Source organism: Robertmurraya kyonggiensis (assembly GCF_005116465.1).
In the GTDB taxonomy this organism is placed as follows: Bacteria; Bacillota; Bacilli; order Bacillales; family Cytobacillaceae; genus Robertmurraya; species Robertmurraya kyonggiensis.
Window position 1 is genome coordinate 1 of record NZ_SWBM01000007.1, and the last position, 115,343, is coordinate 115,343.

Below are 115,343 nucleotides of genomic sequence, written 5' to 3' on the forward strand. Positions count from 1 at the left end.
TAGCGGTAAATTTAAAGAGGATAGCAGGCATACTATCCTCTAAAGCAGCTATATAATCTCTCATTTTCGATTTCCGATCAAAGTATCTAAAAAAATACCCCACTTTTTCAGTGGTCTCGAACGCTCCATGAAGACAACTATTGGAGGAATCCTGTGGATAGTGTCCCCATGAACGCTCCATAAAGACAACTATTGCGAGAATCCTGCGGATAGTGTCCGCATGAACGCTCCATAAAGACAACTATTGGGGGAATCCTGTGGATAGTGTCCCCATGAACGCTCCATAAAGACAACTATTGCGAGAATCCTGCGGATAGTGTCCGCATGAACATTTCATGAAGACACTATCTCCAGAAACAACATAAACATTGTGCGCATGAGCTCGCCACAAAAAAAGACCGCACCCGAAGGTACAGCCTTTCTTATATAAAAACTTATTTCGCAGAATTTGTTCTTGGTTTACCACTGTTGTTGTAGCGTTTTCCGCCTTCGCTACCACCACGGCTTTGACCTTGTCTTGGCTTGTAAGAACCTCTCTTACGGTCACGAGAATCAAACTTACCGCCGCCTCGACGGTCGCCTCCTCCGCCAGAGCGTCTTTCTCTCTTGTTCGGAAGTGGCTTTTCTTCAGTTAATTTAACTGGAGTTGTATCTGGCTCTTTTGTAAGCATTTTTAGGACAGCAGCAACTACAGTTGTTGCATCTTGTTGTTCTAACAATTCTTCAGCTGCTTGCTTGTAAAATTGTAGATTGTTTGAATCGATAGATTGAAGAATTTTTTCAAGTACAGCTTTTTGCTGACCTTCTAATGCCTCATCTAAAGTTGGTGGCTTCATCTTCTCCATTTTTCTCTTCGTTGTTCTTTCAACAACACCCAAGTATGACTTTTCTCGTGGTGTAATGAATGTCATCGCTACGCCTTCTTTACCCGCACGACCTGTACGTCCAATACGGTGAACATAACTTTCAGGGTCTTGAGGAATATCAAAGTTATAGACATGTGTTACACCAGAAATGTCCAATCCACGTGCTGCAACATCAGTAGCAACAAGGACATCAATTGAACCTTCTTTAAACTTACGTAAAACAGACAGACGTTTTGCTTGGCTTAAATCTCCGTGAATTCCTTCAGCCATATAACCACGTAGGTTTAGTGCCTCAGCAAGCTCATCTACTCTTCGCTTAGTACGACCAAATACGATAGCAAGCTCAGGGGTTTGGATATCAAGAAGTCTTGTAAGAACGTCAAACTTGCTCTTTTCTTGAACTTCTACATAATACTGTTCGATTAAAGGAACTGTCATTTCTTTCGTTTTTACACGAACGATTTGAGGATCCTTCATGAACTTTTCAGCCATTCTTTGAATTGGAGCTGGCATCGTTGCAGAGAATAGCAACGTTTGGCGCTCAGTTGGTGTTTTCGCTAAGATTGACTCGATATCTTCAATAAAGCCCATGTTTAACATTTCATCCGCTTCATCTAGAACAACTGTATGGATATTTTCTAATTTAATCGTTTTACGGTTAATATGATCCAAAATACGACCAGGAGTTCCGACAATGATTTGCGGATTATTTTTTAATGCGCGGATTTGACGGTTAATGTCTTGTCCTCCGTAGATTGCAAGGACTCTTGCTCTTTTACCATAACCGATTTTATATAGTTCTTCTGAAACCTGTACTGCTAACTCACGAGTTGGGGCGATAACTATCCCTTGAATAACATTGGATTCATTATCGATTTTATCGATCAAAGGGATACCAAATGCAGCTGTTTTACCTGTACCTGTTTGTGCTTGCCCGATCAAGTCCTTGTTTTGTAAGCTTAATGGAATTGTTTCAGTCTGAACTGGAGTTGCCTCCTCAAATCCCATTTTCTTTAAAGATTTCATCGTAGCTGAGCTAATGCCTAAGTCTTCAAACTTTGTCAATGTTTTTCATTCTCCTTCTTGTTTAGAAAACTGCTCCTGTGCCTTTACGAACAATGATTGTTCAAGCTATCTAACCGCTGCAACATACGATCAGAAAAAGCAATCGTTGACCAAGGTCATCGTGTAAGTGAGAGAAAGAAGAGGTTCGCGAACGGAATGACAAACAAAAGATTCCTTAAGTGTATCGTCTTAAGTTATCTTCAACTATCCTAGAGGTTAAAGAAACCTCGAGTAAAACTTCCTAGCGCTCCTCAAAAAATCTATCGAATATTCCATCATGTCAATCTAATTAGCAAATTAGATACAAATGTGGAGCAAACAGTTTTCTTTATTTAAATTTATTTTTTAAAAATAACATCCCGATCTTATCTTTCACCAATAGAAAAAATCTTATTTCAGCAAATAAGCCATTTGAGTATGAATGCTGTAACTGAGGTTTTAATAATTGATTCAGTTAGAATCTCTCTAATGTGGGGGTTAGAAATGGTTCCATCTATAAAGTGAAAAAGACATTCCCCTCACAGGAGTATGTCCGAAATGAAATTCTTCGTTGACACTTTGAACCAATTTTAACACTTTAAAGAACTGAATGCAATTATCTGGAACGCTAGACCTGCAATATTTTTGCTTCCAATTTTTCTCTTATATTATTTTTGTAGAAAATCAACGACTTCTTGAAACAGCTTTTCTCTTTCATTACAATGACAGATCAAATGCTTTGATTCCTTTAAATAGATAAGTTTCTTATCAGGTGTACTAATATGCTCATATAAATATTGAGCACTTCTTGGCGGAACCACTCCATCACTCTCACCTTGTGCAATCAATGTTGGAATTGTCACCTTTGGAAGCAGTGGCTTAATGCTATTAACAAGCTTCCGAAATTGCACAGTTGCCGCGATCGGAGTTTCTTTAATTTTTCGCGAATACCTTATAAATAATTCGTTTTCTTTCAAAGTTCCCTTAAAGGTATCTTTCATCATGCCTACAACGTCAACCGCCAGTTGCCTTGGATTCACATAATAAGCCGCCGCACTTAGTAAAATAAGTTTTTTAATCGGGTAATGAACGGCCAAATAGCTAGCAATTAGCCCACCCATGGAAAATCCCACAACATAAACCGTATCACAGGTTTTCAGAAGCTCCTGAAGCTCTTTTTCAGCATGTTCAATCCACTGATTATAGCTAATCCCTTTTAAAGCACGTGATTCACCATGACCAGGAAGTGTCGGTACAGCAAATTGCCAGTCAGTGGTTGTTCTTAAATGTTCAACTAAAGGCTCTACCTCAGTAGGATCGCCTGTAAATCCGTGTATACATAAACATCCGATCAAAGCCAAACACCACCTGTCCAAGTAAATCCATTTTTAGAATGACCCATTTATCTAGACATATACCTATTTTACACCGTATTCAAACCTCGATTCCAATGATACATACTGAAAAAATTGGAAAAACGACTGATAATAAGCACTATCAATCGTCTCAAAAATTTAATCATGAAATTTCTCGGTCAGTTCATTATTTAAATTGCTTAATTGCTCTGCCATCGAGGCAATTTGATAGGAGGCATGGGAGATTTCATCAAATGTCTTTTTAAATTCCTGTATGAATCCGTTAAAATGACGAACTCTTCCATCATTGGCTCGCACATTTTCAAGTGAGCCCTCTAATATTTCGATAATATGTCGATTTGTTTCTCGAAAAAGGCTCGTTTCTTCAACGATTTGTTTAAAACTACTTTCGAATTTGACTATCGTCTCCTGCACGGTACTGATCTGACCTTGAATATGATCAAGTGCTTGTTCTGTTTGATTGGCAAGCTTTCGTACTTCTTGTGCGACAACGGAAAAACCTTTCCCATGTTCGCCTGCACGAGCCGCTTCAATCGCTGCATTCAAGGATAAGATATTCGTTTGGTTCGATATTCCGCGAATGGCCTTAACCACTTGCCCAATCTTTGCAGAACTGTCACTTAATTCATGTATTAAGGCTTTCGTTGACTCGATCAAGTCTACAACATTATTGACTTTTATTAATGCTGACGACACATCCTGCTTGCCAAGGTCCACTGAAGCGATCATTTCCATTGAGGATTCTGACATCTTCTCTACCTCTACAAGCATTTCTCGTACTAGCCCTTCTTTATCTGCGATAGACGATGTCGTTTCCTCTGCACTTGCCGCTAATGTCGTCGCAGAATCATTGAGGCGACGTTGTACCTCTTCAATTTCATTCAGTTTCATCATCGAAGAGGTGTATGACTCAATATAGGTTGAAATGCCAATTTGCATATCAAAGGAACATAATTTTTGGAAGGATAAATAATACTTCAATCCTTCTTCCCCAGTCGTAAATTCCTTTGTTAAAAGCTTAAGCATTTCATTTTGAATGAGGGCATAAGCCCCGATATACCATTCTGGAAATAAGCCGATACGATTATGTACATTTCCAATCACTCTTCTTCGCGTCACATATTCATCATCAATTTTCCCAGTAACCATATCCATTAAATATTGGGTAAAAGTTTTCTTTAGCTTAACAATGGTCGAATGCTTATTGATAATCTCCATTAAATTTGGCATCACTTCGAGCTTTTTGTAGAAAGCATCAACGATTGTAGGAGCATTTTTCTCCATAAACGGTCGCATGTCTGCTAGATTTCTTAAGTCTTCTTCTGACAGCCCAACAAACATCAATTGTCTTCCGAAATCTTTCTTTTTGAGTTCATGAAAATCATGAGTATGTATGCCAGTCCCCACTCCAGCATCTTTTGAATCATTTCTCCGAAACGCTCTCTCTATAATCTTCAATAAATCGCCCTCCATCTCTAATGCTTTAGAACTATACGTATTAGTATAATGGAGTAAGCTGAGCGGTTTTTATAAACAATCTAACAAAATTATGAATTCTTCCACAAATAAAAAAAAAGAAACCTTACTAGTTAGCAAGATTTCTTCTTTGTTTTATCCCTGTAGTCCTTGAACAACTTCTTCAAGCTTCATACCACGAGAGCCTTTGACTAAAATCAGCGTCTTTGGATTTGTGTATTTCTTTAATTCCTCGAGCAACAAAGTTTTATCTTGGAAAGCAAAGATACGTTCTTCCGGAAAAACTTCCTTCGCCCCATTCGCGATAAACTCTCCTAATTGACCATATGTAAAGACATAATTTATTTGATTACTGTCAATTTCTTTTCCTACTTCAAAATGGAAAGACTGTTCCTCAGGTCCCAATTCGAGCATATCTCCTAGAACTAGAATTTTCTTTTCGTATCCACTTAAGCTGGTCACTAATTCAATTGCAGCTTTCATCGAAGTGGGGCTGGCATTATAAGCATCATTAATGATCTTTTCTCCATTGCTTCCTTCAACAAGCTCCATGCGCATATTCGTGACCTTTAATGTGGAAAAACCGCTGTTCATCTGTTCAAACGATACACCAAAGTGATCAGCAACTAGCATGGCAGCTAATGCATTTAAAATATTGTGGGTTCCCAAAACAGGAAGTTCAAATTCTTTCTCAAACCCATTTACCTTAAAATAGCTTCCATTATCTGTTGGCTGGATCGATGTCGGATGCATTGTGTTAAATTCAAAGCGACCAAAGGTTTTCAGTTGCGCTACGCTTTCGAATTGTGCCATACGTTCTCGAAGAAGTGGTTCATCCCCATGATAAACTATCAGGCCATTCTCACATAAACCTTTAACGATTTCCGACTTTGCATCTGCAATTCGCTCGCGTGAGCCTAAATCCTGGAGATGAGCCTCTCCAACATTCGTAATAATGACGGCATCCGGACAAGCGATTAATGTTAATAATTCAATTTCTCCGATACTACTCATGCCCATTTCTAAGACAGCAATTTCCGTATCCGTTTCTAAGCCCAAAATCGTTAATGGTAATCCGATGTGATTATTAAAGTTGCCTTCTGTTTTCTGAACCTTATATTTCAGGTTTAGGAGATTGGCAGTCATGTCCTTGGTCGTTGTTTTGCCATTACTTCCTGTGATGCCGACAACCTTAATGTCTAACTCCGAACGATAGCTTCTAGCCAATTCCTGCAAGGCAATGAGCGTGTCCTCGACCACGATAATCGGAAGGCCCTCTGGAGGATTCGGTACATCTTTTTGCCAAAGAGCTGCCGCAGCACCCTTATTCAATGCGTCCTCGACATAACGATGTCCATCTACCTGTTCCCCTTTAAAAGGGACAAACAAATTTCCTTGATTAATTTTTCTTGAATCAATTGTTACACCACGAATCTCTACATGTCCAAAGGAGTCGATGTTGTTTTCCACTTGAATCATGCTTTTGATTTGCTCTAAAGTTTTCTTAATCACCAGAGTAACCCCCAATGTAATATGAAGAGACACGGCCTTTGCCGTGCCCTTTTATGAAAATTTTTCTTAAGCTCTAATCCTAAAATTTAGATTGTGTACTTAATCTTTTGCTTTTCCTCATAGCGTTCCATCCCAAGCTTCACTAGACGCTCAATTAATTGTGGATATTCCACACCAGTGTGCTTCCACAATAACGGGAACATACTAAATGGGGTAAACCCAGGCATCGTGTTCACTTCATTAATGTACGCTTTGCCGTCCTTTGTTAAGAAAAAGTCCGCTCTAACCAAACCAGAACAATCTAAGGACTTGAATGCTTTAATCGCCAAGCCGTAAAGAAGCTCGTATTCATCCTTCGTAATTTCCGCTGGGATCACCAATGCTGTATCCCCATCTTCATACTTCGCCTTGTAGTCATAGAATTCTACTTTCGGAATGATTTCTCCTGTTACTGAGCATTCTGGATTGTCATTTCCAAGCACGCCAAGCTCTACTTCTCTAGCGATGACACCTTCTTCAATGATAATTTTGCGGTCAAATTGGAAGGCTTCTTTAAATGCTTCTACTAGTTCTTCACGATTAGAGCATTTGCTAATCCCTACGCTTGAACCAAGGTTCGCTGGTTTCACAAAGCAAGGATAGCCGATTTCCGCTTCCACTTTTTCATACGCACTATTATTATCTTGCTCCCATTCGCTACGGATAAACCATACATAGTTCACCTGTGGTAGTCCTGCTTGAGCAAAAATATTTTTCATAATTACTTTGTCCATTCCTGCTGATGAAGCTAGGACGCCATTTCCTACATAAGGAAGGTTCAATAGTTCTAATAGACCCTGTACCGTTCCGTCTTCACCATTTGGTCCATGAAGAAGTGGGAAAATGATATCAAAGGATTCGTTCTTGTTTTCTGCTTGGAATAGAGTAGGTGCTAATGCTGTTGGTGGCAGTGCTTCCCCACGCGAAAATTGCAAAGCAGCAACCGTTTCAACTGGGCCATCTAAAAGAGGTCCTTTGATCCATTCGCCCGTTTCCATAATAAAGATTGGATGAATCTCGAATTTTTCATGGTCTAATGCATTTATAACAGCGAGTGCCGTCTGCAATGAAACTTTATGTTCAGCAGATTTTCCCCCGTACAATAAGCCTAATTTTGTTTTCATATAACGTACCTCCATTTTTTAGGGCAGTTTTCCATTACGTAAGTATTATAAATCCTCCAAAAACACTTCTTTATTTTATCACTTTATTAAAAAAGGACGAGGATAAGATAAACATTTTTTAAGATTTTTGCGTCAGTAAAATATTTATGATTTATTGTTGGCGCGAAAAATAGGCTTTTCTCCTAAACGAAAATCTCTTTCCTAATATGTTTATGAAAATTACCACTTGATTAACACCTTACAAACCTGCCTATAATTTGTCAATATCCCTTAAACATTTGTTGTATTTGTAATGATAAGGATAAGTATTTGAATAATTTTAATTGTTCTACAAAAAAGAAAATCCCTTAGAATTTCTAAGGGATAGATTCAAACAAGTTTACTCTCCTTATGAGAAATATCTCCCTCAAGGAGCAATTCTCTTTTTCCGTCCTCCATTTTGACTATCGTCAAGCTCGTTCCTTCAATATATGGAGGTTCCCAAACAAGATCTAACGAACGGTTCTTAAAAATGGTCTGCAACACCTTAATGACAACGCCATGAGTAACAATTAATAGATTACCAGATGGATGGGCTCCCACTAATTCAGCTAACACAGCCTCTACGCGGTTTTTCACATCCTGAAAGTTTTCACCTGTTCCTTTAAACTGACTCGGGCTTTCTTGATAAAGATAGTACAGTTCGGGCTCTGACTGTTGAATTTCACCCACAGTTCGCCCTTCCCATTCACCTAAATCAATTTCCATCAACCGTTCATCCGTTTTAAAAGGAAGTGTGCGTTCACCCATAATCAGCTTTGCTGTCTCAACTGTACGCTTACTTGGGCTTGCATAGACTGCGTCAAAATCTGTCGTGGCAAGCCGTACTCCTAAAAGTTCAGCATCCCGAACACCATTCTCCGTTAACTCCGAATTCCTGCGTCCTTGTAATCTTTTTTCTATATTCCATTCGGTCTCTCCATGTCTGACGAAAAAAAATTGTAGCATCCACTTTGCTCCTCACTGTAAAGAATGAAAGTATGTTCCGGCTATTTCAGCTATTTCTTTTTCACGTTCCTTCGGATACATGATTAAGAAGCTCGTCGCAGGACCTCCAGATTTCTTAAAATTAATTTCATAAGAATCTATCATCAGATCAAGTCTTTGAAGCTCGTGCTCAACTCCTTTAGAGCCGACTGGCCAGAGCAATACATCCTCGCGCAAACTCAATTGATAAAAAAGAGATAACGGGGCAACCTTTTCTGCTTGTTCCAACACCTCATGTCCCACTAACGGCAGACCGATTAAGGCGACTGCCGAAGAATCTATCACTTTGGTACTATTTGATTTTAGCCCAATGACATTCAATCCCACTGCTGATTGAACAAACGGAAAATTACTTTCCGTGCTTCCAGTGATCTGAATATTTTCTATGCCAAGCTCAAGCACGCCCTTTTGAACACCAGCAACAAGCTCTTTCCATTCCGATTCTCCGCAAAAATTTTGAATGACTACCGCAAGTGGCCTTGCTCCTGCCGCTAAGCACTCCATCATCGCGACCCGAAAAGAGAAATAACCAACCGTGTCATAAGGAACTTGCACTAGGTCCTGTTCCTTCATGCCAATTCCACCGCTATTATCAGTTGTGATGACAAGAGATTCCCGCACACTAATCGGAATTAACAAAGCATCTCTCATCCTTTTACGACTCCCCTAGTAAAGATATGTTGAATTCTCGAGATCAATAAAAGGGCAACTGCCGTATTCACAATCGAACCGATTAGTAGAGATGGCACAAGCGCTACATAAAAAGCCCAATCATATATATAAATAAACGGAATCGGTGCAAGGATTGCATTCCCGAAAATAAATAGGACACTCGCCAGCCATTTTCTTTTCCAAGTATAAGCGAACAGTAAGGCAAGCAGGGCCATTTCAACCGCTACGACAAAATGAAGTGGCCCCATCGGCATTCCACCCAAAAGAGCGGAAATCATGTGGCCAACGCCAGCGACAATTGCGCCTGCTCCTCCACCGAAAAAAGTAGCTGCCAGCAATGCTGGAAAGGCATCTAACGCCACACTTCCAATAATCGCAGGAATTTTCAAGCTCGCCCCAACAACGGAAATGCCAATAAACAAAGCTAAGAGGCTAATCTTCTTTCCGTTCATCTTTTCGTTTTCCTCCTCGGAATACATTGGCGCTCCTAATGTATTCGACGTCCTTCACATTGAGACGGAAATTGATGACTCTCGCTAAGGCAAAAAAGTAGTCTGATAGTCGATTCAAATACTGAAGACAAACGACTGGAGTGGTATCATCTGCTTTCATCAGACTTACGACAAGGCGCTCTGCTCTTCTTGTTACGGTGCGCGCAATATGGATGGAAGCGGAAGCCTTTGCCCCACCTGGCAAAATAAATCGCTCTAGCTCTGGAGCCTCGACAATTAGCTCATCAATTTTACTTTCCAAATAAGTGATCGCTTCCTCTGTTAGCTTTGGTTCCCGTTTTTTCGTCACATTCGCTAAGTCTCCGCCACAATCAAACAGCTCATGCTGAATTTTTTCCAAATCAGAAAGAACATCTTTAAACAAGCTTTCGTCCAATTCCGTAACCGCCTGCCCGACAAAACAGTTTACCTCATCAACAGTTCCATATGCTTCAACACGAATATCGTCCTTATCCACTCTTCCACCAATAATACTTGTTTGTCCCTTATCACCAGTTCTTGTGTACAATCTCATTCCTCGTCACCCCTTAATTGTTTGATTTACTCCATACCAAATTAGATCAACCCGCTTACTAACAGCTGCCACATCTTGATAAACCCAGCCCGTCAGATCACGCCATCCACGATGTTCCTTCTCCATCGGCACAATCCCTTTGGATATATCTGTACCAATAAGAACGACCCGTTGAAAACTGGACTCGTTCTCCCAATTTAGCCATTTTTCTATCTGCCTTTTCCACTCTTCTCGCGTGTAAGAATTTTCTCTCACCCACTTCTCCAAACCTTCAAGGACCACAACCGGGGCATCTAATTCTGCTAAAATGGGCGACCCATTATATGCAGAGATCCATTTAGCCTCTGGATACCTATCTCTTACCCATTGGCGTTTTCCGTTATAGGCACCTCCCGTAACGAAATGCAAGGTTCATTCCTCCTTAGTTGCTCCAAATCAAAAACAAGCTCATAGCCGTTTCCATGAACGACTTTCCAATCCCAGAATTCCTTTTTCTCAGGACCATACTGACTTAACAAATATTTTATTACGCCTCCATGAGTCACAATGAGTGGTCTACGGATGCCTTTTTCAAACACATATTGCTGGACTTGCTTCCAACCTTTATCAACTCGATTAGCAAATTGCTCGTACGTTTCACCTTCAGGAGGAGCGTAGGCAATTGGGTCCTCAAGCCACTTTTGATAGCTCTCTTCTTCCTGCAATTCCTCATAGGTCTTCCCTTGAAATGTTCCAAAGTGCATCTCTCTAAATTCTCCAACCATTTCTGGTACAACAACTGGAAACAAAAGCTTCATCGTGTGTAAACAACGATTTAAATCACTGCTTATGAACAAATCATAGGATTTAGGCTTTAATTGGTAGCTAGAAATCTTCGTAACTGCCTCTTCACATAAAGGGGAATCATTCCACCCCATATACGCCTTTCTTTTATTTCCTTCTGTTAAACCATGACGAAATAGTGTAATAACCACAGTGTTAGCCATAAAATGATTTCAGTCCCTTCTACTGATGCTCCTACTACGTCTCCTGTAATGCCATTAAACCATTTTATAGATTTTACACGAATGAAGCTATAGCAAGCGAGTGCCACCACTAATAAAATGAAATAAGGAATAATCAAACCTATCCATTGTGCAAAAAAAGCGACGATCGCTAGATAAATTGGATATACGACTATTGAGCTGCGATCTCCTGCTTCTTGATACATAGCGGCCAAGCCTTCTTTTTTCGCTGCCGGAATCGATACCAGCACTTCGCCCATCACACTTTTTCCCAAAAAGGGAATGAACACCATCATAATGTAACTGACGAAGGTCATCGAACCCACAATCTCATAAATAAATAAAAAGCGGCTGCCCAATAAAACAATGACCGACAGAACACCGAAAGCTCCAATTCTAGGATCCTTCATAATTTCTAATCTTTTTTCCCTGTCCTGATAAGAGAAGTAAGCATCGCTCACATCCATCCAACCATCTAAATGAATTCCACCCGTAATGATGATGGTCGCTAGCCATAATAGAAAAGCGATCGCCACAGATGAAAAAGGAGTCCATTCGATTAGAACATAGGCCAATCCGCTATACAGAATACCTTGCAGCAAACCAACTAATGGAAATGACTTTATACTGCTCTGTAGATGCTTTTTATCCATCGGGAGTGCCGATCGAATAGGAATCGATGTGAAAAATTGTAGATTTAATAGAAATCCTTTTAAAAATTTCATGATCCCTGACCCCAACTATCTATAATTTCCTTTATTCTTTCCCAGTCCATATGCTTTTTCATAGTGAGACTAAGTTCATCGAATTTCTGCTCTTTCAAGTCCTGGCGATATACGGCTTCTCGCAAAGGAAGTTGCTTGTTTTGACGAATCTGATTTAACCAATGATTTCTCCATTCATCATTATGAAAAAGGTGATGGACATATGTGCCGATAATCTTTCCATCGAATCCGTAGTACCCCTCTGACGACCCATCCTCTAAAGATAAAAAGGACTTTTCTTTTTCAAGTAATTCTGTCACACCAAGATGAATTTCATAGCCTTCAATCAAGTTCTTCCCTGTAAGTCCAGTTGCATGCGAATAGTGCCCCTTGAAGCGGACTGTCTTCTTTTCCTTAACAAAAATGGTCACTCCGGGAATTATATTTAATCCCTTCAGTCGAGTTCCAACTACTCCTGAATCAGACCCTGTTGCATCGATAATGTCTTGCCCGAGCATTTGATAGCCACCGCATAGACCAACGACACGGCCACCTTTTTTCACATAATCAACGATCGCATCTGCAAGCCCAGTTTCCTTCAAGGATGTTAAATCATTAATTGTACTCTTTGTACCAGGAATGATCACTGCATCAGGCTGACCAAATTGTGATGGATTTTTAACAAAACGGATGCTGACATCTTCCTCATCATAAAACGGTTCAATGTCACTATAATTTGATATAAATGGTAAATGAATAACAGCAATATCGATCTCTCCATTTCCTGTACGGTTTGGCTGTATCGATAAGGAATCTTCACCATCAATCATATGGTTCTCCACGAATGGTAAAACACCTAAAACCGGTATTCCCGTTTTCTCTTCTAGCCACTTGATTCCATTTTCGAAAAGAGTGACGTCTCCTCGAAATTTATTGATGAGAATCCCTTTTACTCTTTTTCTTTCATCTGGCTCAAGCAGTTCTAAAGTTCCTACTACACTAGCAAAAACACCACCGCGGTCAATATCAGCAACGAGCACAACTGGAACATCAGCGATTTCCGCAACCTTCATATTGACAAGCTCACGGTCCCTTAGATTAATTTCTACAGGGCTTCCCGCTCCTTCAATAACGACAATCTCATAGCTTTCTTGTAAATGTTGAAGTGATTCTTCAATCACTTTTAATCCTTTTTCGTAAAAATGTTCCCGATAGCCTCGGCCTGATAAGGTTTCAATTGCCTTGCCAAATAATACAACCTCCGACTGCATGTCAGATCGCGGCTTTAACAAAATCGGATTCATCCACACAGTCGCTTCTGTCTTAGCAGCCTCTGCTTGAATCCCTTGGGCTCGACCAATTTCTTTCCCATCCATGGTCACATAAGAATTATTGGACATATTTTGAGATTTAAAAGGTGTAACTTTTTTTCCTTCAAGGGCAAAAAGACGACAAAGAGCCGTGACAATCAGGCTTTTCCCGACATCGGATGCTGTACCTTGAATCATGACTCCTTTCATTGCCTCTCCCCCTTCATTAATATTGGGATTCCCGACTCTACTAAATAAGCGTGATCAGACCTGGCTACAAGTGCTTGATGAAGATGGCCTAGAATTCGACTATATTGAAGTACAAGCTCATTTCCACTAATTCCTTCCCAAAGCACCTCATTACTAACTAGAATTAACTCAGCACAATTTTCTTGAATTGTTTCAAACCCACGAACCAATCTCCCTAAAATTTCTGTGTCCCATTCTTTTTGAGAAAACAGTTCATTGTTTAATAGAGTCGTCACACAGTCTAGAAGAACAACATCCTTTTTCGAAAAAGAAGAAGCAATGGTTTCAATTTTTGTTGATTGCTCCCATGTCGTCCAATTCAAATGACTAACTTGCCTCTCCTGCTGATGCCTTTCTATTCGCTTTTCCATTTCCTCATCACTCGGTACTCCAGTAGCAAGATAATGAAGATCACCCTCGAGTTCTATCGCTTTTTGAGTGGCCAGTTTTTCCGCAAAAGTGCTTTTTCCACTTCTGACTCCACCAGTAATAAAAATCATTTTTTCCATTCCTTTAACGCTTCGAGTAATTGATTATTCTCATTCGAACTCTTTATCGCAAAACGGAGCCATTGTCCCTCTATACCTGGAAAATTCATCGTATGTCTAGGTACGATTCCACGACGTAGGAGAAATTCGAATAATGGCAACTGATCTTTTATATTTGGATCCTTAAGTAAATAGAAATCCGTTTTCGAAGGCGATACGATAAACCCTTCTAGGTTAAAAAATGCAAAGAGTTTTTCTCGTTCCTTCTTTATGTATGTTCGTGTTTCTTGGACAAAATCCACTTCCCGTAAGCATAGTTCTCCAGCAAGCATCGCTACAGCATTGACACTCCAATGGGACTGAAAGTTTGCCAGTTTCTGAATCACTTTTTCGTCTGCTAACAAATACCCCAGCCTTAATCCAGGAATGGCAAACATTTTCGTCATCGAGCGGATCATAATGACATTCGCGAAATTTCCCACGATCGGAATAAGAGATTGATAGTCTTCGCAAAAATCATAGAAAGCCTCATCAATAATTAGATAAATATCTCGTTCCTTACATAATTCAGAGAGGGCTAGCATTTGTTCATACGGAGAAGACATACCAGTCGGGTTATTGGGGTTGCATAAGAAGATGGCATCAATGTCTTCAATCGGCAAGTGCTCAATCCTGAGTTGCCAATTTTCATCGAGTGAATGATGTATTACTTCACAACCGTTTATCTGACAGGCTTTTTCATACTCGGAAAAGGTTGGTTGGATAATCAGAACCTTCTTCTCAGCGAACATTCTTCCTAATAGTGAGATAAGCTCTGCCCCGCCATTTCCGATCATGATCATTTCTTTATCGAGATCTTCTTTTTTCGCAACCGTCTCCCTCAACCTATTTGCAGCAGGATCTGGATACTCTACGATAGAGTCATAAAACGATGGCCAATTTTCTTTTAAAATCTTCGGTGGACCTAACGGGTTAATATTGGCGCTTAAGTCAATGATTTCATCCGGCATGAGAATATTCATAGTTTCATAGATGTATTGAGGATTCGCTCCATGTGACGGCCAATTCAATTAGCATTCCTCCAATCCAAAGTAGAAGGATAAAAAGTAGTGTGGTATTTGTTAAAATTTGATTTGTCATGAGGATGTGATGTTTTTCTAAGTTTGTGATAGGCTCTCCCATTTTTGCACGATTGGAGACAATTCCTTTGTAGTAGTTCACTCCACCTAGTTGAACACCTAATAGGACAGCAACTGCCGCCTCGAGCCAACCGCTATTCGGACTTGGATGTTTTTTAGAATCACGGAAGAAGATCTTCCAAGCTTTCTTGCGCTTCACAAAAGGTGGCTTATGAGTGAGTAACATCAACATTCCGGTGATGCGGCTTGGGAACCAATTCGCAATGTCATCCAGTCGTGCCGAAGCCCAACCAAATGACTTATAGCGATCATTTTTGTACCCGACCATCGAATCGCATGTGTTGATCGCCCTATACACCATAGCCAGTGGAGCACCACCAATCAACGCCCAAAATAACGGTGCTGTTACGCCATCACTCGTATTCTCAGCTACTGTCTCAACAGTCCCTCTGACGATTTCACTTTCATCAAGCCGTTCCGTGTCCCTTCCGACGATATAGGAAAGCTTTAAACGAGCTTGAGGTAAATCTTCATTTTCTAACGGTGCATAAACTTCAAGAGCCGCTTCTTCCAGACTTTTGCGAGCAATGGTCGTAGCAATTATGATGCTCTCTATTAGGATTCCTACAATGACATGAATCTCATAACTCAGCCACACAATTGCGGTTGTCACAGCAAATGCCATTACTACAATTACAAGGACCATTCCAACCCCTTTTACTCGACGAAAATGGTTCGTATTTAATCGTTTCTCGAAATATGAAATCGTAGAACCAATCCATTTTACTGGGTGCGGCCAACGAGGAGGGTCCCCAATTATAGAGTCGATGATAACTGCTATCGTGATCGCAAATAAATGGTAGATCATTTCGCTTTCAACCTTTTACGACTTTTTCGTATAGCTTCAGTTGTGCACTCAAAGACACCTTGACTGATTAGCTTTCCGAGTGGTGTAATCGTACCGGCGAATTCTAATTTTTTGCCCATTTGCGTAGCAGCAATAAGAATGCTATCGGTTGATGTTCCAGTAGCCGTCGTTCCGGTTACCAAATCCAATACTTTCTCTGAATCCATTACCTTCACCTTTGCCTCTGTTGCAGTCATGATGCTTTGAATAAAAGCCTCCTCCGTCAGCTGCCCATTGACAAAAATCCAAGTATTGATGGTACCTGGTACCATTTCAAAGGAATGTTGATCACTTTTCGAAGCATCGACCGCATTACTAACTCCCGCTGTGACGATGACGAATATGGAAAAATTGTCCCCTTTTATCAGCTTGTAAGAAACATCATCGAGCCAAACAGCCGTCATCATTCCAATCGTTGGCGAAGGTTCAAAGCCATGTTCTTTTAGATAATGATGCATCTCGTTTCGATGGTCAGAACAATCATACGTTTTATCTACATGACGATTAACAAATGTTTGATGCCAGCCAACACCAGACCCGATAACCCCAGATGACATGGTTCGAAGTGGAAGTGGTGCATGAAGCGAGATATGTTCCTTCGAAAAGCGCATGAACTCCGGTCCGATTTCTACTATGTTTTCCTCGCCATTAAAATTAGGTAAAAGAACCATTTGCGGAACTGGAATAGACGGATGCGGATGCTTTTCCACATCGGTATCGTACACCTCTTTAATTTTATCCACCTTCACCACTTCGTTTGGTACAGCATTCGTATGAACCGAGCCATTTTCAAGAAGCAAAAGCCGGTCACAATAGAGACTCGCTAAGTTTAGATCATGAAAAATCGAGATGACCGTCAATCCTTTTTCTCGAGTCCACTGCTTTAATAAATCAAGCAATTCCTTTTGATAGGAAAGGTCGAGATGGTTCGTCGGTTCATCTAATAAAAGGATTTCAGGCTCCTGAACTAATGATTGCGCCAAAAAGACACGCTGTCTTTCTCCCCCTGAAAGCTCTTGAATACTCTTGTTTTGAAACGCGTGAATTCCTGTTTGCTCCATCGCCTCTTGCACGATTCGTTCATCTTCTTCACTCCATGAACGAAACCATCCGGTTTGATGTGCATAGCGTCCTAGGGATACCGTTTCCTTAACCGTATATGAAAAAGCTTGGGAGGAATGTTGTGATAAAACCGCCATCATTTTAGCTAACTCTTTCATCGAAAAGCTTTTAATCGATTGCCCTTTGATCGAAATCGTTCCAGACTGAAAAGGCAAAATCCCACTGATCATTTTTAGTAAAGTTGTTTTGCCACTTCCGTTCGGGCCTAAAATGCCAAAAAGCTCCCCTTTCTGAACTTGAAAGGAGACATTCTTGACGATCGGCTCATTTGAATATCCGCCTGAAAGCTGTTCTACCTTAAGCATCTGTTCCACTTCTTTCTATACTTCTTCTCTTCATTAAACTCTTTTCTCAAACTTAGTTGCTTTTGAGACTAAAATTGAATGCACTACAAGTTATTTCAACGGGATGAACTATTCAATCAATGAGAAAAGAGCTTGCAAAAACTTGACAATTAGCACAAACTAACTTTTACTACGTTAAAATCGGGTTTAAGATTTTAACATTAAACTTTACGAGAGCGACCCTTCATCAATATGAGGCCGAATGCTGGTGCACCAATTAATGCAGTAATAACACCGATCGGAAGCTCAATTGGAGAAATTATTGTTCGCGACACTAAGTCCGCCAATATTAAAAATCCACTTCCTGTTAGGATCGACAATGGGAGTAAATGTCGATGGTCTGGTCCCCATAGAAGTCTTGTTAAATGAGGAATCACTAAACCGACAAAGCCAATTGTACCTGAGACTGCAACAGCCGCTCCTGTTAAAATGGACCCGGCAATTAGAATCACCATTTTTCTTCTCTGGACATTAACCCCTAAGTGCTGAGCACGTTCCTCGCCGAAAGACATTGCATTCAGCTCTTTGCTATTAGCCAAAATAATGATGGAGCCAATCAAAAAGAATGGCAGAATGATATTAATATAGGTCCATCCACGCATCGAAACACTACCAAGAAGCCAACCAATAATCTGTCTTAATTCCTCTCCCGTTAAAGCAATGACAAGGGATATAAACGCTCCTAAGAATGAACTAAATATAATTCCAGTTAAAATAATCGTTTCAACTTTCATTCCTTTATCAATTTTACGCGCAAATCCTAAAACGAGAAAAATAGTTAAAAAAGCAGATAAAATACTTAATAATGGTAAAGTAAAAGCGCCCACAAATGGGATTGAAAGCTGGAAAAACAACGTCATGACCGCTCCGACCGAAGCACCAGACGATACCCCTAATGTGTAAGGGTCAGCTAATGGATTTCGCAAAAGACCTTGGAAAGCCGCACCCGCAATCGCGAGTGCCGCTCCAACTAGTCCTGCCAAAAGAACCCTAGGCAAACGAATGTTTAAAACAATATTCGTTTGCATCGGATCGATTTGGTCGATAGACATAAAACGGAAAATTTCAGCCCCGATAATTTGAAGGATATTGAAGATTGGAACATGAACCGTCCCGATTGAAATACCCAACAACATCGCAACAACTAAAAACACTGCCGAGATCACATAAGCAAAAGCTTTATTCTTCATAGGTTTCTCTCCAAACCAATTTTACTTGAATAATTCAGGATAGACGGCCTTTGCCAGTTCCTCTAGCCCCTCAGCAAGTCTAGGACCAGATCGAGTAACCAGATCAGAGTGAACATCAATGACTTGTTTATTTTTCACTGCTGAAACATCCTGCCAGCCTTCTCTTGCTAACACAGAATCGACAGCTCCCTCTGTATAGTATCCATAAGTCGTGATAATTACTTCCGGATTTCGTTCAATATAGGATTCCTGGTCAAGATTCAACCAACCCTCTTGATCCCCTACACCATTTTTCGCATGAATAAGCGTCAGCATTTCATCCATAAAAGTATTTTTTCCGACTACGTAAAGATCTGGTGCCGGACTAACCTCGACAATTACAGATTTTGGTTCTGTAATCTCAGCTGTTTTCTCTTCGATTTCAGCTATCTTTGTTTTCATATCAGCGATAATTTTTTCTGCATTCTCTGCTTCGCCTGTTGCTTTACCAATCATTTCGATCGAACTGTAAACGTCGTTAAAGCTAGCTGCATCATTGACAACGACTACAGCAATGCCAGAGTCTTTTAATTGTTGTAGCCCTTCTGAAGAATTATGCGCACTAGAAGCATGAGCAAGCACTAAATCTGGAGCGAGAGAAATAATCTTCTCCACATTCATCTCCATGCCACCGATTTTTTCTTTTTCATTTACTTCTTCAGGATAATTATCATGATCGGATACTCCGACAATTTCGTCACCAAGGCCTAGAGCAAAAGCGATTTCCGTGTTACTTGGGATCAGCGAAACGATCTTTTCCGGTTTTTCTTCAATAACCACTTCGTTATCGCTTGCATCTGTAATGGTTACTGGAAATGACTGCTCCTCTTTCTGTTCAACCTGTTCACCTGCTTGATTTGTTTTTTCAGGTGCTTGTTCCTCTCCACAACCTGCTAGAATTCCTACTGACATAAGTAGCAGTAATAAAAATGAGTACCATTTCTTCATCTGTTTCTCCTCCAAATGTTATGAATGAAGCGGAGCTATGGCTTTTTTTTTTCAAAAAAGCCCAATAAAAAACATCTCCACTTGAAGAAATGGAGATGTTGGAATGATCAATATGTAAAAAGGTCTTCCAAACACCTCCCTATCCTCGTAGGTTTGTTGGTGTAGCTGAAATAGGCAGGTCTCCTGGCTCATGGTCATAGCAATCCTGCGCCTTCCCATACTTTCGTACAGTGACATTTTGCAGCATGCTCCCATTTACAGTGGCGGGACCGCGTTGGAATTACACCAACTTCCCTTTTAAGTCTTGATAGAAAAGCGGAAGCGCCTTGTTTAGCTCCGACAAGCATAAGACGAGCTGGCAAGAAGGTTGTTCTTTAACCTTCTGGACAGTTTGGCTTATGACCTCGAGGGGCTAGGCGCTGAAGCTAGACAGTCATCTAACTTCAAAAATATACTTTTCTCATAAAGACACCTAAATCTATAAATTCCATATGAAATTTTCCGTTACCGATAATTATACACCATGATCTGGCAAAAAAAGCAATAAATTTTACTTAGCTAGGTCGACTGAGATGGAATCTACTACTCGAATTTCTTCGACAGTCATTTGGCATCTTCGAGCAAAAAGCCTTACTCCCGCAGCTTCAGCCTCTCTTAACGCTTGGTCAAAAGCAGGATCGATATGAGAAGCCGTTGTTATGTATTGGACATCCTCTCGCTGGGCAACAAAAAGTATCGCCGTTTCAAAGTCAGAATTTCTTGCGAGCTCTGTTAGTTCCTTTACATGCTTTGTTCCTCGTGCAGTGACTGCATCGGGAAACATACCTTTTTCACCATCCGCCAATGTTACACTTTTAACCTCAAGCAGCAGTTGATTTCCGTCCTCTTTTTCTAATAAAAAATCCCAACGAGAATTTCCATGCTTGTATTCGGATTTCTTGTACTTCCAGTCATTGAATTCTTCGAAAAATCCAGCCTTCAACCCTTTTTCCACAAGCATATTCGGATAAGTCGTATTAATTGAAACAAGACAAGTCTGGTCAGGATTCTCACAAAGGACAGCCGTCCATTTTGTATTGCGGTTTGGATTATCGTTATCCATCAACCAGACCCTTCTGCCAGGAATCAAAAGTTCAATCAGTCTACCAGGATCAGGTAAGTGCGCTATGACAACTTCATCTGAATCAAGCAGTCGACAATGAATGATAAAGCGATTTGGTCTTTCAAGAAAAATAGCTTCCGTTAACTGACGTGGGAATGCCATCCGTAATTCTGTGGTCATTCTTTAATGAGCCTCCTCAAGTTAGTTGGAATACATCTTCCACTCTCTCGTTTTTTTATCAAAAAGAAGCTTCGCGTCATACTTCCCTCTTGCCACGTTCTCATATTCTTCATACATGTCGTCCATATTATCAAAATCACCGAGAACCCAGATTGGAATCTCAATGCTTGTCCGAGTTTGTACCGTATCGTGGAAGGAGATAAGAATACCTTCCTTCATCATCTGTTTCATATTAAGTAAAAGTTCCATACTTATCGATGGAAATTCACGCTTCTTTTTCAAGCCTAAAAGGTTTTTCTCTAATCCCGCTTCCTTCATCTTCCCCGCTAAAACATCACCGAGCATGCGGTAGAAGTCTCGGATGTTTCGATAATACACTTTGTTCCACCAGCCATCATCATGAGCCAAATAGACGAAGCGATTTCGTAAACGGTGGTAAAACGGTGGCTTTAAATGGTCTTTCATATGACCTAAATAGAGCAGCTCTGCTAGTTCCTGACCAGTAAGCTCGTTTAACCCCTCTTCTTCTTCAAAATCAATCCAGCAAAAATCACCGTAACCATACACATCATCCTTTGCTAGATTGTTCAATCGTTCATTTGGAACGATTTCTAGTAATGTGTGCATATTAAAGTCGCCATCATCAAAATGATGCTTCAGTAGAAGTACATTGTTCATGAGGTCTGAGAGTGACCCGGCAAATTCCGCGTATTCAATCCCATAAGAAAGAACATATTGTTTGGTTTCGTTTAAGTGTACGTATACAAGGTCACGCTGATTGCTATTGTTTTTTTTCAAGAGAATAACCTCCGACCCTTTTGATAAGACTTATGAAGACGTAACAAACCTTCAGTCACAATGTCATCTTTTTTATCATCTTTTTATATGATATTCTAACAAATTTTTATCGTAAAATCTTAGTCTGAACTTTTTTGTCAAGAGATTTTAATAAACACCATCGAGACTATATTAAGACAAGCCATTGTTGGTATTACAAACACAATTGATTGCCCACTAAAATCGAGTTCCTAGAGCAACATTTTTAAAATTAGAAATATATTAACAAGTTAAAAATATTGCCGTTTCTTATTTATTCATATCAATTCTGCCTTTCTTTACTTATAATAATCACGTGAAGAAATTTCAATTATTATTTTTCCGGTAAAGGAGCGTGAGCGCATGATTCATAACATGACAGAAGATCAAATCACCCTTTATGTCATCAAAGCGTTAAAAGAAAATAAGCGAAAAGAATTTGAAGCGATCATCGATGAGCTACAACCATACGATATTGCCCAAATTTATGCGGACTTGCCGGAAAAACACCGAACACGCTTTTTATTTTTCCTTAATATAGACGCTCTTGCAGATTTAATTCAAGAGTTAGACAGTGAAGAGCAAATTGATGTGTTGAACCGGCTCGGAATTGAAAAATCAGGGAAAGTCTTAGACATGATGGACAACGATGACCTTGCCTCCTTGCTTGAGGATTTATCTCCTGAAAAAATAGCTTCCTTACTATCAGGAATGAAAAAGGGAGAGGCAAAAATTGTTCAGGACATCATGAACTATCCTGCAGAAACTGCAGGACGTTTGATGACCAACCGTTTCGTGTGGATCCGCGATTACTACACGGTTAGAGAAGCCGTTGATAAGTTAAAATCATTTGCTGAACTAGCAGAGACGATTAACTACTTATATGTTGTCGACCAACATAGACGTCTTGTGGGGGTAGTATCTTATCGGGATTTATTAATTGCCGATACACAAGAGAAAATACGAGATATTATGTACGAACGGGTTATCTCTGTATTAGAAGACACGGACCAAGAAGAAGTAGCAAGATTAATTGAACGGTATGACTTCCTCGCGATTCCTGTTGTGAATGCGGAACATGTTCTAATCGGAATTATCACGGTCGATGATATCATCGACGTCGTCATTCGTGAGGCTAACGAGGATATCGAAAAACTTTCTGCTTCCGGTAAATCGATCGACTTCGATACTAAGTCCTTTGTTGCTGCTTATCGTCGACTACCATGGTTGGTTTTACTCCTTTTTATCGGGTTGATTTCAGGTAGTATTATTGATACCTATTCGACTACATTAAAACAAGTCGTTGCCCTCGCATTCTTTATGCCGATGATCTCTGGGATGACTGGTAACACTGGAACTCAATCACTCGCAGTTGTCGTTCGCGGTCTTGCTTCCAATGATATTGATAAAAGAGTCATCACGAAGCTAATTTTCAGAGAGCTCTTTGTTGGAGTCATTATAGGTGTCACTTGTGGCGTACTCATTTCCGTCATTGCTCTCGTTTGGCAAGGAAACTTTATCCTTGGACTTGTCGTTGGTAGCTCGTTGTTATTAACTTTAATTATCGGAACGTTAGCAGGTACAGTCATTCCACTGATCTTATATCGTTTAAATATTGACCCTGCCATCGCATCTGGTCCACTAATCACAACCCTAAACGACATTTTTTCGCTCGTAACCTATTTTGGGATTGCTACGATGTTTATCGAATATTTACTGTAGAAACTCACGATAGAGCCCCTTCGTGGGTTTTTCTTTTGAAACTATCTAATTCTATATTACGTCTTAATACATGTGGCTATTTTAATTGGTAATTTGTTAAGATAGAGGAAGATTATAGGAGACTAGGTGTTGCAGGATGGAGAAAAAGACTAGGGTTGCCGAAAAGTTCGACTGGACATTATGCTTTATACTATTTGTGTTCTTTCTAACTAGCTGCGCTACGATCTATAGCGCTCAAACAACTGGACAATATGGAGACACGAATTATTTTATACGACAAGCTCTAAATTATGCGATCGGGGTTGTAATTGTTGCAGTTGTCATGCTCTTTGATAATGAGCAATATCGAAAATTAAGTTGGTATTTATATGGATTTGGGATCTTTCTTTTGGTTTTCCTTATTTTTGCACCAGAATCCATCGCACCGGAAACCAAAGGGGCAAAAGCCTGGTTCGTTATCCCAGGACTTGGCTCAGTACAGCCTTCTGAATTTATGAAGATTTTTTTAATTCTGACCCTCAGCAAATTAATTGCAGATCATCATGAAAAAATTGATTATAAAACATTAAAGACAGATTTTTACTTATTAATGAAGCTAGGACTAGCAACGATCGTCCCTCTCGGTTTAATAGCACCGGAAGACATGGGAACAGGATTAGTTATTATCGCTATTTTAGTCGGCATGATTCTTGTATCCGGCATCTCTTGGAAAATTATCACGCCGATTTTTCTCATAGGAGCATCCTTTGCAGCTGCGATTCTTTATGTGGTCATAAAAGTACCAGAACTATTGAAAAGGTTCTTTAATATTGATGAGTACAAGCTAAACCGCATTTATTCCTGGCTTGATCCGGAGAGCTTTCAAAGCGGGATCGGCTATCAGCTTTATAAGTCGCTCCAAGCGATTGGTTCTGGACTCATTACTGGAAAGGGCTTTGGTGAAAGAGTTGTTTATATCCCTGATAACCATACCGACTTTGTCTTTAGCGTTATCGGTGAGGAATACGGATTTATTGGCGCAAGTATGGTCATTGGTATGTTTTTTATTTTAATCTATCATTTAACAAAAACCGCCCTTGATACAACCGATCCGTTTAATACTTATATTTGTGTCGGTATCATTAGCATGATTACCTTCCATGTTTTTCAAAACATCGGGATGACAATTCAGTTATTGCCGATTACAGGGATTCCTCTTCCTTTTATCAGTTATGGAGGAAGTGCTATGATGGGAAATATGTTCGCAATGGGACTCATCTTTAGTATTCGATATCATCATAAAACTTATATGTTCAGTTCAAACGCATAAAAACCCTTAAGTTTTCACTTAAGGGTTTTTATTTATAATTATTATTAATTAATATTTATTTTAAATAAGTATTGATTTTAATTTAATATTTGTTATAATAAATATATAAATTGTTTGAGGAGGAATTTAAATGAATCTACAAACTGCATTAAACGTACAAATTTCTAACTGGAGTATTCTATACACGAAACTACATCGTTTTCACTGGTATGTAAAAGGACCACTTTTCTTCACCCTTCATGAAAAATTTGAAGAATTATATAATGAAGCAGCCGAGACTGTTGACGAAATTGCTGAGCGCCTACTTGCAATCGGTGGACAACCAGTTGCTACAATGAAAGAATACTTAGAAACTGCTACTCTAGCAGAAACAAATAACGAAACAAAGGCAAGCGAAATGGTTGCTGCTCTAGTTTCTGATTACAAAGCAATTAAAGAACAACTTGTTGAACTTGCAAAATTAGCAGAAGAGCAAGATGACGTGATTACAAACGATTTAGCTACTGGCTTAATCGAGAAAATTGACACCCATGTATGGATGTTAACTGCTTATCTAGGTGAATAATAACGTAAATGGTAAAAAGAGTCAGTGAACTAAATCACTGACTCTTTTTTTACACAGCTAATATAATTTGTGTTCCTGACGGGTCCTTAACATGCAAACCTTTTTTCACAACCTCTACAGAAATATTCAATTTTTCTAGCCGTTCCACTGCTTTCTGTCTTTCATCATCACTTGGGAACACCAATGTATAATGCTCTAACCCTGCACTTTTTTCAGATGGTGCTGGAGCTCCTAACCCATTCCACGTATTTAACCCAATATGATGATGATATCGGCCGGTTGAAATAAAGAGAGCCTGCCCGCCATACCGAGTCACAATTTCAAAACCGAGACCTTCACAGTAAAATTGTTCAGCCTCATGCAAATTAGCAACATGCAGATGAATATGCCCCATGATTGTTCCTGCAGGCAACCCTTGCCACTTTTCGCCATTCCACTGCGAGAATAAATCTTCTACATCCAAAGCAACTGTACCCATCTCGATTGAATCATTCATCCATTCCCATTTTTCAGCCGGACGATCAGCATAAATTTCAATCCCGTTTCCGTCAGGGTCTCCTAAATAAATCGCCTCACTCACGAGATGATCGGAAGCCCCTTGAAGAGGATAACCACTTTCAACAAGATGCTTTAAACAAGCTGCCAAATCTGCTCGACTTGGAAGAAGTAAAGCAAAATGATACAAACCCGTGCGACGTGGCTCTTTAGGTGTGACATTGTCTGGTTCAATAATGGTCACCAACGGCGTTTTTCCATCTGCTGTTAGAATCGCCGATTCTTCCGTCTGAGACAAAACCTTCAGTCCAATAATTTCTTTGTAAAAAGTTAATGAACGCTCCAATTCAGTTACCTTTAGCTGCACTTGATTGACATATACATTTGGCTCGTTATGAAAAGTCATGTATAAGTCCCCCCTTTTCCTGTTTCCATTCTTTATTATATTCTGTTCCAAAAATCATTTTAATTAAGTATACTAAATATAACCTAAATACAAGGAGTGATTTGTTTTGGCTAAGTCTCGAGCAAGAAAACACCGTGAAAAATTAGCACGTGAAGGTAGACGAAATCCTGAATGCAACCGTAGCCCCTTTGCCGCAATGGATATGACAACAAGGAAAACAAAAACGAAAAAAGATTATATGTATCAATACAAACACAAGAACCATTCATTCGATCGCGGATATGATGGTTCTTTTTATTTGTTCTCTCCTCTATCTGCATAAGAGAAGTTTTCAAAATGCTCACATGAGACTACTTTTTTGACCACAACCACCCTTGTATATATGCTAAAATAAAGTTAGACAGAAAATCTCATTTGTACTGGAGGAAACATCGACAACGATGGAAAATATAAATAACTTCTTAAACAAGAATGGCTTAAAAAGATTTATAATTTTCGCAATTATCATGATTGCATTATTTGCTGTAAGAAGCATGCTAAATGTAATCCTGTTAACATTTATTTTTTCATTTCTGATGGACCGGCTTGTAGAACTGGTCACAAAAAAAACGAACATCAATCGAAAATTTACGGTTCTGTTTTCATACTTAACCATCATTGGGTTATTAACCTACGGGCTTGTAAAGTACCTCCCAGTCATAACAATTGAAATTACGCAATTATTTAAGCAGCTCCAGGCTTTCTATCTTCAGCCTCGGGATAATGTTCTATTTAATTACATTGTAGAGATCATTGAAAAGAACGGCATTAATAACTATCTTGAACAAGGTGTGAATTTCATCCTGAAATCCTTTACGGATATAAGCGCAATTGGTGTTCAAGTGTTTATTTCGCTTATTTTGAGTTTATTCTTCTTGTTAGAAAAACAAAAACTCATTGAATTTACTACTAAATTTAAATATAGCAAGGTTGCTCCATTTTATAAGGAGATTGAATTTTTCGCTAGAAAATTTGTCCTCACATTCGGAAAAGTAATCGAAGCACAATTTGTGATTGCCATCGTGAACTGCGCGATTACGACGATCGCCTTATGGATCATGGACTTCCCGCAAATCTTAGGGTTATCGATCATGGTATTCGCACTTGGACTCATCCCTGTTGCTGGTGTCATGATTTCTCTAGTTCCATTATGTACAATTGCTTATACAATCGGCGGATACATGTATGTGGTCTACATCTTAATCGTAATCATGATTATCCATGCGATTGAGGCTTACATTTTGAATCCAAAATTGATGTCTTCTAAAACTCACTTACCTGTATTCTATACATTTATCGTCCTTATTTTCGGCGAGCACTACTTTGGTGTATGGGGACTTATTGTGGGGATTCCAGTATTTGTTTTCATCCTTGATATTTTAGGCGTAAAAAGCGTTGGTCAAGAGAATAAAGACGAACTAATCGACACAGCAACTACGGATAAACCAATAGACTAATGCCTCAGGACTAATTGTGAGATATTCTCGGAAGATTTTGTTAATATAATTGTGTATCTCACAAAAAAGGAGGCCGTTACATATGTATGATGTAGTTATTATTGGAGCTGGTCCAGCTGGAGCAAGTGCAGGTATTTTTACATCCAAGGCTGGGAAGAAAACGTTAATTTTAGATAACGACAAAAGCGTGACAAAGCGTGCATGGTTAGATAACCATTACGGCGCACCTGCTATTTCTGGTCCTGATCTAGTTGAGACAGGTAAAAATCAAGCGAAAAAGTTTGGTGCTGAAATCGTTCAAGCAGACGCAACTGCGATTATCAAAACTGAAGATCACTTAGTGGTTGTGACTGAAAGTGGCGAATACGAAGCAAAGCATGTCATCCTTGCGACAGGAATGGGTGTTGACCTTGGAGAAAAATCCGGAGTGAACACAAAGCCTGGTACGGAACCTCGTATTAAAACAATCTTTGACGTTGACCAAGCTGGAAAAACAAATGTAGAAGGCATTTGGGCTGCAGGTACTTGCGCAGGCGTGAGCATGCATACCATTATCACTGCTGGAGATGGCGCTAAGGTTGCGATTAACATCGTGAGTGAATTAAACGGCGAGCGTTATGTTGACCACGATATAATAAAATAATTCAATTCAAAAAGGAGAGGCTCAAGGCAACCTCTCCTTTTGTTATTTAAAGTTTACTAGATTGATTATTTCACGGCTGTTTTTACTGTCTTCACTTCATATTTGCTTCCTTCTACATTGACAATGTAATCAGGCTTTGGTTGCCCAAGTTTAGCTTTATGGCCTGCAATATGCTCCGGACTCTTCTCCCAATTTTTCCAATCCTCTTCCGATTCCCAGCGAATAAGTACAACCACTTCTTCATCGCCTTTACGCACTTGCTTAACCATCACTGTTAAATCAACAAATCCAGGCTGCTTCTCAATAATCCCTTCACCACTAAACCGCGCCACTACCTTCTCAGAACTTCCCTCTGTAACAACCGTCTTTCTCATTTGAACGAACATATTTCCACTCCTATCCCGTATAAGAAGTTTTCTTCAGCTAAACTCATTATAAATGATAATCATTTTCAATTACAAATTTTAATCTCGTATTCCTCTGATCTAGTCGCTGAATTTAGGTCCGATAATCTATCTCACAAAAATAATCCAAAAATATAACTTTCAGGTTGAGAGTGCCAGCCCTTACGTGACGTGGCATTTTTGAACAATCGTTTGATTGGGAGATACTCTTTTGCTTTTTTAAAATAACAAGGTTTCCACAACACAGACTAAATTGTGATCACAGCTTCTGATTAACAAATTCGGAACCCCCACTAATCTTGTCTCCCCCATTTACGAGGAAAACTCGTGTTTGAACCTATTTCCCTATGTAAAACGACCTAAAGTCTATTTTGCAAAAACAACTCGAAAAATTAACTTTGGACTTGAACACACCAGCCCATATGCGGCGTGGCATTTTTGATCAATCGTTTGATTGACAGGTTTCTTTTTACTTTCTTACGATAATGTGATGTCTGTAATGATATTTCCCATTCAAATCAGGCATTTTTCCTATCTCACAAAAACAACTCTAAAAATTAACTTTCGACTTGAACTCACCAGCCCATATACGGCGTGGCGTTTTTGATCAATCGTTTGATTGACAGGTCCATTTTTGCTTTTTCACGATAAGGAGACAGCAAAAATCGCTATTTTTGCTCAATTTTACGCCTGTTCCTATCTCACAAAAACAACTTAATAAATTAACTTTCAACTCGTACGCACGAGCTCATATGCGGCGTGGTGTTTTTGATCAATCGTTTGATTGACAGATCCCTTTTTGCTTTCTCACGATACTATGAGGGTTGAAACAATCTTTTCGACCTAGTCCTTATCTCACAAAAATAATCCAAAAAATTAACTTTCAACTTGAACTCACCAGCCTATATATGACGTGGCGTTTTTGATCAATCGTTTGATTGAGGGTAAGATTTTTGCTTTCCTAAAATAAAGTGGTTCCGAATAAGGATTCTGAATGCGTTCCGAACGAAAAAGAGTGCCCCTAAGGACACCCTCTCCAAAATCTTATTCTCCTTTTTCCGAAAATCGCTTAATTCGCTCACCAATTTCATCTCTTACTCGGGTAAAGAACGCCCATTTCTCTTCATCCGTTCCTTCTGCCTTTGCTGGATCGTCAAATCCCCAATGCACGCGTTTTATATGTGGTGGAGTTACAGGACAATGATCAGCTGCATGTCCACATAATGTAACAACCAAGTCAGCGTTGTTTAAAATCTCCGGATCAATCACATCAGAAGTTTGGTTAGATATATCTATTCCAGCTTCCTTCATCGCTTTTACAGCATTGGGATTTAATCCATGAGCCTCTAGACCCGCACTTTTCACGTCCCATTCTTCACTTAAATATTCTTTCCCCCACCCTTCAGCCATTTGGCTGCGGCAAGAATTCCCTGTGCATAAGAAATAGATTGTTTTTTTATCCATGATGTAAACTCGCTCCTTTTAAATAATGACTAACCATAAATATAAGCCTAAAAGTGTAATAAATAGCGTTGGGATTGTTAAGATAATACCTGTCTTAAAATAGGTACCCCATGATATCTTTACCCCCTTTAGGGATAATACATGCAACCATAGCAACGTCGCTAGTGAACCAATCGGTGTAATTTTTGGCCCTAAATCAGAACCAATTACATTGGCATAAATAAGTGCTTCACGAATAGCACCTGACGTATTGGTCTCTGCGATTGCCAACGCATCCACCATTACCGTTGGCATATTGTTCATGACGGATGAAAGAATCGCTGCAATAAAGCCCATTGCCATTGTAGCTACAAAAAGTCCCTGATCAGCTGCCTGTTGAATCAAATCAGCCAGAAGGCTCGTTAATCCCACATTTCGTAGACCGTACACAACCACATACATCCCTATCGAAAAGAAAACAATACTCCAAGGGGCACCTTTTATCACCATTTTCGTGTGAACTGCAGGACTACTCTTCGCCATCATTAAAAAGAAAATGGCAATGATACCAGCAATAAATGAAACTGGAATCCCTACGAATTCACTAATGAAATAGCCAATCAATAAGATCGCCAAGACGAACCAAGATAAACGGAACATTCTTAAATCCTTAATCGCTTCTTCAGGTTTTTTCAAATTGTCGAGATCATACTTTTTGGGAATGCTTTTTCGAAAATATAAAAATAAGACAAGTATACTTGCTCCTAAGGAGAAAAAGTTTGGAATAACCATGCGTGATGCATATTCAGCAAACCCCACTCCAAAAAAGTCAGCCGATACAATATTAACAAGATTACTTACGACAAGAGGCAAGGACGTTGTATCGGCAATAAAACCACTCGCCATGATGAATGGAAAGACCATTTTTTCGTTGAACTGTAAATTACGTACCATCGCTAATACAATCGGTGTTAAAATAAGCGCCGCTCCATCATTGGCAAAGAGCGCAGCCACTCCAGCACCAAGCAAGGTAACGAAAATAAACATTTTCACCCCGTTGCCACCTGCCGCACGAGCCATATGTAACGCGGACCATTCAAAAAATCCGATTTCATCTAAGATAAGAGAAATAATAATAATGGCAATAAACGCTAACGTTGCATTCCATACGATACCTGTTACATCAATAACATCTTCAAAGGAAACAACTGAAAATAATAATGCTAAAATAGCTCCCCCACATGCCGTCCAGCCAATTCCTAAGCCTTTCGGCTGCCAAATAACAAGGGTCAGTGTTACAAGAAAAATGATAATAGCCATCACGATTGCTAAAGACAAAACATATACCTCCATACATTGTTAATCACAAGAAATTCTTTTTCCTAGTTTCTCTGCCTGACTTGGCAGTTCTTTCAAAAGAAGGTGAACATAATCTGCGTACTCGTACTGTTGATTAAATGAATAGAACATCCATTGCCCTCTACGATTTTCTTTCACAAGGCCAGCATCTCTTAATTTACGTAAATGCTGACTGATGGCCGGTTGGCTTGCCTCAAACATTTCAACAAATTCGCATACACAACAGCAATCCTGCTCAATTAATATCCGTAGCATGGTTAATCGCGTCTTATCACCTAACAACTTCAATAAGCCCGCTGCCTGTTCTATCTCTATACTTTGACCCATCCGAATCACCTCCATGTATCAATATATAACAATATGCTTATATACGCAATCCTTTACTTTTTTCCATGGAGATTCTATAATAATCATGAAATTTAAAGGAGGAATATTAAAAAATGACACATTACATGAGACTTCGATTCCCAGCTTTGAACCAGTAATTTCATACGTTCAAAGGCTCTGTTTGTGAAGACAGAGTAAATGGGATCAGTCTGTCCTTTTTTAATAGTCAATTGCTCATATGACATTTGTGGAAAGGCGGCTCGATCTGCCTTTCTTTATTTATGCATTCTTTTACCTTCTACAAAAACGAAGGTTTATTTGGCGTAGTGTCTTTCCTAAATAAAGTAGGGCTCCTTCCCTTTACTCTGAAATCACAGGCAGATCCCTGTGATTTTTTTATTGCGAAAGGAAGAGACCTCATGAACAAAAAGGAACAAAGAGTAAATCAATTTCAAAAGTACGTGGAGGCTTTCAGATGCCCCTTATGTAAAAATACAATGGCGATCGTAGGTCAACAAAGTCTTGTCTGTTCAAAAAATCATACCTTCGATTTTTCAAAAAATGGCTATGTGAACTTATTAAGCAATGGCTCTAACAGTCACTATAATAAAACATTATTTGAATCAAGGCATCAGATTATTTCTGATAGTCAGTTATATCAACCCTTGCATGATATCCTTGCGAAGATCATCAGGGAGAATATGAACAGCTCTATCCATCAGTATTTGGTTTTAGATGCAGGCTGCGGGGAAGGCTCGCACTTACTGAAAATAATGGAGAAACAAGTATTTATCGGTGTCGGTCTTGATATTTCAAAGGAAGGCATTCAAATGGCAGCAAAACGATATAGGCACCCCCTGTGGATTGTTGGCGACTTAGCAAATCTACCCATTGAGGATAGCAAGTTTCATACCATTCTCAACGTCTTATCACCATCCAATTACAAGGAGTTCAAGCGAATTTTGTTCCCAGGTGGCCTCCTTATTAAAGTGGTACCTCGTTCAAATTATTTACGTGAGCTACGAGAGTTACTTTTTGAACGTACAGAAAAAGAAAGATATAAAAATGATGCAACGGTGACATTGTTTGCAAAGCATTTTCAACTCCTAGATATTCAGCGTTTGAGCTATACAACAAAGCTGACAGCTTATGAAATGAGAAATTTGATTCAAATGACTCCACTTGCTTGGTCAGCTAAGGAATCTAGAATAAATACATTTCTAAACCAGGAGTCTACCGAAATTACCATAGATTTTGATATTTTAATCGGAAAAAATTGATCAGTTAAGAGCAGAGAATAATGTCTCTGCTCTTTTTGATTGTCTAGCATATTTCACACGGACGAGCATATGCATTTTCTTAGGACTAGCAATGATAAAGAATAGCGAGGTAAACCAACATGACTGGATTAATCTTTATTTTACTCTTAGTTTTATTTCTACCTTTTTCCGTAAAAATCGTCGAACGACATCTTGAAGTATTTCTTTTTATCATGGGGATTTGCGCTGCCTATGTAGGAGGGATGCTGGATTACAACTTAATCATGAAGGCTCTCAAGGATCCGATCAAAATCACGTTGGCTGTCTTAGTTGCAGGTGTTCTCTTTAAATGGTTAAAGGTTCCACTGGAAAAATTGATCCGACGGATAAGTGAAGCTGTGCCTTATCCAGTATTTTTCGCACTCGTAGTCATCATCCTTGGTCTACTCTCAAGCATCATCACAGCCATTATCGCTGCACTCGTTCTCGTCATTATTGTTTCCGTTCTGCGACTAGAAAGGGCCTCAGAAGTCAAGCTCGTCATTCTTGCTTGTTTTTCAATCGGCTTAGGGGCAGCTTTGACTCCCATCGGTGAGCCACTGTCGACCATTATCACAAGCAAACTAAACGAGGATACCTTTTTTCTTTTTAATCTAATCGGGCGTGAAGTCACTCTTGGCATTTTAATGATGGGAATTGTCGCAGCGCTATTTGTCCAACCTCGCTTTAAAAGAACAAAATTATCATTGGTAAACGAAAGAGAGCCTTATTCAGAAATCATCCTTCGCACTGGAAAAATCTATTTATTTGTCATGGGACTTACACTATTAGGCGCAGGATTTGAACCGCTTATCAATGCTTATATTCTTGGATTAGACGCAAATCTTCTCTATTGGATCAATATGATTTCTGCTGTATTAGATAACGCGACATTAGCCGCTGCAGAAATCAGCCCATCCATGACGAACGAAACAATTAAAGCCATTTTACTGGGGCTCATCATTAGTGGTGGTATGCTTGTTCCAGGGAACATCCCAAATATTATTTCTTCTGGGAAGCTGAACATCACAAGCTCTGAATGGGCAAAGTTCGGTGTACCTTTCGGACTGATTACCATGATCATTTATTTTTTTGCCATGTACGGAGACAAGTTCTTTTAAGTCAAGTGCCAGGTATCTTTCCTGAGATAGACTTGTTCTCCATTCGGATCACCCATTTAAAATATCCAAGTAGGCTTAAAAATAAAAACGGGTCGATCATAGCCGAATGATACAGCTTCCACCAGCCGGTATGAAAATATCCCCATGGTGCTGGTAGAAGTGAGATGGCTTCATAGATCAAAATAGCGATTGTCCAAACGAGAATATAGAAAATTTGCTTTACTTTCTCTTTCTGAAAAGGGAAAAAGCTTAGAAACAAGATGTTTACTGGTGGTAGCAAAAAAATATGCGCCACCATTCCCTTCCAATCAATATCCTTTGAGAAGTACCAATAACCATGAAACTTAAATTCAATGACGATATCAAAAAGAGCTTGAAAGGCGATTGTAAACATCCAAATATGTAGCGTTTGATTCGGTGTTAATTGATTTTTCCGTAAAGCAACTACATTAAAGATGATTAATGCAAAGAGTAGTCCGATCAAGATATACAACCTCGACTTTTTTGTTTTTAGATTACCCTTACGTCAACAAAATATTAGTTAGAACGAAAAAGCGGAAGTGTACAGCAACGAAAGGATCCGCCAAATTTCAAAATCTCGGTCAAATCGACTTCAATGACCTCATAACCACGGCTACCCAACTCAAGATTCAGCGATTTGTTGTTCGGAATACTAATCACTCTTTTATCACCAATGGATAATACATTCGTTGCCAAACAAGCTTGCTCTTCCTTCGTGACTTCAATAAAATCGTATCTTTTTTTCAAGGCTTGAACCCTTTCACCGTGAATTTCCTCTGAATAAATGATCGCTTCTGTCGGAGAAAGAATATTAAATACACAGTCGAGATGAAGAAAGTGATCGGTAAAGGGAACCTCCATAACGTCCATGTGAGGAAGCAATTTTTGAATGGCTTGTGCTGCCTCTCGATTCGTACGATTACTTAACCCTACATAGACCGTGTCTCCATCAATTAGGACATCCCCGCCTTCCACAGTTCCTTCCATAACTGGAAAAAACGGAATCCCTTCTTTTTGAAGCCAAGATTTAAATTCGTCCTCTTCTCCTTGTCTTCGGTAATTCGACACTTTCGATACAAGTACTTCCCTTCCAAGTACAAAACCAATATCACGCGTAAACACTTGCTCCGGAAATTGAGGAACAGCAGAAATCTCAAGAACCTCTACTCCATAATCTTTTAGAGTCGATACCAAATGGTGATGCTGTTTGATCGCTGTATCAATACTTACTTGAAGGGATTCCTCCTTCATCAAATGACAAGGCTCACAAACAAGGACTGTTTTTAACGGATCATATTCATTAAAGCATTGGACTGATCGCAAAAGAAAAACTCCTTTTTCTGTTAGTGATACTAATTTAACCTAACAAAAAAGGAGTTATGAGTTTAGCTTAAACCTTCGTGTGAAACTTCGCTAAAATTTTTATCGAAATAAAGAACTCTACTTGGAATCGCCATTTTCACATTTTCTTGTTCAAGAATATCGAGAATTGCAAAATTGATTTCTTCTTTTACTTTTAGAAATTCAGCCCATACTGTTGTTTTCGTGAAAAAGTAGAGGAAAACGCCGAATCCATTATCGGTGAACTGATCGAAGCGAACATGAATCGTTTCCTGATGAATCTCTGGGTGATTCCGCAAGACCTCCTCAATTTTCTGGACCACATTTTTCAATTGCCCCTTAGGCGTATCATGCGCCACTCGTAGTTGAAAAGTGATTTGCCTTTTTCCCATCCAGCTCCAATTGGTAATCGATTCATTTGCCAGCGTCGCATTTGGAACCGTAACGACCGCTTGGGCGAATGTGCGAATTCTTGTGCTACGAAATGTAATATCCTCAACTGTTCCTTCTACACTCGGCGTCAAAATCCAGTCCCCAATCGAAAAAGGTTTCTCCGTAATAATAACTATGCCACCAAATAGATTAGCAATGGCATCTTTGGCTGCAAGAGAGATAGCTAATCCTCCTATCCCTAATCCAGCAACTAATCCACTTATTTCATAGCCAAATACCTGAGCAATAACACTTACACTAATAACTACAACTAATACCCGTAACGCTTTGGATAGGAACGGGATAAGAATCTCATCAATCTCAAAATTAAATTTATGATTTAATTTTGTCAGCAGTAAAGATGAAGTCGATGATAGATTATATAATCCCCAGCTGATTACAAAAACAATGGATGCTCGTATAAGGTTTTGAAAGAGCTTCCCCTGTTCATTAAAATAAGGAAAATAATCAGCCGCAATATAGATTCCAATGATGAAAAAAAGCAATTGGATCGGTTTTTCATAAGAAAGAAACACATTCGATAAAAATGAAGTCGGTGCTTTTTTGCTCATCTTCAGCAATAGGGCAAACACATACTTCGAGAAAATTTTTCTAAATATAAGGAAAATCAGAATGATCCCCAGTGATATCCCAAGATTTTTGAGAAACTCAAGTTGTAAAAACACTTCCCAATTCATAAACAGACCAACTTTCCTAGCCAACTTATACATTTATTAGCTTATCCTAAAAAGGATATGCTTAAAGAATTGGGATGTTTTCATTCGAACTTCATTATTTCCCTACTTCTTGCAATGAAAGTTCTGAACCTGCCTTTACTTCTAAACTTTGTGGGATTCGAAGATACACGATGGGCCCATCAATCGTGACCCCATTAACCATTTTATCCCCGGTAATTTGATTAACGGCAAAGACATTTTTCATGAGAGCTAACTTGATTACCTGACTTCCAGGATAGATGATCGACATGTATTGTTCACTAATTTTCACTCTCGGCGGGACAATTTTCTCAGAAAAGTCCATCCCGTTCATATGCGAGAAACTCCCATAGATATGTGCTTCAATCATATTGTCATCTACGGATTTTCTTTCAATAAAAATAGTAGTACCCACTTCTGCATTGGCGGAAGTAATGGACAAGCTCTCTCCCGAGTAGTCAAAACTATTTTTATCTAACAAGTAAGGCGTGTCGATTTTACTAATCTCGCCACTATAAATTGCCTCATATAAATCCGTTTTCTGCTTTTCCTCGACCATCTCTGCCGGTTCTTCACTCTTCATAAAAAAGCTAATACATAAAGAGAGGAGGAGTACACCTACATAGACAATAAGTAACCAGTGCGTTATTTTTACATTCATTTTCAACCTGAATTTTAGAGATAAAATAAGGACTGCAATCATGATGACTATTGGAATAACGGAAACAAGCAATGTTGTCATCGCCTTACCTCCATTCGATTTAGAATACTGATGGAAGCAAGAAAAAACAGGGCTGTCGTGATGAGTATTTTTATCAAAAAGAATACGAAATTCGGCTCCATCACATAAAACTGAAACAATTGCACGAGGATGGATTCACCCAAAAATATTGAACCAATAATCAAAACAGGAACAAGCAGGACAAAGGATTTATTCACTTGCACAAGAGCTCCTATTAAGTATCCAATAGAGCAAACACAGAAAATGTAGAGTGCGCTCATAACAATCCCAAGAATAAACACTGGAAAATCAAATGGACCTGAATACACTTGTTGGTCACGAAATAAAAAAGCAATTAACTGTAACAAGTATCTTGAAAGATTTGCTGTAACCGCCCCAAGCAAGCTTCCAGTCAGTAAAAAGAGTATGTTTGATAGACTGCTACTAAGTCGATTCGTAACAAAAGTGAAATCATGATTCCGATACGGCTTTGTCGTAATCGTGATGGCCGTTACGAGCGCCCAAAACATTGTAAAGACAAGAACCACATCTGCCGAGTAATAATTGAAGTTAATTTGAAGACCTTCCGATGATGACAAAGATCCGCCAATTCCACCTAAAGAAAAAAGGATGGCGACAAGTTGTATTCCCACAAGTGAACTAATAGCATCAATATTTGCTTTTAGCTTAAATGAATATTGCTTCTTTACCGTTTCCATTAAGTTAGCGGTTGATAAAGACATCATCAATGCCTCCTTTCGTGTCACTCGTTAAGTAGATACATAGATCGCTGGCATGAACAGGGGTGATTTTCACACCATTTAGTCTAGCCTGTGCTAGCTCGGCTTCGGACAAATCATTTTTAATCACCACATATGTTGCGTTTAGTCCAATCTGATTCTGGTAAAGGACTTCTTTTCCTTCCGTCCATGGCAAAACAGACGATGCCTGGCCTTGTAATCCGATCGCCCATTCCTTAAGGTCTGAAATTGGGATATGAAGATGTACTTTTCCGTTTTTTAAAAGAAGTACGTCTTCAAGTAAATCCTCCATTTCCTCTAGGTGATGACTAGAAATCAAAATTGTTCTTGGGTGGTCTATATAATCTTTCAAAAGCGCACGGTAAAAGTCTTTTCTGACTGCTTCATCCATCCCCGTGGTCGGTTCATCAAAAATGGTAATCGGACATCTAGCTGCTATTCCCACAATCGCATTAAATGTACTCGTTCTTCCTTTCGAAAGAGTGTTATGGTAGTGTTTCGGATCAAAGTTGAAGTACTTAAACAAGCGCTGAGCAAAATCCATATCCCAATTTGGATAAAAGGTTTGTGCTGCTTCTAAGAGCTCTTGTAATTGAAGGGCTGGTGGAAAACTCATTTGGTCATCCACAAAAATAGAGTTTACAGAGGTGTATAGATTATTAAATGGTCGCTGTTCGAGTACTCTGATCTCTCCAGACGTTTCTTTAGTAAATCCAGCCATTATTTTAAGAAGCGTTGTTTTTCCAACACCGTTTCGACCGATGACTCCCGTAATTTTGTTCTCTTCTATCGTAAAAGAAATTTGATTTAACACCTTTTTCCGCAAATAAGCTTTAGATAATTCCCTACATTCGATCACACTCATTTTCTCCCCTCCTTATAAAGTGCGGCTTTAATCATGTCCATTAACTCTTGTTCCGTTATTTGCAATCGCTCGGACTCTAAAACAAGCTCTTGCACGAGTTGCTTTAAAGTACCGCTCTTTCGTTTGTTCGCAATATTTTCCTTGGCATCTTCCGCTACGAACATTCCTAATCCTCGCTTTTTATAAAGAATGCCTTCATCCGCTAATATATTGAGTCCTTTTGCTGCTGTCGCTGGATTGATCGTGAACATTTCTGCCAACTGATATTGAGAATAAACTTTTTGGTTGCTTTCAAAATTCCCATTCAATATTTCTGTTTCAATCCATTCGGCAATCTGTACATATATCGGCTTCGTACCATCTTGATTTAATATTTTCGCCGCCTCCTTTCTTTGTTAGTTAGTGCATTACTGATGTAATGTACTATATAACATATTGGAAACTTTTTCAAGTGGTGTTTTGTAAATTTTCTCCTTTTCTATTTTAGTAACAAATAGAACTTCCCATTTCTTTACCGCCTTTGATGTATTATTCTAGATTTATATATTTTCAACTTGTGAGGTAAAAACATGAACTCAGGTAATTTAGCAGTCTCATATTCAAGAACAAAGGGCTTTATTTTTGTTATACTAGCTGCACTATTATGGGGTGTTTCCGGTACGGTAGCCCAATATTTATTCCACCAGCAAGGTTTTAGTCCTGAATGGTTAGTCGTTGTACGATTACTCGTTTCTGGGTTGCTCTTATTAGGGATCGCTTATCGAAAAGAAAAACAAAAGGTATGGGCCGTTTGGAAAAATAAAAAGGATTCTTTGAGTCTTATCCTTTTTGGCATTTTTGGAATGCTGGCTGTTCAGTATACTTATTTTGCTGCCATTTCTTATGGGAACGCGGCAACAGCAACGGTCTTGCAATACATAGCCCCCATTCTGGTCACTTGCTTTTTAGCATTTCGAGCAAAGAGACTGCCAACGATGAAGGAGTTTGCGGCAGTTATTTTAGCCGTGTTAGGAACATTTTTTCTTGTGACGAAAGGGAATGTTAGCAGTCTCTCGATTTCGGGCTGGGCTCTTTTTTGGGGACTAAGCTCTGCTTTTGCACTTGCCTTTTATACGCTACAGCCAGGAAAACTCCTAGCTAGCTGGGGCTCATTGATTGTTGTTGGGTGGGGCATGTTCATTGGTGGCATTGGCTTCACTTTCGTTCATCCACCGTGGAGATTTGAAGGAGACTGGTCTCTTTATGCCTATCTGGCGCTTATTTTTGTCATTATTCTTGGCACAATCGTTCCGTTTTATCTTTATTTAGAAAGTTTAAAATATATTGGCGCATCCGAAACAAGTCTACTTGCCTGCGTCGAACCGCTGGCTGCTGTTATTTGCTCCGTACTTTGGCTTGGTGTCACGTTTGGATTGACCGAATGGCTTGGGACCCTTTGTATTTTAAGCACGGTGGCCATTTTATCTGTGTTAAAGAAGAGTTGACATCTGCGCGTAGATCTTTTATCGTTAAATTACAAATATCGGAAAGGGTGAGTCTATTACAATGAAGTTCTAATCCTATTTTTTTCGAAAACATCAAATTGAACACACATTTTTTACAGCGGCATTGACTGCTTATTTTGTGTTGCAATTTGGTTTTCAGAATAGGATTGGACTTTGTTGTTGGCTCTTTACACCCGCCAGCTTATTTGCTGTATGATCAGCGCCTCCTATTCTGAATGTAGAACTGGAGGCATTTTTTTGTCTCCAAAAACAGAGGAGATGATGTCATGTTGTTATTAGAAGCAAATGAACTTAAGCTTTATATAAAAGACAGATTATTGCTGGATGTAGATAAATTAGAAATTCATAAAGGAGAACGAATCGGTCTCGTCGGAAAAAACGGGACTGGGAAGACCACACTATTAGAGGTCTTAGCTGAAAAAAGAGCAAGTGATAGCGGACGCGTTCATGCGTATGGAACGTATGAACTTTTACCACAGCTCAAACGTACAGATACGACAAAAAGCGGTGGTGAGGTTACACAAGAATATATCACGGGGGCTTTGAACAGAAATCCAGAAATTTTACTAGCCGATGAACCGACCACCCACTTAGACACAGACCATATTGAATGGCTTGAAAAGAAACTGAGCCATTGGCAAGGTGCACTTCTTATTGTTTCCCATGACCGTGCCTTTTTGGATGCACTTTGCACTACCATTTGGGAACTAGCCGATGGCCATATCCGCATATACAAAGGCAATTATTCTGATTATGTGGCGCAAAAAGAGTTGGAACATAAAACGCATGAGGTCGCCTATGAAAAATATGAGAAAAAGAAACGGCAATTGGAAGAGGCGATTATTTTAAAAGAAAAGAAGGCAGCCAGGGCAACGAAAAAGCCTAAGAATGTAAGCACTTCTGAAGCAAGCATTACTGGGGCAAAACCATATTTCGCAAAGAAACAGAAGAAACTTCAAACCGTCGCAAAAGCTCTAGAAACTAGACTTGAAAAGCTTGAAAAGGTGGAAAAAATCAGAGAGACACCTGCCATTCAGATGGATTTGCCCAATGAAGAAGCATTTAGAGGGCGTATTGTGCTTCGTATTGAGAAAGTCTCCGGAGGATTCGATGGACGGTCACTTTGGAATACAGCTAGTTTCGAGGTACGCGGAGGCGATAAACTTGCGATTATTGGCGCAAATGGGAGCGGGAAAACAACGCTTTTAAAGAAAATGATTAATAAGGCTGACGGCATTTCTCTCTCCCCTGCGATGAAATTTGGCTATTTCAGTCAAACGATTGATTTATTGGATACGGAGAAAACGATTTTGGAAAACGTTCAGTCGACCTCTAAACAGACAGAGACTTTTATTCGCATTGTTTTAGCGCGACTGCATTTTTTCCGTGATGATGTGTATAAAAAGGTTTCTGTACTAAGCGGTGGTGAACGAGTTAAAGTGGCTCTAGCGAAATTATTTGTGAGCGACATTAACACATTAATTCTTGATGAGCCTACGAATTTTCTCGATATCGAAGCAGTTGAGGCATTGGAGTCACTTTTACAGGAATACACAGGTACGATTATTTTTGTTTCCCATGACCGACGCTTTGTTAGTAAAATCGCGACGCGAATTTTAGTTATTGAGGATAAGCGATTGCGAGTTTTTGAAGGAACTTATGAGGAATTTCGTAATTTTGTGCCTCAGGTCGAGCGTGATTCTAGAGAAGATCATAGGCTTTTACTAGAGACGAAGATTACAGAAGTGCTGAGTCGACTAAGTATTGATCCGACTCCAGAATTGGAGAAAGAATTTCAGTTACTTCTTGCAGAGAAAAGAAAATTGAATTAGAACGGCAGGGGTTGTCCCCCTGCTGTTTTTATATACTTAGGCAGTCTCTTCTTCTTGCAGCTCTTCTTCCCATTCCTTACACACATCAATCCAATTCTTAGCATAAGAGTATTCCTCTAGTTCTTCACATGTAAGCTCAATCGCCGAATTGGTACTGCCACAGGCTGGGAACAGCGTTTCAAATCGTTTCATCGACACATCAAGATAGACATCTAAGTCGTTCGCGAGCCCAAACGGACAAACGCCACCAATCACATGTCCAGTCTGTTCGACTACCTCCTCCGCTGTCAGCATCCGTGCTTTGTATCCGAAGGTATGACGAAACTTTTTATTATCGATTTTCGCATCCCCTGCTGCCACAACGAGGATCGCCTTGTCATCTTCCCCTCTAAAGGATAAAGTCTTTGCAATACGAGCAGGAATAACGCCAATGGTTTCAGCCGCCATATCCACGGTTGCACTGGATTGTTCAAACACCTGTACATCATTCTCACGATTCCATTTTTTAAAATGAGCCTTCACGCTTTCTAATGACATGTAGAACCCTCCTTTTTGGAAAATAGTAACATCTTTTGCGAAAATGTCAAAAAATTGTTTCTTGTTAAAGCGAGGGTGGTTTCCTAAGATAGAGATATATAGAAAGGAAGTTTGCCTATGAAACCTCGTTTGGAATCGACGGAATTAAAGGTTTACCGAAGTGTAAATGCTCGCATGGAATTAGAAGGAAAGGAGAAACTGCATTATTCATTTTTAGAAAAATGGTTGGAGGGTGAGTTAAAGTTCGATAGTTTACTAGAAAGGCTAGAAGGTGAATACCTTATTTTGAAGGATATCTTACTGGACTATCAGGGCAATTTGTTCCAGATTGACACCTTGATTATTTCAAAGAATACGATTCATATGTTTGAAGTGAAAAATTACGAGGGAGATTATTATGTGGACGCTGACAACTGGTTCTCCACTTCTGGCACCGAAATCAAAAATCCGTTGAGTCAGTTAAAACGTACCGAATCCCTCTTCCGCCGGTATCTTCAATTTTTTCGTTCCCCTTTAAAACTCGAATGCTACCTCGTATTTGTTAATCCAGAATTTACTCTTTTACAGGCGCCACTTAATGAACTGATTATTCTTCCCACCCAGCTAAATCGCTTTTTACGAAATCTCGAATTCCCACGAGCCCCCTTAACCAATACCCCCATTAATCTCGCTAAAAAAATCCTAGCCGACCCTATCGTTGATTCTCCATACAAACGTCTTCCTACCTATGAATATAAGCAATTGGAAAAAGGAATCTGGTGCTGCAGGTGTCGGTCTTTGCGGACGCATGTGGAAGGAAGAAAACTTCTCATTTGTGAATCCTGTGGGGTACAAGAAGAACTTGAGTCTGCTATTTTACGTAGTGTCGAGGAATTCCAGGTTTTGTTCCTAAACAGGAAAATTACAACGAATGCGGTGCAGGATTGGTGTCTTGTGGTGGAATCGCGAAAGGGAATTAGAAGAGTGCTAGATAAGCACTATACTAAGATCGGAAGTAAAAAACATACCTATTTTATTGCGAAGTAAGTCTAATCTACCCGGTCGAGTTTCTATAATATGAAACTCGGCTATTTTTAATTACCTTTTTTGGGTTCTCTAGTACTCTACGGGACATTAGCACCTCTTTTATTTACCTCTTTATTTTTTCTACTGCATTAAGGGCTTTTAGAACCTCTCTTATTTACCTTTTTTAGTCTTTCCACTTCACTAAGGTCCTTTAGAACCTTTTTTATTTACCTTTTTCAGTCTTTCCTCTTCACTAAGGTCCTTTAAAACCTCTCTTATTTACCTTTTTTAGTCTTTCCTCTTCACTAAGGTCCTTTAGTACTTCTCTTATTTACCTTTTATAGTCTTTCCACTGCAATAAGGGCTATTAGATCAATTTGAGAATAAGATTATTTATCAATGTTGTGTATAAAACAAAAAACGCCCTAAATCCACTCTCGGATTCACGACGCTCATCAAATATCCTACATCCAACTCTCCGGTCTCAAAAACACTTCTGTGACAACTGCGATAAAGACGATTACCAGAACAACCGACAATCTTAAGATACCTTTTTTGGATAACCCCTTGTTTGCGGCTGTATCCTTTCTAGTAATAATCGCTGCAGCGATAAATCCCACAATAACTACCGCTAAAGAAAAATAGCCTTCCATCTTCTATTCCCCCCTAAAATATATCTACTGTGATAATAGTTAAAACATCATATAGAACACCATGATTGCAAATTCAAATAGAGCAGACACAACCACTCCCAAATTAACTATCTTTATTATAAACTCCTGCATGCTAAAAAAGAGTGAACTCTATGTGAACAATGAAACATGTCGATTGAGCGAAAGCCCTACCTGTGTGCTATAATTTTCCTCATTAACATCCATACTAAATCTCGAGGTGAAATTGATGTATAAACTGTTGTCCCATAATGATTTGGATGGAGTTGGATGCGGGATTCTAGCGAAGCTAGCTTTCGGTAAAGACGTCCATGTGCGCTACAATTCCATCGCAGGACTAAATCGGGAAGTGGAAAACTTTTTCGAACAAGAAGAGCAAGAAACTTTCCTGTTCATTACGGATCTTTCTGTAAACGAAGAAAATGAAAAAAGAATCGAGGAGTTCCATCGAGCTGGCGGTAAGGTTCAGCTGATTGATCACCATAAGACTTCACTCGCATACAACAATTACGACTGGGGCCATGTTGTTGTCGAGGATACAGCAGGAAAACTGACTTCGGCGACATCTTTGCTCTACGAATATTTGATCGCGCAAGGATTGCTTCATCAGTCTGAAGCAGTAGATGAATTTGTGGAACTCGTTCGCCAATACGATACGTGGGAATGGGAGAAAAACAATAACCAGCACGCACAAAGATTGAATGCCCTTTTTTACCTAATCTCAATTGAAGAGTTTGAGGAAAAAATGCTAGAGCGTCTCAGAACAGATGACCATTTTTATTTTGATGAATTTGAGAAAAGAATTCTCGATATGGAAGAAGAAAAGATTGAACGATACATACGCAGGAAAAGAAGAGAACTTGTTCAAGCTCAAATTAAAGGTCATTTTGCTGGAGTCGTTTACGCCGAATCGTATCATTCCGAGCTTGGTAACGAATTAGGGAAGGAGTATCCGCATCTCGACTATATCGCCATCCTCAATATAGGTGGAAAAAGAATCGGATTTCGCACCATTCATGATCACGTAGATGTGTCTGAAGTGGCAGGTCATTTTGGCGGAGGTGGACACGCAAAAGCTTCTGGTTGCTCGATGACTGAGAAAGCTTACAAGCTTTTTGTGACCGATACCTTTCCTTTGGAAACACTTCATGAGGATGCTAAAAATAATCGCTACAACGTCAAAGATTCTTCCTTCGGGACATTGTATCGAAACCACTCAGACGACCGTTTTCTCATTCGCCCAATTAACCAATCGGAATGGGTCATTGATAAAAACAAACGCAAGCTCGACAAGACCTTTACTAGCTTTGCCGAAGCTGAGAAATTCTTAAAACGAACAGAAGCAGCCTGGCTAGTAAGAGACGACCAATTTGTTAATTACTTAATCGACGAAGTTAAAAAATCAAAATAAGCGACCCTCATCTGAAGGTCGCTCTTTCTATGCTTTTTTCAGCAATAAATACATAAAATAAGGTGCACCAATTAACGCGACCATGATCCCAGCTGGAATTCCATCTGGATCAAGGACATTGCGTCCAATCGTATCTGCCACTAAAAGCAGCAAGCCCCCTAATAAAACCGCAACCGGAACAAAGAGTTGATTTCGCGGACCGACCAAAGATTTTGCAATATGCGGAGCCATTAAACCGATAAACGCAATCGCACCCGTTACAGATACAGCAGCAGCCGCTAATGCCACAGCCGCTATTAGTAATGAGATCCGCTCACGTTCAATTCGAACACCGACCCCAATCGCAACTGGTTCGCTCATCCCTAAGAGATTCAGGCGATTTGCTTTATACAGAGTAAAAGGAATCAAAATCACGAGCCACGGAAGAATTGCCCAGATAAATGGCCAATCGGTCCCCCATATATTCCCGTTCAACCATTTCGCAATAAAATCAACTTTAAATGGATCAACCGATGAAAAGATGATAATCATTACACCTGCAAGAGCCATGGAGAATCCAACACCGATCAACACTAATCGAACGGGCTGAAGTCCATTTTTTCGACTATAGGAAAAGGCGTAAATTGCAACCATCGTTAATAAAGCACTAGCAAAGGCGACTAGTGGAAGAACATAGACAAAGGTGTTGGCATCCACAGGGAAACTCAAGTAAAAAATCGCAACACCTACTCCTGCTCCTGAGTTAATTCCGATGATGCCAGGATCCGCTAAATCGTTACGGGTAATTCCTTGTAAAATGGCGCCCGATAATGCAAGAGCCATTCCCCCTAATAAAGTCACAACAACTCTCGGTAAGCGAATCGAAAACAAAACAAATTCTTCTTTAAATGATCCTTGACCAATAATCGTTGGAATCAGGCGATCATAGGAAAGAGAAGAATATCCTAATCCAATTCCAATCACGATCGTTGCCAAAATTAACAATGCTAAAGCCAACATGATAATCCGTTGTTTTTTTACAAGACTTGGATGAATCATGAGAATGCTCGACCTCCTTTTCGAACGATGAAAAGGAAGAATGGCAAGCCAAGAATGGAAACAATCGCTGCCACAGGCGTTTCATATGGAGCGCTAATAGTCCGACCAAGTGTATCCGCTAAAAGCATGAAGCTTCCGCCCATAATGACGGACATCGGGATAATGAAACGATAATCCGTCCCTACCACCGCTCGCACAATGTGTGGAACCATTAAGCCGATGAAGGCCATGTTTCCAACTAGAGCAACAGCTGCCCCAGCTAATATGACAATGACGATAAACAGAATTGCTTTAATTTGCGTCGTCTTTTGTCCTAACCCAACAGCTACTTCTTCACTTAAACTCAAAATCGTTAATTGTTTCGATAAAATGATAGAAATCAAAACTCCAATAATAATGAATGGAATAATGACTTGAAGCTGTCCCCATGTTGTTCCGACTAATCCACCTGCAGTCCACATAGAAACATCCTTGGATATTTTAAAATAAAGGCCAATGCCTTCAGCAATCGCTGTTAAAAAAGCAGACACAGCTGCTCCAGCTAAGACAATACGGAATGGTGAGAAGCCCCCTTTTTTCATCGAACCAAGGCCTAGCACCATGAGTGTACCAACTCCCGCTCCTACAAAACAGGCAATCATAATCCAAAAGTAGTTCGCTCTAGGGATGAATGCCATCGTAATCGCTAATGCCACATTGGCTCCAGCTGATAATCCTAGCAAGCCAGGGTCAGCTAATGGATTTCGCGTGAGGCCTTGCATAATTGCACCAGCAACTGCCAAAGCGGCTCCTACAAAAATCGCAGCTACTTCACGTGGAAAACGTATTTCACGTAAAATAGAAAGCTTCTCTCCTGATTGATTAGTAGTCAGCGCTAGCCAGACATCCTTTACAGTCGTATCAGCTGCTCCGAACACCACAGATGCAAGGAAAATTCCAATGAAAACGAGGAGCCCTATTAATAACTTATAGGTAAATTGCATGGAAGATTGTTTTTCTTTCGTCATGATCATTTTTCTCCTTAAACATGGGAAAAGGAATTCTTATTTCTAAGAATCCCTTCATTTTTTTCTTACTTACTGTTCATAAAACTATCAATAAAGAAATCTAGCTGGAAGTCTAAAGTAATCGGGTCGTTAAAATAGAATTCTGACGCATCCACTTCAAATACGCGATTATTTTTCACAGCGGGGATATTTTTATAGCTTTCAGTATCCTTGAATGAACTATCTGCTGCTGCATCTGAACTTAAGATTATGTAGTCTCCAGCATATTCTGGGATTACCTCAGCTGATAGAGCATAATAGCCTTCTTTAAGAGCCATTTCTTTTACCTTTTCAGGCATTTTCAGCTTCATTTCTTGATAGAGAATTTCCGTTCCACGACCCCAGTTATCGCCAAAGACATATAGCTCTTTAGCATAGCTTTCCATAACTGAAACGGTAGCGTCTTCACCAATTTTCGCTTTAATTTCTTCTCCTGCCTTCTTAGAGCGCTCTTTGAAATCGTCTACCCAAGCACGAGCTTCATCTTCCTTATTTAATAGTTTCCCAATTTCAATGTACTGCGTTAAGTAATCTACATTTCCATAAGTATATGAAACGGTTGGTGCAATTTCACCTAATTTATCTAAATTCTTGGTTGTAGATGCAGCAATAATTAAATCTGGTTCAAGCTCAATAATTTTTTCTAAGCTTTCATCTGTTACTTCTACTGCATCCTTTATATAAGACTCATAACGTTTATTTGCTTTTGACCATGAATCAACACCAACAATATTTACATCGAGTGCCATTACAAATCCAGAATTAGCTAATGCAACAACTCTTTGTGGATTAGCTGGAACCTCAATTGGTCCATTTTCCGATTCATACGTAATCGTAGTAGGAGCCTTGTCTTCCTCTTTAGCAGTTTCTTTCTCACCATTTGATGCTGATTGATTGCCACAGGCACTAATAACTAGCACTACTAGTAGCATAAAGGGTACTAACAGCTTCTTCATCTTGTTCTTCTCCTCTTAATAAGTTGTAAGTGACACACATTGGTTTGTTTGTGCGTGGATCTCTTCCAATTTCAGCATCTATATGAAAAACTTTTTTCAATACTTCATGGTTAATCACTTCTTCGCAGTTCCCTGCTTTTACAACTTCCCCATCCTTCAAGGCAATCAGATAATCAGCAAATCGAGCTGCTTGATTTAAATCATGAAGAACCATAACGATTGTACGTCCTTGTTCCCTGTTAAGCTTTTGTAACAATTCTAATACTTCTAGTTGATGAGCCATATCAAGATAAGTGGTAGGTTCATCTAGAAAAATAATGTCGGTTTCTTGAGCAAGGGCCATCGCTATCCAGACACGTTGTCTTTGCCCTCCTGATAAAGCATCAACAGGACGATATTTGAAATCGATTGTTCCAGTCACCTCAAGGGCCCAGTCAATCGCCTCATAGTCCTTCTTCGATAACCGACCAAATCCTTTTTGATATGGGAAACGTCCGTAGGATACGAGTTCTCCAACCGTTAAACCGCTTGCACTTTCCGGTGTTTGTGGCAAAATTGCCATTTTCTTGGCAAGTTCTTTTGTATTTTCTTTTGCTATATTTTCTCCATCTAATAAGACGGCTCCAGATTGATGAGGAATGATTCGAGTAATGGCTTTCAAAAGTGTAGATTTTCCACAGCCATTCGGTCCAATAATAGTCGTAATTTTATGATCTGGAATGGCAACACTTAGTTCCTTCACAATAAAACGCTCACCGTATCCGATACTCACATCATTTGTATATAGGCGAACCATCGTCCAACCCCCGTTTTATAAAATCGTAATTGATAATGATTTTCAATGTCATGTGGTAAATATAATTCGATTCAACATTCTTGTCAATATATAATGTTATAAAATTCTCACTAATACTTCATTTTTTTAGTATTGTTCAATTTATGTTCAAAAAATGCCTTCAATTTTATATTGCAGATATATATAATTCCGTTTATAGTTAAATGAGAATGATAATCAATATCTGAGGTGAACGGCATGGATAAACAAGAATTATTTGATGTAACCATTGTTGGAGGCGGACCCGCTGGTCTTTATTCCGCATTTTATAGTGGTCTTCGCGAAATGAAAACAAAGATCATTGAGTTTCAGCCACAGCTTGGTGGAAAGCTTCATGTTTATCCTGAAAAAATGATTTGGGATGTTGGCGGAATGACACCTGCTCCTTGTGCTCAGTTAATTGAGAATCTAGTCAAGCAAGGTCTTACATTTAATCCAACTGTTGTTCTCAATGAAAAAGTAGAATCGGTTACACGCAACGAAGAAGGAATCTTTGTTATCCAAGGTTCTTCTGGTCAAATTCATTACTCTAAAACAATCATCATGGCAGTAGGTAGCGGCATTTTAAACCCTCAAAAGATTAATATTGCGGGTGCAGAGCGTTTCGAAGTCTCTAACTTACATTACACGGTAAAAGCGTTGCAACAATTCAAAGATAAAACCATTATGATCTCAGGTGGCGGAAATACAGCGATCGATTGGGCTAATGAATTAGAGCCAATCGCGAAAAAGGTTTATTTAACTTATCGAAAAGATAATTTATCTGCCCATGAAGCACAAGTAACACAATTATTAAATAGTACTGTGACGTGTCACTTTAATTCAGGTATCACTCAGCTTATTGCCGGTGAAAATCATGAAGAAATTGAGCAGGTTGAACTTACAAACCACGAAACCGGTGAAGTATCTTACATATCCGTTGATGATGTCATTATCAACCACGGCTATGAGCGCGAGTCTTCCTTATTAAATAACAGTGAATTGAATTTTGAGTTGGTCGATGATTTCTATATTTCAACAACACCAACTGGTGATTCTTCAATTCCAGGACTTTACGCTGCAGGAGACATTGTTTCTTATGAAGGTAAAGTTCAGTTAATCGCAGGTGCGTTCCAGGATGCCGTCAATGCCGTTAACAAAGCTAAGCAATTTATCCAGCCTGATGCTACTAAAAGTGCAATGGTTTCCTCTCATAATGATCTATTTAAAAAGAAGAATCGTGAGCTTGTTAAGCAAATGGTCGGTCGTTAATATGAATAGTAGAAATGCGTTAGCCAAAAGGTTAACGCATTTTTTTATGGGCTAGAAGTGTTAGGCTTTTTGACAACTTTTCTTTGAAACGAAAGCGTTCGATCGAGAAAACACTTATGTACTGATGGTATAATGGAAAATATTAATACATATAGGGGGGAATGTCATCTTGAATGATGTAACAATGCAACAACATCTCGATAATCAATTTGCTCATCGACGACTAACAAAAGCACAGGTTGCCAAAAGAACATTTTTTATCATCCTTGGTGCCGTCTTAATGGCCGTTGGGATTGAAATTTTCTTGGTGCCAAATACCATTATGGATGGTGGCATCGTAGGGATATCCATTATCCTCTCTCATTTGACAGGCGTTAAGCTTGGACTATTCTTATTCTTCTTAAACGTTCCTTTTTTCTACATAGGCTACAAACAAATAGGGAAAACATTTGCCCTATCCACGATTTTAGGAATTACCGTCATGTCCATCACCACTGCTTACTTACATCACGTTCCAGCTTTCACAGAAGATATGCTACTCGCCACTGTATTTGGTGGAATCATTTTAGGAGCGGGAGTCGGTTTAGTCATCCGCTATGGCGGAAGCTTAGATGGAACTGAGATTCTTGCTATCCTTCTTAACAAAAAAATGCCCTTCTCTGTTGGCGAATTCATCATGTTCGTTAATATTTTTATTTTTGCTTGGGGCGGATTTGTCTTCGGATGGGATAGAGCAATGTATTCAGTCCTTGCTTATGCCATTACCTTTAAAACGATCGACATCGTCATCGAAGGGCTCGACCAATCGAAATCAGCGTGGATTATTAGTGATCAATATACCGAAATTGGCGACGCCATCCTTGCCCGTCTTGGTCGTGGTGTAACTTATCTTACTGGAGAAGGCGCATACACAGGTGATGATAAAAAGGTCATCTTTTGTGTCATCACAAGACTTGAAGAGGCAAAATTAAAATTGATTGTTGAAGCCGTCGATCCTTCCGCCTTTTTAGCAGTTGCAGATATTGCTGAGGTGCGTGGAGGCAGATTTAAGAAAAAAGATATCCATTAGAATTTTCAGTCAAAATTTTAGCGTTTTTTTACATTCCTGTGCATAATAGAATTTGTACGATAAAAACACACAGGAGGGACATACCATGCCAATAAGTTTACAGGATACTACTACACTACATAACGGAGTAAAGATGCCATGGTTTGGCCTTGGCGTATTCAAGGTAAAAGAAGGCTCTGAGGTAGTCGAGTCTGTTAAAGCCGCCATCAAAAATGGTTATAAAAGCATTGATACGGCTGCCATCTATCAAAACGAAGAGGGCGTTGGCCAAGGGATTCGTGAGTCTGGTGTACCAAGAGAAGAATTGTTTGTAACCTCTAAGGTTTGGAATTCGGATCAAGGCTATGAATCCACTCTTCAAGCATTTGAAACAAGCCTTCAAAAATTAGGTTTAGACTATTTGGATCTTTATTTAATTCATTGGCCAGGCCAAGACAAAGAGCGTTTCAAGGCAACTTGGAAAGCACTTGAAAAGCTTTATAAGGATGGACGTGTGCGTGCAATTGGCGTAAGTAATTTTCATGTCCACCATTTAGAAGATTTACTTGAAGATGCAGAGGTTAAACCAATGGTAAATCAGGTGGAATACCATCCTCATTTAGCTCAACTAGAACTGAGAAGCTTCTGTAAGAAGGAAGGTATCCAGCTTGAAGCATGGTCACCACTAAAGCAAGGTGAATTATTGGACGACCCAACCATCAATGAAATCGCACAAAAATATGGAAAGTCCGCTGCTCAAGTGATCTTACGATGGGATTTACAAAACGAAGTCGTGACCATTCCAAAATCCATTAAGGAGCAACGCATTATTGAAAATGCAGATATCTTTGATTTCGAGCTCTCTCACGAGGATATGGAAAAAATCAACGCTCTCAATAAAGATGAACGAGTTGGATCTGACCCTGAAATAATGAATGCTGGGTTTTAAATATTTTGATTGAATCATAAGACGAAGCCATCCAAAAACGTTAGGTTACTACGCTTTTTGGATGGCTTTATCTTTGGTTTTTTAGAGAAGATGTGCTTGTTGTAATGTCATACGAACATAGTTCGTGTTTTATAGGAATAGTTGTCTTCATGAGGGTGGCATGCGGACTCTATTTTCGGGGCTGCTATAATCAGTGTCTTCATGCACGCTTCATGCGGACTCTATTCTCCGGGTTGCTATAATCAGTGTCTTCATGAGCGCTTCATGCGGACTCTATTCTCCGGGTTGCTATAATCAGTGTCTTCATGAGCGCTTCATGCGGACTCTATTCTCGGGGCTGCTATAATCAGTGTCTTCATGAGCGCTTCATGCGGACTCTATTCTCCGGGTTGCTATAATCAGTGTCTTCATGAGCGCTTCATGCGGACTCTATTCTCGGGGCTGCTATAATCAGTATCTTCATGCACGCTTCATGCGGACTCTATTCTCCGGGTTGCTATAATCAGTGTCTTCATGAGCGCTTCATGCGGACTCTATTCTCCGGGTTGCTATAATCAGTGTCTTCATGAGCGCTTCATGCGGACTCTATTCTCCGGGTTGCTATAATCAGTGTCTTCATGCACTCTCAATGTGGACTTTGTTCAACAGATTTCCCCAATTAGTGTCTTCATAAACGGCTCACATTCGAAAATCGTTCTAAAAAATCTACTATTTCATCCGCATTCAAAAAGAAAACCATTTAGATGTCATTCATCCAAATGGTTTTCTCATTTCAGCTAAACTACTTAATAAATTTTTACACCCATTGCACGATATCTTCCATCTTCTTTCGCGTTTTTGGACGAGGGTCTCTTGCACGATAGCCAAATGCAGCCATTACCGAAATGGCTAAATGACCATCTTCAGTTAGTCCTTCTTCCTCCAAAATCGCTTGAACTTTTTTAACATCAAAACCTTCAATCGGACAAGAATCAATTCCGATTTGAGCCGCTACCATCATCATATTTGCAAGCGGGATGTATGTTTGCTTACTCGCCCAGTCGAACATCGTTCTTTCGCTTTCAAGCAAATTCAGATCATCCTCCTGAAAGGCTTTGTAACGAACAAGCACTTGTTCAAAAATCTCTTTCGGAAACTGCTTCACATTCAGCATTTGATTCTTAACATATTCACTATCGTATTTGGTATCCTTGATTGTTCTTGCAAGGATAAGTACAAAATGACTTGCAGTTGGTAATTGTCCTCGAGCACCCCACGAAACCTCTCGAAGCTTTTCTCTTAACTCCATATTTTGTACAATCAAAAACTTCCATGGCTCATAGCCAACAGAGCTCGGAGACAGTCGAGCCGCTTCTAATATAAACTGAAAATCCTCATCAGATATCTTCTTATTTGGATCAAATTCTTTCGTTGCATGTCTAAACTGTAATGCTTCTAAAATCGATTGCTTTGTCATTTCAATATTGCTCAATTTTTGACACTCCTTCTAGCTGATTCATACTCAGAAGTTTGGATTATTACGCTTAAAGTTATACCGCGCTTTTTTGGTTCCTTCATCTAACTCGTCTCTAGAAGCTCGAAGCCTATTTTTCGAACCACCATATCCGATTTCTTCATTACCGTTCTCTAATCCCTTGAAAATTTCATCGGTAAAATCATTCACATGTATTAGCCACCTCAATATAGGTTTACTTTTACCATCCACAGATATCCTAAATTCCTGCTAGCAGCTGCTATCTTTTTGCTATCATTTTGCTAGCAGTTTGCTATCAAGTTGCTAGCGTCTGCTAGCATTGTTTTTCTCAATGTACTCCCACAGCATATACAACATTTCACGATATGGAGCTAAGGGTTCATGAGATTGCGATAACGTCCTCCAGACACTTTCAATTAGTTGTAATCGTGGAGACTCATTCTTCATTTCTGCTAAAAGAAACTCTAGTAATTCAACCTTATCTTTCATCTTCGGATTCTGAATGAGCTTTTCGATTAGTTTCTTCAATTGAGGAGACAGTTCATTCTCCCCTCTTTCCAACCGCTCAAACGGGAATAAAACGGTACTCGATTGTTCTTGGTGCTGTATGATTAACCTTACTTGCTGCAAGGCATAGCGAATAATATCTTCGAGCGAATGGTTTTTTTGTGAAGTAAGTTTGGTAACTTGGAAAGAGTGTTGAAGAATTCCCAAAAAGATGACAGCCTGATCAAAAGCAATCTCTCTTAAGTCATCTCCGTATAAATCCATCAAACGGCCTGCGACCCATTGAACCTCGCTCAAGTGTTGTTGGAACATAAATTCCCTCAGCTCTGGATCACTCATAAAGGAAGTCGTTGAAAAAAGAGCCATCAAATTATGTTTTTTATCTGTTTTTAACCGAATGGTAACTTGCTCAATAAAGAGCTCTTCATCGTCTGCCCTTCTCCCAAGAGACATTTCCTTTCGTTGCTGCTCACTTTCTTCCTTTGCATACTCCAAAATCGCGATCAAGCACTCATTTTTCGAAATGAAATAATTGTAAAAAGTACCCTTTGCAATTTTCACTTCATCTAAAATATCTTGAATGGAGGTATGGACAAAGCCTTTTTCAATAAAAAGACGATGGGCTCCCTCAATGATTTGCTTCTTCTTTTTATTCATAATTCCTCCAGCTAGACCACTAGTATAAAAATTGATTACAGATTTAAATTATTGTTAATAATCTCAATTATAGACTAGTAGGAAAAAGATTGTATATTGTAGACTTCAAGTATAATATGGAAAAGTGATTCTAATATAAAGAAAGTAGGAATGATATAGATGGTAGAAAAACAAGAACAAAAACCACCTTATGGCATGATTGCCATCCTTTTTATCGGTGCCTTTGTTGCCATTCTCAATGAAACGTTATTGAATATTGCTCTTCCAACGATCATGGTAGAGTTTGAGGTGGACGCAACTTCCGTACAATGGTTAACAAACGGATACATGCTTATCAACGGAATTCTAATTCCCGCAAGTGCCTTCTTTATTCAAAGATTTAAGAATAAGAGTCTTTTCTTAACAGCTATGGCCTTATTTACAGTTGGTACATTGTTGGCAAGTCTTGCTCCAAACTTTAATGTTTTACTTCTTGCTCGCTTGATTCAAGCGGCTGGGTCAGCCGTTATGATGCCATTATTAATGAATGTCATGCTTACAGCATTTCCGATTGAAAAAAGAGGAGCTGCAATGGGGATATTTGGCCTTGTAATGGTCGTTGCCCCTGCAATAGGACCAACACTTTCAGGTTGGATCATAGAGCATTACAGCTGGAGAACACTTTTTACTATCGTTCTTCCATTTGCCGTTCTTACATTATTACTCGGTATTTTCAAATTAAAAAATCTTACACCTCAGCGTGCCATCAAATTAGATATACTGTCTCTAATATTATCTAGCTTAGCTTTCGGAGGATTGCTCTATGGGTTTAGTTCAGCAGGAGACAAAGGCTGGGATAGTCCAGAGGTTTATGGCACGATTTTTGTTGGTGTCATTAGTTTAGTGGCATTAATCTTACGCCAGTTGCGTATGGATGACCCGATGCTAGAGTTTCGCATTTTCAAATACCCCATGTTTGCTTTATCTTCTGCGATTTCGATCGTGATTTCGATCGCGATGTTTTCATCGATGATCTTAATTCCAATCTACATCCAAACGATTCGAGGAATTTCACCGTTTGAATCTGGATTGCTAATGCTACCGGGAGCGCTTGTAATGGGAATCATGTCTCCCATTACCGGAAAGCTATTTGATAAATACGGTGCAAGAATCTTAGCTGTTATTGGACTGACAATTGTTGTTGCAACAACTTTCTATTTTACGCAACTTGATATGGAAACTTCTTATACAACGATTATGATCTTATTCGCTATCCGCTTCTTCGGTATGTCGATGACAATGATGCCTGTTATGACAAACGGATTAAATCAGTTACCGATGAAGGATAATCCTCATGGAACTGCATTGAATAATACGTTACAACAAGTATCTGGAGCAATCGGTTCTGCCCTTCTGATTACGATTATGAATAATCGTACGGAGTCGAAAGCGAAGGAATTAGCAGCTGATGCTATGGCTAAGATGGATCCGTCAGCCGTCCCTAATGAGCATGCAGCGGCTCAAATGCAAACAGAGATCTTAAATCAAGCAATGCTAAACGGAATTAATTACTCTTTCTTAATCTCAGCATTCATCGCTCTCTTAGCTTTAGTATTAGCTTTTTTCATCAAGCGTGCTCTACCTGCAAAGGAAGAAACGAAATCAGAAGCATAAAAAATAGGAGCACATCCAAATGGGTGTGCTCCTATTTTCATACTTAAGCATTTAATAAACTTTCAGCCTTATACTCTTCCATCTTTTCGCTTAACCATGTTGAATATTCTGTCTGAGCTTTCGTATCGAAAATAGCATCTTTAACTTCATCTTTTACATCTTCGTAGACAGCATCTTTTGCTTCCTTCTTATCGACTACTTTAATAATGTGATAGCCATGTTCACTTTTTACCGGTTCACTAATCTCACCAATTTCCATAGAGAATGCAGCCTCTTCAAATTCAGCTACCATTTCTCCTTTACCAAAATAGCCAAGGTCTCCACCTGATTCACTTGAAGAATCTGTTGAATACTCCTTCGCTAAGTCAGCAAAATCTTCGCCCGCATCAAGCTTTTCTTTGACTTCCTTAGCAGTTTCCTCATCTTCTACTAAAATGTGACTAGCTTGTACCTGCTCAGCTTGAGCATATTGTGCCTTATTTTCTTCAAAATAAGTTTTCATTTCTTCGTCTGTAATTTCAATTCTATCTTCTAACAATTTGTTTGTCGCGACATTTCTCTTAATATCTTCTTTAACATCTGCCAATTTCACACCACTAGACTCAAGAACACTATTAAACGCTTCTTCCCCACCGTAGTATTCTTGGTACTCTGCTAATTCTTTTTCAATTTCTTTATCCGTTACCTTGATGTCGTTCTTTTTAATTTCTTTTTCCACAATCTTTTGAGCAAGTAATGAATTCACACCATCCGCGCCATATTGAGTAACGAGTAATTCATGAAGCTCGTCCATCCCAATTTTTTCTCCATCGATAGTTGCCGCATATCCTTCTTTATTTAAAGAAAAGACTAAAGCTCCTATTAAAAGAATAATGACGAGCCCCATCGATCCTATAATCCAAAACAGTTTATTTTTTGCCATATCAATTCCCCTTTATCGATAATCTAGGTTATTTCTTAACTATACAGCGTAAATATGACAAAAGTATGTCTAACTACAATTTTTTATAAAAAAGGACTGTCTTTTTCACCTTATTGTTAAAATCCTAAGGCCGATTTTAACGTAGAAATAGCTAATTTGTGCCTATTAATTAGATTTGCAGGCTCTTTTCTACTTGGCTTTATAGCTTTCGTTACAATCTTTATTTTAAACGTTACAAAGTTTGAGAAAAGAGCTTTAAAAAAACGCTTTGTCCGTAGACAAAGCGCTCACTAAAATTTATAGATTCTCGCTTCATAAGGTCCTAATTCCAACGTGTCCACGTCGCTATGGTCGGTCACTTCAAGATTTGCTAATAGCAAGTTCTCTCTTCGGTAAGTAACACCCTTTACCTTGCCCACCACAACAGCCTCTTCCGTTAAATTGCTCAGAACAATAATCTTCTCCGCACCATACGTACGTGTATATGCATAAAGAGACGGATGATTTTTTAACACCAAATCATAAGTTCCATATACAAGCGTCTCATGATTTTTTCGCAAACGAATCATATTCTTATAATAGCTAAGGATTGATTTCGGATCCTTTTGTTGCTGCTCTACATTAATTTCTTTGTAGTTCGGATTGATTCCTAACCACGCTTCACCTGTAGTAAATCCAGCGTTTTCTTCAGCAGACCATTGCATCGGTGTGCGGGAATTATCACGGCTCGTTGCCCAAATCACTTCCATAATCTCATCATGAGACTTTCCTTGAGCTAATAAATCAACGTATAACCCTTTCGTCGAAACATCATTATAATCCTCAAGCGTTGGAAACTTCACATTGGTCATGCCGATTTCCTGCCCTTGGTAAATAAACGGTGTTCCTTGCATGAAAAAGTACATGGTTGCTAAGGTAGTCGCACTTTCGCGCCAATACGGACCATCATTTCCCCAAGTCGATACACTACGTGCCTTATCATGATTTTCGATAAACAACGCGTTCCAACCACTTTTTTCTAGTGTTTTTTGCCAGCGAGTCAATACTTTTTTCAGCTTTAGAATGTCGAGTTGTTTCGTTTCAGAATCCCATAAGCCTAGATGCTCAAATTGAAAAATCATATTGAATTTGCCCTGTTTTTCATCAACCCACTCGTGAATTCCATCGGTCCCTACACCATTTGCTTCAGCAACCGTCATAATATCATATTTCGCAAAGGTTTCATTTTTCAATTCTTCTAAGAATGGAAGAATCCCAGGAACATTCATATACTTTTTCCAGGCTGGCTCAAAAATTTCACCCTTTTTCTTACGCATATTGGTAAAAGTTTGATCCTTTTTTATATGGCTAATGGCATCCACGCGGAATCCATCGACACCTTTGTCGAGCCACCAGTTTACCATTTGATAAAGAGCATCTCTTACTTCTTTATTCTCCCAGTTGAGATCTGGTTGTTTTTTCGAAAAAATGTGAAGGTAGTATTGGCCCGTCTTTACATCTAACTGCCAAGCAGATCCTCCGAAAATACTTCCCCAATTATTTGGTTCTTGGCCGTTTTTCCCATCTCGCCAAATATACCAATCTCTTTTTTCACTCTCTTTTTCAGAGCGCGATTCAATAAACCATTGATGCTCATCACTTGTATGATTAATGACCAAATCAATAATCAGCTTCATCCCGCGATTGTGAACCTCTTGTAAAAGTTCATCAAAGTCTGCCATCGTTCCGAAGTCTTCCATAATGTCTTGATAATCACTAATATCATAGCCATTATCATCATTCGGAGACTTGTACATCGGACAAATCCAAATAACATCAATTCCAAGATCTTGAATATAATCTAATTTCGAAAGCAGCCCTCTTAAATCCCCAATTCCATCACCATTTGAATCCTGAAAACTGCGGGGATAGACCTGATAAGCAACAGCCTCTTTCCACCATATTTTCTGCATATTTTCCCTCTTTTTCTATCTGGTGTTCATCTCCAGATGTCTTATTTTTCTGCATGATTCCCATTTTATGAGAGGCGTTGGCACAAAATGATACTTCCGCTACCACTGTATTTCTAATTAAAAGTTCGTAGCTTCTATAGACTGAAGTTAAAGATGTTTTTACATATTCCGATAATTTTTTGAAGAATCCGCATCGGAAAACACCTCTAAACAAGCTTTGAAATAATCACTGCAGGGCTTCCGTTTGAATCCATGAATGAAACTTCTCGAAAAAAATTGAAATACTACACTATGTGGCCGACAACTTTTTAAAAGCCAGTGAGCCCCTCTTACCTCTATTCTAATTTTTCTTTATCATTTATGCAAGCGTTTGCACTAATCTTTTCTTATACAAAAAAGGCACCCCCGTTATTTTGGAAGCGCCTCAACAAAATTATAAATCTAATTCTCCTAACCTTTCATTTGCACGGCTTCTTGTTAGGTTTTGTGATTGCCATGTATCGCCTTTTAAATACTCTCTATCCATTTTGCGTTGTTGTAGTTTTGACTCTAATCCAGGAATATTAGGATGTTTCTCATAAAGTTCAATTAGAGCTAGTGTTCCGGTAGTGGATAGACTTTCAAAATAGTAAATATCGATTTTCCCCGTCTCCTCGTAGCGGGCGATATTTTTATCAGCGACAACCTTATTGAGATTGACCATATTGATGCCCGCATAATAAATCAGGGTGGCAATGAAATAGAAATGGAACAATGAAAGCTTCTCGAGCCAGATCTTTACGAGCGTATAAGCAAGAATAACCATAAGAAATATCATGAAAGAAACGACGAGAACCCGGGTAAATGTATATCCGTACGCCTCTTCATACAAATTCATTCTCATAAAAGCTGATACAAGAAGAACACCACTAGCCAAAACGAGAATCGAAAGAGCAAACTTGATTACGTTTTTCAAAGCACCGACTAGATTCTTCGTAAACGTAATGACAATGGTTGTGACAGTCAAATTGATGAGCGTAACAAACAGCAATTCAAAAAATCCACGACGAGCATATTCTGCATACGTATAACCATCCGCCAATGCTCCATTAAAGAAATATTTGAACTGAACTACAATAAATAACAAGTACACCAAATTAAGCAGAACTAGGACCGTTAGTGTGATAATTCCATCTAAGGTTACTGTAGATACTTCCCTTGGATGGATTTGAATTTTTCGTTGTAAAAGTACTTGTAAATAACCAAAGAATCCAAAAGTACAGAACAAGATAATGATAAAACGAATCACATATTCAGGACTAAGATTAATCAACTCAGGCAACATCCCGATTAGTCTTTCAAATTGAGCATCAGCTGAGATTAAAAGCTGCAAAACAACAAATAAAACGGGAATGGAAATCGCAATTCCAATTAAAATCTTTTTCCATGCCTCATGTTGAGCTGATTTATTACTGTTGGAGAAAAGCTTAGTAGCATGACTCGCGAATTTCGCATTAAAAACGATACTGTCAATTAGACGCTTCAGCATATAACCGATGAAAAATAGACGATTCCACTCGATATTTTTTGGCGCTGTAATGAGGGCCAGGTGGAATATTACGAGAGCAGGAATCACAAGAATATTTAGTGCGTAAAAAGGCATGACATCGTATAAATAATACCCAGCAGACAACAGCCAGATTACAATCAACACAAAGTAGCCTAGCCTTTGATGTGAGAAAGAAAAGGCTCTAAATCGCCAAAATACCAACATGTAAAATGCAACGATGAAGACAAAGAAAGAGAGACCTATTTGACCCCTAAAAAACGATTCTTCTGCCACAATCCCAACAATTAAACACAACAATAAGAAAATCCAATCTAGCTTTCCAATTTTTATTTCCATGATGAATCCTCCATTTATTTCGTAATTCTATATACATAGAATTACTATGTATCAGGTCAAAAAAAAGCTTAGATCGAAGCTTTTTTCCCCCATTTATAACTAATAAGACATACTGGGTATAAAATTATCGTGAACAGGATGCACAGCATGATAAAGGTTTCCGTTAATAATGGACGGAACCACTCATGCGGAATGATCTTGAACACGGTTAAAATCATTAAAGATAAATTCGGTATTAACGCTAATAAAAACGTATTTCGCAATAACCTTTTCCCTTTATGGCCGAAACCCTTGCCGATTTCATAGCCGAGCAATGCCCAAAAAAACATATAAATAAGAGCAATTAAAATCGGAACGGATGTTAGCTGATTCCACAGACTCGTAAGCCAGCTCCAATCTAGTAGATTATGAGCTAAAGTTAGAGCCCCACCACCACCGAAAAAAAGAATATTTACAGCAATAAATAGCCATTTCATATTGCTCGGTGTGACAGATAACTCTTCCTTCCACATAGCTGAGATTTCTTCAGGTGCGCCAAACCGCGAATAGACTTGTTCGCGTACATCTGATTCCTCTATTTGTCCATAAAAGCTGATGAGAAGTTCATCCAGATGAGCATCATATTCCATTAAAATCGATTCTTTTTCTGGATGATTACCAAGATGACTTGCAAGTTCATTTAGAAATTCATTCTTCAGCAGTTCCATGTTTTTTTCTCCCCATCACCTTGTTCATTACTGAAACAAAGTCGTTCCATTCACGGGTTTTCTCTAGCAGCATTTCTTTTCCTGCGTCTGTGATGCGATAATATTTTCTAGCTGGACCCTTCTCTTGTTCCTGCCAATAGCATTCAATGTATTCTTGCTTTTCAAGCTTATGCAGGGCTGGATACAAGGTCCCTTCTTTAAAGGAAAACTCATTGCTGCTTCGCTTTTCCAACTCTTTTACAAGCTCGTAGCCGTACATATCCCGCTCTTCAAGCAACTGGAGTAACAAAAGGGCTGTGCTGCCTTTTACCAATTCACGATTAAACATTTTCTCACCTACCTAGAATTTTTAGGTATATAGAAATCCTACACCGTTACAAAGTAAATGTAAAGTGTAGAAAAAAATTTTTTATGTATTTCCTCAAAAGTTTAGAGGTGTCTACAGTATTCTGTTGATTTCCGCTCCAGGCGGACGCATTCCGCGGGCGGGGCCGAGCTGCTTCCCTCTCTCGCTCAGTCCAGGGTCTCGACTGTCGACAGTGTAACCATTTAACAGAAAAAATTCCGTTTATTTTGAATAATTAATGGATATTAGGTGACATAGGCGGAGATTTTCCGCTAATTGACCTAAAAAGCCTTAAAATCATGAAAAATGTATAGCTTAACCGGAAAAATCCCGCTTATTTATAGGAAAATAGATGAAATTCTTAATATAACCGTAACTTTTCCGCCTATTTTTCAATGTAAAAAGTCAAACTCCATCTTTAATATAGCTTTTATTTTAAAAGTAATAAGGTCTTAGAAAAGAGCCTTTGGTAAAAATATCTATTCAAGGCAACAATCCAATTATTTTATTCGTTTTCTGCTTCCCATTTAGCAACTTCTTCACGAACACGCGGTGCTACTTCCGTTCCTAAGAGCTCGATTGCTTTCATGACATCTTCATGCGGCATCGTTCCAACTGGAAGGTGAAGCATAAAACGCGTGATGCCGACATTCTTGCGAAGGTGGATGATTTTTTGCGCTACTGTTTCTGGATCCCCTACATACAAAGCTCCCTCAAAGCTTCTCGCTGCATCAAAGGCAGCGCGATCGTAATGCCCCCAACCTCGCTCACGTCCAAGAACATTCATTACTTGCTGAGTTGGTGGGAAGAATTTTTCGCAGGCCGTATCAGTATCCTCTGCAATAAATCCATGAGAATGAGAAGCAACAGGTAGCTTGGACACATCATGGCCTGCCTGAGCTGCCGCCCGCTTATATAGCTGGACAAGGGCCGCAAATTGTAACGGTCTTCCGCCAATAATCGCTAAGACTAGAGGTAAACCCAACTGACCTGCACGCACCACTGACTGAGGAGTACCACCGCTTCCAATCCACACTGGTAAAGGATCCTGAACCGGACGTGGATACACTCCTAAATTATTTATTGCCGGACGATGGTTTCCACGCCATGTGACTTTTTCAGATTCTCTTATTTTTAAAAGTAAGTCTAGCTTCTCATCAAATAATTCATTGTAATCATCTAAGTCGTAGCCGAAGAGAGGAAAAGACTCGATAAAAGAACCTCGTCCTGCCATAATTTCTGCCCGTCCATTCGAAATGCCATCAAGCATCGCAAAATCTTGGAATACGCGTACTGGATCATCAGAAGAAAGAACGGATACAGCACTCGTTAGTCTGATTTTTTTCGTTTGAGGTGCCGCAGCAGCAAGTAAAATGGCTGGAGATGATGCCGCAAAATCTTCGCGGTGGTGCTCTCCCACCCCAAAGACGTCCAGTCCGACCTGATCAGCAAGAATGATTTCCTCTACTACTTCCCGTAGGCGTTGTGCATGGCTTATGACCTCACCAGTTTTGACATCTGGCGTTGTTTCTACAAATGTACTAATTCCTATTTCCACTATGTAATGCCTCCTATACTTTTTATCTTCATTTTGAGACTTTTTTACTTGAATCGCAAGAAATTAGTCGAAAGAAGACTTCGGCTTAAAAATTAGGTAATATTTGGTACAATATAGTTGGTGGTGATAGTAAATGGAACCGAAATGGCTTGAATGGGCAAAACAACTACAATCCATTGCCCAAGCAGGATTAACTTACTCGAAAGATATTTACGACATAGAAAGATTTGAACAAATAAGAGACATGAGCATCGATATTCTTTCGAAGTATACAGAAATGGATCAAACGATTATTAAGGATCTATTTGCGAATGAAACAGGCTATGCAACTCCAAAAGTAGATGTTAGAGCAGTTGTATTTAGAGAAAATAAGATGTTGATGGTCAAAGAAAATATGGATAACGCTTGGGCTTTGCCGGGCGGTTGGGGTGACATCGGACTTACTCCAGGTGAAGTTGTGGTGAAAGAAGTAAAGGAAGAAGCCGGTTTTGATGTGAAAGCCACTAAACTATTGGGTATCCTTGATAAAAAGTGTCACCCGCACCCGCCTTCACCCTATCATGTGTATAAAATATTTATCCAATGCGAAATTGTTGGTGGACAAGCAGAAGAGGGAATGGAAACAAGCGCAGTCGGGTTCTTTTCTGAAAATGATCTACCTCCGCTATCCATCGCTCGAAATACCGAATCCCAAATTAAATGGGCGTTTAAGTATTTGCATAATCCAGAGGAACCTGTTCGATTTGATTGAAGGCATTTGACAAAACTCGAATACTTTTAGCCCTAAAAATTGCGACAAGCATATTCCTTGATAAAAAACATGCGGTTCATGTTAAAATATGTTAATAACTTACAAATGGTTTTTTGATATAGTTTTACATGACTACGTGTGATTAAGAGGGGATATTATGGAAAATACAGGTCTAGTATTAGAAGGCGGTGGCAGTAGAGGCGTTTATACTGGAGGCGTCCTTCGCTATCTAATGGAAGAGGAAATTTACTTTCCTTATATAGTAGGTGTATCTGCTGGTGCATGTAATGGTACCTCCTACGTTTCTCGTCAAATTGACCGCAATAAAATCGTAACGATTGATTATGCAAATCATCCTGAGTTTTTGTCACTCCGGAACTTAATTAAAAAGGGACAGCTTTTTGGTATGGACTTTTTGTTCGATACTTTACCAAATGATTTGGTTCCCTTCGATTTTGACACTTATTATAAAGCAAAAGAAGAGTTTGTCGTTGGCGTAACCGATTGTCTATCTGGAGAACCTGTATTTTATAAAAAGGATGCTTACACTAATAAAGAAGTGCTAACTTTGCTTCGTGCATCGAGTTCTTTGCCATTAGTTGCGCCTGTAGTCCATTTTGATAATCGCATCCTTATGGACGGCGGTATCTCGGATCCGATCCCAATCAAGCAATCTGTCACAGATGGGAATCCAAAAAACGTTGTTATTTTAACGCAAACTAGAGGATATGTGAAAAAGCCTCAATCGATGGGCTGGTATCTTCGAAAAAAATACAGTCAGTACCCTGGCTTATTGAAAGCTATTGAAAATCGTCATAATGTGTATAACGAAACGCTTCAATATATTTTTGACGAAGAGAAAAAAGGAAATATTTTTGTAGTCGCCCCAACTGACAAATTAGAAGTGGGACGTTACGAAAGAAATATAGGGAAACTAGATGCTTTATTTCAAAAGGGTATCGAGGATATTAAAAAAATTGCAGAACCCTTAAAAGAATTTTTGTCATAGAATGACGAAACCGCTTGGAATTGATTTTCCAAGCGGTTTCTTGTTATATCGGTCTCTCAATCGAAAAAACCTCACCAATTTTTGCATAATTAGACCCAGCCAAGCGGCTTACAGCAGCAAGTCCTCTTGGGTCAATTCTTCCTTTTTCATAGAGTTCCTCACTTACGTGGAATCGAACAATCTTCCCGATAATGAGATCATTAGTATTCCCCAATTCCAATGAATGTTCTAACGTACATTCCATGCGGATTTTCGCTTCTTTTATCCCTGGAACAGAAATCTTTTCACTATCAATCGGCGTCAAACCTGCTAAGGCAACCTCACTTTGATCAGGCGCAAAACTTGCAGCTGTTTGATTAATTAGCGCTACATTGTCTTCATCAACGATATGAATGACAAATTCTTTTAATTCTAGGATGTTTCTTGACGTGTCTTTACGTTGCCCATCTCTACGACCGATGGAAATAGAAATCATCGGCGGATCTGAAGACACGATATTGAAATAGCTAAATGGTGCACCATTTAAAACGTCGTATTTAGATATTGATGTCACGAAGGCAATCGGTCTCGGAATGATACTCCCAATCAATAATTTATAGTTTTCTCTTTCAGTATTGCTAGTCGGATCAATGGATATCAAAGGATCACCCCCTTAATCAAGTTCTCTAACTTCAAACGGAATAACAGTCTGCTCAATTTGCTCACGATGCGGTTCATATTGCTCCGGTAACATGAAATACTGTCCCATTGTTTCATAAGATTCATCATGGGCAAAGCCTGGAGGATCAGTGGCAATTTCAAATAGAATTTCGCCATGCTCTCTAAAGTATATTGCGTTAAAATAGTTTCTATCTTGAACTGGAGTTACGCCATAACCAAAGCTTTCAACATATTTCTTCCAATCTAATTGGTCAGCATCATCGTTGGCTCTCCAAGCAATATGATGGACTGTTCCTACTCCCATACGGCCACGTCCAACTGAAGTTGCTTTTAAGTCTACTACATTTCCAATTTCTGCAGAAGAACGGAAACGAATCATATCTCCTTCTTGGCCAACACGTTCAAGGCCTAAGATATTTTCTAAAAGTTCAGCTGTTTTTTCAGGCTGTGCAGATAATAATGTTGCTCCACCAAATCCTTTAATCGCTACCTCTGGTGTTACGCCACCAAAAGTCCAGGTGTTAAGCTCGCCTTCTTCGCGCTCAACCATTTCCAAATGAAGTCCATGTGGATCATCGAATTGAATGTATTGCTCACCAAAGCGTTCAACTTTTGTAAATGGAACCTCAAACTTTTCTAATCGTTTTTCCCAAAACTCTAGTGCTCCTACCGGCACAGCATAAGATGTGATTCCAACCTGCCCATCGCCAATTTTTCCTTGATAAGCATTTGCCCATGGGAAGAATGTAATGATCGTACCTGGCTTTCCACCGTCATTTCCAAAATAGAAATGGTACGTACCTGGATCGTCAAAATTCACGGTTTGCTTCACTAAACGTAATCCTAAGACACCTGCATAAAAATCAACATTTTCTTGAGGATGACCCACAATCGCTGTAATGTGATGAATTCCTGTAGTTTGTTTGCTCATGATGTTCTCTCCTTTTTCTTTAGTTTTTCCACAAGATGAATTATCATTTATCTCGAATTCGAGATAAATATTTAAAAAAATATAAACTTAATTAAAATATCTTGAATCTGAGATAATTTTAGAATGGATTTTGCTCAATGTCAATGGAAAAAGGACGCTTTTATAGCGCCCTTTAAAAAGTTCTTATTTTACTAAGCTTTTTAGAATATCATCAATGATTTGTCCGTTTGCAATTGCGCCGGTATATAACCAGCTTGTATCTGGAGAAAACTCATAGACATTGCCAGCTTTTACAGCAGGAACACTTTCCCAAAGCTTGTTGCTTAATGGGCTTGAATCAGAAGCCGTATCGCTGTTGATTAAGAAAAGATGTTCTGCATCTAATTCTGCTAATTTTTCTAAAGAAATTTCACTCCAGTTTCCTGTTGCGCTAGCAGAGATTTCTTTTACTACATCTGGAACCTTTAATCCGAGATCGCCGTACATAACCGCTCCACTTGAAAGAGTTTCGCTTACCATAAAGAATTTTCCACCAACTAACCAAACGGCTGCAACTGAAGGCGTACCGACTTTCTCTTCAATTGTGGCTTTTGCTTCTTTTGCTTTTGCATCGTAATCGGCAAGAACCTGCTTCGCTTTGTCTTCTTTCCCTAGCACTTGTCCAACACGCACAAGCTCGTCTCTCCAGTCATTGTTCACTTCAGTTCCAATAACATAGGTTGGAGCAATTTGATTGTACTGCTCGTACTTTCCACCTTCAACCATGCTAGCAGAATCCATAATAATTAAATCCGGAGTCATTTCTTGAACGGCTTCAAATGGAAGATCGTAAGGAATTGTAGGAATTCCTTCAAGGTCACCTTGTAAATAACCTTGGATGCTTTGTCCATCATTTACGCTCCATTGCGCGACAGGCTTAACACCAAGAGCGACTAAATTGTCTTCTAAATAACTCGCAAGCACACGTTCAGGATTCGCAGGAATCGTCACTTCATTTCCCATTGCATCGGTTACCGTTCTAGTTGTTGCCTCTTCTTCATTAGTTCCTTTTGTTTCATCAGGTGTATTCTCTTCCTTATTTCCGCAAGCGGCTAAAAATAACGCTAATAGACCAATAATAACAATATGTAACATTTTTTTCGTATTCATTCTTGATCCCCCTTAAGGATGTGATAAAATTAGATTAAATTCATTTTATTGATAATGATTATCACTATCGATTAAAATACATAATTCTATAAATGTCAATGAACATTTTTCGAAAATTATTATTACTTTAGAGGGACGTTCTATTATGAATTTGAAAAAACACGAAAATAATAGAGTACTCAGCTTAACGATTCTTGTAATTGGTATTTTTGTATTATTTCTGTCCGTGGTCATATCCATTCGTTTTGGCGCAGCCAATTTAACCTACCATGATGTGATAAAAGCCATATTTGAATACGATCAAGAAAATTCAGCACATGTGATCGTACGTGAATTAAGATTACCTAGAGCCATCGCCGCCATCTGTGTTGGAGCCGCTTTAGCGATCTCAGGTGCCATTATGCAGGGAATGACCCGAAATCCCCTTGCTTCTCCATCGATCATGGGTGTGACTTCTGGAGCATCATTCACTATTGCTATTGCACTTGCATTGGTCCCAGGCATTTCTTATTTAGGCATGATGACTTTTTCCTTTATCGGAGCAGGATTTGGCGCGATATTAGTGTTCGGGATTTCTTCTTTTTCTAAAGGAGGGATTACCCCAGTTAAATTAGCGTTGGCAGGATCCGCCATTACTTCTTTACTTAGTTCTTTATCAACCGCAATCGGACTTAAATTCGATATTGCAAAGGACATTAGTTTTTGGTTTTCAGGTGGCGTCTCAAGTGTACAGCCACAGCATGTTTATTTTGCCTTACCCTTTATTTTAATTGGACTTATATTAGCTATCCTTTTATCTCGTTCCATCTCTATCTTAAGTTTGGGTGAAGATGTAGCAAAAGGACTTGGGCAAAATATCGGATTAGTTAAGTTTATGGGAACAATTGTCGTGCTGCTATTAACAGGAGCTGCCGTATCAATCGCTGGCATGATTGGGTTTGTTGGACTCGTCATCCCGCATATCACAAGATTTTTAGTCGGAACCGATTATCGCTGGATTATTCCTTATTCTGCTGTTTTAGGTGGAATTTTATTAATTGTCGCTGACATCATTGGACGTATGGTTAATGCTCCATTTGAAACACCGGTTGGTGCGATTACAGCTATTATCGGTGTTCCCTTTTTCCTCTACTTAGCTCGAAAGGAAGGTAGGGGGTTATGATGAAAAAAGACAAGCGTTTTAAACCATTGCTCATCACGATAATCATTTTGACTCTTTTAATGATTGTCGTTAGTATCAACGCAGGTCAAATCAAAATTCCTTTTAGTACTGTATTTGAAACCTTGATTGGAAACGGAACTCCCCAAAATGAGCTAACCATTTTTCAATTTCGACTCCCTCGGATTCTGTTGGCGATTCTTGTTGGAATAGGGATATCGATCTCGGGTGCTATTTTACAAGGTCTATCACAAAACCCATTGGCTGACCCAGGTATTTTAGGAATCAATTCAGGAGCTGGATTTACCGTTGTCCTTTATATGTTCTTCTTTCAAGGCACAACCTTTTTCACTGGGTGGCTAGCAACCTTTATCATGCCGCTCACAGCTTTATTAGGAGCATTTCTTGCAGCATTTTTGATCTATTCTTTATCCTGGAAAAAAGGTCAAGTGACCCCTGTAAGACTTCTGTTAGTAGGTATCGGGATCAACGCTGCATTCGGGGCGGGATTAATCATTTTCCAAATGAAAATGGAACCGATTGATTTTACGAAGGCTATTATTTGGTTATCAGGAACAATTTGGGGTACGAATTGGACATTTGTGTGGGCACTTCTCCCGTGGTTATTGATTCTTTTACCGATTGCTTTGTATAAATCAAAGGAACTGGATGTCTTAAGTTTAAGTGCACCAATCGCAATTGGTGTTGGTGTTCCAATCGAAAAAGAACGTCGCTGGCTGTTAGTTTTATCCGTTGCATTAGCTGGGGCTTGCGTCTCGGTCGGTGGAGGAATTACTTTCTTAGGATTAATCGCACCTCATATCGCACGGAGATTAGTTGGGGCTCGGCACGCTCGACTTTTACCATTAACCGCAGCATTAGGAGGGCTTCTTCTATTGTCGGCAGATACCCTAGGTCGTGTTATCATGGCACCAATGGAGTTACCCGTTGGGATTGTGGTATCTATCTTAGGTGCACCATATTTCATTTATTTATTGATGCGGAATGTTTAGAAGCAATTTTATACAACTTGAAAAGGGCAACCCGATATGGTTGCCCTCCTCTTTTACAATTCTGGTTCAAATGTTTTACAATCGGTCTCTTCGCTTTTGGAAGCTTCTTTCCCTTTGTGACTCACCACGTAAATCGCATCTGCGTGACATCTATTGCCTTGCCCCCAATAGGTACAGTTCGCTACTTCACAAAGTACATCCTGTGCCAAAGTATCTCACCTCCCTGTATTTTAGGATTTGCCGTAATGGTCGGTTCATACTGGGTAAGATTTGCCGTCAGAGCGAGATAACGTTGTATGAATAATCCACTGGTCTTATATGATGAACAAGGTCACCTTGATATTCTAATTGGAAATGTTCGATTTGTTGGAGGTCGTGCGGCGAAATTAAGGAAAGTGGCTTGTTGAACTGAACGACTCCACCTTGGTTTAGAGTCGTAGCGACAAATTCTGAACAAAAATAGGCACGCTCTCGTTTCAGTTGTTTGTTTAAAATAAATGCAAATAATCCTATAAAATTGTATCTGTACCTGTGCTTCTGAGATTCGATATCTTTGACGAAATCCTTCATAAGTTGATATTGACTCTCCGTAACCGTGAAGCTATATATTCTACACCTAGCATTTTTGAATAAACCTTCGTCTACGCTCTCATTAACAAAACCACCGATGAATGGGTTTCTCGGATCCTTTCGCCCAAAGCTATATACTTCTTTGAGTTCCTCGTCAAACGCGATAGAAGCGTGGTTATATGGCTTTTTCGTGTACAGCTTAATCATCCGTGTAAATAATGTCCCCGTATCAGTTAAAAGCACGTATACCTTTCTCTCTCCCATAATGATCCCCTCGTGTGTTTATTTACTCTCTCATCTTAAAGGAGATCGGACGGAGTCATAATGGACTAGAGAAATATTTTGGAGTCAGACTTGAGACGTATTTCCGACTTAGCCTCATCCTGTGCTTCGAGCCATTTGTCGGTCATCTTCGGCCCCTCCTTGACTCATCCTGTCGTACAAATTCAATTTATCGGTCAGCTCGTCCTCTCCTGCCCTTATCTTGGCGTACAAATCTGATTTGCCGGTCAACTCATCCTCTTCTAGCCTTATCTTGGCGTACAAATTCAATTTGTCGGTCAACTCATCCCCTTCCAGCCTTATCTTGGCGTACAAATCCGATTTGCCGGTCAACTCATCCTCTTCTAGCCTCATCTTGGCGTACAAATTCAATTTGTCGGTCAACTTCATCCCCTTCTACACATATCTTGGCGTGCATCCCCCCCCAAAACAACAAAAAACCGGAGGAATACAATTAGTATCCCTCCGGCCGAAACCAAACCTATAAATTAATCTTCTTCAATTTCCTTACGGTTTTTCTTGAACATCTTAGACAGTATTTCGTATACGATTGGCACAACAATTAACGTTAATAACGTAGAACTTGTTAAACCACCGATAACGGTAATAGCTAGACCCTTCGAGATTAAACCACCGCCTCCACCAGCTCCCATAGCTAATGGAATTAATGCACCAATTGTTGCAATTGCTGTCATTAAGATTGGACGAAGACGTGTTGCTCCTGCTTCAAGGATGGCTTCACGCATACTCATTCCATCGCGTTCCATATGGATAATGCGGTCTACTAAAACAATCGCATTCGTAACAACGATACCGATTAACATCAAGAGACCCATCATAACTGATACGGAAATCGTTTCTCCAGCCAGGTATAAGCCAGCAAACGAACCAATTACCGCAAACGGTAATGAGAACAGGATCGCAAATGGCGCTAAACCTTCACCAAATGTCACAACAAGAATGAAGTACACGATAGCGATTGCTGCAGCCATCGCTACACCTAGTTGTGTAAATGTCTCTGTCATATCTGCTTGAACCCCAGCAACACCGACAGTTACACCTTTTGGTAAATCTAACTTATCGATATCTTTTTCAACTTCTGCTGAAGTTTTAGAAATATCTTTATCCAAAATCGTACCAGACACCGTAGCATAGTATTCCCCTTTACTACGAGCTAGTGTATTCAACGTTGTACCTTCTTCAACAGTTACCAGCTCGGAAAGAGGCATTGTAGTCCCAAGAGCTGTTGGTACTTGAGTAGCTAAAATATCATCAATGGACTTCGGCTGCTCTGTTTGCTCTTTTTGAACAATGACTTCTAATTCATCACCATCTTTTTCAACTGTTGTTAAAATATCTTCTGTTTTCATTGGATTTAACATCATGACAATTTGACCTGCTGTTAAACCATATTGTAACAATTCATCTTGATCCACTTTGAAGGTGTACTCTACGTATGCTTCTTCTGCACTTGAAGAAACATCCTCTAAGCCATCATTTTTCTTCATGACATCTTCAACTTGTTTTACAGCGTCATTTAGTTTGTCTAAATCTTCACTGTAGAACGTATAGCTTACCTCATTAGTCGCCATCGACATTGAGGTGAAGTTCTGGCTCTTCCATTCTCCGCTTTGTCCGATATTGAAGACATACTCTTCAATTTCATCACGAACCTCTGAGAAGTTCTCCATGTCTGGGTCAAAGATAAGGTACATTAACGCACCGCCGGCTCCTCCACCCATCATGGCTGTCATCGGATCAGCACTATCATTATCGGTTATAGATACCTGAACAATGTCAATATCTTTACGATCAAGCATTTTCTCTTCTACTTTTTCAACATTCGCTAATGTATCCTCCATTAGCTCACCAGCTTCTGGTGTGTACGTTAAATACATTACCTTCTCTTCTTCACTACCCATGAAGCTAAAGCCGATTAGTGGTGTTAATGCCAAGCTTCCCGCTAATAATACGATAGCGATTATAGAAGTAATGATTTTATGGTTAAGGGCCTTTGCAAGAACGCCTTTGTACCAATTCGCTAATTTTCCTACCTCTTTATGATTGCTTTCCGCTTTTTCACCATATAACTTCTTTCTAAATAAGAAGTGAGAAAGTGCTGGTACAATCGTAATCGCTACTAATAGTGAAGCTCCGAGTGCAAATGTCATCGTTAAAGCAAACGGCATGAATAGTTCTCCAACCATTCCGCCTACAAAAATAAGTGGTGCGAATACGGCAACTGTTACTAATGTTGACGATAAAATTGGTTTGAACATTTCAATCGTTGCTTCACGAATCAAGCCACGACCTGTGAATTTTTCTCCTTTTAAGTGGAGACGGCGATAAATGTTTTCCACGACGACAATCGAGTCATCGATTACACGACCAATGGCAACTGTAATTGCACCAAGGGTCATAATATTAAGCGTAATATCTAACCAGTTTAGAATCATTAATGCCATAAAGATTGAAACTGGAATCGACACGATTGAAATAATCGTTGATTTAAAATCACGTAGGAAGAGAAGGATGATTAGAACCGCGATTAAACCACCGAATACGGCTTTTTCAACCATCGTTGTAACCGATTGTTTAATTGGTTCACCTTGGTCTAGTGAAACATCAACAACAAGACCATCGATTCTTTCTTGCTCATCTTCCATTAAATCCTTCACAGCATCTACAACGTCAACTGTGTTAGCTTGTTGCCCTTTAACAATTTGGATCGCAATCGCATTTTCACCATTCGTACGTGAAACGGATTGTTCACGACCAACTACTTCAATTTTTGCAATGTCTCCTAATTTTACGAATGGAGATGGCTGCGCTTGGGAAGGTGTGACCGGAATGAGCATTCCCTTTAACTCATCAGCTGTCATGAATTTACCATCAACAGAGACCGCTTGTTCTCCTTCTTCAAACTCATAAAGACCTAATGAAACAGCAAGGTCACTCGCCTGTATCATTTCTTTTACTTTATCTTCAGTTAAGCCAAGCTCCTTCATTTTAGCCTCATCATAAGTAAGCTCGACTTCTTCGATATGCTGACCAGTAATCGTTGCCGAAGCAACGCCATCGATTTTTTCAATTTTTGGAAGTAAAACATCTTCTACAGTTGAAGTTAATTCAACAATATCCTCTGTTTCACTACTTACACTAAGTGCCACAACTGGCATCATATTCATACTAAGCGCCGTAATAGTAGGCTCTTGTGCCCCTTCTGGCATCGTTACTGTATCTAACGCTGATTCTAATGCACGTTTCGCCTCATCCATATCAATGCCATATTCATATTCAACTTGAATATTGGCCATATTGGAATAAGAATTGGAGTAAACGGCTTTTACATCTTCTAGATTTTCGACTGCTTTTTCAATTGGCATCGATATTTCTTCCATAACTTTTTCAGGAGTGGCTCCTGGATATACACCCATAACCATTAAGTATGGGATCGAAATATCTGGCATAGTTTCCATTTTCATTCTAGTTCCGGAATATATCCCTGAAACTGTAATTATGATCGTTAGAAGCCATACTGCTAATTTATTTCTTACAACAAAATTAACTAACCCTTTCACTGTTACACCTACCCTTAATTGACTTTACAAACTCATTTTCTTATAATAATGACTAACTGGTCATTTGTCAATGAATTACTTAGGAGCGATATGAAGATATGGTAAAGAAATTATTAATTATGGAAAAAGCATTAGAACTCTTTGCAAATCAAGGTTTTGAGGCAACCTCCGTCCAGCAAATAACCGATTATTGCGGAATCTCAAAAGGAGCTTTTTATCTTTCCTTCAAATCAAAAGAAGAATTAATTATAGAGTTAATTGACTATTTTATGAAACAGTTCATTTCTGATGTTGACTACGTGGTCAAAAATAGTAAAAAAGAAGAGCTACTGTCGGAATTTTTCTATGCCACTTATCGCAATTTCCATGAACATTCCAACTTTGCCAAGGTACTTATTAAGGAACAAGCCCAATCCTTAAGTGAAGCGTTTCTTCTTAGAATGCGCAATTATGATCATATGTTGGACAAAACAATTTTAACAATGATCGAACACTTATATAGCGATGCGGTTGAACATACCAAGTATGATTTAGTTTATAGTATCAAAGGATTAGTAAACAATTATTCCGGATTAATCCTTTTCAATAACCTACCAGTAGATGTTGACTTGCTCGTTCGATCTTTGGTGGAAAAGGCCAATATTTTGGCTCAGCATGTAACCATTCCATTTGTTTCTACAGAAATTTCGACACTGTTATTACGGCCGACAGACGAAAAAGTTTCAAAAGAGCATCTAATCGAATTACTCGATCAAAAACTAAACGAATTTGATGAGTCAATCGAAAAAGAATCGTTGAGCTTACTCAAACAACAGCTCCTTGAACCTTCTTTCAGTTCAGCAATCGTAAAAGGACTATTAGAAAACATCCGAAATCATCCCCACTGTAAGTGGATTTCCTATTTGCTTCGAAATTATTTTGAATTATAAAGAGCCGTATCTTTCCATTTTGTCCTTGCCGATCTCATCTTACCTAGATTGCAGCATTCTCATAACGAACCTAAGCTTTATTTTTAGATCGGTCTTAAGACTTAGAAAAAGTCCTAGCTATTCTAAATAATATTGCCTGTGAGCGAAAGGAAAAATTTATGGTTGAAGCTAAACATATTCACATTGATGATGGAGTGAAACTTGAATATTCAGTCGTTGGGAATGGAATTCCTATTCTTGTTTTTCATGGTGGGCATTCGAATTGTAACGAGGAGTTTGGATACGAAAAACTAATTGCAGAGGGGTTTTCGGTCATTACTCCTTCCAGGGCGGGATACGGAGATACCTCTCCTATTATCGGGGGAAATTTAAATCTAGCATGTAAAGCTTATGTAAAATTATTGGACTATCTTAGTATTGAAAAAGTGGATGTGATCGCCATATCAGCTGGGGGTCCAAGTGGTATCTATTTTGCCTCACATTATCCTGAGCGTGTTAAAAGTCTTATTCTACAATCAGCAGTATCAAAAGAATGGCTTACTTCTGCAGACAACACGTATAAAGCAGCGCAAATTATGTTCAGGCCATCGGTAGAAAAATACACCTGGAGGCTAGTTGGTCTGATGAGTAACTTATTCCCTAGATTTATTTTCAAACAAATGGCACCGTCCTTTAGTAGGCTAAGTATTTCTCAAATTCTAACACAATTAAGCGATGATGATTATGACACTTTTCGTAAAATGAATAACCGTCAACGGTCTGGTAGTGGCTTCCTCATCGACCTTTCCCAAACAAGCTCGATTTCTGTTTCTGATTTACAAGCAATTAAATGTCCTACTCTAATCATTCACAGCGAACATGATAATGCCGTCCTGATTGAACACGCCTATCATGCTCATAAACATATTCCTAATTCCAAGCTTTCCATTCTTGATAGTTGGGGACATTTAATTTGGCTTGGAAAAGGTTTTGACGAATGGCATAAAGAAATGATTCAGTTCCTAAAATAACAATCACAACAATTAAAATCAGGTTATCCAAAAGGGCACCCGATTTTTTTTTACATCAAAAAACAAAAACAGACAATAGAAATCGTACTTGAATATTCGACTCTCTCATAATATCAAATTTTGGCAGAATACTTTGAGGGATCAAGCATTAAGATACCAGAGGACTATTCTTTCTCCTCTGACGGTTCCACCGTATTCCAGCCATATAGTTGATTAATCTCTTTTTCCAATTCATCTAAAAATTCATCAGATAGCAATGGTTCATTGTCTTTCAACATGTCGAATCCTCCTTATATGTAGACAAAATCGCAAAGGATTTTTTACTAACATCTCCTTTTTGTAAAGTTTTAATCTTGATGAAAATTTTTATTTACTTTTTAAAATCACAGGAGTATTATTATCACAGTTTCAAATTTCTAAATCGCTGAAACCGAAAGGTACGGGGGAACCATTTTTGTGGATTTCATAGTAAATCCAAGGGGTGAATCCTTTTAAAGGTAGGGCTACTCAATGGTCCGAATCCGACAGCTAACCTCGTAAGCGTTATATGAGAAGGAAGGTGGAACTTGTGAGACAAAAATTATAATGTCTACAAGTCTATTTCGTGATGACTTGTAGACATTTTTTATTTGACCAAAAAATGTTTCTACGCTTTAGGACATCTTTTTCGGGGTAAATTAAGTTTATAAAAATTTTGGTGGTGTAGTAAGTCATGATGTTTCCATTGAAGAGACTATTAATAGGAAGACCATTAAAGTCAACAGAACTCGGAGAACAAAAGCTTAACAAAACGAAAGCTTTAGCCATTCTTTCTTCCGATGCTTTATCTTCTGTTGCTTATGGTCCTGAACAAATATTGATTGTTCTCATTACAATAAGTGCGGCAGCTTTTTGGTACTCCATTCCAATTGCAATCGGAGTATTAATACTATTAACAGCACTTATTCTATCTTATCGACAAATTATTTTTGCGTATCCGCATGGTGGTGGAGCCTATGTGGTGTCAAAGAATAACCTAGGTGTGAATTCAGGGCTCATTGCAGGAGGGTCTTTACTCGTTGATTATATATTAACAGTGGCCGTTAGCGTATCAGCAGGAACGGATGCAATCACTTCCGCATTCCCGGCACTACATTCTCACAATGTCATGATTGCGATCATTTTTGTTATCTTCCTTACAATCTTGAACTTAAGAGGCGTAACAGAATCTGCTTCTATTTTAGCATATCCTGTTTATTTATTCGTGTTAGCACTCTTTATTTTGATTGGTGTTGGCTTGTGGAATATCGCCACTGGTACTGTTCCTCCAGAATTGCATACACCAATCGGAACTCCAGTTGCAGGCATTAGTTTATTTTTACTATTAAAAGCATTCGCATCAGGAAGCTCAGCCTTAACCGGGGTTGAGGCAATTTCTAATGCGATTCCAAACTTTAAAGATCCAGCTCCAAAAAATGCTGCAAAGACTCTTACATTTATGGGTGGATTACTAGCCATATTATTATCAGGTATTGTCTTTCTATCTTATTATTACGGTGTTGTGCCAAGTGTAGAAGTAACCGTAGTATCACAAATCGCCGAAGAAACGTTTGGCCGAAATTTTATGTATTTCTTCATTCAAGGTACAACGGCATTAATCTTAATTTTGGCTGCGAACACAGGCTATACGGCGTTCCCATTGTTGGCCGTAAACTTGGCAAAAGATAAGTTTATCCCAAGAATGTTTACCATTCGTGGAGACCGACTTGGATACTCCAACGGAATTATCTTTCTTGCGATTAGCTCCATTTTCCTGATTATCATTTTTAAAGGGCAAACCGAGCATCTTATTCCACTTTATGCAGTCGGGGTATTCATTCCGTTTACTTTGTCCCAAACTGGAATGGTCGTAAAATGGGTCCGCGAGAAACCTAAAGGCTGGGTTGGAAAGCTAATTATTAATGCATTGGGAGCTATTATTTGTCTAGTAGTTACCTTGATGTTCTTTATTACTAAGTTTACACAAGTTTGGTCCGTGTTAATTTTCGTACCAGTGATTATGTTCGTTTTTCAACGTATTAAAAATCATTATGAAGCAGTAGGGGACCAACTTCGAATTACAGAGGATAACCATGCTGTACCAATCGAAGGGAATGTCATCATAGTCCCAGTTGCAGGCATTACTCGAGTGGTCGAGAATTCCTTAAACTACGCAAAATCTCTTAATGCAAATCAGATTATTGCGGTATACATTTCTTTTGAAAGAGATGAAGAGAAAAAGTTCGAGGAAAAGTGGAATAAGTGGCAGCCTGACATTCGTCTTGTGACTTTGCATTCACAATACCGAAGTATTATCCAGCCACTTACGAAATTTGTTGATATTGTTCAACACAAGGCAAGTGAAGCAAATTATGGAGTAACCGTGGTTATTCCGCAATTTCTACCGAAGAAGGGCTGGCAGAACATCCTGCATAACCAATCAAGCTTACTCATTCGTGCGTTCTTGCTCTACCGAAGAGATGTTATGATTACAACGGTACCATTTCATTTGAAAAAATGACAATTTACTCCTCAAAATATTTTGAGGAGTTTTCTTGTATGAAGAAAACATGTACTACTGGAATACACTTCCCCATGCGATCTATTCAGGCATTCTTTAATTTATCAAATTTCTTTAACAAGCCAATCATTCCTCTAATCAGAAACAAAGTAAAATTCACACTTGCAAACGTGTGGAAGATTGTCCATTCTTTCCACTTAAACAATCCAGAATTTCTTTCTAGAAACCATTGACCGATACTCATCGGAACACTAAATAATAAGCTTTTTAATAGGATTTTTCCTAAACAATTATTGTAAGATGCTTTCACCCACACAACACTTAAGAGGGGAAAAAATAATAAATCATAGATAATATTTGTTTTAAAAATCCTTGGTAAAGGGCGTACTGGATATGCAATTTTTTTAGTCCCTACAACATAAGCATCGATGAGAGTCGATATGACTCCCTTCGAGAAGAAAATCACGAGATTTTCTCTCATTTTAGAACCTTTAAATAGAAACGGAACAGAAATCAGACAAACAACGGTAAGTAAATTTAACAATTTTTTCTCCATAATGAACGCCCTTCCCAAAAGATTTAATCCACCCAAACTAAATTTTCCTATTAATTTATAAATTCCCGTTATTTGCCTATTTTACAAAGTTAATTGTTTCCATTTAAATTAAACAGATAAAAAAAACAGCACTAAAACGTTTAGTAACGGTTTGTAATGATTATGTAAAGGATTTCTCCTAGCTCAATCGTGGTAATCATTTAATGGTATAATGATTTCAGCGAGATAAATTTTCAACCCTCCATTACTTCTTCGAGTCTGTTAAATTACAGATACTCAATCTAAATAAGGGAGAGAATGCAATGAAGCTGATTGCTCTTGATATGGACGGTACCACTTTAAATTCAAAAAAAGAAATGAGCGAAGAAAACATTCAGGCGATTAAAAAAGCTCAGCAGGAAGGTCATATCGTCATGATTTTATCTGGACGTCCATTTAATTTGATTAATGACCAACTAGCAAAACACGATCTTGATTGTCCGATCGGAGGCAATAACGGTACAGAGCTGTTTGCAGGGGGAAAATTACTTGAGCGCACCTCTTTAACTTTACCTCAAAGTCTCCAAGTCGCATCCACACTTGAAAAAGAATGTATGCCATTTAAAATCGGTACAGACAAGGGTACCTTTGTGCATAAAGATTGGTTTGAGCGCTTTGATCAAGTATTAGAATCAGGACGCGTACCAGATGAATACTTCACTCATAAGGATTACAAAATGTTCACTGCCTCTCCGAAGGTTTACGGACAAGGATTTTTTAATCACTACGAGGACATCATTCACGAGGAATCTGCTGTTCAAAAGTTTCTTACCTTGACACTTGATCCAGAACAGAGACAACGATTACAAACAAGCCTAGAATCCATAGAAGAAATTTGTGTGACCTCTTCTTCACCTTTTAATCTTGAGATCATGCATATCAATGGAAATAAAGGGAATGGGCTTAAAATAATGGCACGTCATTTTAATATCCCGATTGAAGATACAATCGTGATCGGGGATGAGAAAAATGATTTACCGATGTTTCATGCAGCTGGGTTATCCATTGCGATGGGAAATGCCGACGAAGAAATAAAGAAACATACTGACCTTGTAACATTAACGAATGATGAAAACGGAGTGGCCTACGCCATTGAACAATATGTTTTAAAAGGTTCCTATATATCGTAAAAAGAAAGAGATACCGCTTCTAAAACGGTATCTCTTTCTTTTACTTTAGGCTTCTTTTCAAAAAGGCTTTAGTTCGATCAAATTGAGGATACTCAAATAGCGCTTTTGCGTTTCCTGACTCGACAACTTCCCCATTGTCCATAAAAATTGCTTTCGTAGCTACCTCTAGAGCAAATCCCATTTCATGAGTAACGACAACCATCGTCATCTTTTCCTTGGCGAGATTCTTCATTACCTCCAGAACTTCACCCGTTAACTCTGGATCGAGAGCGGAAGTAGGTTCATCAAACAACAAAATTTCCGGTTCCATCATGAGTGCTCTCGCAATGGCTACACGTTGCTTTTGACCGCCAGAGAGATTAGCAGGATAGGCATTTTTCCAATTCGTCAAACCAACCTTTTCTAGCAATTCCTCAGAGCGTGCCTTAATTTTGTCCATTGGTTCTTTTTTCGCTAGTTTAGGAGCAATTTCCAAATTACCACTGACCGTTAAATGTGGAAACAAATCAAAATGCTGAAATACCATGCCCATTTTTGATGTGATTTGTCTAATTTCTTGTGGCTTGGCATAGCTTCCTTGTTCCACAAGGTATTCATCATTTATTTGGATCGATCCTCCATCAATTTCTTCAAGATGAATTAAGCTGCGTAAAAGAGTACTTTTTCCCGAACCAGAAGGACCAATAATCGCCACCACATCGTTTTTATTAATATCGAGTGAAATCCCTTTAAGGACATCGAGCTCACCATATGATTTCTTCAGATTTGAAACACTGATAATTGGCATATCCATACTCCTTATTATTCAAACTTAAATTTACGTTCAAGATATTTAAAGAACAACGATAACACGAGTGTCATGACCAAATAAATAATGGCCGCGATGAAAAATGGCATAATCGTGAAATCACGATTCACGGCTGTTTGGGCAAAGTGCAATAATTCTGGTACTGCAACTGCGTAAAGCAAGGCAGTATCCTTCACTAATGTAATCGATTCATTCGCCACTGCTGGCAGGGCGATACGGATCATTTGTGGGATAATAATCCTTGTTAGGGACTGCCACTTCGTCATTCCAAGAACTTTTGATGCTTCATATTGACCCTTATCAATGGATAAAAGACCACCCCTAAAGATTTCTGCAAAATAGGCAGCATAATTTAAAACAAATCCTAAAGTTGCGGCAACAAATCGATCGAGTACGAGATACTCTCCCACACCAGGAATCATTGGTAATCCAAAACAAATAAATAATAACTGAAGCAATAACGGCGTCCCACGCATGACATAGATATATCCATGCGACAAATAGGAAAGAACTTTTACTTTGCTGTTTACAGCAAGTGTTAAGAGAAATCCTAATGGGATCGACAACACTATCGCAATAATAAATAAAAGAATCGTCGTTTGTGCCCCTTCAAGCATTGGCTTAAGCAGGCTAATGATATATTCTGATGACATTTTTTCTTGTCCCTCCGAAAAATAAAACAGGCTTTCCAGCGGAAATCCTGTTTTAACAACTATTTGTTACTTAAATGCTCGCTTACTTCAATAATCGATCTTCATCAAACCAGTTTTTTGAAATTTCACCAGCAGTACCGTCTGCGATTAATTCATCAAGTGCCGATTGCACCTGGTTAAGTAATTCATCGTTTCCTTTCTTGACTCCAATTCCATATTCCTCAGGAGCAAGAGACTCTTCAAGCACTTTAAACGTATCATTTTGTATTGTCATATAATAATCAATAACAATTTTATCAATAATGACAGCATCTAAACGACCGCTTTTTAAATCATTTAATGCTGTTACATTATCAGAGAACTCGGTAACCTCTTTGACTTTAGAGCGTATTTCACTTGCATTCAACGCATCTGCTGCAGAAGATAGTGCTTGTAAACCGACCACTTTACCATCTAAATCATCTAGTTTCTCGAGCTTTGAATCTTCTAATGTAACAACCACTTGCGCGTTGCTTAAATATGGTTTTGTAAACAACACTTTTTCTTTGCGTTCATCGGTAATAGTGTAGCCATTCCAAATCAGGTCAATACGACCACTGCTTAATTCAGATTCTTTCGTTTTCCAATCAATCGGCTGAAATTTGGCTGTTTTACCCATCTTCTCCACGACAGCCTTTGCTAAATCAATATCGAATCCAACAATTTCATTGTTTTCATCACGAAAACCCATTGGAGCAAATTTATCATCGATTCCAATTACAATCGTCTGTTCATCTTCTTTTGCGGATGAATTTGAACACGCTGTAAAAAGAGTTAACGTAACGATTGAAGCCAACATATATAATACAAATCTCTTTTTCATTTTTATAACACCCTTTATTTATATTTTTCTCAAATACTTTAGTTCGCTAATATACTAATGAGTTAACGTATATAAATTTACCATACCGGAAAAATATTTGTCAACAATAATATTTTAATATATTAGCAGGCTAAAGGATTTTTCGTTGATCACCTATAAACAAAAAATGAGCAGGACTTTTTCAGCCCTACCCATTGTTCTTATAATTTTTTTTGAACCTCTAAATAATGAATTTGTGGTCCATCATTTTTTTGAACCTTAAAGATGTATCCGCCGTATTCTACTTCGGTACCAGCCGTGGCATCAAATTCTTGAGTTAAGAACCAGCCACCAATCGTATCCATCTCTTCCTCCGAAATATCTGTGCCTAACAGATTGTTGACGTCCTCAATTCGTAATTTGGCGTCGATAATATAATGTTCCTCCTTCAATTTGCGAATCTCAGGGACTTCATCCTCATCGAACTCATCCCGAATTTCACCAACAATTTCTTCCAGAATATCTTCCACCGTCACTAAGCCTGAAGTTCCACCGTATTCATCCATGAGAATGGCCATGTGAATACGTTCTTTTTGCATTTTCACCAATAGATCATGAATCGGAACATTTTCAATCACACGAATAACGGGATTAATGAACTTATTTAAATCGAAGTCATCTTGAGCCACATGTAGATACAAATGTGCCGTTAAAAACTCTTTCATATTAATAAAACCACGAATATTATCCTTATCCCCATCTACAACTGGATAACGAGTATAATTTTCGGTTTTAATGATGTTCAAAATGTCATCAAAGGTATCATCAACAGAAATGGTGACCATTTCTGTTCGGGGTACCATGATTTCTTTCGCAATTCTTTCATCAAATTCAAAGATATTATTCATATATTTCAATTCGTTTTTATTAATTTCCCCACTCTTATAGCTCTCTGACAATAAAATACGGAGCTCCTCCTCTGAGTGAGCGACTTCATGTTCTGAAGCAGGTTTTAAGCCAAATAGCCCGACTAGTACACGCGCCGATCCATTTAAGAACCAAATGAATGGATACATGATTTTATAAAACCCGATAATTGGTTTTGCAAATAAAAGTGTAACCTCTTCTGCTTTTTGAATCGCTGCCGTTTTTGGAGCGAGTTCCCCGACCACTACATGTAAAAATGTGACTAATGCAAAGGCAATCGCAAAAGAGAATATATGAGTAAGTGATTCATTTAATTGGAAATAATCAAACAAAGGATGGAGTAGTTTTTCAACAGTAGGCTCCCCCAACCAACCTAATCCTAATGCCGTAATCGTTATCCCTAGCTGACACGCGGATAGGTATTCATCTAAATGTGTAACAACTTTTTTAGCAGCTATGGCACTTTTATTTCCTTCTGAAATAAGTTGATCAATTCTTGAAACACGAACTTTTACAATCGCAAATTCTGTCGCTACGAAAAAGGCTGTTAATGCTATTAATAGTACAATCAAAATTAAGTTAATCGTTGTCAAAAAGTAGCCTTACCTAAGTAGGGCTTACACCTCCTAATAGATTTCGTTTATTTTTCTTAGTATGCCTTTTAACTGAGAAACAAAAGCAATGTCTGGATTAAAGACAGGCTCTCAGGTGAAATTTTTTTCTTTATTTCATCAAATCTATTTTGATCCGCCTTATCAAGTTGGGCCAATACCGCGGAAACTTCCTTTTCAAGCCCTTTCATTTTTAACCTTAATTCCAATACATCAATTTCTTCCGCAAATCTTTCAATAACCTCATGTTTGATTTGCTCGAGTGACATCCCTTCCGCTTTCCGCTGTTCAATTAAGCGGATCCTTTCGATGGAAGAAAAATCATAGTATCGATAATTCGAAGAAGAACGTTCTGCTTTCAATAAACCAAGGTTGGTATAATAATCGATCGTTCTCTTTGTAACATGTGTTATTTCAGCTAATTCACCAATCTTTAGTTTTTCTGCCCCAAGAATGTCACCCCGAACTATAACGTTATGGTTTTGCGATGAATAATCCATCTATCAACTTATACGTAATACTTCAAAAATAGTTTCATTTTTTGTACGAGTAAATTAAACTTGAACCATCTTCGTATTTTCCAATTGCATAACCATATCCCTTTTACGGATTGATTCAAAGAATTGATATCTCACTTAAAGAATATGAAAATGATATCATTGGGGACAATACAAGAGGGATTTAATTTTATCCAACGTCTATAGGATAGCAAAGAACACGAAGAAATCCTCTTCGTGTTCTTTGCTATCCTATTATACTAATAATTGCTTTCTACTCGTTTTATCCTTATACATATTCTTATCCGCTTGAGAAAATAGCTCCGTCATTTTCCCTATTGAATTTGAAGTGAATGCATATCCAATGGACAATTTGATCTTCATATTCAAAGGATTTTCATTGTGCCTATGTATTCCTATTGAAATATCCTGCACAAGCTGCTCGATCTCTCTTTCTGTTTTTTCCACAGCAAGTAAAGCAAACTCATCTCCACCGATTCTCGCAACCATTGTGTCCTCGGCACTAAATTGATTCAAGACCTTTGCTGTCTCTTTAAGTAAAGCATCTCCCGATTTATGGCCGAAGTGATCATTCATAACCTTCAGTTCATCCAAATCACACAATACGATGCCAACGGTTGTATCGATGTGTCCATCTAAATCAGAAAAAATTGTTTCAAAGTAACCGCGATTATAAATGTCTGTTAAGGCATCATGATTGATCTGATACTCCAAATCTTGCCGTAATTTTATCTTTTCATCCATATTTCTCATAATCCCTTGAATCGCTACAAGCTCACCATTTTCATAAATTGGCGTCGTATACTCCTCAAACCACCTATAATTGCCTTCTTTATCTTTCCATCGCTGGATGATTGGTTTGCTATAATCGAGCGTACCATTTAATTTTTGTGTAAGATGATCAAAATCTTCAGGATGGATCAGTTCAAACGGTACAAAAGGATTTTCAAAAGCCTCTTTAATGACTCCCTCTCCTAAAAACTTATCCAAAGCAGGACTTATATATCTATGTCCCATTTCTGGCTTTATATCGAAGTGATAGATAACATCCGTGGACTCCTCTAGTAACTGGAGGATTGTTTCTATCTCGTTAAAGCTTGATTTCCACTTTTTCTTAACAAACTTGATACGTACCTGACAAATAATGATTCCCACAAATAATCCAAAAGTAAAATACATGACCCCCATAATAGATTCTCCCACTTTTCTATTAGTTTCGGTCCCAGTTGTAAATTAATTTCTTCAAAATAAATAGACCAACCGAATCCCGATTAGTCCCTTTTTCTCTATAAGAACATTTCGGTAACTGGCAGACATAATCTTTCGATCTTAGTCCCTATAGTTTTGCGTCTTCACCTTTCGATGAATTTGCCTTTATCGGTGCTATATTTAGTTAAAACAATCCCCAATTGTTATACTTAAATTTTACAGTAGAAAAATAACGAACACAAGCAAAATCTAGAACTTTTTACCTATATTCCTAGGAGGTTATTCCCTGAGATCTGTTGCTGTAAAGAGAAAAACACGAAGAGAATTGAAGTGCAGGAGCAATTCGACTTCGTGCATCAAAATAGGTTCTATTACCTACTTTTCTTTTTTCGGGAAAATAGTATAGGAGAACGACCAAATGAAATCAACGATTAAAATTTTCGTCCAGATATTGCTGATACTAGCAATTGGATTATGATTGCTTGTTTTAGAAATTCCCTCTATCCCTTGCGGCAACGGAATGTTGAAGAAGGATTCAGGGACATAACCGAAAAGGATGGCAAAGATGATATGAAGCATGATAAAAGTAAGAAAGTGCCCATAAAAATTTCTTCTTTCTTGTTTGGCATGTTCCTTTCCGTATGCATCCCCTCTTATATCTTCTTCGTCTATCGGTAGAGTTTCCCCTTTTATGTGTGCAACCTTTTTCTTAATCCACCTGTCCAATTTTTTAAAATCACTTTTCCCAAAAATAATACCGTATAGAATAAAGATGACAATGATGACTTGAAATGAGGAAAAGGTTCCAACGTAGATATAATCCAATACGCCGAAGAAAAAGACTGCTAATTCTTCTAGAATAAGGATAATAAAAGCCAAAAAGCTTGCTTTCTTCATACGGAACCAATAACGAAAGAGAAGTGCTAACACAACAAAGACCCAGAATATGACCTCTGAGACGATTAAAAATGCTATCTTATGCTCGAGGAAAAATGTGATCATGAGATCCTCCGATCGCTTTATAAAATACACCCTAGAAAAATCTACTACTTCAACTAGGGAAATATTCCATAGGTTCTTCCTTTCTACTTCAAAGAATTTCTGTAGAAGCAGTTATAACTTTTCTAACAACATACGTGATCGCATTTGTTCTTAGTAACACAGTTTTGGCATCTCTAGTAATTTGATATTCTAGTGGTTTAACCACTTGTTCTAGTATATCCCAATCTCTATATACCCTATTTAATTTCTCGATTACTTCATTTGTCGGGATATTTATTTCCATTAAAGCAGCTAGTTTTTCATTCGTTTCCATATCAGTTTCTTGTACATCAGAATTAACAATAAGGCAATTAATTCCGCCGCTTTTTGTACCAGCTGCCATTCGTTCCACTACACTTTCAAAAATTGTTTCCGAAGATACATGCTCCAAGCTAGATACAGCCACAATCAAATCATATTTATTTTTCTGAATCTGATAATCTCCTATATCCGATTTATATAACTCGATAATATTTTCGACGTGAAATTCTTTGCGATATTGATCCAGTTTTTCTAGTGCCGAATCCAATATATCCACACAATGAACTTTACCATTTTTATTTTTGATCGCTTCCGCAATTGGAATACTATTTCGACCGACTCCAGAACCTAAGTCCAATACACTCAAAATTTCATTTTCTAATAATAGGAGCAGACTCATAACTGTTTGGACAGGTTTGTATAACCACGAACCCTTTTCAAACAACCTATAATTCTCATAACAAAAATCATGGTACTCTTTCTCTTTTTTTCTTATGTGTTCTAAACTATTCACTCTGGTAACCTCCGACGAGTACATTTTTCCATATCTCATAAGATTTTTTCTCCATATCTATCTATAAGCTTCTCTATAGAAGCAAAAAGTCCTTCCACTTACACAACAGAAAAGGGATTGCCTCCGCAATCCCCTAACTTCGTACAATTAATTATTCGACTTTCCTTTCCACGAATCCTTTAAGGAAACAATTCTATTGAATCTTAGCTTTTCATCAGCTTTGTCTAAAATAAAGTATCCATGTCGAAAGAATTGGAATCGATCTCCGGTGTTTGCATTTGTGATACTAGATTCTATTCTACAATCTCTCATTGTAATCTTGGATAACGGGTTTATTTTTTCATCCCAGCTTTTATTTTTGTCTTTCACAATCTCATCATTTTCAAAAAGAGGTTCATAAAGATTTACTTCAACGGTCTCACTATTCTTAGCTGAGACCCAATGAATAATCCCCTTGACCTTTCTACCTATAAAACCAGTTCCACTCTTCGTTTCCGGATCATACGTACACTTTAGTTCAATGATTTCTCCCGAGTCATCCTTAACCACTTCATGACACTTTATGATATAAGCCCCTTTTAAGCGAACTTCTGTATCCAATGACAATCTTTTAAACCCTTTTACCGGCACTTCCATAAAGTCTTCTTTTTCGATATAAATTTCCTTCGAGAACAGTACCTCCCTGCTGCCTAAATCCGAATTTTCCTTATTATTTTCAATTGGTAAAAGTTCCGTTTGGTGTTCATCATAGTTCGTAATCGTCACCTTTAAAGGATTAAGCACCGCCATTACACTATTAACTTTCGTTTTTAATTCATCGCGTAATACTTGCTCCAACATCCTAAAATCGACAACACTTTGATGCCGCACAAAGCCCATTTCATTCACAAAGGTTCGGATACTTTCCGGAGTAAAACCTTTTCTTCTGAGTCCACCTAGTGTAGGCAATCTTGGGTCATCCCATCCGTCTACGAATTTACCCTCCACCAATTCCCGCAAATATCGTTTACTTGTGACAACGCCAGTAATGTTCACTCGACCGAACTCCCGTTGTTTCGGTGGCTCCTTTATTTCTAATTCACTCAGTACCCATTCATACAATGGACGGTGGTCTTTAAATTCGATTGAGCATAAGGAATGTGTAATTCCTTCCAATGCATCTTGAATCGGATGCGCAAAATCATATATCGGGTAAATACACCATTCGTTCCCCGTTCGATAATGCTCTGCGTGAATAATCCGATATAAGATCGGGTCCCTTAAATTGATATTGGGTGAGGCCATATCAATTTTTGCCCGTAATACCATGGAACCAGCGGCAAACTCACCTTGCTTCATTTTTAAAAACAATTCTATGTTTTCCTCAATGGATCGATCTCGGTAAGGACTATTCTTACCGGGCTCCGTTAAAGTCCCTCGATATTTGGTCGTGTCCTCAGGAGATAACTCGCACACATACGCTTTACCTTTTTTAATCAACTTAACGGCAGCCTCAAAGATTTCATCGGAATAATCTGACCCATAAAAGATTCTCTCACCAGGGTCATACCCAAGCCACTTCATATCTTTAATAATGGAATTTACATATTCAATATTTTCTTTTAACGGATTGGTATCATCAAAACGAAGATTGAAACGTCCGTTGAATTTTTGCGCAACCATATAATTCATATTAATGGCATAGGCACTTCCTATATGAAGATGGCCATTCGGTTCTGGGGGAAACCTTGTACACACTTCACGATTGAATACACCATTCTCCATATCTTCTTCAATAATTCGCTCGATCGTATTACTTTTTTCCTTAATATCATCCATTTTTATTCCTCCTTACTTTTTTATAAAAATAAAAAAATCCCACCCCCAAGACTTCTGTATAAGTCTTGGGGACGAGATTTGAAATCGCGGTGCCACCCCAGTTTGTTAATATGTCACCATATTAACCTCTTCAAGTACGGTATTATTCAATAATACTTATACCCTAGCTCTATAACAGGAGCTCCTGTCACACTATCCCCAAAGTCGGTTCCAATGTGATACTCAGAGACTTGTTTCAACAAAACATTCTTACTCCTTTTCAGCAACTGGAGCTCTCTTTGAAGAATTCATTTCATCTACTCTTCTCGTCATCGTAATTACAATTTTTGGATTTTTATAAATAATATCAATGCCTTCATCTTTTGTAAAGATGTGTTGTTAAGATTGTGCTTTTCCCGTTGACTTCTTACTCGGTGCAAACCACCCGATAAGAGCAATGGCAACTAACACTCCATAGAAAATTAATGTCCAAAGCGTACTGTGCGGGAAATGATGATCTAAGATTCCAATATCCTCATGCGCAAGGGTAATAACTGCTAGCTTAACACCGACCCAAGCAACAATGGCATAAGCTGTCGTTTCCAATGCTGGCCGTTTGGCCAAAAGTTGAACAAACCATGTTGCTGCAAACTTGATTAGGATAAGGCCTGCAATTCCTCCAAGAACAACTACTATAAACTGACCACCATCCATGCCGCCGAAGTTACCTAACGGGGAATCTGGAAGACCTAGCGCAAGAGCCACTGCCGCAAGAATTGAGTCAATTGCAAAAGCCAGGTCGGCCAGTGCAATTTTTCCTACTGTTGGCCAGAAGCCTTTTCCTGCAGCTTCCTTTTCATCATCTTTATGAATATCCTCATTCTTTTTCCCAAATTGTGCTTGAATCACGTGCTTTAACCCTAAGTAAAGCAGATAGGCCGCTCCTATCGCTTGTATTTGCCAGACATTCGCAATAAAGGAAATGCCAAAAAGGGCAAGAAATCGAAAAACGAAGGCCATGATGATTCCGTAATTGATCGCTTTACTTTTTTCATTATCAGGTAAATGTTTGGCGATAACTGCGAGCACAAGGGCATTATCAGCTGATAGCAATCCTTCTAACCCAATTAGTATTAGTAACGCCCAAGCATACTCAAGCCATATGGACTCCATCTTGTTCACTCCTTTCAAAAACTTATAAATTTGCTCCTAAAGGGTGCTAATTATAGATTTTCCCAAGTATCCAAAGGTATCCTCACCAATATGAATTAATCGACTCAGACTGTGAATTCTCTTTATTAATTAATATCATTTTTTACAAAAATAAAGAACTGATTGGCTCACGTCTCTTCTCCACTGAAAAACAGGACAGAATCTACCACCCATTTCTTAGTATTATTAATTTTTATTTATTTGGCAACCTTATCCTCTTAGAAATCCACTCTCTGAATGGATGATTTTGAAAGTCAATCCATTATTATCCAAAACTAATTACATCTCCTCAGGTGCCGCCATTCCCAATAACCGCAACCCTTCTTTCAACACAACTTTAACTGAATACACGAGTGTTAATCTCGCCTGTTTTTGAACTTCATTGTCCAAGATACGGACAGAGGCATAATATTTATTAAATGCTTTCGAAAGCTCAATGAGGAACTTAGCAATTTGAGAAGGGTCATATCCTTCAAATGCGCGCTTAATCACATCAGGGAAAGACATTAAAGCCGTAATGACAGGCCAAGCCTCATCATCAATCATCAAATCCCCTTCACTTTCATGATAATCCCCCTTCCTTAACAGTGAAGCAGCACGAGCATGTGTATATTGAACATATGGGCCCGTTTCTCCTTCAAAGCGCAGCATATCTTTTAAGGAAAACTCGATGTCATTTAATCGGTAGTTTTTCAAGTCGTGGAAAATGACTGCACCCGTCCCAACCTGATGGGCAACTTCATCCTTTGCAGCTAATCTAGGGTTCTTTTCTAAAATATCGTTCAGGGCTAGTTGAATGGCTTCATCAATCACTTCCTCTAATAAAACCACTTTGCCTTTTCGAGTCGACATTTTCTTCCCATCTTTTAAAATCATTCCAAATGGGATATGAACCATCCCTGCATACCACGAATAGCCCATTTTATCTAACACAGAAAATAATTGCTTAAAATGAAGAGTCTGTTCATTTCCAACCACATATAACGACTGTGCAAAATGATACGTTTCTTGGCGATAAATGGCTGCAGCCAAATCGCGTGTAGCATAAAGCGTCGTTCCATCACTTTTTTTAATGAGGCACGGAGGTAAGTCTTCGTGTAACTGTACCACCTGAGCTCCCTTCGATTCTTCCAATAAATCCTTCTCTTCAAGAATTTCCACAACGCGATCCATCTTATCATTATAAAAAGCTTCGCCATTAAAGGAATCGAAGGTTATCCCGAGCATTTGATAGAGCTTCGAAAACTCTTGTAACGATTCTTCCTTGAACCATTCCCACAGACTCAATGCCTCTACGTCACCATCTTCTAAATTTTTGAACCATTCTCTTCCTTTATCATTCAACTCAGGATTTTGTTCCGCTTCTTCATGAAATTGAACATACAATTTTAACAGCTCTTTAATCGGATTTTCTTTTACCGTTTCTTCATTTCCCCACATTTTATAAGCGACGATTAATTTCCCGAACTGTGTTCCCCAATCCCCTAAATGATTGATTCTAACTGGTCTGAAACCATACTTTTCAGCAATTAAAGCTAACGAATTTCCGATCACAGTAGAGCGTAAATGCCCCATCGAAAAAGGCTTGGCAATATTAGGAGAGGAAAAATCGATCGTAACAATCTGTTCATTTCCCAAGTCCAATGTCCCGTATTCTTCTTTTTGTAAAAGAACTTCTTTTACCACCCCTTGAGAAACCTCTCTCTTATTTAAAAAGACATTCACATAACCACCGACAGCCTCCACTTTTTCAAAAATGGGCGCTTCAATTTTTTCAGCCATTTCAAGGGCAATGCTCTGTGGTGACTTTCGATAAAGCTTCGCCAATTCAAAACACGGAAACGCCATATCTCCCATATCTTGAAATCTCGGTTTTTCAATCATCATCAGCAATTGATTTCTTTCAAGATGACCTTCTAAAAATTGGAATAAAGCATCGACAAAATCATTTTTGAAATTCATTGTTTTCCCTCCATTAAAAAAACTCCCGCCTCTTTTATAAAAAAAGAGACGAGAGTTCTGCTATCCCGTGGTACCACTCTAATTGTTTTTGTCCAAAACAAAAACCGCTTCAATTTGATAACGAGGCCGTCCTCGCCTTTCCCTACTCATTTTCAGGAAAGAATCTCTAAAGTGCGCTTCATTATTTGCTCCATGTTAGGCTCACACCCTCCCTAACTCGCTATAATTTCACAAATAACTACTCTCTTTATCTTCGATTTTTAAGTATTTTACACTATTATAGCCACTTACTGTAGATTTACAATATATTCAGGAAACTTTTTTTAAAAGAATATATTTAAATTTCAAAAAGGAGCTAATTGGAATCTTTGAGTATCTAAGTACCGTTCCTTTATATGTTTATCTCACCTTACATCTTCTAATTCCGATCTTGTTTCATTCATCGCACCATGCTCACTCAGAATTTCAGCTAACTTCTCTTTCATTTCTTTTGAAGTTACAATACAACTTATTGAAAAGTACTTTACCCTTATTCTTAATTCATAACCTCCGTTGACCTCTTTTGAATACCCATAAAATCTGTGATTTACATCAATAGGAGCAAAATGAAAGGATTTTATTTTTTTCCAAGAAACAAAACGGTTTCCACTAATCAAGCCATCGTCCACTACTGCGAATAAGTTTAAGAGATTATCTGAATGAACTAAAGGTAGAAAAAATAGGAAGAAATACCACCAATCAATAGTTTTATCTAATGCTCCTATCACGAAAATGACAATTACGAAAATAAGCATAAGAATATATAGAATGATACCCACCTTTTGGTTAAAGTACGAGGGACAATCAACTGGTTTCTGAGGAAAATTTCGAAGACTCTTCATTTCCTCAGCCGTTTTCGGAATAATCGCCTGTTGATTCATTTTTGTCAGGAGTTGAACAAATCTAAAGCTCAAGTACACAATAATAATGAAAAAGAATATAATCATGAATAGCTTCAACCTAATCACCCTTTCCTCCACTCTTATCCCCAAAGTTACTCCACTATTTAATGTAAAATTCCACTTTCAAAAAGGTACCTTCATCTCTTGGAATTTAGATTTTTTTCCCATTTATATTTTTACGATTGAGACCATCTTTAAGTTTCAACCTTCTAGACTAATAAAACAACAAAAAACCCGAATAAGGGGATCTTTTATTCCTTTATTCGGGTTAGATTTCATAAGAAAATCGGGCCAAGTTTGAAATTTTCTCTGACTGAAACTAGAAATTATTCTCTTTAACAGCATTCTTTTTGGAAGTCATCCCACCAGAGAGCACGAACTTCATCGCATCTTCAGGCTTTACATCTATGACTTCCACTTGATCCTTTGGAATCAAAAAAGTAAAACCAGCAATTTGAAACGACTGTTGCACATAGACGGCTACATAATCTTTTAACGGACTATGCAAGCTCTCAACATCCTCGGAAGTAATAAAGCCAATCGCTTTCGCTTCAGTTCCAGGAACAGTTACCAACGCAACCTTGGAAAAGGACTTCTTCTCTCCAAAAAATGAATTAATCGTGTCTTTAATTACCGAATAAATGGATTTGATAATCGGAATATTTTCAAGCAGTCGATCAAGTAATCGGACGATCGTTCCTGTGAAAAATTTCGTAGACATCCATCCTAAAATGGTTATAACAACAATCGTAAATAGTAACCCGATCCCAGGAATATAATCTTCCTTCAAATAAGGCTTTAGAAAGCTTCCCAGTACACCGTCTAAAAACATAAATGTTTTGTAGACCACGAATATGACGAGAATGATCGGCACAATCGTTAAAATTCCATTCACAAAATTACGTAATATATGCTTCATATTCACTTCTCCTTAATATTGCTCATTCTTCCTTGTATTTTAAAAGATACCAGCAGAATTCACATCCGTCTATTTTACTTACATTCTATCTAGATCACCATTCGACAAAAATATCCTAACTCTAGGAAAATTCTCATTTAAAAAGATAATTCCAAACTCGAAATATGTTGTAACAATGGTCATTCTACACTATTAACGAATCTATTAAACTGTCTTATGATTTACTGGAACAAATTAATTAAAAATTCACACTATTAAAGGAGGTATTTTTATCATGAAAAAGATTTTAACCGTATGCTTTTCAGGAATCTTGACTATCGGGGCATTTACGGCTGTGATTCCATCTGTCAGTGCTGTTGGGAATGGTCCAAATTACGGTGGGAATGAATCGGTAAAAACCTCCATTCTCCAAACTTATTCAAGCATGGTAGATTACTTAAAAGTACAGGATGAAAAGCAAGAAGCTCTTGAGCTAGAAGTTGTCGGTAAAACCGTTAAGGGCCGCGATATCTACATGGCAAAATACATAAAGAATCCTGAAAATCCAACCATTCTATTCCTAACTCAGCAACATGGGAATGAGCAGCTCACAACAGAAGGTGCGTTAGAGTTCATTAAACATTTAGGTACAAATAAAACAAAAGATGTCCTGGATAATGTTAATGTGCTCATCATTCCAATGCTGAATGCGGATGGTTCAATGGGCGATGTGAACTTCTCACTCGAGAATTATGTAGCAGATGGTGGTAGACATTTAACGCGCTACAATGCCAATGAGGTCGACTTGAATCGCGAACATGATAAATCGACAGTGGATATGGAACCAGAAGTTCGGGCCTTACACGAAAATGTATTTCAAAAGTACAACATTGATTATATGATCGACCTTCATCACCAAGGCTCACAAAGTGCCATTAATGATGAGTATGTTTCGGGCTCCATCCTTTATCCTACTAATGAAAATGTAAAAGCCGAGGTACTCGCAAAATCCAAGAAGCTCGGTGCGGTTGTCTATCATTCTATTAGCTCAAAAGGATGGGGATTGATCGGAAAATACAATGGAGGCAGTGGAGAAAATATTGGACGGAACGGTGCTGCGGTAAGATATGACATTGCCACTCTATTGTTTGAAATGCGTGGAATGTCCGACCATGAATATGAATCTTATGTCCTCGGTCAAAAGAGTAACGGTTATCTAATCAAACAGACGATCACTACACTTGATTCAACTGTGAGAGCGATCGCTGATGGTTCAATCGAAACAGCTGATACAAGTTTTTGGGATACACTGCCAACTCAAAGCTCTAAGACTTCTGAAGAAGAAGACGAGTAATATCAGCACGAACACAAGTCCCCCTTTGGTCTTAATTAACCTTAGAGGGACTTTTCTTATCTAATGGTGGCTACTCGTTTAATCGTTTCCTCTAGCTTTTCATCGACTTTGCTCGCGTCTTCGATATGCTGCATGATCACGACATTGGCTTCGTCAAAAAGTGTTTTCGTATCCTGCATTTCGTTCATCACATCTTGTGAAAACTCTTTTTGCTCAACAATCGTTTCAAGGACTTCGCTTACTTCCATTTCAACATGTTTTATGACAGAAGTGATGGAATCAATTTTATTTGAGGTAGTTTTACTTAAATTGATTCCTTCTCTAATTAACTTTGTGCTAGCAGTCGTTGATTGTAGCGTGATATTAATATCCTTTTGAATATTATCTGTTAAGACACTTATGTTATTTGTACTCTCCGCTGTACTTTCCGCTAGCTTCCGTACTTCCTCCGCCACAACAGCAAACCCTTTTCCTTGCTCTCCTGCTCTTGCAGCTTCAATCGAGGCATTTAGAGCTAACAAATTGGTTTGATCCGCAATTTCTTTAATCACTTTGACGATCATTTCGATCTCTTTGGAACTATCGTTTAAGAGACTCATTTTATGATAGGTTTCTTCAAGCTCTTCTCCAAGTTGAGTGATGAGCTCCTCAACGTGATTAACTAAGTCTCTTCCTTCTTCTGTGTTCACAACCATCTCTTTTGCAGATTCTATTAACCCTTTTCCTTTTTGAAAAAGCTGTAGGAATTGTCTAGTGAAGCCTGGCTTATTTGATTGACGGTATCAAAACGTTTCTTAATCTCCGCCACTAAATCCTTCATAACATGATGCTGATTGTTGACGATTTCGTGTTGCTCGATTGTTTCTGATAGCTCCGTTTTAAACTTTTCCAAAAAAACCTCAAAAAACTTCTCTTTTTCCTGACATTCCGAATAGATTTTCTCTAGTTTTTCTTGAAGTTCCTTTTTCTCTTCTTCTATCAATCTAAAATGTTTTTTTGAAGTAAACATGTCCATATGCTCCTATCTTCTAAAATAACCTCATTATGTATGATTTCACTTTATAACAGTTTACATCGTACATAAGTGATTAATTTCACTGAAACGACAGAGGGACCTTCAAAAGATAACAATTTTCGTATTTTAGAAGTATGGAAAATCAATAGACTGGCAATACTTTTACTAGAATACGAGAAAACAAGGAGGGGAAGAAATGGATTATACAAATAGCATTCCTGAACAATTACCTGAAACGCTAGAGGAATTCTTAGAGGTATTGAAAAATCTCATATTGAGTTGAAGGAGGGGCATATGCTCTCCTTTTTTTATCGAAATTTATCAACACTAGCGAGAAGACTCCTTCCTCAACGACGTAGGGTGGAGATGAATCGCTTTTTTGTGTTATTTTCAAAATTCAATGAAAACAAAAGGACAAGGTTATGAATATTTGGTAAAATAAAATTAAGAACGAATGTTCTTTGGGAGGTGGATGAGAAATGGTGAAAACCTATTTTTCTAATCGTGTATACAAAAATACATTGCCTAAAAAATATATCGAATCTTTTTCCCATGCTCTTCTGTGTTTTGGTCGTTCAAAACATTTCGCACTTCAAACACAAGTGCTAGAAAAACGTTCGAATGAATCGAGAAGAAAAAAGTCTCTTCACCTTACCATAAAGGAACGTTTTCAATTGAATGATCATTATGCCAATAGTGCAATTCAAGAAGCGAACGCCATGATCAAATCTCAAAATGAACTTCAAAAAATGTATATCGAAAACAAAGAAGTTCAAATGACTTCCGTTAAAAAGAAAATCAAATCGACCAAGAGCCATTTAACAACTCTTTCAAAAATAAAACAATCCTTTATGAAAGGTCAACCGATTTTAAACAAAACATCCAGAGAAAAACAATTTGGACATTTTTTTGTGGTGCAATTCAATGAAAAAACAGACATTTACTATCACGCTTATCAATTTGAGCATGACTATTTAGATGTTCAAATCGCTTTTTTAAAAAGTAAATTAGGTCGTTTGGAATTCAAATTAGATCGGTTTCAAAAACAAATAAAGAGCTTAAAAAATAATACAAAAAGTATAGTTTTTGGTACGAAAAAATTATTCAAGGCTCAAAGCACTATAGAAAACTATCAAAATGATCATCAACAATGGCGAAAAGACTGGGAACAAGCGCGTTACAATCAAATGACCATTAGTGAACGAAAAGATGCCAAAGTTGGCAACTTTGTTTTTCATTATCTTACAGATGAACAAGAACTCCACTTCAAAACACCAAATGGTGTTGCGATAAAGATTGAGAATCTTGTCTTTCCGTATGGTCTAGAACAGGTTAACCAGGCAATTGAAACTCAAATGAACTGCAAAAATAAAAAGAAAAACGGGAAACCCATTGCGTGGTCTGTTGAAGACCATGGGGACTATTATATTTTCAAGTGTATAATTGATGTGCCAGAGAAGCCAAATATAAATTATTGCCGAGCTGAGGGCGTATTAGGTCTAGATTTAAATGTAGACCATATCGCATGGTCTAATATTAATTCAAAAGGTCAACTGATAAAATCAGGTTTGTTTTCTTTCGATTTAGATGGGAAAACCTCTGGTCAAAATACGAAAATCATCGAAAACAAGGCGGTCGTTATTGTCGATTTAGCGATGAAGTTACATAAACCCATCGCTTTAGAAAAATTAGATACCACTAAATCAAAAGTTTCTCATACATACGGCAGTAAAAAAGCCAATAAAGCGATGAGTCAATTTGCGTATAATAAAATGATTTCTACCATTAAAAATCGTGCATCGAAGATGGGGGTAGCTGTGTTTGAAATCAATCCAGCTTACACCTCTCAAATTGGCAAAATCAAATATATGAAGCGTTTTGGAATCTCCATTCACCAGTCTGCTTCATATGTCATTGCGCGTCGCGCAATGAGATTCAAAGAAACACTTCCACCAGTGTTGCATTCTCTGTTACCAGAGAAGATAGCAGGTCTACATCACTGGGCGCAGTGGAAGTGGGTTTCATCATGCCTATCCGAAGTTCGTAAACACGCGTTCTACCGGATAGAACTTTTTGCCTGCAACAAGATTGGTTCAATGAATCAATTCTTTCCTCCAGGAGCTCTTTCAGACCTGGAGGAAAAAGGTTTGTTAAAGGTGAAAGGTAGAAAATCCATAGCCTAGTTGAACGGGCAATGGTCTACTGAAATCTTTAGTAGTCTTTTTTAGGAATCCCCTTCCTCAAAAATCCATTTGGATTTTAGGTGGGGGTAGTTCAATGGGTACAGGACAATATCTTGTATATTGGATCACCATTAGAAAATTGAATCGTTTTTAGTAAAATAAGAAATCTAATATAAGGAGAACATACATGATCTTAGAATATTTACAAGAATGGTCTTACTTTGCCGTATTCTTTCTATCCGCAATTCCTTGGGTAGAATCAGCCGCAGTTGTTGTGTTGGCCATCGCTTTTGGCTTAAGCCCCATTCCATCTACCATCTTGGCTTTTGCAGGAAATTGGTTGGTCGTAGTTATTGTCGTCTTGCTTTTCGACCGTTGGCAAGAATGGAGAAATAGGAAAAGAGCTGAAAAAGGAATACAAAAGGAAGATAATAAAAAGAGAGCACGTGCACATGGGATTTTTGTAAAATACGGTTTGCCAGGGCTCGCATTCCTAGGCCCTTTACTAATCGGAACAGAGATAGCAGCTGCATTCGCCATGATTTTCAAAGCGCCCCGTAAGAACGTCCTAATTTGGATGACAATCAGTCTCGCAGTGTGGACAATACTGTTTGCAACAGCCACCTATTATGGTTTTAACATCCTCGGATGAATAACAAAAGCCAGTCAATTATAGTTGACTGGCTTTTTGTACGGGGAAATCATATTACAAATGCATTCCTGTATTTGCTTTAACAGTGACTTCGGCAAAGCGTTTTGCATCCTGTTTCTTAGATACAGCCGTTCCAATAACCGCTCCGATAAAACCTAGAGGAACAGAAATAATCGCAGGATTTGTTAGATTAATAAGAGGATCCCCTACAAATATAGCTGCTCCCTCAACTGGAGAAAATACATTTGGGCTGACAATTACAAGAATAATAGAGGATAAAAGACCACTAAGCATACCTGTAATCGCGCCTGCTGTGTTGAATTTTTTCCAATAAATTGTAAAGATAATGACTGGTAAGTTGGCACTTGCCGCTACACAAAATGCTAATGATACAAGGAAAGCCACATTCATTTTTTGAGCAAATAATGCTAGAAGGATTGAAAGGATCGCAACCCCAATGGAAGCATACTTCGCAGCTAACATCTGTTGTTTTTCTGTCGCTTTTCCCTTCTTAATGATTTGACCATAGATATCGTGTGCAAAGGCTGATGCACCTGATAACACTAGACCTGCCACAACGGCCAAAATAGTAGCAAAGGCAACCGCTGATACAAATGACATTAAGAAATCTCCCCCAAGGGCTTCAGCCAATAGTGGGGCCGCCATATTCCCTGCAGCATTTGCAGCAAGAATATTATCAAAGCCCACATAATGTGCTGCACCAAAGCCAAGAAAAATCGTCATGACATAAAAAATTCCGATCACCCAAGTTGCTGTAATAACAGAACTTCTTGCTGTTTTTGCATTTTTAACTGTAAAAAAGCGCATCAGGATATGAGGCAGTCCCGCAGTTCCGAGAACAAGTGCAATCATCAAGGAAATCGTATCAAGTGGAACTTTATATTTTACCCCAGGATTTAAGTAGTCCGCACCAAGAGGGGTAACCGTTTTCATTTCGGAGAACATTTGAAAAATATTAAAGTTGAACTTAGCAAGTACCATGACGGAAATAATGACTGTTCCGATCATTAAGAGTACAGCTTTTATGATTTGCACCCAGCTGGTAGCAGTCATTCCACCAAACAATACATAAATGGTCATCATGACACCAACAATTAAAACAGCAATCCAATAGTCTATACCAAATAGCAACTGAATGAGCGCACCTGCTCCGACTAGCTGAGCAATCATATAGAAAATAACAATGGTAATCGTATTTAGTGCGGCGACCGCACGAACCTTTTTCGCATCAAATCTTGAATTAATCATGTCTGCCAATGTGTATTTTCCTAGATTCCGAAGTGGCTCTGCAACAATAAATAGGACAACTAAATAAGCAACAAGGTAACCAATACTATAGAAAAATCCGTCAAAGCCGCTAAGCGCAATCATTCCTGCAATTCCTAAGAAGGATGCCGCAGATAAATAATCGCCTGCAATCGCTAACCCATTTTGCCAGCCTGTCAAGCCTCCACCTGCAGTATAGAACTCACTAGCTGTCTTTGTCCGCTTGGCTGCATAATACGTAATGACCAAAGTCATCGCAACAATGATAAGGAATAAGATAACAACGGTTGAATTCATGCACCTTTTTCTCCTTTTTTAAATTCTTCTTCGACTATTTCATTTGCTAAATTGTCAAAGAGATTGGCTTTTTTCACATAAACGGTACAAAGCACCCAAGTCATAATAAATTGCGCAAAAGCAAAGACCCATGCCCATGAAATATCACCAACTGCTTTGTAGTTAAGAACGGTTGAGTAAGAAGTTAACAAAGGTAATGCGAAGTAGAAGACTAAGAAGAAAATAGTAAGCGGAACGATGAATTTTTTCTTTGAAGAAAGTAGCTCTTTGAATTTTTTACTCGAGGCAATTTGCACATAGTCAATTTGCTTGCCTTCAAATTTTCCCATTTTGACCACTCCTTTTTTGATTTTCCCCCACTACATAATAGTAATAATGTATAATACTGTTTGTCAACTGAATATTTATATAATTCAGAATATACATTAAATGGACTTTTGGGTTAAAATTCAAGGAATGGAGTGCTTCATTATGCTCCTATTTAATGCTCCCACACATTTTTTTCTACATAAATCACTTCATCAGCGCTTTTGATCACGATATCAAAATGCTCACTGTACGGATGCATAAACAATTCGTACTGAATCCGGCGTTCTTCATGAGACTGCCTTAAGTAATTGATATCAGCTCCTCTTTCAGCAATATCTCGGCCCGACCTTCTCATTAATTCCGTTTCACCCTCTGTGTAAAAATAGATTCTTAGATCAAATAGCTTCGGATCAATAAAAGCAACGCTCATTCCCTCTACAATCGTCACTTTCTTATTCGAGGATATTAGCTCGCTCTTCTGATAATGGGTACCGATTGTTTGGAAATCCAATCCCGATTTTGCCATCTGTACATCTCGTTCTAATGATGGTAAATGATGTGCCGATGGATGGCAGGCTGTCATTTTATATCGATGAATTTCTCCATGATAGGAATAGTCGATAATAGCATGCTTACGTATATCGGAACTCACAATATACGGATCAGTATTGATATAGTTGACTTCATTTTGATTTAGAAGGCTCATAAGCCTATTGGCAAAGGTTGTTTTGCCAGCAGCCCCATGGCCTGATATGCCAATCACTATCTCACCATCCGTTGCCCTAATCCAATTTGTGATTTTTTCCAGCAATCTGTCCATCTTCACTCCTCCTTTCGCCATTTATTAATACCCGTACTCTTCAAATTTCTTCTCATTCCCATAAAACACATTCACATCTATGAACTTTTCTTTCCCACTATAACCGTCCAACTGCTCTCGATCGGTATACTGCCAAAACGTCCAATCTCGCTCATCAGATAATGTAGGAACTTTGAATACATCCCGAATCCAAATATCGCATTGTTCAAAACTGTCTTTGATATATAAGTCATATGCTTCATTGGTTGTGTATAATAGGACACGTTTTCCATAGGCTTCTTCTAGCATTTTTACCATTGTTTGAAGCTCTTTCTCTACTTGTTGACGATTAGGCGGAGTTTTCTTTTTATCCCCATAAAATTCAACATCAATTACAGGTGGCAATGACCTTTCATTTACAGGTACCGTCTTGATAAAGTTCTGTGCTTGAGTTTTCCCCTCACTATCATAGCTGAAAAAGTGGTATGCACCCACTCGTAAGTCTGTTTTATCTGCTTCATCCCAATTTTTCTCAAAGTACTTGTCGACAAAGCTACTTCCTTCCGTTGCCTTGATAAAAGCAAATTGTAAGCCTTGTTCCTGAAGCTTTGACCATTCAATATCTCCCTGATATGCTGAAACATCCACACCTTTTATAAGGTAGTTTTTTGCAGAAAAATGGTTAGGTATTAAGATACCTTGATACCAAAATACAGCCGTTATAACCAATCCAAGAAAAAGAATAGATACTATCCAAAATAGATTCTTCATTTTTGCACTACTCATCTCGCGCACATCATTTCATTTTTTTGTCATAGCTATACATTAGCATATTTTTACAAACCCTTCTCTATAAAACTAGTAGCGATTCGTATTTCCTACTCTTATTTTATGCTCAAAAACGTCATTCTGAATTCTCCCATTTTCCTTCTGTAGGAGGAGAATAAATTGTGTATCCTTCGTTTCAAAAGAATAGGTTGTTCCGCTGATCGGCCTAATGTTTTTAATGTCTTTTTCTGCACCAAATATCTCTTCTATGACAACTGGATCAGAGAGTAACCTTTCCACTTCACGCCTTCCACCCATCTCATTAATCCGTTCAATCGGATCAATACATAGTAGAAAGAACATGCCTAGTAAAATTAGCAGCACTTTTAGTCCTTTTCTCAATCGACTGCCTCCCTTCATAAATTGATCTAAGTTAAATCTTCATAAGAGATCCAATGTATGCGATAATTAAGATATATTTCAATTGTTCTTAATATTAATTTCTGGCGGAGTCTGTCATTACGGGACGAATATGTCCTTAATTGATGGACTCTTTATTTCATATTTAGTGAAAAAAACTCAAAGGGGCAATTGTTCGATGAACATTCACTTTGTAGTGGCAGTGATTGCATATTTCATCCTTTTAGTCTTAACCTACGGAGCTATTATTTTAAAAGATAGGGATGATGAAGAAGGTGAGGAGATCATCGTTTTAGCTTTTAATAAGGCCTATGTCATCCTTGCATTCGGACTTCTTGTTGTTTATAGTCTGTTCCTGCTTCCTCACATTACCTTAGATTATCAAACTACTTCCTATCTCATCCTAGTCAGCAAATTTATTCCGTATGTACCCTTGGAGTCAGTCTATATGTTTTAAATAAGAAAAAGTATCATTTATGAATCTCAGTTACGTGAGGATTGTAAAAATGCGCAGTGGAGACTCATATGATCCACTGCGCATTTTAATCAGACATAAGATACCTTTTACGACCATGATGCAAAAGGGGCCACCATTCTCAAATTACCTACGGGTGTATCCGCCCTATATGAGCCATTTGTTATAGGTTCATATGTATTTCACGTATTACGCTCATATATTCTTGAACTATCTCCCCAAGGATGGTACCCCTCACCTATATAAGTGAATCCGTATTTTTCATAGTAGCCAATATGATCTGTACATAAGTATACTTTATTAAATCCAGCTATTTTCGCATCTGCTTTGGCACGCAAAAGCAGTTCCTTCCCTAAAGACTTACCACGATATTTTTCTTCTACGTAAATCGCACATATCCAGGGCCACAAATCCATGCGGCTAATAAAATCATTGCTAATTAAACCTGCACATCCAATAATCTCTCCTGCATCCTCCAGTAAGTACCAATTAGGCAGAGGACTTTCGGTTGAAATGCTATGAGTAATGCAGTTCTCATACACTTTCATGCTACCCTCACTTGCCCATTTGCTTTGAAAATATTGAATTGCAGCATCCTTGTACTCAGGATATTCTCTCACGTTGATAATTCTCATAATAGTTTCCTTTCTTCTTAATTCATTCTTAAGTACTTCGACTACGCTAATTTATCTCATCTTATCCAATCACCTAGTTACTCCAATTCTATTATGGAAAAACCTCCATTAAATAGAAAGTCATTTCTTTCACTAGAACATAACTTTTTAATAATTGGAAATAATTTGTTTGAGGTGTTCTAAATGAGGCTTAACGAATTGAAGAAAAATGATGACTTTATTAAAAGAGAAGTTAAATATGGGGAACGGAAGATCACTCTTTACTATCTCAAATCAATTTGTGATGAAGAAAAAATCACAGACACGATCATCTCGCCTTTTTATGAAATCTTCAAAATGGATACGTTCGTCGATTATATTCAGTCGTTTGAAGAATGGGCGATCATTGATAAAGAAAAAGTTGCAATCGATAAAATATTCGGCGGAAATGTAGTTATCTCACTAGAAGATAAAATATATGCTGTTAAAATGGACAAGTTTGAGTCCCGTTCTATTAGCGAATCATCTGAGGAAAGTGTCTTACAAGGACCAAAAGATAGTTTAAGTGAAAAAATAAGTACCTCTCTAAACATTATTCGTAACCGTTATCGGAAAGACACTTTGATAGTGAAAAATCACAAATTAGGACAGAACTCTAAAACTAATCTAATTGTCCTGTACGACAATACCCTTTGTGATCACGAAAACCTCCTGTACCTAAATAATAAACTTAAAAATATCGAAGTGGATTTATTGCAATCTGCCGGCCAATTACAGAAATTTTTGATGGATAGAAAATGGTGTCCATTTCCTTTATTCCTGACAACTGAACGACCCGACAGAGTTGTTACGAACTTATCTCAAGGAAAAATTGTTTTTCTTATCGAAGGTTCCTCATGGGCATTAATTGGACCAGCCCGTTTCTATGATTTTTTTAAATCCATGGATGATCCCGTAGAATTACCAATAGTAGGGAAATTCTTTATTCTCATTCGGTATATCGCAGTGATTATTACCCTTTTCTTTCCAGCACTATATGTAGCAGTCATTTCCTATACTCCAGAGATTTTAAAGATTCAATTTGCTCTCTTAATTGCAGGGAGTAGAATATCCGTTCCATTTCCTTCCTATGCGGAGATTATTTTCATGATGATTATGGCGGAATTTTTAAGTGAAGCGAGTATTCGTTTACCCAGAACCATTAGTTCTTCTGCCACAACGGTTGGTGGTCTAATTCTTGGCCAAGCCGCCTCTGAGGCTGGCTTAATAGGCGATGTTATGATTGTCGTGATCGCAACTGTAGCACTCTCCATATTTGTTATTCCTATAAATTCCATGCATCAAGCAATCAGAGTTCTCCGATATCCCTTCATTATTCTGGGGAGTTTATTTGGAGCTATAGGAGTTCTAATAGGCGCGTTTGCTCTTTTAACTTACCTATGTAATTTACGTAGTTTAGGGAAGCCGTATATGCAACTATTAACCAATAAGACACTGTAGGTGGATACAAATGTTAGGACAACGTTATTACATATATTTGTTTTATATCAATGCACTTGTAAGTGTAACAGCTTGTATTCCACAACTTTTATACAAAAATCGTTATAATGGAAGCTTAACAAGCCTTGCCTTGTCCGTCATAATAGGGGCTATTTTCATTTTCTTATTTCAATCCCGAATCAAAAAATTTCCAAGACAAAATATTTTGGAAATTTTAGATAGAGATTTACCAAATATACTCATAAAAGCTTATCATTCCTTAAGCTTCCTCTTAAGCGTTTTTGCAGGTGTATTATTCCTTAATTCCATCATGCAAATCATAAGGGAATTTGCCCCTCTAAACTCATCTATGATCTTTTATTGTTTTCTCCTTTTAATTGTATTTTCCATATTAATTGAAACCAATTCAATCTTATTCATGCTAGAGATCGTTATTCTATTTGTTACACCCTTATTACTCCTTATACTATTACGTTTTTTTACAGACCACTTAGTATTAATGGATTCTATTAAGGAGTCTTTCACTTATATCGTGCATTTCCCCAAAGCTCATTCAGTTGTATCGGGCTTATTTATATTTACAGGATATACAAATTTATTAGTCTATTGTGAACATATAGTCTCTATTAATAAGAAACACCTATTGATTATCTGGTTCATTTTGTGTTGTGTTCTTTTTTCCACCTATTTCATTCCCATTGGATACTTCGGGCTCAAAGGAGTAGGATTAGAAAACTATGTTTGGGTTACCACTATTGATAGTATGCATATTAATTATTTTTTCTTAGAAAGAATGGTTTTGGTTTTTATTCTGATCCTAATTGGCATAACTTTAATGTATTTAATCATTAATTATCATTCGGCAATTAGGATGCTGCAGATGATGACAGATGATATTGGAGGAAAAATAAAGTGGTTTGGAATAGTTATCGTGGTTATTTCAGCTTTAGTCACACAGTATTACGCAGACGAAATAAATCTATTAACGTTTTTCATCTATTACTTCGTTTTCCGATTTATTTTGGATCTCATTTTAATATTCCTTCTATTTTATGTTACCAAAAAGGCAAGTTAAAGAACTTATTCACACTTTCATCTTTCCTGCTCGTTCTTACTTTGCTTAACGGTTGCTCTTTTATGGACATTGATAAGCGTTCCTTTGTGACTGCGATTGGCATTGATGAATCTGACAATCTTGAAAAAAAATATAAAATCACCCTCAAAATCTCTCTTTCAAAGGGAGATCCCGCTACCACTGGTGCAGAATTTACGTTACTATCTTTTGATGCCAATTCGATATCAGAAGCTCTAAAAAACATGCAATCAATGACAGATAAGGAGCTATTCTACGGACATACAAAGACCATTCTCATTGGTGAAAATGTTGCAACAAAAGAGATTCGTCCGATTATTGATTATTTCGTAAGAAAGGCAGATATACAAAGAACTGCCTATTTAGGTGTTGCAGTGCCAAATGCATTACAGGTATTAGAGTTTAAACCAAAAGTGGAACAGGTCGCAGGTAGTTATTTATTTTCTATGTTCGAAGAAAACAGCAACGAATCTCCTTACGCAAAAGCACTAACATTATTTGATGCATATAGGCGAGAGACAGAATCCGGAATAAATTTGGCCATGCCCATTATTGAAGTTCAACACAAAAAAATTCAAGTTAACACCATTGCTTTATTCAGCAAAAAGGGGCTGGAATCCAAGCTTAACGCCAAAGAGTCTGAACTATTTAAACTGCTGACTGTCGGGATTAAGAATGGAAGTACAATCATTAATACAAATGATGGTACGTATACAATTAAAATTCTGAAAGGGAAAACCAATTGCAAAATTATAAATGCCGATAACAATACGAAAACAGCTTTTTTCCATATTAAATTACAAACTTCTGTAGAAGAGAAAGTGGACAATCATTTAGATCTTACATATGAGAAAGTACAAAAAATCCAAGACGAAACGGAGAAAAAAATCAAAAAAGATGTCCATTTACTTTTAGATACGATACAGAAATCAAAGCTTGATCCAATGGGACTTGGCCTGAAACTTAGAGCAAGTAGCTTACTCCATCGCGATATCCCTGATATCTATTCAAACCTCAACTTTAAAGTAAAAGTGGATTGCCGGATAAAAGAAGCTGGGATAGTAGGATGAAACTTCGACGTTCATATAAAAATAACCTCTTCCGGCCATCAGCGAAGAGGTTATTTTTGTTCATAGCGATCTATTAACTTTTATTTATTATACAATACTACCGTTCTTAATTCGTTCTGGACAAGTATAGATGTTCAAAGATTGATTTCGGATAAAACCTACCGTCGTGATTCTGAGTTCTTCTGCCAGCTGTAGTGCCAATTCCGTTGGAGCTGACTTTGAAAGAACGACCTCACATCCTATTTTGGATACTTTTAATAAAATTTCTGAAGAGATGCGTCCACTAAAAACAATAACTTTATCACTCATCGTGATGCCATTTTTTAAGCAATACCCATATATTTTATCTAAAGCATTATGCCGTCCGATATCCATTCGACTTAAAATTATGCCCTTTCTATCGCAAAGTGCTGCATTATGAACTCCTCCAGTAGCTTGAAAAGTCGTAGCAGAACTTTGCAACTCTTCCATTAAACGAAAGCACTGCTCTGTAGAAAGAGTCACTCGATTTTCATGCATTTTTTTAGCGATCAATGCATCATTTACAAAAACAAATCCCTGTCTACTCATTCCACAGCATGACGTGATATAGCGTTTGTTTTGGAAATTTTGAAAGTAGGGATTCAATTTATCTGTTTTAACATGTACATAACCTTCTTTTTCTTGAACCCATAACTCTTTAATATCCTCATAACGCTTTATAATTCCTTCAGATGCTAAATACCCTATGACCATATCTTCAATATGCTCCGGTGTACAAACCATCGTTACAAGCTCTTCCCCATTAATTTTTACGGTAACAGGGAACTCTGTCACAATCGCATCTTCAGTTGACTCCGTATACCCATTTGTACACCTTATAATTTTTCGTTTTCTTACGATTGGTTTCATCAAAAGATCCCTACTTTTTTAAGAATGCTGATGTAGTTGAAAATTAACAATAAGGACTGTTTCTGTATGATTCAATTTTTCATATCGCTATTTTCTTTAATCGATTTATCAAATACAAAAACCGTCATGGCTGTGTCGAGATCGATATTGATATCAGTAAAAAGACTGACAAACTTCGCCTCAACTAATTCTTCAAGTTTGTTTACCACGGTTGGTTCCTTATAAATATTTTTCACTAGTTCAGTTCGTGCTTCATGTACCATCAACTGGCCTTCGTTGGATTTAATCATGAATTTTTCAACATTTGATAAGTTACCTTTCATCTCGCAAATGACCCATGGACCTACAATTCGGGTATTAATTTCCCTTGGTCCATTTCCGATGTGTTCCTTGCGAATTTCACGAATCAGCATGCTGAAATGATGCTCCAAATTTTTGGTCATAAAATTCCCCTCATTTACATTTTGATTTTCTTCAAATTCTAATCGGTAACCATTCATAAATTTTTGTTTTCAAATCGATTGCAAGGAAGTTTTATTCTCCATTTATTATGGAACGATAGCATACGAATACATACAACGAAAATAACGATAATCGTCAATTCAATAGGACTGCTCCAGCCGAACCAAATACAAATCGCACACAAAAATGTAAGAATTGCATGGGTTTCTTCCTTTAAAGCAAGAGGGGTTCTGCCCGCTAACAAATCTCGAATCATCCCTCCACCAACACCAGTAAACATAGAAGCGATAATAATAATCCCTAGATCATGCTCGAGACTTTTTGCTAACAACCCTCCTTGTATCGCAAAGGAAGCAAGACCAATAGAGTCAAAGAAATATCCCCATCGTTTCCAATGATTAACCCATTTTCTTTCTAAAAATATAATGATCGTTAGCGTTATGAGCACAATCAGTAATGATTGACGATCCCATATATCAGAAATCGGGACATCAAGCACGATGTTTCTGATTACGGCTCCGCCATAAGACGTTGTAAGTCCAAGAACAAAGATTCCAATAAAGGAATATTTGACCTGCAGAGCAACAAAAGCTCCACTAGCTGCGTAAGCAATAATTCCGACGATGTGTAAAACTGACCAAGTCAATTGTTCCTTTCCTCCTTATTTCATAGATCTAAAGGCAGGAAAAAATGAGTCTTATAATGACAACATGATAAAATTATTTATTTTCTTGAGATGGCTCCTTTAATCCCGCTCCAATTCCTTGCAGTAAATACAAAGAAAAGGTCAAAGCTCTATTAACATCCGTATCTTTCATGAGTTTCATCAAATCAAAAATACCTATTTTTTTGTTCGTTTGAAGTTCCTGCTCTGCTTTTTGAATTCCCCTCATCATTCCGTTTACGAGCTTCTTTGTCATTTCAGGATCGAGTTCAGTCAATGCTCCAGCCGCAGCCATTCCATTATTAATCGCATTCGTTACAGGAGGTCGTAACAATTGTCCTACCGCAATTTTTGCTACTTTTTCTTTCGCTTCAATAAGACTATTGAGAGCCTCAAGAACACCACTTTCGTGAAGTTCTTGAAGAAGCTTAATCGTTTCTGTAATTCCATCTGCGTTTTCTGCTAAATTTTGTATTACACCTTGAAGTTTCTCAGCTTGTTTTTCCTCTTCCTTCAAAATCGGTTCCTTTATTTTCGTAATCGGTTTCGCCATTAGTTCGTCACCCCAGTTCTATTCACATCTGCAATCGGTTCATAATCCTCTCGTGCCCATTTACGTTCCACCTGTACACCGAGCTGTGGGTTGCGTATTGCATAGCGAGGATTGTACAACGGAAGTGGTCTATTCCCTTTTACTTTTATTACCTCCATTTTTACCTTTGTCTGTTTATAAGCTGGTGTTTGTGTCCGCACATCTCCGACACTTCCAGTTAATAGATTAATAGCATTTTCATGACTGACAGAATGCATAGGAACATACAGCTCTTTTCCTTGTACTCGATCGGTTACAACTGTACGAAGCTTGATTGCCCCATAAGGAGATTCCAGGCGAACGAGCGAACCATCTTTCACACCACGTTCTTGTGCAAGTTCTGGCGAAACTTCTACAAATACTTCAGGCAACTTATACAGGATGCCTTTCGATTTATTCGTCATATTTCCCTCATGGAAATGTTCTAAAAGGCGTCCGTTATTCAACGTTAAGTCAAATTCATGTGAAAACTCAATTGGCGGAACATATTCTACAAGAGAAAAATTAGCCTTCCCATCTGCAAAATTAAAACGTTCAGTATAAAGAAGTGGCTCATCCGTGCCATCCTTTTGAACTGGCCATACTAAGCTATCCCAGCCTTCTAATCGGTCATAAGAAACTCCTGCAAAAATCGGAGCTAGGCTTGCAATCTCATCCATAATTTCACTTGGATGTTCATAGTTCCAATTCACACCCATGTATTTCGCGATTTGTTGAATAATCCACCAATCTGGTTTCGATTCACCTAGTGGATCAAGTGCACGGTATAGACGTTGAATACGTCGTTCTGTATTTGTGAATGTTCCATCCTTCTCAAGAGATGGTGCCGCTGGTAAAACAACATCTGCAAATTGCGCTGTCTTTGTCAAAAACACATCCTGTACCACAAAGAAGTCTAGTTTGCTAAGTGTCTCATGCACATGATTGGAGTTTGAATCCACCCATGCCATATCTTCACCCATTAGATACATGGCTTTTAACTCGCCTTTCTCTACCGCTTGTAACATTTCAATGTTGGTTAATCCTGGTTGACTCGCAATTTCCACGCCATACGCCTGCTCAAATTTCTCTCGTAACTTGTCATCTGTTATCCGTTGATTTCCTGGAAGCCATTGTGGCAGGGTACCCATGTCACATGAGCCTTGCACATTATTATGACCACGAAGAGGATATGCCCCAGCACCCGTACGACCAAAGTTTCCTGTTACGAGCAGAAGATTAGCGATAGCCGCTGATGTATGGGAGCCAGCCACATTTTGAGTGACACCCATTCCCCATAAGACAGATGTTCCATCTGCTTCGTGAATCATTCTAGCCGTTTCAATTAGCTGTTCCTTTGGAAGACCTGTTACTTCCTCTGCATACTCAAGTGTGTATTTTTCTAATAGATTAAGATACTCGCTATATTGATTTACTCGTTGTTCAATATATTTTTCATCATGCCAGCCCTGATCGATGATATATTTCGCAATCGCTGTTATCCAAACAAAGTCCGTCCCTTGCTTAGGATGTAAAAATAAATCGGAACGCTCAGCCATTTCATGTTTTCGCAGGTCAGAAACGATTAATTTTTGTCCGAATAATTTCTTTGCACGCTTTACTCGCGTTGCAAGCACAGGATGCCCTTCGGTTGGATTTGCACCGACAATGATAACAAGACCACTCTTCTCAATATCTTTAATCGTACCGGAGTCACCGCCGTATCCAACAGTGGCAAGCAATCCATCTGTAGCAGGAGACTGACAATAGCGTGAACAGTTGTCAATGTTGTTTGATTCAAATACTTGGCGTGCTAATTTTTGCATAAGATAAGAATCTTCGTTTGTTGTTTTAGAAGAACTTACGAATCCTAGTGCAGAGCCTCCATAGGTTTGTTTAATCGTACCCATTTTGTCAGCAATCAATGTTAAAGCCTCACCCCAAGTTGAAGGGACAAACTCATCTCCTTTACGAATTAATGGAGTAGTAAGACGCTGATCACTATTCACAAAATCCCAGCCGAACTTTCCTTTAACACAAGTGGAAACACTGTTTACAGGACTGTTTTCAGTTGGTTCGATCTTTAATATTTCACGGCCCTTTGTCCATACTTCAAATGAACATCCAACTCCACAGAATGTACAAACCGTTTTGGTTTTCTCAATACGATTTTCCCGCATCGCTGCTTCTACTTCGGATACAGCGAAGATTGTTTTATAGTCTGGCTCGACTGCTTTAATTAGATCCACCATAGGTGTTAACAAATCATCTGGCATGGAAGTCATGAATCCCGCTTCACCTAGCATGGATTTTTCCATCAATGCATTACATGGACAAACTGTTGCACACTGTCCGCAAGATACACAGGAAGATTCATTAATGGACTTCCCATTGTCCCACAAGACACGTGGCATCTGTCGTTCCCAATCAATCGTTAACGTTTCATTCACTTGCAGATCTTGGCACACTTCTACACAACGCCCACAAAGAATACATTGATTCGGATCGTATCGGTAAAAAGGATG

115 protein-coding genes, 3 riboswitches and 2 other annotated features (1 of these 120 running past the window's edge) are annotated in these 115,343 nt (G+C 38.5%); of the genes, 32 read left to right on the forward strand and 83 right to left on the reverse strand.

Annotation, left to right across the window (positions count from 1 at the left end):
• Positions 1–434 precede the first annotated feature (434 nt).
• From cshA to FA727_RS20315, 21 genes are all read right to left on the reverse strand, one after another.
• Positions 435–1,931 (reverse strand): degradosome RNA helicase CshA, encoded by a 1,497-nt coding sequence (cshA, locus tag FA727_RS20215; protein ID WP_136833307.1) that lies wholly within the window; start codon positions 1,929–1,931, stop codon positions 435–437.
• 647 nt (positions 1,932–2,578) lie between these two features.
• Complete coding sequence (locus FA727_RS20220; protein ID WP_136833308.1) at positions 2,579–3,265, reverse strand: alpha/beta hydrolase; 687 nt, start codon at positions 3,263–3,265, stop codon at positions 2,579–2,581.
• Between the two features lie 159 nt (positions 3,266–3,424).
• The gene (locus FA727_RS20225) at positions 3,425–4,744 is read right to left on the reverse strand and encodes a globin-coupled sensor protein (RefSeq protein WP_246041976.1); all 1,320 of its coding nucleotides are present in this window, start codon (positions 4,742–4,744) and stop codon (positions 3,425–3,427) included.
• A 153-nt stretch (positions 4,745–4,897) separates the two neighbouring features.
• Complete coding sequence (locus FA727_RS20230) at positions 4,898–6,274, reverse strand: UDP-N-acetylmuramoyl-tripeptide--D-alanyl-D-alanine ligase (protein WP_136833310.1); 1,377 nt, start codon at positions 6,272–6,274, stop codon at positions 4,898–4,900.
• A gap of 86 nt (positions 6,275–6,360) precedes the next feature.
• Positions 6,361–7,437, reverse strand: coding sequence for a D-alanine--D-alanine ligase (locus FA727_RS20235; RefSeq protein ID WP_136833311.1), 1,077 nt, complete (start codon positions 7,435–7,437; stop codon positions 6,361–6,363).
• A 369-nt stretch (positions 7,438–7,806) separates the two neighbouring features.
• On the reverse strand, positions 7,807–8,424 hold the full coding sequence (locus tag FA727_RS20240; RefSeq protein WP_136833312.1) for a histidine phosphatase family protein: 618 nt from the start codon (positions 8,422–8,424) through the stop codon (positions 7,807–7,809).
• Between the two features lie 12 nt (positions 8,425–8,436).
• Complete coding sequence (locus FA727_RS20245) at positions 8,437–9,114, reverse strand: AIR synthase related protein (protein WP_136833313.1); 678 nt, start codon at positions 9,112–9,114, stop codon at positions 8,437–8,439.
• Complete coding sequence (locus tag FA727_RS20250; protein WP_136833314.1) at positions 9,111–9,587, reverse strand: ECF transporter S component; 477 nt, start codon at positions 9,585–9,587, stop codon at positions 9,111–9,113. Before FA727_RS20250 ends, FA727_RS20245 begins: the two co-directional genes overlap by 4 nt.
• Positions 9,568–10,161: a cob(I)yrinic acid a,c-diamide adenosyltransferase gene (locus tag FA727_RS20255; RefSeq protein WP_136833315.1), complete on the reverse strand. Its 594-nt coding sequence runs from the start codon at positions 10,159–10,161 to the stop codon at positions 9,568–9,570. The genes FA727_RS20250 and FA727_RS20255 overlap by 20 nt, the downstream gene beginning before the upstream one ends.
• Positions 10,162–10,167: 6 nt before the next feature.
• Complete coding sequence (locus tag FA727_RS20260) at positions 10,168–10,569, reverse strand: bifunctional adenosylcobinamide kinase/adenosylcobinamide-phosphate guanylyltransferase (RefSeq protein WP_136833316.1); 402 nt, start codon at positions 10,567–10,569, stop codon at positions 10,168–10,170.
• Entirely contained in the window at positions 10,521–11,147 is a 627-nt protein-coding gene (locus tag FA727_RS20265) for a histidine phosphatase family protein (protein ID WP_136833317.1), read from the reverse strand. The genes FA727_RS20260 and FA727_RS20265 overlap by 49 nt, the downstream gene beginning before the upstream one ends.
• Positions 11,105–11,890 (reverse strand): adenosylcobinamide-GDP ribazoletransferase, encoded by a 786-nt coding sequence (gene cobS, locus FA727_RS20270; RefSeq protein ID WP_136833318.1) that lies wholly within the window; start codon positions 11,888–11,890, stop codon positions 11,105–11,107. The genes FA727_RS20265 and cobS overlap by 43 nt, the downstream gene beginning before the upstream one ends.
• Entirely contained in the window at positions 11,887–13,389 is a 1,503-nt protein-coding gene (locus tag FA727_RS20275) for a cobyric acid synthase (protein WP_136833319.1), read from the reverse strand. The genes cobS and FA727_RS20275 overlap by 4 nt, the downstream gene beginning before the upstream one ends.
• A complete protein-coding gene (locus tag FA727_RS20280; RefSeq protein WP_246041978.1) occupies positions 13,386–13,928 on the reverse strand; it encodes a bifunctional adenosylcobinamide kinase/adenosylcobinamide-phosphate guanylyltransferase in 543 nt (180 codons plus the stop codon). The genes FA727_RS20275 and FA727_RS20280 overlap by 4 nt, the downstream gene beginning before the upstream one ends.
• Positions 13,925–14,986, reverse strand: coding sequence for a threonine-phosphate decarboxylase CobD (gene cobD, locus FA727_RS20285; protein ID WP_136833321.1), 1,062 nt, complete (start codon positions 14,984–14,986; stop codon positions 13,925–13,927). Before cobD ends, FA727_RS20280 begins: the two co-directional genes overlap by 4 nt.
• On the reverse strand, positions 14,943–15,923 hold the full coding sequence (gene cbiB / locus FA727_RS20290) for an adenosylcobinamide-phosphate synthase CbiB (protein ID WP_136833322.1): 981 nt from the start codon (positions 15,921–15,923) through the stop codon (positions 14,943–14,945). Before cbiB ends, cobD begins: the two co-directional genes overlap by 44 nt.
• Positions 15,920–17,389, reverse strand: a complete 1,470-nt coding sequence (locus FA727_RS20295) for a heme ABC transporter ATP-binding protein (RefSeq protein WP_136833323.1) — start codon at positions 17,387–17,389, stop codon at positions 15,920–15,922. The genes cbiB and FA727_RS20295 overlap by 4 nt, the downstream gene beginning before the upstream one ends.
• Before the next feature lie 200 nt (positions 17,390–17,589).
• Complete coding sequence (locus FA727_RS20300; protein ID WP_136833324.1) at positions 17,590–18,618, reverse strand: FecCD family ABC transporter permease; 1,029 nt, start codon at positions 18,616–18,618, stop codon at positions 17,590–17,592.
• Between the two features lie 21 nt (positions 18,619–18,639).
• Positions 18,640–19,605 (reverse strand): ABC transporter substrate-binding protein, encoded by a 966-nt coding sequence (locus FA727_RS20305; protein WP_136833325.1) that lies wholly within the window; start codon positions 19,603–19,605, stop codon positions 18,640–18,642.
• A 156-nt stretch (positions 19,606–19,761) separates the two neighbouring features.
• A riboswitch (cobalamin riboswitch) is annotated at positions 19,762–19,949 on the reverse strand.
• 206 nt (positions 19,950–20,155) lie between these two features.
• On the reverse strand, positions 20,156–20,887 hold the full coding sequence (gene sfsA / locus FA727_RS20310) for a DNA/RNA nuclease SfsA (protein ID WP_136833326.1): 732 nt from the start codon (positions 20,885–20,887) through the stop codon (positions 20,156–20,158).
• Positions 20,888–20,908: 21 nt separating this feature from the next.
• Positions 20,909–21,685, reverse strand: coding sequence for a hypothetical protein (locus FA727_RS20315; RefSeq protein WP_136833327.1), 777 nt, complete (start codon positions 21,683–21,685; stop codon positions 20,909–20,911).
• 381 nt (positions 21,686–22,066) lie between these two features.
• Here FA727_RS20315 and mgtE point away from each other — a divergent pair, with 381 nt between their 5' ends.
• From mgtE to FA727_RS20330, 3 genes are all read left to right on the forward strand, one after another.
• Positions 22,067–23,425, forward strand: coding sequence for a magnesium transporter (gene mgtE / locus FA727_RS20320; RefSeq protein WP_136833328.1), 1,359 nt, complete (start codon positions 22,067–22,069; stop codon positions 23,423–23,425).
• Positions 23,426–23,561: 136 nt separating this feature from the next.
• The gene (locus FA727_RS20325; RefSeq protein ID WP_136833329.1) at positions 23,562–24,734 is read left to right on the forward strand and encodes an FtsW/RodA/SpoVE family cell cycle protein; all 1,173 of its coding nucleotides are present in this window, start codon (positions 23,562–23,564) and stop codon (positions 24,732–24,734) included.
• A gap of 130 nt (positions 24,735–24,864) precedes the next feature.
• A complete protein-coding gene (locus FA727_RS20330; protein WP_136833330.1) occupies positions 24,865–25,299 on the forward strand; it encodes a Dps family protein in 435 nt (144 codons plus the stop codon).
• Positions 25,300–25,348: 49 nt separating this feature from the next.
• On the opposite strand, the gene FA727_RS20335 is transcribed toward FA727_RS20330, so the two are convergent.
• The gene (locus tag FA727_RS20335; RefSeq protein ID WP_136833331.1) at positions 25,349–26,200 is read right to left on the reverse strand and encodes a VOC family protein; all 852 of its coding nucleotides are present in this window, start codon (positions 26,198–26,200) and stop codon (positions 25,349–25,351) included.
• A 106-nt stretch (positions 26,201–26,306) separates the two neighbouring features.
• On the opposite strand from FA727_RS20335, the gene brfA reads away from it, so the two are divergent.
• The 3 genes from brfA (at position 26,307) to FA727_RS20350 (ending at position 28,339) form a co-directional block, all read left to right on the forward strand.
• Positions 26,307–26,522: a ribosome rescue factor BrfA gene (brfA, locus tag FA727_RS20340; RefSeq protein WP_136833332.1), complete on the forward strand. Its 216-nt coding sequence runs from the start codon at positions 26,307–26,309 to the stop codon at positions 26,520–26,522.
• A 118-nt stretch (positions 26,523–26,640) separates the two neighbouring features.
• The gene (locus FA727_RS20345; protein ID WP_136833333.1) at positions 26,641–27,696 is read left to right on the forward strand and encodes an AI-2E family transporter; all 1,056 of its coding nucleotides are present in this window, start codon (positions 26,641–26,643) and stop codon (positions 27,694–27,696) included.
• Between the two features lie 82 nt (positions 27,697–27,778).
• Positions 27,779–28,339 (forward strand): FAD-dependent oxidoreductase, encoded by a 561-nt coding sequence (locus FA727_RS20350; protein WP_136833334.1) that lies wholly within the window; start codon positions 27,779–27,781, stop codon positions 28,337–28,339.
• A gap of 65 nt (positions 28,340–28,404) precedes the next feature.
• Here the strand turns inward: FA727_RS20350 and FA727_RS20355 are convergent, their stop codons facing one another.
• The 4 genes from FA727_RS20355 to FA727_RS20370 all read right to left on the reverse strand — a co-directional run bounded on the left by FA727_RS20355 (position 28,405) and on the right by FA727_RS20370 (position 31,872).
• Positions 28,405–28,725, reverse strand: a complete 321-nt coding sequence (locus FA727_RS20355; protein ID WP_136833335.1) for an antibiotic biosynthesis monooxygenase — start codon at positions 28,723–28,725, stop codon at positions 28,405–28,407.
• Between the two features lie 1,062 nt (positions 28,726–29,787).
• Positions 29,788–30,207, reverse strand: coding sequence for an arsenate reductase (thioredoxin) (gene arsC / locus FA727_RS20360; RefSeq protein ID WP_136833336.1), 420 nt, complete (start codon positions 30,205–30,207; stop codon positions 29,788–29,790).
• Between the two features lie 18 nt (positions 30,208–30,225).
• Positions 30,226–31,506 (reverse strand): arsenic transporter, encoded by a 1,281-nt coding sequence (locus tag FA727_RS20365; RefSeq protein ID WP_281280934.1) that lies wholly within the window; start codon positions 31,504–31,506, stop codon positions 30,226–30,228.
• A gap of 39 nt (positions 31,507–31,545) precedes the next feature.
• Positions 31,546–31,872 carry an ArsR/SmtB family transcription factor gene (locus FA727_RS20370; RefSeq protein WP_246041980.1) on the reverse strand — a complete coding sequence of 109 codons (327 nt, stop codon included), beginning with the start codon at positions 31,870–31,872 and terminating at the stop codon, positions 31,546–31,548.
• A gap of 113 nt (positions 31,873–31,985) precedes the next feature.
• On the opposite strand from FA727_RS20370, the gene FA727_RS25130 reads away from it, so the two are divergent.
• From FA727_RS25130 to FA727_RS20385, 3 genes are all read left to right on the forward strand, one after another.
• Positions 31,986–32,030: an erythromycin resistance leader peptide gene (locus tag FA727_RS25130; protein ID WP_136833436.1), complete on the forward strand. Its 45-nt coding sequence runs from the start codon at positions 31,986–31,988 to the stop codon at positions 32,028–32,030.
• Between the two features lie 261 nt (positions 32,031–32,291).
• On the forward strand, positions 32,292–33,152 hold the full coding sequence (locus tag FA727_RS20380) for a putative RNA methyltransferase (RefSeq protein ID WP_136833339.1): 861 nt from the start codon (positions 32,292–32,294) through the stop codon (positions 33,150–33,152).
• A 119-nt stretch (positions 33,153–33,271) separates the two neighbouring features.
• Entirely contained in the window at positions 33,272–34,291 is a 1,020-nt protein-coding gene (locus tag FA727_RS20385) for a DUF1646 family protein (protein ID WP_136833340.1), read from the forward strand.
• Position 34,292: 1 nt separating this feature from the next.
• Here the strand turns inward: FA727_RS20385 and FA727_RS20390 are convergent, their stop codons facing one another.
• The 7 genes from FA727_RS20390 to FA727_RS20420 form a co-directional block, all read right to left on the reverse strand.
• Positions 34,293–34,775, reverse strand: a complete 483-nt coding sequence (locus tag FA727_RS20390; RefSeq protein ID WP_136833341.1) for a hypothetical protein — start codon at positions 34,773–34,775, stop codon at positions 34,293–34,295.
• A gap of 53 nt (positions 34,776–34,828) precedes the next feature.
• Positions 34,829–35,635: a dimethylarginine dimethylaminohydrolase family protein gene (locus FA727_RS20395; protein WP_306461679.1), complete on the reverse strand. Its 807-nt coding sequence runs from the start codon at positions 35,633–35,635 to the stop codon at positions 34,829–34,831.
• Positions 35,636–35,697: 62 nt separating this feature from the next.
• On the reverse strand, positions 35,698–36,657 hold the full coding sequence (locus tag FA727_RS20400; RefSeq protein ID WP_438646639.1) for a mechanosensitive ion channel family protein: 960 nt from the start codon (positions 36,655–36,657) through the stop codon (positions 35,698–35,700).
• A 220-nt stretch (positions 36,658–36,877) separates the two neighbouring features.
• On the reverse strand, positions 36,878–37,543 hold the full coding sequence (locus FA727_RS20405; protein ID WP_136833343.1) for a hypothetical protein: 666 nt from the start codon (positions 37,541–37,543) through the stop codon (positions 36,878–36,880).
• Entirely contained in the window at positions 37,540–38,265 is a 726-nt protein-coding gene (locus tag FA727_RS20410) for a hypothetical protein (protein ID WP_136833344.1), read from the reverse strand. The genes FA727_RS20405 and FA727_RS20410 overlap by 4 nt, the downstream gene beginning before the upstream one ends.
• Positions 38,246–39,148, reverse strand: coding sequence for an ATP-binding cassette domain-containing protein (locus FA727_RS20415; RefSeq protein WP_136833345.1), 903 nt, complete (start codon positions 39,146–39,148; stop codon positions 38,246–38,248). The genes FA727_RS20410 and FA727_RS20415 overlap by 20 nt, the downstream gene beginning before the upstream one ends.
• Positions 39,145–39,522 (reverse strand): GntR family transcriptional regulator, encoded by a 378-nt coding sequence (locus FA727_RS20420; protein WP_136833346.1) that lies wholly within the window; start codon positions 39,520–39,522, stop codon positions 39,145–39,147. The genes FA727_RS20415 and FA727_RS20420 overlap by 4 nt, the downstream gene beginning before the upstream one ends.
• Before the next feature lie 195 nt (positions 39,523–39,717).
• On the opposite strand from FA727_RS20420, the gene FA727_RS20425 reads away from it, so the two are divergent.
• Together FA727_RS20425 and FA727_RS20430 are read left to right on the forward strand one after the other, a co-directional pair.
• Complete coding sequence (locus tag FA727_RS20425) at positions 39,718–40,632, forward strand: DMT family transporter (protein ID WP_136833347.1); 915 nt, start codon at positions 39,718–39,720, stop codon at positions 40,630–40,632.
• 287 nt (positions 40,633–40,919) lie between these two features.
• Positions 40,920–42,485: a Vga family ABC-F type ribosomal protection protein gene (locus tag FA727_RS20430; protein ID WP_136833348.1), complete on the forward strand. Its 1,566-nt coding sequence runs from the start codon at positions 40,920–40,922 to the stop codon at positions 42,483–42,485.
• A 36-nt stretch (positions 42,486–42,521) separates the two neighbouring features.
• On the opposite strand, the gene FA727_RS20435 is transcribed toward FA727_RS20430, so the two are convergent.
• The gene (locus FA727_RS20435) at positions 42,522–43,022 is read right to left on the reverse strand and encodes a YbaK/EbsC family protein (protein WP_136833349.1); all 501 of its coding nucleotides are present in this window, start codon (positions 43,020–43,022) and stop codon (positions 42,522–42,524) included.
• A gap of 117 nt (positions 43,023–43,139) precedes the next feature.
• On the opposite strand from FA727_RS20435, the gene FA727_RS20440 reads away from it, so the two are divergent.
• Complete coding sequence (locus FA727_RS20440) at positions 43,140–44,048, forward strand: nuclease-related domain-containing protein (protein ID WP_136833350.1); 909 nt, start codon at positions 43,140–43,142, stop codon at positions 44,046–44,048.
• A 443-nt stretch (positions 44,049–44,491) separates the two neighbouring features.
• On the opposite strand, the gene FA727_RS20445 is transcribed toward FA727_RS20440, so the two are convergent.
• Entirely contained in the window at positions 44,492–44,680 is a 189-nt protein-coding gene (locus tag FA727_RS20445; RefSeq protein ID WP_136833351.1) for a hypothetical protein, read from the reverse strand.
• A 247-nt stretch (positions 44,681–44,927) separates the two neighbouring features.
• On the opposite strand from FA727_RS20445, the gene FA727_RS20450 reads away from it, so the two are divergent.
• On the forward strand, positions 44,928–46,109 hold the full coding sequence (locus FA727_RS20450; RefSeq protein WP_136833352.1) for a DHH family phosphoesterase: 1,182 nt from the start codon (positions 44,928–44,930) through the stop codon (positions 46,107–46,109).
• A 27-nt stretch (positions 46,110–46,136) separates the two neighbouring features.
• Here the strand turns inward: FA727_RS20450 and FA727_RS20455 are convergent, their stop codons facing one another.
• The 4 genes from FA727_RS20455 to FA727_RS20470 form a co-directional block, all read right to left on the reverse strand.
• A complete protein-coding gene (locus FA727_RS20455; RefSeq protein ID WP_136833353.1) occupies positions 46,137–47,147 on the reverse strand; it encodes a FecCD family ABC transporter permease in 1,011 nt (336 codons plus the stop codon).
• Positions 47,144–48,154: a FecCD family ABC transporter permease gene (locus FA727_RS20460; protein ID WP_136833354.1), complete on the reverse strand. Its 1,011-nt coding sequence runs from the start codon at positions 48,152–48,154 to the stop codon at positions 47,144–47,146. The genes FA727_RS20455 and FA727_RS20460 overlap by 4 nt, the downstream gene beginning before the upstream one ends.
• Positions 48,155–48,219: 65 nt before the next feature.
• Entirely contained in the window at positions 48,220–49,149 is a 930-nt protein-coding gene (locus tag FA727_RS20465) for an iron-hydroxamate ABC transporter substrate-binding protein (protein ID WP_136833355.1), read from the reverse strand.
• Positions 49,100–49,945, reverse strand: coding sequence for an ABC transporter ATP-binding protein (locus tag FA727_RS20470; RefSeq protein ID WP_136833356.1), 846 nt, complete (start codon positions 49,943–49,945; stop codon positions 49,100–49,102). The genes FA727_RS20465 and FA727_RS20470 overlap by 50 nt, the downstream gene beginning before the upstream one ends.
• 237 nt (positions 49,946–50,182) lie before the next feature.
• Here FA727_RS20470 and FA727_RS20475 point away from each other — a divergent pair, with 237 nt between their 5' ends.
• The 3 genes from FA727_RS20475 (at position 50,183) to pgoN (ending at position 53,232) form a co-directional block, all read left to right on the forward strand.
• Positions 50,183–51,235 carry an NAD(P)/FAD-dependent oxidoreductase gene (locus FA727_RS20475; RefSeq protein WP_136833357.1) on the forward strand — a complete coding sequence of 351 codons (1,053 nt, stop codon included), beginning with the start codon at positions 50,183–50,185 and terminating at the stop codon, positions 51,233–51,235.
• Positions 51,236–51,419: 184 nt separating this feature from the next.
• Entirely contained in the window at positions 51,420–52,304 is an 885-nt protein-coding gene (locus FA727_RS20480) for a YitT family protein (RefSeq protein ID WP_126410069.1), read from the forward strand.
• 85 nt (positions 52,305–52,389) lie between these two features.
• Positions 52,390–53,232 carry a glyoxal/methylglyoxal reductase gene (pgoN, locus tag FA727_RS20485; protein WP_136833358.1) on the forward strand — a complete coding sequence of 281 codons (843 nt, stop codon included), beginning with the start codon at positions 52,390–52,392 and terminating at the stop codon, positions 53,230–53,232.
• A gap of 796 nt (positions 53,233–54,028) precedes the next feature.
• On the opposite strand, the gene FA727_RS20490 is transcribed toward pgoN, so the two are convergent.
• The 3 genes from FA727_RS20490 to FA727_RS20495 form a co-directional block, all read right to left on the reverse strand.
• Entirely contained in the window at positions 54,029–54,688 is a 660-nt protein-coding gene (locus FA727_RS20490; protein WP_136833438.1) for an NAD(P)H-dependent oxidoreductase, read from the reverse strand.
• Positions 54,689–54,733: 45 nt separating this feature from the next.
• Positions 54,734–54,895: a hypothetical protein gene (locus FA727_RS24190; protein WP_158318937.1), complete on the reverse strand. Its 162-nt coding sequence runs from the start codon at positions 54,893–54,895 to the stop codon at positions 54,734–54,736.
• Positions 54,896–55,009: 114 nt separating this feature from the next.
• Positions 55,010–55,870 (reverse strand): TetR/AcrR family transcriptional regulator, encoded by an 861-nt coding sequence (locus FA727_RS20495; protein ID WP_136833359.1) that lies wholly within the window; start codon positions 55,868–55,870, stop codon positions 55,010–55,012.
• Between the two features lie 159 nt (positions 55,871–56,029).
• Between FA727_RS20495 and FA727_RS20500 the strand changes: the two genes are divergently transcribed.
• Positions 56,030–57,523, forward strand: a complete 1,494-nt coding sequence (locus FA727_RS20500) for a DHA2 family efflux MFS transporter permease subunit (RefSeq protein WP_136833360.1) — start codon at positions 56,030–56,032, stop codon at positions 57,521–57,523.
• Between the two features lie 43 nt (positions 57,524–57,566).
• On the opposite strand, the gene FA727_RS20505 is transcribed toward FA727_RS20500, so the two are convergent.
• The 6 genes from FA727_RS20505 to FA727_RS20530 all read right to left on the reverse strand — a co-directional run bounded on the left by FA727_RS20505 (position 57,567) and on the right by FA727_RS20530 (position 64,893).
• Positions 57,567–58,445: a peptidylprolyl isomerase gene (locus tag FA727_RS20505; protein ID WP_136833361.1), complete on the reverse strand. Its 879-nt coding sequence runs from the start codon at positions 58,443–58,445 to the stop codon at positions 57,567–57,569.
• Between the two features lie 290 nt (positions 58,446–58,735).
• Positions 58,736–60,397, reverse strand: coding sequence for a glycoside hydrolase family 13 protein (locus tag FA727_RS20510; RefSeq protein WP_136833362.1), 1,662 nt, complete (start codon positions 60,395–60,397; stop codon positions 58,736–58,738).
• A 433-nt stretch (positions 60,398–60,830) separates the two neighbouring features.
• Positions 60,831–62,282: a DUF4153 domain-containing protein gene (locus FA727_RS20515; RefSeq protein WP_136833363.1), complete on the reverse strand. Its 1,452-nt coding sequence runs from the start codon at positions 62,280–62,282 to the stop codon at positions 60,831–60,833.
• Positions 62,283–62,350: 68 nt separating this feature from the next.
• The gene (locus FA727_RS20520; protein ID WP_136833364.1) at positions 62,351–62,989 is read right to left on the reverse strand and encodes an HAAS signaling domain-containing protein; all 639 of its coding nucleotides are present in this window, start codon (positions 62,987–62,989) and stop codon (positions 62,351–62,353) included.
• Complete coding sequence (locus FA727_RS20525) at positions 62,970–63,317, reverse strand: PadR family transcriptional regulator (RefSeq protein ID WP_136833365.1); 348 nt, start codon at positions 63,315–63,317, stop codon at positions 62,970–62,972. The genes FA727_RS20520 and FA727_RS20525 overlap by 20 nt, the downstream gene beginning before the upstream one ends.
• A gap of 523 nt (positions 63,318–63,840) precedes the next feature.
• Complete coding sequence (locus FA727_RS20530; RefSeq protein WP_136833366.1) at positions 63,841–64,893, reverse strand: LLM class flavin-dependent oxidoreductase; 1,053 nt, start codon at positions 64,891–64,893, stop codon at positions 63,841–63,843.
• A 133-nt stretch (positions 64,894–65,026) separates the two neighbouring features.
• On the opposite strand from FA727_RS20530, the gene FA727_RS20535 reads away from it, so the two are divergent.
• Both FA727_RS20535 and FA727_RS20540 read left to right on the forward strand, forming a co-directional pair.
• Complete coding sequence (locus tag FA727_RS20535) at positions 65,027–65,644, forward strand: NUDIX hydrolase (protein ID WP_136833367.1); 618 nt, start codon at positions 65,027–65,029, stop codon at positions 65,642–65,644.
• Between the two features lie 154 nt (positions 65,645–65,798).
• A complete protein-coding gene (locus FA727_RS20540; protein WP_136833368.1) occupies positions 65,799–66,653 on the forward strand; it encodes a patatin-like phospholipase family protein in 855 nt (284 codons plus the stop codon).
• 43 nt (positions 66,654–66,696) lie between these two features.
• Here FA727_RS20540 and FA727_RS20545 read toward each other — a convergent pair whose 3' ends face one another.
• From FA727_RS20545 to FA727_RS20555, 3 genes are all read right to left on the reverse strand, one after another.
• Entirely contained in the window at positions 66,697–67,293 is a 597-nt protein-coding gene (locus FA727_RS20545) for a flavin reductase family protein (RefSeq protein ID WP_136833369.1), read from the reverse strand.
• 12 nt (positions 67,294–67,305) lie between these two features.
• Positions 67,306–68,244, reverse strand: a complete 939-nt coding sequence (locus FA727_RS20550) for a ring-cleaving dioxygenase (protein WP_136833370.1) — start codon at positions 68,242–68,244, stop codon at positions 67,306–67,308.
• Between the two features lie 183 nt (positions 68,245–68,427).
• The gene (locus FA727_RS20555; RefSeq protein WP_136833371.1) at positions 68,428–69,393 is read right to left on the reverse strand and encodes an ABC transporter substrate-binding protein; all 966 of its coding nucleotides are present in this window, start codon (positions 69,391–69,393) and stop codon (positions 68,428–68,430) included.
• Between the two features lie 145 nt (positions 69,394–69,538).
• Between FA727_RS20555 and FA727_RS20560 the strand changes: the two genes are divergently transcribed.
• Together FA727_RS20560 and FA727_RS20565 are read left to right on the forward strand one after the other, a co-directional pair.
• A complete protein-coding gene (locus FA727_RS20560; protein ID WP_136833372.1) occupies positions 69,539–70,555 on the forward strand; it encodes a FecCD family ABC transporter permease in 1,017 nt (338 codons plus the stop codon).
• Positions 70,555–71,565, forward strand: coding sequence for a FecCD family ABC transporter permease (locus FA727_RS20565; RefSeq protein ID WP_136833373.1), 1,011 nt, complete (start codon positions 70,555–70,557; stop codon positions 71,563–71,565). Before FA727_RS20560 ends, FA727_RS20565 begins: the two co-directional genes overlap by 1 nt.
• 53 nt (positions 71,566–71,618) lie before the next feature.
• Here FA727_RS20565 and FA727_RS20570 read toward each other — a convergent pair whose 3' ends face one another.
• From FA727_RS20570 to FA727_RS20585, 4 genes are all read right to left on the reverse strand, one after another.
• A complete protein-coding gene (locus tag FA727_RS20570) occupies positions 71,619–71,774 on the reverse strand; it encodes a DUF1540 domain-containing protein (RefSeq protein ID WP_126409975.1) in 156 nt (51 codons plus the stop codon).
• Positions 71,775–71,841: 67 nt separating this feature from the next.
• A complete protein-coding gene (locus FA727_RS20575) occupies positions 71,842–72,399 on the reverse strand; it encodes a hypothetical protein (RefSeq protein WP_136833374.1) in 558 nt (185 codons plus the stop codon).
• 114 nt (positions 72,400–72,513) lie between these two features.
• Positions 72,514–72,771, reverse strand: coding sequence for a hypothetical protein (locus tag FA727_RS20580; RefSeq protein WP_158318938.1), 258 nt, complete (start codon positions 72,769–72,771; stop codon positions 72,514–72,516).
• Positions 72,772–72,905: 134 nt separating this feature from the next.
• Complete coding sequence (locus tag FA727_RS20585; protein ID WP_136833376.1) at positions 72,906–75,998, reverse strand: efflux RND transporter permease subunit; 3,093 nt, start codon at positions 75,996–75,998, stop codon at positions 72,906–72,908.
• Positions 75,999–76,096: 98 nt separating this feature from the next.
• Between FA727_RS20585 and FA727_RS20590 the strand changes: the two genes are divergently transcribed.
• Both FA727_RS20590 and FA727_RS20595 read left to right on the forward strand, forming a co-directional pair.
• Positions 76,097–76,927, forward strand: coding sequence for a TetR/AcrR family transcriptional regulator (locus FA727_RS20590; RefSeq protein ID WP_136833377.1), 831 nt, complete (start codon positions 76,097–76,099; stop codon positions 76,925–76,927).
• Between the two features lie 158 nt (positions 76,928–77,085).
• On the forward strand, positions 77,086–77,937 hold the full coding sequence (locus tag FA727_RS20595) for an alpha/beta fold hydrolase (protein WP_136833378.1): 852 nt from the start codon (positions 77,086–77,088) through the stop codon (positions 77,935–77,937).
• A gap of 164 nt (positions 77,938–78,101) precedes the next feature.
• On the opposite strand, the gene FA727_RS20600 is transcribed toward FA727_RS20595, so the two are convergent.
• Complete coding sequence (locus FA727_RS20600) at positions 78,102–78,215, reverse strand: hypothetical protein (protein ID WP_136833379.1); 114 nt, start codon at positions 78,213–78,215, stop codon at positions 78,102–78,104.
• Positions 78,216–78,349: 134 nt separating this feature from the next.
• Positions 78,350–78,496: riboswitch (cyclic di-AMP (ydaO/yuaA leader) on the forward strand.
• A 153-nt stretch (positions 78,497–78,649) separates the two neighbouring features.
• On the opposite strand from FA727_RS20600, the gene FA727_RS20605 reads away from it, so the two are divergent.
• On the forward strand, positions 78,650–80,476 hold the full coding sequence (locus FA727_RS20605) for an APC family permease (protein WP_136833380.1): 1,827 nt from the start codon (positions 78,650–78,652) through the stop codon (positions 80,474–80,476).
• Between the two features lie 85 nt (positions 80,477–80,561).
• On the opposite strand, the gene FA727_RS20610 is transcribed toward FA727_RS20605, so the two are convergent.
• A complete protein-coding gene (locus tag FA727_RS20610; RefSeq protein ID WP_136833381.1) occupies positions 80,562–81,032 on the reverse strand; it encodes a CBO0543 family protein in 471 nt (156 codons plus the stop codon).
• A gap of 302 nt (positions 81,033–81,334) precedes the next feature.
• Between FA727_RS20610 and FA727_RS20615 the strand changes: the two genes are divergently transcribed.
• A complete protein-coding gene (locus FA727_RS20615; protein ID WP_136833382.1) occupies positions 81,335–82,201 on the forward strand; it encodes a Cof-type HAD-IIB family hydrolase in 867 nt (288 codons plus the stop codon).
• Between the two features lie 40 nt (positions 82,202–82,241).
• Here FA727_RS20615 and FA727_RS20620 read toward each other — a convergent pair whose 3' ends face one another.
• The 13 genes from FA727_RS20620 to FA727_RS20680 all read right to left on the reverse strand — a co-directional run bounded on the left by FA727_RS20620 (position 82,242) and on the right by FA727_RS20680 (position 96,415).
• Positions 82,242–82,988, reverse strand: a complete 747-nt coding sequence (locus tag FA727_RS20620) for an amino acid ABC transporter ATP-binding protein (RefSeq protein WP_136833383.1) — start codon at positions 82,986–82,988, stop codon at positions 82,242–82,244.
• A gap of 14 nt (positions 82,989–83,002) precedes the next feature.
• Positions 83,003–83,662: an amino acid ABC transporter permease gene (locus tag FA727_RS20625; protein ID WP_136833384.1), complete on the reverse strand. Its 660-nt coding sequence runs from the start codon at positions 83,660–83,662 to the stop codon at positions 83,003–83,005.
• A gap of 82 nt (positions 83,663–83,744) precedes the next feature.
• Positions 83,745–84,524: an amino acid ABC transporter substrate-binding protein gene (locus FA727_RS20630; protein ID WP_136833385.1), complete on the reverse strand. Its 780-nt coding sequence runs from the start codon at positions 84,522–84,524 to the stop codon at positions 83,745–83,747.
• 200 nt (positions 84,525–84,724) lie between these two features.
• Positions 84,725–86,023 carry a hemolysin family protein gene (locus tag FA727_RS20635; protein ID WP_136833386.1) on the reverse strand — a complete coding sequence of 433 codons (1,299 nt, stop codon included), beginning with the start codon at positions 86,021–86,023 and terminating at the stop codon, positions 84,725–84,727.
• Between the two features lie 68 nt (positions 86,024–86,091).
• Positions 86,092–86,541 carry a MerR family transcriptional regulator gene (locus FA727_RS20640; RefSeq protein WP_136833387.1) on the reverse strand — a complete coding sequence of 150 codons (450 nt, stop codon included), beginning with the start codon at positions 86,539–86,541 and terminating at the stop codon, positions 86,092–86,094.
• A 252-nt stretch (positions 86,542–86,793) separates the two neighbouring features.
• Positions 86,794–87,747, reverse strand: coding sequence for a sensor domain-containing diguanylate cyclase (locus FA727_RS20645; RefSeq protein ID WP_246041984.1), 954 nt, complete (start codon positions 87,745–87,747; stop codon positions 86,794–86,796).
• Positions 87,748–87,857: 110 nt separating this feature from the next.
• A riboswitch (cyclic di-GMP riboswitch) is annotated at positions 87,858–87,942 on the reverse strand.
• A 201-nt stretch (positions 87,943–88,143) separates the two neighbouring features.
• Positions 88,144–88,770, reverse strand: a complete 627-nt coding sequence (locus tag FA727_RS20650) for a hypothetical protein (RefSeq protein ID WP_136833388.1) — start codon at positions 88,768–88,770, stop codon at positions 88,144–88,146.
• An 88-nt stretch (positions 88,771–88,858) separates the two neighbouring features.
• Positions 88,859–89,584, reverse strand: a complete 726-nt coding sequence (locus tag FA727_RS20655) for a class I SAM-dependent methyltransferase (RefSeq protein WP_136833389.1) — start codon at positions 89,582–89,584, stop codon at positions 88,859–88,861.
• A 147-nt stretch (positions 89,585–89,731) separates the two neighbouring features.
• Positions 89,732–91,402: a glutamine--tRNA ligase/YqeY domain fusion protein gene (locus FA727_RS20660; protein WP_136833390.1), complete on the reverse strand. Its 1,671-nt coding sequence runs from the start codon at positions 91,400–91,402 to the stop codon at positions 89,732–89,734.
• 64 nt (positions 91,403–91,466) lie between these two features.
• Positions 91,467–91,723, reverse strand: a binding site (T-box leader).
• 57 nt (positions 91,724–91,780) lie between these two features.
• Positions 91,781–92,554 (reverse strand): TerC family protein, encoded by a 774-nt coding sequence (locus tag FA727_RS20665; protein WP_136833391.1) that lies wholly within the window; start codon positions 92,552–92,554, stop codon positions 91,781–91,783.
• A 318-nt stretch (positions 92,555–92,872) separates the two neighbouring features.
• Positions 92,873–94,555, reverse strand: coding sequence for an arginine--tRNA ligase (gene argS, locus FA727_RS20670; RefSeq protein ID WP_136833392.1), 1,683 nt, complete (start codon positions 94,553–94,555; stop codon positions 92,873–92,875).
• A gap of 41 nt (positions 94,556–94,596) precedes the next feature.
• Positions 94,597–94,818 (reverse strand) — a binding site (T-box leader).
• A gap of 141 nt (positions 94,819–94,959) precedes the next feature.
• Positions 94,960–95,562, reverse strand: a complete 603-nt coding sequence (locus FA727_RS20675) for a hypothetical protein (RefSeq protein WP_136833393.1) — start codon at positions 95,560–95,562, stop codon at positions 94,960–94,962.
• Between the two features lie 253 nt (positions 95,563–95,815).
• A complete protein-coding gene (locus FA727_RS20680; RefSeq protein ID WP_136833394.1) occupies positions 95,816–96,415 on the reverse strand; it encodes a DUF502 domain-containing protein in 600 nt (199 codons plus the stop codon).
• A 274-nt stretch (positions 96,416–96,689) separates the two neighbouring features.
• Between FA727_RS20680 and FA727_RS20685 the strand changes: the two genes are divergently transcribed.
• On the forward strand, positions 96,690–97,748 hold the full coding sequence (locus FA727_RS20685) for a M14 family zinc carboxypeptidase (protein WP_170209297.1): 1,059 nt from the start codon (positions 96,690–96,692) through the stop codon (positions 97,746–97,748).
• Positions 97,749–97,804: 56 nt separating this feature from the next.
• Here FA727_RS20685 and FA727_RS20690 read toward each other — a convergent pair whose 3' ends face one another.
• Both FA727_RS20690 and FA727_RS24840 read right to left on the reverse strand, forming a co-directional pair.
• Positions 97,805–98,437: a methyl-accepting chemotaxis protein gene (locus FA727_RS20690; RefSeq protein WP_246041985.1), complete on the reverse strand. Its 633-nt coding sequence runs from the start codon at positions 98,435–98,437 to the stop codon at positions 97,805–97,807.
• A gap of 23 nt (positions 98,438–98,460) precedes the next feature.
• Positions 98,461–98,757 carry a hypothetical protein gene (locus FA727_RS24840; RefSeq protein ID WP_136833397.1) on the reverse strand — a complete coding sequence of 99 codons (297 nt, stop codon included), beginning with the start codon at positions 98,755–98,757 and terminating at the stop codon, positions 98,461–98,463.
• Between the two features lie 485 nt (positions 98,758–99,242).
• Between FA727_RS24840 and FA727_RS20700 the strand changes: the two genes are divergently transcribed.
• Positions 99,243–100,946: an IS200/IS605 family accessory protein TnpB-related protein gene (locus FA727_RS20700; RefSeq protein WP_136833398.1), complete on the forward strand. Its 1,704-nt coding sequence runs from the start codon at positions 99,243–99,245 to the stop codon at positions 100,944–100,946.
• A gap of 187 nt (positions 100,947–101,133) precedes the next feature.
• Positions 101,134–101,598, forward strand: a complete 465-nt coding sequence (locus FA727_RS20705; RefSeq protein WP_136833399.1) for a small multi-drug export protein — start codon at positions 101,134–101,136, stop codon at positions 101,596–101,598.
• A 54-nt stretch (positions 101,599–101,652) separates the two neighbouring features.
• Here FA727_RS20705 and FA727_RS20710 read toward each other — a convergent pair whose 3' ends face one another.
• From FA727_RS20710 to FA727_RS20730, 5 genes are all read right to left on the reverse strand, one after another.
• The gene (locus FA727_RS20710; protein ID WP_136833400.1) at positions 101,653–103,182 is read right to left on the reverse strand and encodes a solute symporter family protein; all 1,530 of its coding nucleotides are present in this window, start codon (positions 103,180–103,182) and stop codon (positions 101,653–101,655) included.
• Positions 103,179–103,511, reverse strand: coding sequence for a DUF485 domain-containing protein (locus FA727_RS20715; RefSeq protein ID WP_136833401.1), 333 nt, complete (start codon positions 103,509–103,511; stop codon positions 103,179–103,181). The genes FA727_RS20710 and FA727_RS20715 overlap by 4 nt, the downstream gene beginning before the upstream one ends.
• A 152-nt stretch (positions 103,512–103,663) precedes the next feature.
• Complete coding sequence (locus FA727_RS20720) at positions 103,664–104,311, reverse strand: uridine kinase family protein (RefSeq protein ID WP_136833402.1); 648 nt, start codon at positions 104,309–104,311, stop codon at positions 103,664–103,666.
• A 24-nt stretch (positions 104,312–104,335) separates the two neighbouring features.
• Positions 104,336–105,061 (reverse strand): glycoside hydrolase family 25 protein, encoded by a 726-nt coding sequence (locus FA727_RS20725; RefSeq protein ID WP_136833403.1) that lies wholly within the window; start codon positions 105,059–105,061, stop codon positions 104,336–104,338.
• Positions 105,062–105,148: 87 nt separating this feature from the next.
• Positions 105,149–105,460: a hypothetical protein gene (locus FA727_RS20730; RefSeq protein WP_136833404.1), complete on the reverse strand. Its 312-nt coding sequence runs from the start codon at positions 105,458–105,460 to the stop codon at positions 105,149–105,151.
• A gap of 196 nt (positions 105,461–105,656) precedes the next feature.
• Between FA727_RS20730 and FA727_RS20735 the strand changes: the two genes are divergently transcribed.
• Positions 105,657–105,935 carry a hypothetical protein gene (locus FA727_RS20735; RefSeq protein ID WP_136833405.1) on the forward strand — a complete coding sequence of 93 codons (279 nt, stop codon included), beginning with the start codon at positions 105,657–105,659 and terminating at the stop codon, positions 105,933–105,935.
• Between the two features lie 200 nt (positions 105,936–106,135).
• Here the strand turns inward: FA727_RS20735 and FA727_RS20740 are convergent, their stop codons facing one another.
• Entirely contained in the window at positions 106,136–106,588 is a 453-nt protein-coding gene (locus FA727_RS20740; RefSeq protein ID WP_136833406.1) for a GNAT family N-acetyltransferase, read from the reverse strand.
• 183 nt (positions 106,589–106,771) lie between these two features.
• Here FA727_RS20740 and FA727_RS20745 point away from each other — a divergent pair, with 183 nt between their 5' ends.
• From FA727_RS20745 to FA727_RS20750, 3 genes are all read left to right on the forward strand, one after another.
• Positions 106,772–108,067, forward strand: a complete 1,296-nt coding sequence (locus tag FA727_RS20745) for a spore germination protein (RefSeq protein ID WP_136833407.1) — start codon at positions 106,772–106,774, stop codon at positions 108,065–108,067.
• Positions 108,068–108,947: 880 nt separating this feature from the next.
• A complete protein-coding gene (locus FA727_RS24845) occupies positions 108,948–109,142 on the forward strand; it encodes a hypothetical protein (protein ID WP_246041986.1) in 195 nt (64 codons plus the stop codon).
• Positions 109,115–110,230 (forward strand): Ger(x)C family spore germination protein, encoded by a 1,116-nt coding sequence (locus tag FA727_RS20750; RefSeq protein ID WP_281280935.1) that lies wholly within the window; start codon positions 109,115–109,117, stop codon positions 110,228–110,230. Before FA727_RS24845 ends, FA727_RS20750 begins: the two co-directional genes overlap by 28 nt.
• An 87-nt stretch (positions 110,231–110,317) precedes the next feature.
• On the opposite strand, the gene fdhD is transcribed toward FA727_RS20750, so the two are convergent.
• The 5 genes from fdhD to fdhF all read right to left on the reverse strand — a co-directional run.
• A complete protein-coding gene (fdhD, locus tag FA727_RS20755; RefSeq protein WP_136833409.1) occupies positions 110,318–111,121 on the reverse strand; it encodes a formate dehydrogenase accessory sulfurtransferase FdhD in 804 nt (267 codons plus the stop codon).
• A gap of 71 nt (positions 111,122–111,192) precedes the next feature.
• Complete coding sequence (locus tag FA727_RS20760) at positions 111,193–111,564, reverse strand: Na-translocating system protein MpsC family protein (RefSeq protein WP_136833410.1); 372 nt, start codon at positions 111,562–111,564, stop codon at positions 111,193–111,195.
• Between the two features lie 53 nt (positions 111,565–111,617).
• The gene (locus FA727_RS20765; protein ID WP_136833411.1) at positions 111,618–112,229 is read right to left on the reverse strand and encodes a trimeric intracellular cation channel family protein; all 612 of its coding nucleotides are present in this window, start codon (positions 112,227–112,229) and stop codon (positions 111,618–111,620) included.
• A gap of 73 nt (positions 112,230–112,302) precedes the next feature.
• Positions 112,303–112,800, reverse strand: coding sequence for a helical membrane plugin domain-containing protein (locus tag FA727_RS20770; RefSeq protein ID WP_136833412.1), 498 nt, complete (start codon positions 112,798–112,800; stop codon positions 112,303–112,305).
• Positions 112,800–115,343, reverse strand: partial view of a formate dehydrogenase subunit alpha gene (gene fdhF / locus FA727_RS20775; RefSeq protein WP_136833413.1) — the 3' portion only. It continues 411 nt past the right edge of the window; only the last 2,544 of its 2,955 coding nucleotides appear in the window; its start codon lies beyond the right edge, outside the window; it ends in the stop codon at positions 112,800–112,802. Before fdhF ends, FA727_RS20770 begins: the two co-directional genes overlap by 1 nt.

What these genes read in the sequence shown, in the direction of transcription:
- FA727_RS20240 (WP_136833312.1), bottom strand. Translation starts at nt 8,424, where the DNA reads ATGCTACAATTTTTTTTCGTCAGACATGGAGAGACCGAATGGAATATA.
- mgtE (WP_136833328.1), top strand. Translation starts at nt 22,067, where the DNA reads ATGATTCATAACATGACAGAAGATCAAATCACCCTTTATGTCATCAAA.
- FA727_RS20330 (WP_136833330.1), top strand. Translation starts at nt 24,865, where the DNA reads ATGAATCTACAAACTGCATTAAACGTACAAATTTCTAACTGGAGTATT.
- argS (WP_136833392.1), bottom strand. Translation starts at nt 94,555, where the DNA reads ATGAATTTCAAAAATGATTTTGTCGATGCTTTATTCCAATTTTTAGAA.
- FA727_RS20745 (WP_136833407.1), top strand. Translation starts at nt 106,772, where the DNA reads ATGAGGCTTAACGAATTGAAGAAAAATGATGACTTTATTAAAAGAGAA.
- FA727_RS20470 (WP_136833356.1), bottom strand. Translation starts at nt 49,945, where the DNA reads ATGGTTCGCCTATATACAAATGATGTGAGTATCGGATACGGTGAGCGT.
- FA727_RS20305 (WP_136833325.1), bottom strand. Translation starts at nt 19,605, where the DNA reads ATGAAGAAATGGTACTCATTTTTATTACTGCTACTTATGTCAGTAGGA.
- FA727_RS20555 (WP_136833371.1), bottom strand. Translation starts at nt 69,393, where the DNA reads ATGAATACGAAAAAAATGTTACATATTGTTATTATTGGTCTATTAGCG.
- FA727_RS20440 (WP_136833350.1), top strand. Translation starts at nt 43,140, where the DNA reads ATGAAACCTCGTTTGGAATCGACGGAATTAAAGGTTTACCGAAGTGTA.
- FA727_RS20650 (WP_136833388.1), bottom strand. Translation starts at nt 88,770, where the DNA reads ATGATCACATTTTTCCTCGAGCATAAGATAGCATTTTTAATCGTCTCA.
- FA727_RS20580 (WP_158318938.1), bottom strand. Translation starts at nt 72,771, where the DNA reads ATGAGGCTAGAAGAGGATGAGTTGACCGGCAAATCGGATTTGTACGCC.
- FA727_RS20575 (WP_136833374.1), bottom strand. Translation starts at nt 72,399, where the DNA reads ATGGGAGAGAGAAAGGTATACGTGCTTTTAACTGATACGGGGACATTA.
- FA727_RS20760 (WP_136833410.1), bottom strand. Translation starts at nt 111,564, where the DNA reads ATGACCAAAAATTTGGAGCATCATTTCAGCATGCTGATTCGTGAAATT.
- FA727_RS24840 (WP_136833397.1), bottom strand. Translation starts at nt 98,757, where the DNA reads ATGTTTACTTCAAAAAAACATTTTAGATTGATAGAAGAAGAGAAAAAG.
- FA727_RS20505 (WP_136833361.1), bottom strand. Translation starts at nt 58,445, where the DNA reads ATGGCAAAAAATAAACTGTTTTGGATTATAGGATCGATGGGGCTCGTC.
- FA727_RS20740 (WP_136833406.1), bottom strand. Translation starts at nt 106,588, where the DNA reads ATGAGAATTATCAACGTGAGAGAATATCCTGAGTACAAGGATGCTGCA.
- FA727_RS20385 (WP_136833340.1), top strand. Translation starts at nt 33,272, where the DNA reads ATGACTGGATTAATCTTTATTTTACTCTTAGTTTTATTTCTACCTTTT.
- FA727_RS20450 (WP_136833352.1), top strand. Translation starts at nt 44,928, where the DNA reads ATGTATAAACTGTTGTCCCATAATGATTTGGATGGAGTTGGATGCGGG.
- FA727_RS20495 (WP_136833359.1), bottom strand. Translation starts at nt 55,870, where the DNA reads ATGAATAAAAAGAAGAAGCAAATCATTGAGGGAGCCCATCGTCTTTTT.
- FA727_RS20365 (WP_281280934.1), bottom strand. Translation starts at nt 31,506, where the DNA reads ATGGCTATTATCATTTTTCTTGTAACACTGACCCTTGTTATTTGGCAG.
- FA727_RS20590 (WP_136833377.1), top strand. Translation starts at nt 76,097, where the DNA reads ATGGTAAAGAAATTATTAATTATGGAAAAAGCATTAGAACTCTTTGCA.
- FA727_RS20480 (WP_126410069.1), top strand. Translation starts at nt 51,420, where the DNA reads ATGCAACAACATCTCGATAATCAATTTGCTCATCGACGACTAACAAAA.
- FA727_RS20700 (WP_136833398.1), top strand. Translation starts at nt 99,243, where the DNA reads ATGGTGAAAACCTATTTTTCTAATCGTGTATACAAAAATACATTGCCT.
- FA727_RS20720 (WP_136833402.1), bottom strand. Translation starts at nt 104,311, where the DNA reads ATGGACAGATTGCTGGAAAAAATCACAAATTGGATTAGGGCAACGGAT.
- FA727_RS20405 (WP_136833343.1), bottom strand. Translation starts at nt 37,543, where the DNA reads ATGACAACATTGCTTGTTTCCGTTATTCCAATAGTCATCATGATTGCA.
- FA727_RS20275 (WP_136833319.1), bottom strand. Translation starts at nt 13,389, where the DNA reads ATGAAAGGAGTCATGATTCAAGGTACAGCATCCGATGTCGGGAAAAGC.
- FA727_RS20350 (WP_136833334.1), top strand. Translation starts at nt 27,779, where the DNA reads ATGTATGATGTAGTTATTATTGGAGCTGGTCCAGCTGGAGCAAGTGCA.
- FA727_RS20605 (WP_136833380.1), top strand. Translation starts at nt 78,650, where the DNA reads ATGATGTTTCCATTGAAGAGACTATTAATAGGAAGACCATTAAAGTCA.
- FA727_RS20515 (WP_136833363.1), bottom strand. Translation starts at nt 62,282, where the DNA reads ATGGAAATAAAAATTGGAAAGCTAGATTGGATTTTCTTATTGTTGTGT.
- sfsA (WP_136833326.1), bottom strand. Translation starts at nt 20,887, where the DNA reads ATGACCACAGAATTACGGATGGCATTCCCACGTCAGTTAACGGAAGCT.
- FA727_RS20665 (WP_136833391.1), bottom strand. Translation starts at nt 92,554, where the DNA reads ATGGAGTCCATATGGCTTGAGTATGCTTGGGCGTTACTAATACTAATT.
- FA727_RS20520 (WP_136833364.1), bottom strand. Translation starts at nt 62,989, where the DNA reads ATGGAACTGCTGAAGAATGAATTTCTAAATGAACTTGCAAGTCATCTT.
- FA727_RS20565 (WP_136833373.1), top strand. Translation starts at nt 70,555, where the DNA reads ATGAAAAAAGACAAGCGTTTTAAACCATTGCTCATCACGATAATCATT.
- FA727_RS20235 (WP_136833311.1), bottom strand. Translation starts at nt 7,437, where the DNA reads ATGAAAACAAAATTAGGCTTATTGTACGGGGGAAAATCTGCTGAACAT.
- FA727_RS20715 (WP_136833401.1), bottom strand. Translation starts at nt 103,511, where the DNA reads ATGGGAAAATTTGAAGGCAAGCAAATTGACTATGTGCAAATTGCCTCG.
- FA727_RS20355 (WP_136833335.1), bottom strand. Translation starts at nt 28,725, where the DNA reads ATGTTCGTTCAAATGAGAAAGACGGTTGTTACAGAGGGAAGTTCTGAG.
- FA727_RS20455 (WP_136833353.1), bottom strand. Translation starts at nt 47,147, where the DNA reads ATGATTCATCCAAGTCTTGTAAAAAAACAACGGATTATCATGTTGGCT.
- FA727_RS20410 (WP_136833344.1), bottom strand. Translation starts at nt 38,265, where the DNA reads ATGTCTTTATCAACCGCTAACTTAATGGAAACGGTAAAGAAGCAATAT.
- FA727_RS20630 (WP_136833385.1), bottom strand. Translation starts at nt 84,524, where the DNA reads ATGAAAAAGAGATTTGTATTATATATGTTGGCTTCAATCGTTACGTTA.
- FA727_RS20460 (WP_136833354.1), bottom strand. Translation starts at nt 48,154, where the DNA reads ATGACGAAAGAAAAACAATCTTCCATGCAATTTACCTATAAGTTATTA.
- FA727_RS20535 (WP_136833367.1), top strand. Translation starts at nt 65,027, where the DNA reads ATGGAACCGAAATGGCTTGAATGGGCAAAACAACTACAATCCATTGCC.
- FA727_RS20280 (WP_246041978.1), bottom strand. Translation starts at nt 13,928, where the DNA reads ATGATTTTTATTACTGGTGGAGTCAGAAGTGGAAAAAGCACTTTTGCG.
- FA727_RS20265 (WP_136833317.1), bottom strand. Translation starts at nt 11,147, where the DNA reads ATGGCTAACACTGTGGTTATTACACTATTTCGTCATGGTTTAACAGAA.
- FA727_RS20335 (WP_136833331.1), bottom strand. Translation starts at nt 26,200, where the DNA reads ATGACTTTTCATAACGAGCCAAATGTATATGTCAATCAAGTGCAGCTA.
- FA727_RS20560 (WP_136833372.1), top strand. Translation starts at nt 69,539, where the DNA reads ATGAATTTGAAAAAACACGAAAATAATAGAGTACTCAGCTTAACGATT.
- FA727_RS20490 (WP_136833438.1), bottom strand. Translation starts at nt 54,688, where the DNA reads ATGACAAAGCAATCGATTTTAGAAGCATTACAGTTTAGACATGCAACG.
- FA727_RS20685 (WP_170209297.1), top strand. Translation starts at nt 96,690, where the DNA reads ATGAAAAAGATTTTAACCGTATGCTTTTCAGGAATCTTGACTATCGGG.
- FA727_RS20415 (WP_136833345.1), bottom strand. Translation starts at nt 39,148, where the DNA reads ATGAGTGTGATCGAATGTAGGGAATTATCTAAAGCTTATTTGCGGAAA.
- FA727_RS20595 (WP_136833378.1), top strand. Translation starts at nt 77,086, where the DNA reads ATGGTTGAAGCTAAACATATTCACATTGATGATGGAGTGAAACTTGAA.
- FA727_RS20430 (WP_136833348.1), top strand. Translation starts at nt 40,920, where the DNA reads ATGTTGTTATTAGAAGCAAATGAACTTAAGCTTTATATAAAAGACAGA.
- FA727_RS20645 (WP_246041984.1), bottom strand. Translation starts at nt 87,747, where the DNA reads ATGGGGGTCATGTATTTTACTTTTGGATTATTTGTGGGAATCATTATT.
- FA727_RS20255 (WP_136833315.1), bottom strand. Translation starts at nt 10,161, where the DNA reads ATGAGATTGTACACAAGAACTGGTGATAAGGGACAAACAAGTATTATT.
- FA727_RS20640 (WP_136833387.1), bottom strand. Translation starts at nt 86,541, where the DNA reads ATGGATTATTCATCGCAAAACCATAACGTTATAGTTCGGGGTGACATT.
- arsC (WP_136833336.1), bottom strand. Translation starts at nt 30,207, where the DNA reads ATGGATAAAAAAACAATCTATTTCTTATGCACAGGGAATTCTTGCCGC.
- FA727_RS20660 (WP_136833390.1), bottom strand. Translation starts at nt 91,402, where the DNA reads ATGGATGATATTAAGGAAAAAAGTAATACGATCGAGCGAATTATTGAA.
- FA727_RS20425 (WP_136833347.1), top strand. Translation starts at nt 39,718, where the DNA reads ATGAACTCAGGTAATTTAGCAGTCTCATATTCAAGAACAAAGGGCTTT.
- pgoN (WP_136833358.1), top strand. Translation starts at nt 52,390, where the DNA reads ATGCCAATAAGTTTACAGGATACTACTACACTACATAACGGAGTAAAG.
- FA727_RS20380 (WP_136833339.1), top strand. Translation starts at nt 32,292, where the DNA reads ATGAACAAAAAGGAACAAAGAGTAAATCAATTTCAAAAGTACGTGGAG.
- FA727_RS20625 (WP_136833384.1), bottom strand. Translation starts at nt 83,662, where the DNA reads ATGTCATCAGAATATATCATTAGCCTGCTTAAGCCAATGCTTGAAGGG.
- FA727_RS20250 (WP_136833314.1), bottom strand. Translation starts at nt 9,587, where the DNA reads ATGAACGGAAAGAAGATTAGCCTCTTAGCTTTGTTTATTGGCATTTCC.
- FA727_RS20680 (WP_136833394.1), bottom strand. Translation starts at nt 96,415, where the DNA reads ATGAAGCATATATTACGTAATTTTGTGAATGGAATTTTAACGATTGTG.
- FA727_RS20295 (WP_136833323.1), bottom strand. Translation starts at nt 17,389, where the DNA reads ATGCTTAAGGTAGAACAGCTTTCAGGCGGATATTCAAATGAGCCGATC.
- FA727_RS20620 (WP_136833383.1), bottom strand. Translation starts at nt 82,988, where the DNA reads ATGCCAATTATCAGTGTTTCAAATCTGAAGAAATCATATGGTGAGCTC.
- FA727_RS20600 (WP_136833379.1), bottom strand. Translation starts at nt 78,215, where the DNA reads ATGTTGAAAGACAATGAACCATTGCTATCTGATGAATTTTTAGATGAA.
- fdhD (WP_136833409.1), bottom strand. Translation starts at nt 111,121, where the DNA reads ATGAAACCAATCGTAAGAAAACGAAAAATTATAAGGTGTACAAATGGG.
- FA727_RS20400 (WP_438646639.1), bottom strand. Translation starts at nt 36,657, where the DNA reads ATGAGCAAAAAAGCACCGACTTCATTTTTATCGAATGTGTTTCTTTCT.
- FA727_RS20550 (WP_136833370.1), bottom strand. Translation starts at nt 68,244, where the DNA reads ATGAGCAAACAAACTACAGGAATTCATCACATTACAGCGATTGTGGGT.
- FA727_RS20770 (WP_136833412.1), bottom strand. Translation starts at nt 112,800, where the DNA reads ATGGCGAAACCGATTACGAAAATAAAGGAACCGATTTTGAAGGAAGAG.
- FA727_RS20345 (WP_136833333.1), top strand. Translation starts at nt 26,641, where the DNA reads ATGGAAAATATAAATAACTTCTTAAACAAGAATGGCTTAAAAAGATTT.
- FA727_RS20325 (WP_136833329.1), top strand. Translation starts at nt 23,562, where the DNA reads ATGGAGAAAAAGACTAGGGTTGCCGAAAAGTTCGACTGGACATTATGC.
- FA727_RS20510 (WP_136833362.1), bottom strand. Translation starts at nt 60,397, where the DNA reads ATGCAGAAAATATGGTGGAAAGAGGCTGTTGCTTATCAGGTCTATCCC.
- FA727_RS20710 (WP_136833400.1), bottom strand. Translation starts at nt 103,182, where the DNA reads ATGAATTCAACCGTTGTTATCTTATTCCTTATCATTGTTGCGATGACT.
- FA727_RS20435 (WP_136833349.1), bottom strand. Translation starts at nt 43,022, where the DNA reads ATGTCATTAGAAAGCGTGAAGGCTCATTTTAAAAAATGGAATCGTGAG.
- FA727_RS20445 (WP_136833351.1), bottom strand. Translation starts at nt 44,680, where the DNA reads ATGGAAGGCTATTTTTCTTTAGCGGTAGTTATTGTGGGATTTATCGCT.
- FA727_RS20525 (WP_136833365.1), bottom strand. Translation starts at nt 63,317, where the DNA reads ATGTTTAATCGTGAATTGGTAAAAGGCAGCACAGCCCTTTTGTTACTC.
- FA727_RS24845 (WP_246041986.1), top strand. Translation starts at nt 108,948, where the DNA reads ATGATGACAGATGATATTGGAGGAAAAATAAAGTGGTTTGGAATAGTT.
- FA727_RS20300 (WP_136833324.1), bottom strand. Translation starts at nt 18,618, where the DNA reads ATGAAGAATAAAGCTTTTGCTTATGTGATCTCGGCAGTGTTTTTAGTT.
- FA727_RS20725 (WP_136833403.1), bottom strand. Translation starts at nt 105,061, where the DNA reads ATGAAGAATCTATTTTGGATAGTATCTATTCTTTTTCTTGGATTGGTT.
- FA727_RS20705 (WP_136833399.1), top strand. Translation starts at nt 101,134, where the DNA reads ATGATCTTAGAATATTTACAAGAATGGTCTTACTTTGCCGTATTCTTT.
- FA727_RS20475 (WP_136833357.1), top strand. Translation starts at nt 50,183, where the DNA reads ATGGATAAACAAGAATTATTTGATGTAACCATTGTTGGAGGCGGACCC.
- FA727_RS20370 (WP_246041980.1), bottom strand. Translation starts at nt 31,872, where the DNA reads ATGGGTCAAAGTATAGAGATAGAACAGGCAGCGGGCTTATTGAAGTTG.
- FA727_RS20610 (WP_136833381.1), bottom strand. Translation starts at nt 81,032, where the DNA reads ATGGAGAAAAAATTGTTAAATTTACTTACCGTTGTTTGTCTGATTTCT.
- FA727_RS20245 (WP_136833313.1), bottom strand. Translation starts at nt 9,114, where the DNA reads ATGAGAGATGCTTTGTTAATTCCGATTAGTGTGCGGGAATCTCTTGTC.
- cobS (WP_136833318.1), bottom strand. Translation starts at nt 11,890, where the DNA reads ATGAAATTTTTAAAAGGATTTCTATTAAATCTACAATTTTTCACATCG.
- FA727_RS20735 (WP_136833405.1), top strand. Translation starts at nt 105,657, where the DNA reads ATGAACATTCACTTTGTAGTGGCAGTGATTGCATATTTCATCCTTTTA.
- FA727_RS20465 (WP_136833355.1), bottom strand. Translation starts at nt 49,149, where the DNA reads ATGAAGAAGCTGTTAGTACCCTTTATGCTACTAGTAGTGCTAGTTATT.
- cbiB (WP_136833322.1), bottom strand. Translation starts at nt 15,923, where the DNA reads ATGATCTACCATTTATTTGCGATCACGATAGCAGTTATCATCGACTCT.
- FA727_RS20500 (WP_136833360.1), top strand. Translation starts at nt 56,030, where the DNA reads ATGGTAGAAAAACAAGAACAAAAACCACCTTATGGCATGATTGCCATC.
- FA727_RS20615 (WP_136833382.1), top strand. Translation starts at nt 81,335, where the DNA reads ATGAAGCTGATTGCTCTTGATATGGACGGTACCACTTTAAATTCAAAA.